Annotated in this window: 76 protein-coding genes (2 of these 76 running past the window's edge); 33 read left to right on the top strand and 43 right to left on the bottom strand. The window is 49.2% G+C overall.

The window, feature by feature from the left end:
- The 7 genes in view from ACFQRK_RS10750 to ACFQRK_RS10720 are tightly spaced (at most 26 nt apart) and all read right to left on the bottom strand, a layout consistent with a single transcriptional unit that may run on beyond the window.
- Positions 1-208 carry the start of an epimerase gene (locus tag ACFQRK_RS10750; RefSeq protein ID WP_379006423.1) on the bottom strand. It extends 818 nt beyond the left edge of the window, so 208 of the gene's 1026 nt are visible here — the first part of the coding sequence; its start codon is at positions 206-208; its stop codon lies beyond the left edge, outside the window.
- Between the two features lie 19 nt (positions 209-227).
- Positions 228-1454 carry an NRAMP family divalent metal transporter gene (locus tag ACFQRK_RS10745; protein WP_379006421.1) on the bottom strand — a complete coding sequence of 409 codons (1227 nt, stop codon included), beginning with the start codon at positions 1452-1454 and terminating at the stop codon, positions 228-230.
- 12 nt (positions 1455-1466) lie between these two features.
- Positions 1467-3032: an SLC5 family protein gene (locus ACFQRK_RS10740; protein WP_379006418.1), complete on the bottom strand. Its 1566-nt coding sequence runs from the start codon at positions 3030-3032 to the stop codon at positions 1467-1469.
- Positions 3029-4393: a hypothetical protein gene (locus ACFQRK_RS10735; RefSeq protein WP_379006416.1), complete on the bottom strand. Its 1365-nt coding sequence runs from the start codon at positions 4391-4393 to the stop codon at positions 3029-3031. The genes ACFQRK_RS10740 and ACFQRK_RS10735 overlap by 4 nt, the downstream gene beginning before the upstream one ends.
- Positions 4394-4404: 11 nt before the next feature.
- Positions 4405-5178, bottom strand: a complete 774-nt coding sequence (locus ACFQRK_RS10730) for an SDR family NAD(P)-dependent oxidoreductase (protein WP_379006414.1) — start codon at positions 5176-5178, stop codon at positions 4405-4407.
- 26 nt (positions 5179-5204) lie between these two features.
- Positions 5205-6383: a galactonate dehydratase gene (gene dgoD / locus ACFQRK_RS10725; RefSeq protein ID WP_379006411.1), complete on the bottom strand. Its 1179-nt coding sequence runs from the start codon at positions 6381-6383 to the stop codon at positions 5205-5207.
- Between the two features lie 4 nt (positions 6384-6387).
- On the bottom strand, positions 6388-7710 hold the full coding sequence (locus ACFQRK_RS10720; RefSeq protein WP_379006408.1) for an aspartate aminotransferase family protein: 1323 nt from the start codon (positions 7708-7710) through the stop codon (positions 6388-6390).
- Positions 7711-7786: 76 nt separating this feature from the next.
- Between ACFQRK_RS10720 and ACFQRK_RS10715 the strand changes: the two genes are divergently transcribed.
- Positions 7787-8626 carry an SMP-30/gluconolactonase/LRE family protein gene (locus ACFQRK_RS10715; RefSeq protein ID WP_379006405.1) on the top strand — a complete coding sequence of 280 codons (840 nt, stop codon included), beginning with the start codon at positions 7787-7789 and terminating at the stop codon, positions 8624-8626.
- A gap of 269 nt (positions 8627-8895) precedes the next feature.
- Here ACFQRK_RS10715 and ACFQRK_RS10710 read toward each other — a convergent pair whose 3' ends face one another.
- The 4 genes from ACFQRK_RS10710 to ACFQRK_RS10695 form a co-directional block, all read right to left on the bottom strand.
- Positions 8896-9534: a GntR family transcriptional regulator gene (locus tag ACFQRK_RS10710; RefSeq protein ID WP_379006403.1), complete on the bottom strand. Its 639-nt coding sequence runs from the start codon at positions 9532-9534 to the stop codon at positions 8896-8898.
- Positions 9535-9655: 121 nt separating this feature from the next.
- Complete coding sequence (locus ACFQRK_RS10705) at positions 9656-12379, bottom strand: hypothetical protein (protein ID WP_379006401.1); 2724 nt, start codon at positions 12377-12379, stop codon at positions 9656-9658.
- A 12-nt stretch (positions 12380-12391) separates the two neighbouring features.
- Positions 12392-14008, bottom strand: a complete 1617-nt coding sequence (locus ACFQRK_RS10700) for a RagB/SusD family nutrient uptake outer membrane protein (RefSeq protein WP_379006399.1) — start codon at positions 14006-14008, stop codon at positions 12392-12394.
- An 18-nt stretch (positions 14009-14026) separates the two neighbouring features.
- Positions 14027-17134 carry a SusC/RagA family TonB-linked outer membrane protein gene (locus ACFQRK_RS10695; RefSeq protein WP_379006397.1) on the bottom strand — a complete coding sequence of 1036 codons (3108 nt, stop codon included), beginning with the start codon at positions 17132-17134 and terminating at the stop codon, positions 14027-14029.
- Between the two features lie 577 nt (positions 17135-17711).
- Between ACFQRK_RS10695 and ACFQRK_RS10690 the strand changes: the two genes are divergently transcribed.
- The 6 genes from ACFQRK_RS10690 (at position 17712) to ACFQRK_RS10665 (ending at position 28533) form a co-directional block, all read left to right on the top strand.
- The gene (locus tag ACFQRK_RS10690) at positions 17712-19919 is read left to right on the top strand and encodes a hypothetical protein (protein ID WP_379006395.1); all 2208 of its coding nucleotides are present in this window, start codon (positions 17712-17714) and stop codon (positions 19917-19919) included.
- Positions 19920-20319: 400 nt separating this feature from the next.
- Positions 20320-20892, top strand: a complete 573-nt coding sequence (locus tag ACFQRK_RS10685) for an RNA polymerase sigma-70 factor (protein WP_379006394.1) — start codon at positions 20320-20322, stop codon at positions 20890-20892.
- Positions 20893-20987: 95 nt separating this feature from the next.
- Positions 20988-22148 (top strand): FecR family protein, encoded by a 1161-nt coding sequence (locus ACFQRK_RS10680; RefSeq protein ID WP_379006391.1) that lies wholly within the window; start codon positions 20988-20990, stop codon positions 22146-22148.
- A gap of 140 nt (positions 22149-22288) precedes the next feature.
- The gene (locus ACFQRK_RS10675; RefSeq protein ID WP_379006389.1) at positions 22289-25687 is read left to right on the top strand and encodes a TonB-dependent receptor; all 3399 of its coding nucleotides are present in this window, start codon (positions 22289-22291) and stop codon (positions 25685-25687) included.
- Between the two features lie 12 nt (positions 25688-25699).
- Positions 25700-27538: a RagB/SusD family nutrient uptake outer membrane protein gene (locus tag ACFQRK_RS10670; protein WP_379006387.1), complete on the top strand. Its 1839-nt coding sequence runs from the start codon at positions 25700-25702 to the stop codon at positions 27536-27538.
- A 41-nt stretch (positions 27539-27579) separates the two neighbouring features.
- On the top strand, positions 27580-28533 hold the full coding sequence (locus ACFQRK_RS10665) for a discoidin domain-containing protein (RefSeq protein ID WP_379006385.1): 954 nt from the start codon (positions 27580-27582) through the stop codon (positions 28531-28533).
- An 80-nt stretch (positions 28534-28613) separates the two neighbouring features.
- On the opposite strand, the gene ACFQRK_RS10660 is transcribed toward ACFQRK_RS10665, so the two are convergent.
- The 17 genes from ACFQRK_RS10660 to ACFQRK_RS10580 form a co-directional block, all read right to left on the bottom strand.
- Positions 28614-29696 (bottom strand): Gfo/Idh/MocA family oxidoreductase, encoded by a 1083-nt coding sequence (locus ACFQRK_RS10660; protein WP_379006382.1) that lies wholly within the window; start codon positions 29694-29696, stop codon positions 28614-28616.
- Positions 29697-29704: 8 nt separating this feature from the next.
- Positions 29705-30961 (bottom strand): MFS transporter, encoded by a 1257-nt coding sequence (locus tag ACFQRK_RS10655; protein ID WP_379006379.1) that lies wholly within the window; start codon positions 30959-30961, stop codon positions 29705-29707.
- Between the two features lie 11 nt (positions 30962-30972).
- Positions 30973-33642 carry a PQQ-dependent sugar dehydrogenase gene (locus ACFQRK_RS10650; RefSeq protein WP_379006376.1) on the bottom strand — a complete coding sequence of 890 codons (2670 nt, stop codon included), beginning with the start codon at positions 33640-33642 and terminating at the stop codon, positions 30973-30975.
- A gap of 72 nt (positions 33643-33714) precedes the next feature.
- The gene (locus tag ACFQRK_RS10645; RefSeq protein WP_379006374.1) at positions 33715-34716 is read right to left on the bottom strand and encodes a Gfo/Idh/MocA family protein; all 1002 of its coding nucleotides are present in this window, start codon (positions 34714-34716) and stop codon (positions 33715-33717) included.
- Between the two features lie 16 nt (positions 34717-34732).
- Positions 34733-36400, bottom strand: coding sequence for a RagB/SusD family nutrient uptake outer membrane protein (locus ACFQRK_RS10640; RefSeq protein WP_379006372.1), 1668 nt, complete (start codon positions 36398-36400; stop codon positions 34733-34735).
- 70 nt (positions 36401-36470) lie between these two features.
- Positions 36471-39851: a TonB-dependent receptor gene (locus ACFQRK_RS10635; protein WP_379006369.1), complete on the bottom strand. Its 3381-nt coding sequence runs from the start codon at positions 39849-39851 to the stop codon at positions 36471-36473.
- Positions 39852-39957: 106 nt separating this feature from the next.
- Positions 39958-41088 carry a FecR family protein gene (locus ACFQRK_RS10630; protein WP_379006367.1) on the bottom strand — a complete coding sequence of 377 codons (1131 nt, stop codon included), beginning with the start codon at positions 41086-41088 and terminating at the stop codon, positions 39958-39960.
- 34 nt (positions 41089-41122) lie between these two features.
- Complete coding sequence (locus ACFQRK_RS10625; RefSeq protein ID WP_379006365.1) at positions 41123-41725, bottom strand: RNA polymerase sigma factor; 603 nt, start codon at positions 41723-41725, stop codon at positions 41123-41125.
- Entirely contained in the window at positions 41722-43155 is a 1434-nt protein-coding gene (locus ACFQRK_RS10620; RefSeq protein ID WP_379006363.1) for an ADP-ribosylglycohydrolase family protein, read from the bottom strand. The genes ACFQRK_RS10625 and ACFQRK_RS10620 overlap by 4 nt, the downstream gene beginning before the upstream one ends.
- A gap of 216 nt (positions 43156-43371) precedes the next feature.
- Entirely contained in the window at positions 43372-45072 is a 1701-nt protein-coding gene (locus ACFQRK_RS10615; protein ID WP_379006361.1) for an FAD-dependent oxidoreductase, read from the bottom strand.
- A gap of 11 nt (positions 45073-45083) precedes the next feature.
- Positions 45084-46541, bottom strand: a complete 1458-nt coding sequence (locus ACFQRK_RS10610) for a hypothetical protein (protein WP_379006356.1) — start codon at positions 46539-46541, stop codon at positions 45084-45086.
- A gap of 55 nt (positions 46542-46596) precedes the next feature.
- Positions 46597-47829 (bottom strand): DUF4998 domain-containing protein, encoded by a 1233-nt coding sequence (locus ACFQRK_RS10605; RefSeq protein WP_379006354.1) that lies wholly within the window; start codon positions 47827-47829, stop codon positions 46597-46599.
- A 34-nt stretch (positions 47830-47863) separates the two neighbouring features.
- Positions 47864-49057 (bottom strand): DUF5000 domain-containing lipoprotein, encoded by a 1194-nt coding sequence (locus ACFQRK_RS10600; protein ID WP_379006352.1) that lies wholly within the window; start codon positions 49055-49057, stop codon positions 47864-47866.
- Between the two features lie 32 nt (positions 49058-49089).
- Complete coding sequence (locus tag ACFQRK_RS10595; RefSeq protein WP_379006350.1) at positions 49090-50988, bottom strand: RagB/SusD family nutrient uptake outer membrane protein; 1899 nt, start codon at positions 50986-50988, stop codon at positions 49090-49092.
- Positions 50989-50999: 11 nt separating this feature from the next.
- Entirely contained in the window at positions 51000-54215 is a 3216-nt protein-coding gene (locus ACFQRK_RS10590) for a SusC/RagA family TonB-linked outer membrane protein (RefSeq protein ID WP_379006347.1), read from the bottom strand.
- Between the two features lie 97 nt (positions 54216-54312).
- Complete coding sequence (locus ACFQRK_RS10585; protein WP_379006345.1) at positions 54313-55548, bottom strand: sugar MFS transporter; 1236 nt, start codon at positions 55546-55548, stop codon at positions 54313-54315.
- A gap of 1 nt (position 55549) precedes the next feature.
- Positions 55550-56752, bottom strand: a complete 1203-nt coding sequence (locus ACFQRK_RS10580) for an AGE family epimerase/isomerase (protein ID WP_379006343.1) — start codon at positions 56750-56752, stop codon at positions 55550-55552.
- A gap of 343 nt (positions 56753-57095) precedes the next feature.
- On the opposite strand from ACFQRK_RS10580, the gene ACFQRK_RS10575 reads away from it, so the two are divergent.
- Positions 57096-58334 (top strand): ROK family transcriptional regulator, encoded by a 1239-nt coding sequence (locus ACFQRK_RS10575; RefSeq protein ID WP_379006341.1) that lies wholly within the window; start codon positions 57096-57098, stop codon positions 58332-58334.
- Between the two features lie 263 nt (positions 58335-58597).
- Positions 58598-59248: a DUF6266 family protein gene (locus ACFQRK_RS10570; RefSeq protein ID WP_379006339.1), complete on the top strand. Its 651-nt coding sequence runs from the start codon at positions 58598-58600 to the stop codon at positions 59246-59248.
- A gap of 83 nt (positions 59249-59331) precedes the next feature.
- Here the strand turns inward: ACFQRK_RS10570 and ACFQRK_RS10565 are convergent, their stop codons facing one another.
- Entirely contained in the window at positions 59332-60009 is a 678-nt protein-coding gene (locus ACFQRK_RS10565) for a YceI family protein (RefSeq protein ID WP_379006337.1), read from the bottom strand.
- A 421-nt stretch (positions 60010-60430) separates the two neighbouring features.
- Between ACFQRK_RS10565 and ACFQRK_RS10560 the strand changes: the two genes are divergently transcribed.
- Together ACFQRK_RS10560 and ACFQRK_RS10555 are read left to right on the top strand one after the other, a co-directional pair.
- The gene (locus tag ACFQRK_RS10560) at positions 60431-61105 is read left to right on the top strand and encodes an ABC transporter ATP-binding protein (protein WP_379006334.1); all 675 of its coding nucleotides are present in this window, start codon (positions 60431-60433) and stop codon (positions 61103-61105) included.
- 125 nt (positions 61106-61230) lie between these two features.
- Positions 61231-63603, top strand: coding sequence for an ABC transporter permease (locus ACFQRK_RS10555; RefSeq protein ID WP_379006332.1), 2373 nt, complete (start codon positions 61231-61233; stop codon positions 63601-63603).
- Between the two features lie 9 nt (positions 63604-63612).
- Here the strand turns inward: ACFQRK_RS10555 and ACFQRK_RS10550 are convergent, their stop codons facing one another.
- Positions 63613-64611: an Rpn family recombination-promoting nuclease/putative transposase gene (locus ACFQRK_RS10550; protein WP_379006329.1), complete on the bottom strand. Its 999-nt coding sequence runs from the start codon at positions 64609-64611 to the stop codon at positions 63613-63615.
- A 437-nt stretch (positions 64612-65048) separates the two neighbouring features.
- Here ACFQRK_RS10550 and ACFQRK_RS10545 point away from each other — a divergent pair, with 437 nt between their 5' ends.
- The 8 genes from ACFQRK_RS10545 to ACFQRK_RS10510 all read left to right on the top strand — a co-directional run bounded on the left by ACFQRK_RS10545 (position 65049) and on the right by ACFQRK_RS10510 (position 85168).
- Positions 65049-67433 (top strand): ABC transporter permease, encoded by a 2385-nt coding sequence (locus ACFQRK_RS10545; protein WP_379006327.1) that lies wholly within the window; start codon positions 65049-65051, stop codon positions 67431-67433.
- Positions 67434-67658: 225 nt separating this feature from the next.
- A complete protein-coding gene (locus ACFQRK_RS10540) occupies positions 67659-70097 on the top strand; it encodes an ABC transporter permease (RefSeq protein WP_379006325.1) in 2439 nt (812 codons plus the stop codon).
- A 103-nt stretch (positions 70098-70200) separates the two neighbouring features.
- A complete protein-coding gene (locus ACFQRK_RS10535; protein WP_379006322.1) occupies positions 70201-72669 on the top strand; it encodes an ABC transporter permease in 2469 nt (822 codons plus the stop codon).
- 31 nt (positions 72670-72700) lie between these two features.
- Entirely contained in the window at positions 72701-75097 is a 2397-nt protein-coding gene (locus tag ACFQRK_RS10530) for an ABC transporter permease (RefSeq protein ID WP_379006321.1), read from the top strand.
- An 83-nt stretch (positions 75098-75180) separates the two neighbouring features.
- Positions 75181-77568: an ABC transporter permease gene (locus ACFQRK_RS10525; RefSeq protein ID WP_379006319.1), complete on the top strand. Its 2388-nt coding sequence runs from the start codon at positions 75181-75183 to the stop codon at positions 77566-77568.
- Between the two features lie 15 nt (positions 77569-77583).
- Entirely contained in the window at positions 77584-80016 is a 2433-nt protein-coding gene (locus tag ACFQRK_RS10520) for an ABC transporter permease (protein WP_379006317.1), read from the top strand.
- A gap of 66 nt (positions 80017-80082) precedes the next feature.
- Positions 80083-82491, top strand: a complete 2409-nt coding sequence (locus tag ACFQRK_RS10515) for an ABC transporter permease (protein WP_379006315.1) — start codon at positions 80083-80085, stop codon at positions 82489-82491.
- 286 nt (positions 82492-82777) lie between these two features.
- Positions 82778-85168 (top strand): ABC transporter permease, encoded by a 2391-nt coding sequence (locus tag ACFQRK_RS10510; protein ID WP_379006313.1) that lies wholly within the window; start codon positions 82778-82780, stop codon positions 85166-85168.
- 437 nt (positions 85169-85605) lie between these two features.
- Here the strand turns inward: ACFQRK_RS10510 and ACFQRK_RS10505 are convergent, their stop codons facing one another.
- The 4 genes from ACFQRK_RS10505 to ACFQRK_RS10490 form a co-directional block, all read right to left on the bottom strand.
- Positions 85606-86271, bottom strand: coding sequence for a hypothetical protein (locus tag ACFQRK_RS10505; RefSeq protein ID WP_379006310.1), 666 nt, complete (start codon positions 86269-86271; stop codon positions 85606-85608).
- A gap of 5 nt (positions 86272-86276) precedes the next feature.
- Positions 86277-86933 carry a hypothetical protein gene (locus ACFQRK_RS10500; RefSeq protein WP_379006309.1) on the bottom strand — a complete coding sequence of 219 codons (657 nt, stop codon included), beginning with the start codon at positions 86931-86933 and terminating at the stop codon, positions 86277-86279.
- Between the two features lie 3 nt (positions 86934-86936).
- Positions 86937-87236 carry a hypothetical protein gene (locus tag ACFQRK_RS10495; protein WP_379006306.1) on the bottom strand — a complete coding sequence of 100 codons (300 nt, stop codon included), beginning with the start codon at positions 87234-87236 and terminating at the stop codon, positions 86937-86939.
- Positions 87237-87397: 161 nt separating this feature from the next.
- The gene (locus ACFQRK_RS10490; RefSeq protein ID WP_379006304.1) at positions 87398-89170 is read right to left on the bottom strand and encodes a HEPN domain-containing protein; all 1773 of its coding nucleotides are present in this window, start codon (positions 89168-89170) and stop codon (positions 87398-87400) included.
- A 120-nt stretch (positions 89171-89290) separates the two neighbouring features.
- On the opposite strand from ACFQRK_RS10490, the gene ACFQRK_RS10485 reads away from it, so the two are divergent.
- Positions 89291-89512: a helix-turn-helix domain-containing protein gene (locus ACFQRK_RS10485; protein WP_379006301.1), complete on the top strand. Its 222-nt coding sequence runs from the start codon at positions 89291-89293 to the stop codon at positions 89510-89512.
- On the opposite strand, the gene ACFQRK_RS10480 is transcribed toward ACFQRK_RS10485, so the two are convergent.
- The gene (locus ACFQRK_RS10480) at positions 89509-90078 is read right to left on the bottom strand and encodes a PhnA domain-containing protein (RefSeq protein ID WP_379006299.1); all 570 of its coding nucleotides are present in this window, start codon (positions 90076-90078) and stop codon (positions 89509-89511) included. The genes ACFQRK_RS10485 and ACFQRK_RS10480 overlap by 4 nt on opposite strands.
- A 145-nt stretch (positions 90079-90223) precedes the next feature.
- Here ACFQRK_RS10480 and ACFQRK_RS10475 point away from each other — a divergent pair, with 145 nt between their 5' ends.
- Together ACFQRK_RS10475 and ACFQRK_RS10470 are read left to right on the top strand one after the other, a co-directional pair.
- Positions 90224-91750: a hypothetical protein gene (locus ACFQRK_RS10475; RefSeq protein WP_379006297.1), complete on the top strand. Its 1527-nt coding sequence runs from the start codon at positions 90224-90226 to the stop codon at positions 91748-91750.
- A 50-nt stretch (positions 91751-91800) separates the two neighbouring features.
- Positions 91801-92331 (top strand): hypothetical protein, encoded by a 531-nt coding sequence (locus tag ACFQRK_RS10470; RefSeq protein WP_379006295.1) that lies wholly within the window; start codon positions 91801-91803, stop codon positions 92329-92331.
- Positions 92332-92364: 33 nt separating this feature from the next.
- Here the strand turns inward: ACFQRK_RS10470 and ACFQRK_RS10465 are convergent, their stop codons facing one another.
- From ACFQRK_RS10465 to ACFQRK_RS10455, 3 genes are all read right to left on the bottom strand, one after another.
- Positions 92365-93162, bottom strand: coding sequence for a class I SAM-dependent methyltransferase (locus ACFQRK_RS10465; protein ID WP_379006292.1), 798 nt, complete (start codon positions 93160-93162; stop codon positions 92365-92367).
- Between the two features lie 203 nt (positions 93163-93365).
- Positions 93366-94163 (bottom strand): hypothetical protein, encoded by a 798-nt coding sequence (locus ACFQRK_RS10460; protein ID WP_379006289.1) that lies wholly within the window; start codon positions 94161-94163, stop codon positions 93366-93368.
- Positions 94164-94168: 5 nt separating this feature from the next.
- A complete protein-coding gene (locus tag ACFQRK_RS10455) occupies positions 94169-95464 on the bottom strand; it encodes an OmpA family protein (RefSeq protein ID WP_379006287.1) in 1296 nt (431 codons plus the stop codon).
- 252 nt (positions 95465-95716) lie between these two features.
- Here ACFQRK_RS10455 and ACFQRK_RS10450 point away from each other — a divergent pair, with 252 nt between their 5' ends.
- Both ACFQRK_RS10450 and ACFQRK_RS10445 read left to right on the top strand, forming a co-directional pair.
- Positions 95717-97033: a hypothetical protein gene (locus tag ACFQRK_RS10450; RefSeq protein ID WP_379006286.1), complete on the top strand. Its 1317-nt coding sequence runs from the start codon at positions 95717-95719 to the stop codon at positions 97031-97033.
- 21 nt (positions 97034-97054) lie between these two features.
- Positions 97055-97810: a carboxypeptidase-like regulatory domain-containing protein gene (locus tag ACFQRK_RS10445; protein ID WP_379006284.1), complete on the top strand. Its 756-nt coding sequence runs from the start codon at positions 97055-97057 to the stop codon at positions 97808-97810.
- 19 nt (positions 97811-97829) lie between these two features.
- Here the strand turns inward: ACFQRK_RS10445 and ACFQRK_RS10440 are convergent, their stop codons facing one another.
- The 3 genes from ACFQRK_RS10440 to ACFQRK_RS10430 are packed head-to-tail and all read right to left on the bottom strand — an operon-like array spanning position 97830 to position 99410.
- Positions 97830-98543, bottom strand: a complete 714-nt coding sequence (locus ACFQRK_RS10440) for a hypothetical protein (RefSeq protein WP_379006283.1) — start codon at positions 98541-98543, stop codon at positions 97830-97832.
- Positions 98544-98567: 24 nt separating this feature from the next.
- Complete coding sequence (locus ACFQRK_RS10435; RefSeq protein WP_379006281.1) at positions 98568-98693, bottom strand: hypothetical protein; 126 nt, start codon at positions 98691-98693, stop codon at positions 98568-98570.
- Between the two features lie 6 nt (positions 98694-98699).
- On the bottom strand, positions 98700-99410 hold the full coding sequence (locus ACFQRK_RS10430) for a LytR/AlgR family response regulator transcription factor (protein ID WP_379006279.1): 711 nt from the start codon (positions 99408-99410) through the stop codon (positions 98700-98702).
- A gap of 192 nt (positions 99411-99602) precedes the next feature.
- Between ACFQRK_RS10430 and ACFQRK_RS10425 the strand changes: the two genes are divergently transcribed.
- Both ACFQRK_RS10425 and ACFQRK_RS10420 read left to right on the top strand, forming a co-directional pair.
- The gene (locus tag ACFQRK_RS10425; RefSeq protein ID WP_379006277.1) at positions 99603-101531 is read left to right on the top strand and encodes an ATP-binding protein; all 1929 of its coding nucleotides are present in this window, start codon (positions 99603-99605) and stop codon (positions 101529-101531) included.
- 77 nt (positions 101532-101608) lie between these two features.
- Entirely contained in the window at positions 101609-102238 is a 630-nt protein-coding gene (locus tag ACFQRK_RS10420) for a response regulator (protein ID WP_379006275.1), read from the top strand.
- 2 nt (positions 102239-102240) lie between these two features.
- On the opposite strand, the gene ACFQRK_RS10415 is transcribed toward ACFQRK_RS10420, so the two are convergent.
- Positions 102241-102834: a Crp/Fnr family transcriptional regulator gene (locus ACFQRK_RS10415; protein WP_379006272.1), complete on the bottom strand. Its 594-nt coding sequence runs from the start codon at positions 102832-102834 to the stop codon at positions 102241-102243.
- Between the two features lie 141 nt (positions 102835-102975).
- On the opposite strand from ACFQRK_RS10415, the gene ACFQRK_RS10410 reads away from it, so the two are divergent.
- Entirely contained in the window at positions 102976-103704 is a 729-nt protein-coding gene (locus ACFQRK_RS10410) for a LytR/AlgR family response regulator transcription factor (RefSeq protein WP_379006270.1), read from the top strand.
- On the opposite strand, the gene ACFQRK_RS10405 is transcribed toward ACFQRK_RS10410, so the two are convergent.
- Positions 103701-104507, bottom strand: coding sequence for a hypothetical protein (locus ACFQRK_RS10405; protein ID WP_379006268.1), 807 nt, complete (start codon positions 104505-104507; stop codon positions 103701-103703). The two genes, ACFQRK_RS10410 and ACFQRK_RS10405, sit on opposite strands and share 4 nt — an antisense overlap.
- Positions 104508-105031: 524 nt before the next feature.
- Between ACFQRK_RS10405 and ACFQRK_RS10400 the strand changes: the two genes are divergently transcribed.
- From ACFQRK_RS10400 to ACFQRK_RS10375, 6 genes are all read left to right on the top strand, one after another.
- Complete coding sequence (locus tag ACFQRK_RS10400; RefSeq protein ID WP_379006267.1) at positions 105032-105859, top strand: SGNH/GDSL hydrolase family protein; 828 nt, start codon at positions 105032-105034, stop codon at positions 105857-105859.
- A gap of 186 nt (positions 105860-106045) precedes the next feature.
- Positions 106046-108421: an ABC transporter permease gene (locus tag ACFQRK_RS10395; RefSeq protein ID WP_379006264.1), complete on the top strand. Its 2376-nt coding sequence runs from the start codon at positions 106046-106048 to the stop codon at positions 108419-108421.
- 27 nt (positions 108422-108448) lie between these two features.
- The gene (locus tag ACFQRK_RS10390; RefSeq protein WP_379006262.1) at positions 108449-110926 is read left to right on the top strand and encodes an ABC transporter permease; all 2478 of its coding nucleotides are present in this window, start codon (positions 108449-108451) and stop codon (positions 110924-110926) included.
- Positions 110927-110992: 66 nt separating this feature from the next.
- A complete protein-coding gene (locus ACFQRK_RS10385; RefSeq protein WP_379006261.1) occupies positions 110993-113398 on the top strand; it encodes an ABC transporter permease in 2406 nt (801 codons plus the stop codon).
- A 133-nt stretch (positions 113399-113531) separates the two neighbouring features.
- Complete coding sequence (locus tag ACFQRK_RS10380) at positions 113532-114725, top strand: ATP-binding protein (RefSeq protein ID WP_379006258.1); 1194 nt, start codon at positions 113532-113534, stop codon at positions 114723-114725.
- A 351-nt stretch (positions 114726-115076) separates the two neighbouring features.
- A protein-coding gene (locus ACFQRK_RS10375; RefSeq protein WP_379006256.1) for a S41 family peptidase crosses the window boundary here: on the top strand, positions 115077-115343 show its 5' portion. Its footprint extends 2985 nt past the window's final position; 267 of the gene's 3252 nt are visible here — the first part of the coding sequence; it begins with the start codon at positions 115077-115079; its stop codon lies beyond the right edge, outside the window.

Raw genomic sequence — 115343 nt, 5'->3', positions numbered from 1 at the left:
CGGAAAACCGGGATACGCCGATAACCTTGCGATCGGGATGACCGGCGGCGTCCCATGCCCGTCGGGCCAGACGTGCCAGATCAGGCCCCATCTTTCCGGCCACACCAAGCAGGATGAGATCGCCGTCCAGCTTGGCCATATCCGCAATCAGTCGTTCAGAAGGCGCCAATGCCTGCTGATACATCTTCTCTATCGTTTCAGTTTCCATATGATATATGATTCTTTAGTCAGAAAAATAGCTGCCTGAAATTGACAATTGCCAGCAGGAACACCAACAGGAGCCCCAGTAATCCCATTACACGGCTCCACTGGCCGTTGACCAGGTCGCCCATAATGGATCGGTCGTTGCCTACCGCATAAATCGCCACACCGATGGCCGGTACGATAAAAATTGTCACCCGCTGCGCAAAGACGATGAGTTCCAACGGCAGCTTTCCAAACAGCAGCGCGATCGATGCTCCCGCAATCATGACCAAGGCAATGTATATCTTAACCCCTTTCGTGTCCATCCTCGCCCCTTTGCCCAACGCGTCATTGAGCAAGGTGCCGCCTACCGTCGCATTGCCAATTAATGAAGAAACCGCCGCCCCTAAAAGCCCTACCAAAAAAAGCCCGGTTGCAAAGTTTCCGAACAAGGGTTCCAGCGAACGCCCCATATCAGCGGCACTCTCGATCCGCAAATCCTGAGGGTACAGCACCGAAGCCGCGCAGACCATCACACAAGCGCTCATGACTCCCAGTAACAAAATACCCGTCAAGCTCTTATCCTCTACCGAACGATTGTCGAGTTTTAGTGTCCTCGCCTTTTCCTGTACCAAGTACGACTGATAGAGCGCACCAACCAATGAGAATGCCGACGCCATAAAGGCGATGATCAGCGGCAGCGATCCCACGGGAATGGCTGGCTTAAGGCCTTCCAGGATCAATGAAAACTGAGGCTTCACTACAGCACAGGTGGCAATGAATGACATCAACATCAACACGATAATGGCGACCATCACTTTTTCCAGCACCCGGTAAAATGCGTTAAAAAATAACAGCGCGATACTTGCGGCGCTGAAAAACACAATCCATATTGCCACGGGTGTATGGGTAAGCTCAGCCATGGCAATCCCTGCACCGACCGCATTACCCGCTTGAAACGAAGTGGTGACCAAAAATACGCCGCCGCCGATTATCCATGCGGCTAAGCGCCCCCACTTAAGTCGCACTAATGTAAGCAGCGATTGAGATGACGCACGTCCGATTCGCGCTGCCATGGCCGTGTACACAGCCATGAACAAAATCGGGACGACGATCACCCACAACAAACTGTTACCATATTCCGCGCCCATCTTGGAAGTGATGGTCATTTTACTTGGGCCGAAAACCACCGCCGCCGTAATAATTCCGGGCACGATCGCCTGTAACCAGCGCTTTAGCACGCCGGATTGATTCGATTGGTTAACCGACATACTATCTTTCGTTTAAGCGTAGCGTATATAAAAAAACAAGACAACCGCTGTAATCAACAGCCACCAGTAAAACGGCTTTCGAAACCCACGGTACCGAGCCCGCTCTTCGGCCGGAAGCTGCAGACTGCCTCGGTTCCAAATCAACCCTTCGAGTAGCGCGGTAGGCTGTGGCTTGGTGAGCAGGCTCACACCCCAGCAAGCAACCATGCATGTCCAGAACACAATCCCGGTACGGTTAAAAAATGGCATCTCTGGAAAAGTAAATTCCAGCGCCAAAGACAAGGGAATGGTAAGAAAGCCCGCCGTGAGAGCACCTGCCGATGTAGTACGTTTCCAGAAAATGCCCAGTAGAAACATGGTGGCAATACCTGGCGTAAACAAGCCGTATAGATTCATTAAGTATAGAAACACCGGTTTGTCCGAATAGCTGATCAGCAACACGGAGCACAGAATCCCTAAAACGATAATGGCCACCCCTGAGAGCCGTCCGAATCGGACCGCTTGCCTATCCGTTGCCTCTTTGTTTATGTATTCGAGGTAAATGTCCACTGTCAGAATGGTCGTACAGGAATTGATGGCTCCCGAAATGTGCGACATGATCGCCGAGATCAAACCCGCCATTACCAATCCCACTAGGCCGGTTGGCAATAGCTTTTCGACCAATGTGGCAAATAGCAAATCTGGCTTTTCCAGGGAAGGCAGAAACAAGGGCGCTACCAAGGCGGGCACCGTAATGATAAGCGGAATCAAAAACTTCAGATAATCGCCAAAGATTACGCCCATCCGCGCATGCCACTCATTCTTTGCAGCCAATACACGCTGCACAATAAACTGGTTGGTAGCGCAATAAAAAACACTGATACAGACAATTCCGCCTAGATACATGGTCCATGGGAAATCCGGGTCGTCTGCTGGATAGATCATCTTCCAATCCGCTGCCGAGTCGACGACGGATTGAACCCCGCCCGCGGCATTTATCGTAGCGGCGGTCAGCGCAACTCCCCCCAAAATCAGCACACCCAGCTGTACCATCTCTGTCCAGATTACCGCACGTAGGCCACCGGCAATTGTGTAAATTCCAGTCAATACCGCCAACACAAATACACTGTACAGAATCGGAATGTCGAACAATGCATAGAGCGATAACGCCCCGAGAAATAAAACCGCCCCGATTTCGACGAAGATATACGTAAACAGAATCAGTACATCGTACACCACCCGCGTCGCTTTGCCAAACCGCTTCTGCAAGTACTCGGGAATCGTGTAAAACCCGTTTCGAAGATAGAACGGCAAAAACACCCATAGCAATGCATTAAATCCCAACAAAATTGCCGCCCACTCTAAGGTAACTGCCACAAACCCACGGCTATAGGCAGCACCCATGGCCCCCACCAGATGATGGCTGCTAATGTTGGCGGCAATGATGCTTCCGCCGATCATCCACCACGGCAATTTATCGCCTGCCAAAAAATAGTCCCGCTTGGTCTGGTTGTTCTGCCGGGCGGCATACAGCCCCAGTGCAAGAATTCCTAAGATGTAGATGGCAAAGATGCCGATGTCGATTGGGGAGAGGCTCATGCTTCGTGTGTTAACGCTTCAATGGTTCCGTTGATTAATTTCTCCAGTGCCCCCCGTTTATAAGGGGTTTGCCAGACTGCATATTGGTCGCGGTCATAGGCGTCGGCGGGTGGCAGATACCCTACGTATCCGTTTGCTATATTGACCACGCCGATGGCACGTCCCGGAAAAGCAGCGCGAATGGCGGTCTGAAAATCTGAATACGCCTCGTTGGCCTGCGCGACGATATAGGCTCCCCCCAATTTCCATACCCAGACTTCCAATGTGGAGGTTTGTCCATCACCTACTGCACGGCGCGTATTCAGCTTGCGCCAAAGACGGTCCTTCAGCACGCGGTCCGGACAGTGCGCCCATTCAGCTTGGATGTCTTTTAGGGGAGGCAGCGCTTTCAAATCGACTGTTATGTTAACAATGCGTCCCGACAATGCTGTTTCGGTTTTCTCGGGTTCATACTCCCAGATCGCCAGGGGTGCTCCGGAAGTAAGTGAACCGGTAAGCGCGAGCCGGGTATGGTTCGGCAATAAAGATTCCAGCGCGGCAAGGACGGCATATCCCAGTTTCCGTCCGTGGCTATCGGCCACTTTGGTATCGGCTACATATTGCTCGCGCGGTGCCAGTTCGCCCGAAGCACCCTGCAAAAACAGGCACGGCGCTTCCGTCGCCGTCGATACAAGCTCGCGCATAGCGCCGACATAATCGGGCGACAACAACCGGTTGTTGTGTGCTAGTGTGGTGGGGTGACAAGCGTAGTTTACCACGGTTCCCAGCACCTTTCCGCTGTCATCGCGTATGCAGCCGACCAATACCGTCGGGTCTGCCTTCTTTCCGGGATTGAACCCTACCCAATAACTACCGTTCTGCAGCAAATCCCGGTTGGTGGCGAGGTCACATGTCCCGTAACCCCAGGTCAGGGTGGCTGGCTGCATCCGCTGCTGACACGTTCGGATCAATGTTACCGCGATTTCCTTGATTTTTTCAAGATAGGGAGCAATATGGGCTCCACCCGGTTTATCGGCATCATCCCGGCAAATGCTTGGACCCGCGTGTGTGTGGGACAAACAAAAAAGCAATTGATGAGGTTGTAATCCGGTGTCCTTCAACAAAGCATGACGGATGTACCGTTCGTCCGACTGGTTTTTCCACCATCCCAGATCCGCCGTAAGCAACACCAGCAGGTCGTCCGCTTGTTGCCCCCCAATCACCAATGCTTGCATCATCAACGGCCGGTGCACACCTTCCGCTCGGTCATGCGCCGCCGCACCCCAGTTTCGGGCATAGATGTCAACAGGCGGCGTGATATCCGCTTCACCGAGGGCAAACCTTCCTGTAAATCCATCTTGTCTGTACTTCAATGATTCCATCACTTCCCTCCTTACCGCTTTAGCGAAAGCCCGCCGTCCATCAACAACGTACTACCCGTAAAATGTTTATTCCCCGGGTCACAGACCCAAAGTACCTGTCGCGCCACCTCTTCCGGTTCAATCAGCGCTTTTACGGGTACCCGTAGCCGGGCTTCTTCTGCCTGGGCAGGATCCTCCTGCCACACCAATCGGCTTAATCCAGCGTTTACATAGCCCGGCGCCACCTCATTAACCCGAACGCCATACGGGGCATATTCCAGGGCCATCGATTGGCAAAGCATGCGTACAGCTGCCTTGGAAACCCCATAGGCAGGCAATGCCGCATGAACGGCATGCGCCGCCCAACTACCCAGGAAAATAATATTTCCTTGCACTTGATGATCCACAAAATGCCTGCAGGCTGCATTTGCCAGAAAAAAAGAACCGTTCAGATTCACCTCCATCTCCCGCGACCATTCGGCAGCAGACAATTCCCTAAAGGGTTTCATCGTGACGGTTGCCGCGTTGGCAACGGCAATCGAAATTTCACCCCATAAGCCGGCCACGTCAGCCACCCATCTCGAGACCGCATTAGAGTCACGCACGTCTACGACTGTATAATGTACCTCCACCTGCTGCTTTCGCAACGCAGCTAAATGATTTTCCGCTTCGTCCAACGGAGCAAAATCCGAAAGGGCGATACGCGCACCAGCTTTCCCGAAAGCCAATGCGATGGCTTGTGCAATATCGCCCAACCCGCCGCTGATCAAAACGGCCTTTCCTTCAAAACGTTGGTCTACCGACATGTTGTTTCTATTTTATTGACATTAACTTACCAATCCCCAACACTACCGTCTTTATAGAAGGTACGCTGAAGAACCTCTTGCTGGAAGGGATGTTTCTTTACTTCCGCTTCATTGATTTCGATACCCAACCCCGGACGGGCATTTGGTAGCACAATACGTCCCGTTCGCTGCACGGAAAAACCTTCGGAGACCACATCCTGTCGCCAAGGCACATCGTTATGCACGCTTTCGCAGATTATATAGGCAGGGGTTGCAAATCCCAGTTCAATGGAGGCAGCGGTGCTTACCGGCCCTTGTGGATTGTGCGGTGCCATCGCCACGCGGTAAGCTTCGGCCAACGCGCCGATGCGCCGCGCCTCCGTCAGGCCACCGCAGTGCGTAATATCTGGTTGGATGACACTCACCGCCCGTTTTTCGAGTAGTTCCCGGAATGCCCACACCCCAACCAAACGTTCGCCCGAGGCGATCGGTGTCTGGACGGCGCGCTGAATTAACGCGATATCTTCCATGCTTTCCGGCCAGCAGGGTTCCTCGAAGAAATACAAGCCGTACGGCTCCAGCGCCTTTGCAAACAACATCCCCATGCGCGGACTGGGGCGAGCATGGCAGTCGACCATAATATCGATTTCGTCGCCAACCGCCTCCCGCATTGCCCGCACACATGCTTCTGCGTACTTAATGGGCTGAAGGCCTTCCAACGGCATGGTCTCTGGCACTGCCATCGATTTGAATGCTGTAAACCCGTCTTCCACGGCCTGCTGCGCCAGTTCGCCGAACCGCCGGGCATCACTCGGGTCCGTCTCGTAAAAATCTTCCATCTTTCCGCCACCCAAGTGGCAGTATAGACGGATATAATCACGTACACGGCCACCCCAGAGTTCATGGCAGGGAACGCCGTGGATTTTCCCAAGTATATCCCAAAGTGCGATGTCAATCCCGCTAATGGCCGTGCCCCGTACAATTCCATTGCCATGCCAAAAATGCTGCCGGTACATCATCTGCCATAAATACTCAATACGCCGTGGGTCTTCCCCCACCAGTAATTGAGAGATGTCTTTGACAGCGCCGACGACGCTTTCGGTATGCCACTCCAACGTGGCCTCACCCCAACCCCACAGTCCGGGCTGGTCCGTTAAAATCTTCACAAAAATCCAGTTGCGCATACGTGCATGGCAGACATGGGTTTCAATTGCGGTTATCTTCATCTGCTTACAATGAGGTTACTACTTCTTTCGTTTTCTCCAAGGTAATCTCGATGTCTTCCACCGAATGCGCATAGGAAATGCTCCCTTGCTTAATGGGCAGCGGAAAATGAAAAATTCCTTTTTCGATGAGCTTATGCCGATACACCTGATCAAAAGCAAAATCGTGGTTTGTCAGGATGTCGTGGAAATCTCGGGGTGCGTGATCCATGAAATAGGTACAGAAGGCCGAACCCTGCCGGGCTACGTGGAAATCGATTCCCTTCGCTTGAAATATTTCATTCAGCCCTTTCTCCATCAGTTCTCCGAGTCGATAAACGTGCCCATACACATCCGCCTGCGGCGACGAAAGTTTACGCAAGGTAGCAATTGCCGCCGATGTCGTCAGCGGAAATGCATTAAAAGTACCGGCGATAAGCACACGTTCCTTTTTCTCCGGATGGACAAAATAGTCCATGTATTTCTTTTTGCCACCGATTACCCCCAATGGGTATCCATTGGCCACCGCTTTGCCAAAGGTAGAAAGGTCGGGCTGTACGTTACAAATGGATTGGTAACCACCCAGTGCATGGCGGAATCCTGTCTTCACCTCATCAAACACCAACAAAAACCCATGCTCATCGGCTAGCGAGCGTAAACCTTCCAGATAGCCGTCCTCCGGATGGACAATGCCTACATTTTGCAAAATCGGTTCGAGAATCAGGCAAGCCACCGCATAGCGCTTTAGCACGTATCGCACGGAATCAAGGTCATTATAGTTGACAATATGGACCAACGCACGCTGGGAGGCCGGCACACCTGCAGACAATCCATCATAGGGATACTCTCCAGGACTTACTCGTTCACCGACATCCTCCAACGTGCTGATCACGTTGCACGCCACATCACTGTGCCACCCATTATAGCCGCCCTGCATGACGATGATGTGATCACGCTTGGTTACGGCACGTGCAATGCGGATAGCGTGATAGGTTGCTTCCGAACCTGTTGTCGTGATCTGCACGCTTTCCACGGTAGGCACGGATGCACAGAACAGTTCCGCAAATTCGCCTTCCATGGCGGTTGGTCCGGCCCCCATCAGCACCACGCCTTCCCGTAACGTGTCCGCTACGGCCGCATTTACATCCGGATCGTTGTGCCCCAAAAAAGAAGCGGCAAAGCCTGCCTGATAATCGATATATTCATTACCCTCAATGTCCCTTACGCGGCTTCCATTACCTGTGTTGAAGCAGATATTAGGAGTTGATTTCCTGTTGAGGGACACCACCCCTCCGGGTATCCACTGTTCGTTCTTCTGCAGCAACGCTGCTGACTTCTCCCAATTGTTCATGTACTTTTTGTATTAATTAGCTTTATCTTTTGATGATTTTTTTTCTGTCCTACGCATACATGCTGTAGCTTTGTCCATGGACTTAACGATGCTTTCCCAAAACTTTGCAGCGCCCGTGCCTATTGCCGAACAGATCCGATTTCCCGAAGGCCCTGTCTTCACCAGCGACGGTGCACTTTGGTGCGTCGAGCAGCATGGCGAAAGCCTGATCCAATACGCAGGCAACCAGTACAAACGCCATCATGTGGGCGGCCGTCCCAATGGGCTCGCCGCCGCTGCGGACGGCATGCTTTGGTTTTGTGACTCGGGGCATCAGGCGATACGCACCTACGACCCATCATCGGGCACCTCCCAAACCATTGTAACTGAACGGGATGGAGTTCCTTTAAACATGCCTAACGACCTCGCCTTCGACCAAAACCATCAGCTGATTTTCACCTGTCCGGGCCCTGATCTAAACCCAAACGGATACGTCTGCTGTCTTTCATCCGTTGGGGATCTGATGACCGTGGCCCGACAGCTGAATTACCCCAATGGCTTGGCTTTCACGCGGGATTATCAACACCTGCTGATTGCGGAAACCGGCAATCAACAAATTTGGATAGGCGAATGGGATAGCCACCGGATGCGCTGGCAGAACCCCCGCATATTTGCCCGAACCGAAGGCGGCCTGGGTCCTGACGGCATTGCACTCGATGAATACGGAAACGTATACGTAGCCGTATATGGCAGCGCCAGCATTCAGGTTTTTGCACCCGATGGCCAACGCGCCTGTACCCTAACTTTACCGGGTCAACATCCTACCAACTGCGCTTTTGACCCTACCGGAACACTTGGCCTGGTTATCACCGAAGCTGAAAAGGGAGCGCTGTTATCCCTTCCTTGTGGCCTGAAAGGCATACTGAATTCACAATAAGCACCTCAAAGAACATCGCGCAAAGCGCCCATATAGCCATCAATCACTGCTATACGCCTTCTGACAAATGACTACCATACGGTAGCAGCGGAGACGTACTAACGAAATTTATTGGGTCGACACTATAATGTATGCAAATATATAATGTTTTTGTAAACAAAATAATAATAACGACTCAAAAATTTACTTTGTACAGTCCGTACAGCGTTAGTAAGGCCAAGCCAGAAGCCGACTTTCTGGCAACCCGGTAGGCGAAAATGAGAAAGAGGTTAGGCCAGCTCCAGCGAAGTCAGTTCACCGCGATTGAGGTGTGCGATCAGAAAATTCTCCGCCTTCTCCATATCTTTGGATTTTAGCGCATCAACAATTTCGCGGTGTTCTTTGTCCGTCAACTCATAATCGTTCATATGCGTCAAAGACTGCCCCAATTTCAGGTGGAACAACGGGATATTGCTCATTTCATAGACTTGCTTGAGCTTGCTGTTGCGGGCAATGTTAATCAGGGTTTCGTGAAAACGGACATCGGCCTCACAAGCGCCCGCGAAATAGCCGTTCCGGACCATTAACGAAAAATCATCACAAATCCGTTCCAGTTCCGTTACATCCTCACTGGTCGCATTGTTGATAGCCAATCGAAGAGCACCGCGTTCCAATACCTCACGCAGTTGCCGTATTTCGCGCAAATCGGCAGCCGTCATTGATTTCACATAATACCCGCCCCGTTGGCCGATTTCAAGCAGTCCTTCGCCCAGCAGTCGATTCAAGGCCTCCCTCACGGAGATGCGACTCACCTCAATTTTCGTAGCCCAGGCATCTTCCTTTAGCCTTGTACCGGGAATTAACTGATTGGAAAGGATTTTTTTTCGCAATTCCAAATATACCTTGCTCGACTGTGAATCTTCTTTCATCAAAAAATAGTTTGTTCTAAATGGTCGTGATTAGTTCAAAAACATCCGCAAATGCCTCACAATGTTACAAAAAGTTGTATACATCTACAACCTCAATTACTTACCAAATTCAGTTCCGTTACTACTCCGGCACCACCCCCCTGCCCCGGCTAACTGTATACGTTCCCGCAGAAAGTTCAGCAGCGAGCGTATTTTTTCCGGGCTTCACGTCATGCACCACGATCACCGTACCCTGTTCATTGGTCATCTGCCAGAATCCAGGCTGTAACCCGGTCAGCAACACCTGCTTTCTTCCCGAACCATTAACAGAAAGCGTAAACTGATCGCCGCAGAGTTCCGTGTCTGCCTGCATACTTACCACCCGATCGCCAATCGCTACCTGATAACGGCCATCCCGCTCTTCAAAATCGACAGGTAACGGCGCTGCGTCTTCATCTACCAGCTGAAAAACCGTGAAAAAGCGGTCGCGGGCCCGTAGTGACTTTGGTGAAACCATGATGCGGTGTCCGTTCGCTTCGGCTCGGTCTGACGCCACCTTAAATTCCGTGCCGAACGTACTGTTGGCTTTTGCCCCACTCAGCACCGTCGTGGCTCGGTCTTCTGCCTTTGGCACCAACATATTCACGTAAGTTTTTCCCGTTTTCCCGGCCAGCGTACTGTAAAGAATCATATGCCCGTTTTCCTGCGCGGGCGGATTAAGGGTATTGATCTGCCAATATTTTTTAAAGTCCGGATCAGCCGATTCCATATCATCGGCAAGGATTACCACCGCCGGCACATCCTCCCGGTCCAAGTTAAGAAAACAGAAGGTCCGGCGGTATTGCCGCATTTTTTCACTGTACGCCGCCGTTAAATCGACATCAAAATAACTGTAAGCGGGATGAACGTTCGACGGACCGAAGTCGGACGAAATCACTGAACCGTAGTCGAACCACGGGTCGGTGCGAGCCTCCTCCGGCGTACGCGGAAACCGCTGGCTGAATCGCGAGCCTCCATCGCGGAAGCGGCTACGGAAGCGCAACGTTTCGTCCGGATCGTACAATAACATCATGCTATGCGAAATGGAACGTTTGTTGAATTCAAAATCATATGGCGGCCCATAAGACAGGTATAAGCCGAGGTCGCCTACCTGCATGCCCCGGAAGTATAACTGCAACGCGCCGGCGTCGGCATGCTGATGGTTTCCGAAATGGTAACCGCCTCCTTTTAGTTCGGCCACTACGTTGTTGCTGGCAGAATCGCTCTCCCAGCCTGTGCGGGCAATCATTCCCCCCAACACGTTGCCGAAATCCTTGGTCAACGGCAACCCTGAGACATCGGAATTCGCTTTCAGCGCCGGGTCATCCAGCAACAGGAAAAGTACCGGATTATCCGGTAAACCTCCCTGGCGCTCGAACTCGCCCTTCAATAATGGATCCTTTGCGTAGGCGTAACAAAGTAGCATCGTCTGGGGCTGCTTCCAGTACGGAGCCTGTTTACCAAAGCTTTTGGCACTGAACATATCCCCGTCCCGCAACATATAGCCGTCAGGAAGCCGCATGTACAGCCAATAATAAGGCAGATCCTTGATGTTATCGTCGAACACCGGGTATCCCAGCATCCGGTAGTACAACCACGCCGCATGCATTTCCCATCCAAACCGATAGGCACCATAATCAACCCCTTGGTTGTGACGGGGCGACTGATACTCAAACTTCCGCATGGGAACCAACTGTTCCAAAATCGTGTAAGAAACATATTTGTACGGCTCGGGATCCTCGTCATAAACCGCCAAGCTCCACGAAAGCATGTCCCGGCAGATCTGCGCTTCGTTTCCATGCCCGTTCACAATGCTTTCAATCCCGAAAAACGGGGGCCAGCCGATTTCCATATCGCGCACCAAACGCTTGAAATCCTTGCGCATCGAAGCCTTTGTAGGATCGTCAATCAGGTCATAACACCAGTCGTAGACCAATGCACCGGTATAAATTGCCCTTCCCAGTTCGCGCGTGATATCTCCGTAAGATACATTGCCAAACTCCAGCACAGATAGGTACTTACCAGCGAGATCGACCGCCTCTTCACCTACCGTCTTATCCTCCGTCATCAGGTAATAAAAGGCTTTCTGTTCGATTGCCTGTTCCAGTTTTTCGTCATAGAACATTTCCTGGTCGACATCGAAGTCGAAACGATACGGTTTCAATGCGTTGGCTTTCACTTTTCGCCATGCGTCTTGGTGCTCGGCGGCTTCCAGTCGTTTGCGGACAACGGGCAAACTCTCCTGATTTACCCACAGTCGGGGCCTGCCCGAAGGCGGCCGCACTGACGGCGTATAATCTTCTGCTTCGGGTGGTGCGACCGGGGCCGTATACGGTTTCAACGACAAACGATGCATCAAGAGGTTGTTGGGCAACCAGATGTTGAGCTTTTCATGCGTATTGAAAAAATCAAATTTGCCCAATTCCTGCACTTCCCCCTTAAATGAATCGAAAACAATACGCTGGGTACGCCTCGACGTACCCAACTGAAACCAGCCTTTCAAAGTCAACATGCCCGTTGTATCCGCCTGTCGAAGCGCTTCGCTATCGATCGGAACCGATTCGGCAGTCAACACGTAGGTGCCCGGTTCCGGAACGGTGATCTCCACTACCACGTCGGCCTGACGAGACGCAGCACCGCCAACGTCACCGTCGCGAAGCGCCACCCCGTTTCTCTCTTTCCCTTCTTCCAACACCTTCTTCCGGATCGCGGTCTCGCTATTAATTTTACCTTTACGCAACGGATAAATTTGCTCTTCCTTTTGCTGACCAAAAGAAATGAATGCAGACACCATGAAAGCGGTAATCCCTATCGTTTTATGCCACATCTTACAACTTGATTACTCCCATCCGGGGTTTTGAGTTAAATTTGGGTTTACTTCCCGTTCTGACTGCGGTATCGGCCACAGGTAATAATGATCGGGGAAGCCACGTTGCCGAATCTGAACACCCGTGAACTCGGTCATCCAAACACCATCCACCACATCTTTTGCAATCCCCCACCTCCGAATATCCGAATAGCGCTGTCCTTCGCCGCACAATTCCACCATCCGTTCGTGGTAGATGCGTTCACGCATCTCTTCCTGATTCAGCCCTATAGGCAATGCCGGCATATCCGAACGGTCGCGGACAGCATTGATGGCATCATATACACTCTGGTCGGGCGCACCTAAGGCCTCGTTTTGCGCTTCGGCATACATCAGCATCACGTCTGCTAAGCGGATCAGCGGAATATTCTGCGGCATATTGTCCTGGAGTGTGTACACCGATCCGGTTTCCACGAACTTCCGCCAGGCATAGCTGCCATTTGCCCAAACAGGCACATAGGAAGTAGGATCGGACGTTACTACCGGGAAGCGGTACAAATAGGCTACGCCTCCTCTCCCCACAAAGGTCGACCAGGGAACCACAATAGACTGGTGCATACGGGGATCCCGGTTTTCAAACAATGCGCGGACAGATGCCTCATCGTGCCAGTCGGCCGGGTTATTCGGATTGAAGGCTTCGCCCTCAGCGTTGGTATAGTTACTGAAGTCAAAGGGTGTACCATCGATCATTTCGTAGGCGTTGACCAATTTCGGCGTTGGGCGGGTCCGCTGAGAGCCCGAAGTGGCCCCCATCGCATTGCCATAGTTCCGGTCGGTGGCAATCCCGTATCCTTTTTCCGCTACATACTGAACATCAAAGATAACCTCGCTGTTGTTATTTCCCGCTACGCGGAATAATGAATGGTAGTCGCCCGCCAGCGTGCGGTCACTTTGTTCCATCAACTCCTTGAAATCGGCGGCTGCAGCGTTATAATTCTTTGCCCACAGATGTGCCTTACCACGCATCGCCAATGCCGCCCATTTTGTGGCGCGACCCACATCTCCCCCCGTATAAGAGCCTTCCAGTTGCGCATACGCCTCGGTCATATCGTTCACAATGAACGCATAAACCTCTTCTTCGCTGGCACGTGGTTTATATCCTTCATCCACATTCATGGGCGTATCGTAAATCGGAACACCGCCAAAGAAATCCCACAATTTAAAGTAATAATAGCCCCGCAAAAAGTGCGCCTCCCCTAAAATCCGATTCTTGAGCGCCTCGTTCATCGTGATCGCCGGTACGTTTTTCAGCACCGTATTAGCCCGGTATATCCCTTTATAAAACCTTCCCCAGGCGTCCGAATAAAACGAAGCATTAGCCGGAAAGTTTCCTGTGGTTAGTCCAGTTGCCCACGACTGATAAGAAATGTCCGTGAAATCATCCATCATGCCATAGATGACAATGGAATTGGTAAACTCACGGTTTACCTCGTAAACCGCATTTACGCCCATAATTGCATCCTGCTCTGATTTCCAGAAGCTTCCTTCCGAGAGACCGACCAACGAATCCCTGTCCAGAAAATCGCTACAACCGGACAACATGCTCATCAACAGGATAAGCACGCCTGAAATATTATATTTGTTCATCATCAATTCTGCTATCTGTTATTAGAATGTAACATTCAGTCCTAACACCCACTGCTTCATCAGTGGATAGGAAACGCTGGCGTTTTCCGGGTTATACCCGTCAAATTTTGTAAACGTAAAGAAGTTCTCGAGGTTGGCGTAAATCCGCAAACGGTCAACTTTGAACCTCGTCGTGGTTGCGGCGGGCAACGCATATCCTAATTGTATGGATTTAATCCGGAAATAGGACGTGTTGTACAACCAGTAATCACTGTATGCCGTATTCAGTGCCGAACCTGATGTCCGTAAACGCGGATACTCGGTCGATTTGTTGTCCGGCGTCCAGCGGTTTAAAATCTCGGCACGCTGCAAAAACCCTTCGTTGATGTTAAACGTATTAAATCCATCGTTGCCCCAGTACTGCCTAACAGCACCGATTCCCTGTCCCACGATGTTTAGGTCGAAACCTTTGTAAGCAGCACTTACGTTAATTCCGTAATTCAATTTGGGCAACGACGAATACGCTTTCACTACCCGGTCCTGATCATTAAACACCTTATCGCCGTTCACATCTTTGTACAGCATATCGCCCGGTGAAGGAGTCCCGCCTACGTACGAACTGAAGGTATATCCATCGGCCAGAAGTTGGTCAATTTCGGACTGATCCTGGATGATCCGATCGAATTCCAGCACATAAAAACTGTTAAAAGGACTATCTTCTTGGGTGATGGTTGTCCCGCTTATTGATCGGTCCTCGTTGAATTTTAGCACCTTGTTGTGTACCGTAGAAAGATTACCGCTGATAAAGTACGTAAACTCGCTTCCCGCGTTGCCCTGATAGCCGGCTTGGAACTCAAGGCCGCGGTTACGCATCGACGCGATGTTCTGCCAGGGCGGCAAAAAGTTACCCATGACCAAAGGAATGGGTATCTTCGTTAAGATATCCGTCGTGGTCTTGTTATAGTACTCGGCGCTCAGGGTCAGCCGATTTTGCAGCAGTACCAAATCAAGTCCTACGTTACTGATGGTTGTGGTTTCCCATTTGATATTGCTGTTAGCAATCTCCGTCGGCCCCACCCCTTGCTGCAGTTGACCGCCGAACGGGTATAAGTAAGAGCCATAGACAATCTGGTAGGTATAATCACCGATCCGGTTGTTCCCCAACCTTCCCCAAGACCCCCTGATTTTAATGTCATCAAACACCGTCTTTAGCGGCTGGGCGAAGGCCTCTTCCGAAAGCCGCCAACCGGCTGAGAAGGAAGGGAAAAAACCCCACCGGTTCGCTTTCGCAAACCGGGAAGACCCGTCGTACCGGGCATTTGCTTCAACAAGATATTTGCGCTGATAATCATATGTTACCCGTCCGAAGAAGGATTGCAGCGCATCGTCGGTACCCGACCCGTTGATGGCTTCCATATTGGCTCCGGCATCGAGAATGTAGATAGCATCATCGCCCAAGATGTCATTTTTTTTGGCATCAAAGATATCCATGCGGTTGTATTGCTGGTCAAAACCCACCATCGCACTGACGTTGTGTGCCGTGCCGAAGGTATCGTTGTATCGAAGCAGGGAATTAAGTACCGTCGAATAATCCCGGCGGCTGCTGTTAAACAGGCTATTCACACTCGGCGTCTGCTGGTATTGAAAATCCGTCTGGAGATTCCAAAGCGAATAAGGCCGCACATACTGCCAGTTGCGGTCATTACTATAATTGAATCCGAAACTGGTTTCCCATTCCAGGTTTTCAAGGATATTGACAATGCCGAAAAATTTCATCCCCAGCCGTTGCCGCTCCGCGTTTCCCCGGATATTGTCGAGGTAAGCCTTCGGGTTGGAGCCAGCAGGGAGTCCCGGAAACATTTCGCCCCCGTATCGGCCATCCTCATATTGGGGGATTACACCCGGTGTGGTATTGCGGATACTGTTGAAAAATGAAGGCACGTCAATCGGCTTACGATCCGACCAATTGCCAAACACGTTGCCCCCGACTTTCAGGAAATTGGTAACCTTCGCATCGGCATTTAATCGGAAAATATAACGCTTATAGCCGGAGTTATCCATGATTCCCTGATTGTCCAGATACCCGAGTGATAACGAAAGGTTGCTGTTTGCCCCTCCGCCACGTACGGCCACGTTATGTTCCGTCAGCAACGAGCTATGCAACAGTTCGCCATACCAATCCGTATTTGGATACAACGGATTGCCAGCCGCTGACTCGGCTCTCCATTCTCCGATCAACCCGCTTGAATACTTCTCCCGTCCCTCCGACTCGTTGACCATCTCCATGTGGGTGGCCATATCGGTGATATAATCAATGGTATTGGCTGCGCTTTGTGACCCCGCGTATCCATTGTAAGAAAATGTATATTTACTGTCTCGGCTTCCTCTTTTGGTCGTTACCAAAATCACCCCATTGGCGGCTCGTGATCCATAAATGGCGGCGGAAGAAGCATCCTTCAACACACTCACATTGGCCACGTCACTCGGATTGACATCATTCAACGCCCCTGGAACACCGTCGATCACCACAAGCGGCGACGCGTCGTTCATGGTTCCCTGCCCACGCAACAGAATGTTGTATCCTTCTCCGCCCGGTGTTGCCGAGGTCTGGGCAATGTTCAAACCCGGACTGAGCCCGACCAACGTCGACGCCATATTCATTGTAGGTCTGCTTGTCGTGGACTCATTAAAACTTACCGTGGCAACGGAGCCGGTAAGATTCTGCCTTTTTTGCGCACCATACCCGACGATGACAACCTCATCAAGCACACTCTCTTCCAGATTTAGCTGTACATTGGACACCTCACTGGCTGCAAGCACCAAAAGGCCGTAACCAACGCTTTTAAATTGTATCCGATCATCGGAGTTCGCGCTAATTATAAACGTTCCATCGGAACCGGAAACGACCGTTTCAGCGGTACGTAAATTACGAACCTCAACACCCGCTAATTCCTGTCCACGCTCATCCTTAACAACCCCCCGAACCGGCTGTTGGCTGGCTTTATTATCCAAAAGCACATCGGAAGCAAACCGTATCCCGGATTTTGTGGGTAACGCCCATGCATGGCCAACCATGGCGAACACACCCAAAACAAACAACAGTTGCTTGCTTATCGGGCCCAACTTCATTTTGTTTAGTCTACTATTCATCTATAAATTCACGTTTAATCGTTTATACTTTATTAATTATCCATCACTAGCATGTTATTTTATTCCTCATCTGTCAAACTATGTACGTCGCCACTCCATTTCTAAAATCCTATTATGTAAACAGTATTAAACACAACCATTAATCAATGCTATCTTTTTCTCAAGTGTCCCATAGTTCTCTCAATAGAAGAAAACCCATCGATAAGGCAGAACCGGATTTGTCAATTTGCTTCATTCTCGTACAGGAAATACAGCTTTATTCCTTGTCTGCCCCCCTAAGACTCTATTTAATTGGTAAAAAATTGGCGTATTGCTAAATATATGTATGCAAATATATAATAATTTTGTAAACAAAAATATGATAATTATTTTATTTTCATATCACAATCTTTCTTTGACGAATTAATGAGCAATTAAACTAAGCACCATGCGAGGGACGGCAAGACGCGCATTTTTCTTCCGCTATAGTGAAAGAAACCTTTACTAAAACGATTTTTTGAGCTAAATTTGAAATGGCTGCGGATAACGCTAGCACAAAATTCTTAGCCATTTGTTTACCGAAATATTATAAGGATAAATGAGAAAAATAACCCTCCTATCGCTTGGCCTGCTGGCCGTTACCTCATGCAATTCTCAAAAGCATTCCATTGATGGAAAAACGTCAAAACCACGGCAAAAAACCAGTTTCCAGACCTCCCAACATTGGAAACCGGTTACCGATACACGGGCAGACATTGCCATGGTTTACGGTGTCGGCGGCAATCCGTCCGATAAACACAAGGGAAAATCGTTCGAAGAACGCGTACAATCCTGGCGTGAGCGTGGATATACCACTCATTTCATGACGGGCATTGCGTGGGGAGAGTACCAGGATTACTTCACCGGCGAGTGGGATGGCAAATGGCACCTGGATGAAGGGCAGGTTGAGCGAAGCGGTGATACCATCTGGCACGGCCACATGGTTCCCTACATTGTGCCAACCGCCAATTACTTGAAATACATTAAGGAGAAGCATGTAAAACGGGTTATCGATGCCGGCATTGACGCCATCTATATGGAAGAGCCCGAATTCTGGGCCCGTGCGGGATACAGCGAAGCGTTTAAACGCGAGTGGCAAGCTTACTACGGTTTCCCTTGGCGCCCGCAGCACGAATCGCCTGAAAACACCTACTTGTCCAACAAGCTGAAATACCAACTGTATTACAATGCGCTGAAGGATGTTTTTACCTACGCCAAAGCCTATGGGAAAAGCAAGGGCATGAACATACGCTGTTATGTGCCTACGCACTCGCTCGTGAACTATTCCCAATGGCAGATCGTGAGCCCCGAGGCAAGCTTGGCTTCTTTGGATGTGGTAGATGGTTATATCGCACAGGTGTGGACCGGAACTTCCCGTGAACCGAATTATTTCAATGGGAAGAAAAAGGAGCGTGTATTCGAAACCGCTTTTCTCGAATACGGCTCCATGGAATCCATGACGGCACCTACGGGGCGGAAAATGTTTTTTCTCACCGATCCAATTGAAGATTGGCCCCGCGATTGGGTGGACTACAAAAACAACTATGAGGCCACCTTTACCGCGCAGTTGTTGTATCCCAATATCGCCGACTATGAGGTCATGCCGTGGCCTGACCGTATCTATGAAGGATTATACCGGGTCAGTAAGGATAGTGAGGAAAGGGCCAAGATACCGCGTCACTACTCCACCCAGATGCAAGTCATGATCAACACACTCAACCACATGCCGTTGTCCAAAAACACGGTGTCTGGCAGTCAGGGCATCAGCGTACTGATGGCCAACTCGCTCATGTTCCAGCGGTTCCCGACGCACGACGGATACGAGGATCCGCAATTGTCAAACTTCTATGGCCATGCGCTACCATTTCTAAAACGCGGCGTCCCTGTGAAAACGGTACACCTGGAAAACCTATCGTATAAAGAAACCCTAAAGGACACTAAAGTGTTGTTGATGACGTACGCGAATATGAAACCGATGTCGCCTGACGGTCATCGTTATCTGGCAGAATGGATAAAAAAGGGTGGCATTCTGGTGTACAGTGGGCGTGATGAGGATCCTTACCAAACGGTCTCCGAATGGTGGAACACTAACGGAAATACCTATCAGCGGCCGTCGGATCACCTGTTCGAACAGCTGGGGATACCGGTCGGTGCCGATGCGGGCGAATATTCATATGGAAGGGGGATTGTTCACATCCTCCGAAACGACCCAAAAGAATATGTATTGAAGGAAGGTGGCGATGAGCAATTCATTCAGGTTGTCAACGATTTGTATAAGCGAAAGTCATCTACCCCCCTTACTTTCAAAAATCAGCTATACCTGGAACGAGGGCCTTACGACATCGTTGCCGTGTTGGATGAAAACGAGAATGCAGCCGCTTTTACGGTTAACGGCCCGGTAATCGACCTGTACGATCCCGAATTGCCCGTACATAACCGGAAAGTAATCCAACCGGGACGACAGGCTTTACTGTACAACCTTGGCCGCGTGGATGCGCCTTCCAAGCCCCAGGTACTGGCCTCCGCTTCCCGGATCTATGATGAAGAATTTACGACAAATAGCTATGCGTTTACCTGCCGCAGTCCGCTGCATACCACGAATGTAATGCGCGTGCTATTGCCCGCCGAACCACAACAATTCACAGTAACTGATCCCGAGGGACGGGCGGTCGGTGATGTAAAAACCTCCTGGGATGCTTCATCCAACACTTGCTTTCTCCAGTTCGAAAATCATCCGGATGGGATACGCGTCAAGCTGGACTGGTGACGGGATCAACCAAAAAAGAGGCTGCCTTCAAAATTGGCGGCCTCTTTTTGGTTGCAAGCGGGTTGTAACCGCCGTTAAATCTCCTTCACTTCCCAACCTCTGCGGTATTCCCATTGACGAAACGGCTCACCTCTTGGCTGAGTAAGTTTCCTTTTTAGTTTCTGTATTCAGGGTTTAATTCATATTTTTTCTGTGGCTTCAAAACAATCGTTTGCGTAACTTACGCAAACGATTGTTTTGATTCAGTCCTTTGATTTATGCAATTAGTATCCGTAACTTGTCATAGAAGATAGCGCACGTGCAAAAGCACGCGCTGGCGATAATATACTGCCATAAAACCAATTTATACAAAAAGTTAGATTAACGAAGACGGAGGTCCTTTTTTTAAAGAAAGCTGCGCATGGATCACAAACCGCAACAAAACACCAGTCTGTTGAAATCGGTTGAAACATTATTCAAACGGTATTATCCGCGTCTCTGCGATTTCGCTTTGCGCTTTATGCGGGACGAAGACATGGCGGAAGACATTGTACAGGATGTGTTTGTCAGGATATGCGAACACGGACAGCTACCAACAACTGATCAGGCGATCAAAAGCTTCTTATATACGTCCGTAAAAAATGCCTGCCTGAATAAGTTACGCCATTTGGAAGTAATTCACAATTTCACTAAGGCAAAACATCCCGTAGCGACTCAACAAGACAGTTTACTAGAGCTCATCATTCATTCGGAAGTGTTAGCCGCGTTATTCGAAGCACTGGAAGCTTTACCTGCCGGCTGCTCGCTCATTCTTCGTAAAGGGTACCTCGAAGGATTGAAAAATCATGAAATCGCTGCCGAACTCGGTATCTCCATCAATACAGTAAAAAGCCAAAAGCAGCGTGCAATTGGCTTATTAAGAGAGCGATTGACTCCCCAGATGGCCAGCGTAATTTTACCTTCGTTATTATTGTTCGAAAAAATATCTTGCTGATTCACTGACAACTAGAAAAAAGTATTCGATTACCTTCCATCCACTTTTGCCGTTTGCGTTTCTTAGGAATTATACATCCCTCGATTGAGACATAAATGGACAAAAACCCATACGATATTGCCGACCTTATCATCCGATACCTTCAGGGTAAGCTAACTCCCGAGGAGGAACAAGATGTAAACCGTTTGATCAGCGAAGACCAAGTATTGCGAAAACTGCTGGACCAATATCGTAATACAACCGAGGTGAAGCAACGCCTGGCCTTTCTAGGCAAACTGGATAAAGAGAAGGCCTGGAAAGACGTTATCAAAAAAACAGGGCATGTCGCCCCGAAAACTAAACGGATCTGGATACCCTATGCGGCGGCCATTGCGCTGATCGCTGCGATGCTAATATGGTGGCGACCTACTGCACAAAACGAGCGCGTGGTGAATGACCCATCGTACGGTTATGCAAATGATGTACTGCCCGGAACAGCGCAAGCCGAACTCATTCTTTCCGACGGCAAACGGATGAAACTGGGTGAAACCCGCATCGGCGTCAATGAGCATGACGGCACACAACTCGTAAGTGAACAAGGGGAGTTGCGGTATACGCCAACTGAGGCAAAAAACACCGAACATCCCTTAGTGAACACGCTTAAAGTTCCAGAAGCAGGGACCTATCGGATTAGGTTACCGGATGGTAGTACGGTTTGGCTCAACGCACTATCAGAATTGGAATTTCCGGTGAGATTTTCAGAAAGTGAGCGAACGGTGTATCTGAAAGGGGAAGCTTTTTTTGAAGTCGCCCACAATCCGGCACAGCCGTTTAATGTCATAACAGATGGGGGTGAGGTAAATGTATTGGGAACGGCCTTCAACGTCGATGCCTATGCCACAGATGCCACTACTACTGCACTCGTGTCAGGCAAGGTCATCGTAAAAGCTAAATCCGGCAAGAAAGCGATACTACACCCGCGCCAACAAGCAGTCGCCAACGAACATGCCATCTCCGTTCAGGTAGCAGATGTCGAGAAAATAACGGCGTGGAAGAACGGCTATTTCCACTTCCGCCACGATGGACTGGAAGATATCATGCATCAAATATCCCGTTGGTATGGTGTAAAAGTCTCTTATCGCAGCAAGATACCAAAGGAGAACTATGGAGGAACCGTGAGTCGGCAAGCCACTCTTGCCGAAGTGCTGGAAATGCTGAAAGACATAAGCGGATTATCTTTTGAGATCGACGGGATGACGGTATTTGTTACAAATTAAACAGAATCAAAAAATTAACGCCTATGCAGAAACCATGACTAAAAAGACCGGAAGGGCACCACCACTTCCGGCCGTACTGGCAACGCTGCCAGCGTGAATTGAATAACTAGCAAAATTATCCATTCAACAGGAGTAAAATTATGAAAAACTATTCTAACGGCAATGTATGCCTCCGCATACATTCTGCCGTTACATCATTAGCTCGTGTGATGAAACTAACGTGCATCCTACTGATTTTGTTCTCGACGGGTGTATCCGCCATAGGGAACGCGCAACAAGTGACCTTGAGCATCAGCAATAAACCCCTGAGATTCGTACTTGAAGAGGTCAGCAAACAAACAAATTACCATTTCCTTTACCGAGAATCGCTGCTTGAACACGCACCGTCGCTTTCGCTGTCGTTGCGCGGCGAACCGATTACGGGAGCGCTCGAAAAAATATTCGAGGCGAGCGGACTCCGCTACCGTGTGCGAAGTAATACGGTAACTATACTTGGCAAAGAAACAAAGCAAACCGTTATGCAAGCTCCCGAGGGACATGCAGATATCGAGGTGCGGGGTACGGTGCGAGACTCATCGGGGAATACGTTGCAAGGAGTGACCATAAATGTGAAGAATAACCAAGGAAACGGAACCACAACCGATGTAAATGGTCGCTACATCCTAACTGTACCGGCTGATGCCACCCTTGTGTTTACATATATCGGGTTCCTCACGCAAGAAGTGGCTGTAAACGGAAGAGAAGTGGTCGACATTGTCCTAGCGAATGATGTTACCGGACTGGAAGAGGTTGTTGTCGTTGGTTTCGGTACACAAAAGAAACAAAGTGTCGTCGGCGCACAGTCTACCCTAAAACCTGAACAGCTGAAATCACCTGTCCGGGATTTAACCACCGCCATTGCCGGTCGGCTTGCTGGCGTAGTCGCCACCCAACGAGGTGGAGGCCCTGGGGCTGACGGCGCTTCACTGTTTATCCGGGGTGTCGGAACTTTTTCCAGTAGCCCTCAAGGGCCTTTGCTTGTTGTCGATGGTGTTCCCGATAGAGGCATCAATAACATTGATCCAGAAGATATTGAAAGCTTTACGGTACTTAAAGATGCAACGGCCACCGCTGTTTACGGAACCCGGGGCGCGAACGGCGTGATCTTGATCAACACCAAAAAAGGAAAGGCCGGCAAGCCTCAGATCAATGCTGAATTGAACCAGGCGACCAGCCGCTTTACTTTTTTACCTGAGTTTATTGATGGTCCTACGTTTATGACGTTGTTCAATGAAGGTTTGGAAATGCGTGGACGCAACCCACTGTACTCGGCCGAACGGATTGCACAGCATGCCAGCGGTGAAGATCCCGATCTGTACCCAAATGTCAATTGGTATGACGTCCTGTTCAACAAATACGGGCGAAACAATCGCGCTACGCTTAATGTAAACGGGGGGTCAGAGAGCGCTACTTACTATATTTCGGCGGGATATTTTGGCGAAGTGGGGCAATTCAAACGGGATAATGTGCAGTCCTATAATTCGTCGTTGCGGCTTGATCGTTTCAATTTCACGAGTAATGTGGACGTCAACATTACAAGAACCACTAAACTAGCGTTGGGCGTAAATGGCTTTATCACCAATCTGAATCGTCCCGCCTATGGTGTAAACGATATTTTCGCCTTGGCGACGGCTTCAGCACCTCACATTATTCCGCCAAAGTATTCAAACGGAGAATGGCCGCAATTGGCAGGCACCCTGCAAAGCCCCTATATGGCGTTAACACAGTCGGGCGTAGTAAATGCTTACGACAATACGGTGCGCTCAAACATACGAATTACACAGGAGCTGGATATGTTGGTTGATGGCCTCAGTGCGACCGCGATGTTTGCCTTTGACGTGAATATCTATAATAACCTCACGCGTAGCCGCACACTGCAAACCTATTGGGCTACCGGGAGGGATACAAACGGACAGTTAATTACCGAAATTACGACTCCGGGAACCAATGCGCTGAATTTTGGGCTTTCTCGATATGGCGACCGGCGGTATTATACCGAGTCGGCGGTGAACTACGGTAACCGATTTGGTATTCACGACATTTCCGCTATGCTATTGTTCAACCAGTCGGACTACAGCGATGCCACAAGCGATGTGAATACGTATACCGCAGCCATTCCCTATCGACAACGAAACGTTGTGGGGCGCGCAACCTATGGCTTTAACGACAAATATTTTGCGGAAGCCAATTTTTCTTATTCAGGTTCTGACAATTTCGTGCCAAGTGAGCGATACGGATTTTTTCCATCGTTTGGCGTGGGTTGGGTAGTATCCAATGAAAAATTCTTCGAGCCAATCGGCAAAATAATCCCCCACTTCAAACTGCGCTATACTTATGGGTTATCCGGCAATGCTGCCGTAGACGACCAAAACCTTCGCTTTCTCTATTTAACCACCATAGGTGACGGAGGTGGATATACCTTCGGCGTACCCGGATCCACCCGGTCATTCATCGGGTACAACGAATCCCGTATCGGGGGCAATGTCCGGTGGGAAACATCTTACCGGCAAAATTTGGGAGTAGAGCTCAATTTCCTGGACAACGATCTACAATTGATCGTAGAACTGTTCAAAGAAAATCGTAAAGGAATACTGTTACCCAACTACGTCATTCCCTATGTCTCCGGCTTCACTACCGGAAACATCCCTTATAACAATATAGGCGAAACCAATAACAAGGGTGTGGATATTACGTTGGATTACAACAAAAACTGGACGAGCAAGAATTTTTTTTCCTTCCGGGGAACGTTTAATTACAATAAAAATTTAGCCGTATTTGACGGTTTACCTCCGTGGAGATATCCCTATCTGGATCGCATCGGGAAACCTATCAGCCAGCGGTTTGGATATATTGCAACAGGTTTATTCCAATCTCAGGATGAAATTGAAAATGCAGCGGTACAATCGGGCGATGTGCGAGTCGGCGATATCCGCTACAAGGATCTGAACGGAGATGGTATCATCAATAGCAACGACCAAACAGCCATCGGATACGGACACGTGCCACGCATTGTATATGGGTTGAGTTTTGGCGGAGGGGTCGCCGGCTTTGATCTTAGCCTGTTTTTTCAGGGGGTCGGTCTTGTAGACTTTGACTATGCCAGTGGATACGCTACCACGCCTTTCTCCTCGGGCGCAACCTACGGAAACATGTACAAACAGGTACTTGACCGATGGACACCGGATAATCCAAACCCGCGGCCGTTTTACCCCCGGTTGTCTACCAACCAGGATCAAACCACAAATTATTATACCAGTACCTGGTGGATTCAACGAGCGGATTACCTCCGCCTGAAACAAGCAGAGATGGGATATACCTTTATGGACAAGCCGTTCCTGAAACGATTGGCCATCCAACGGCTGCGGCTTTACCTCAATGGCACGAACTTATTCACGCTGTCTCCCTGGAAATTTTGGGATCCGGAATTGGGTGACGGCAGAGGCGCGGTGTACCCCAATATCACCGCATATAATTTTGGTGTGCGTATCAATTTCCAATAAAAGCCTGTTAAGATGAGAAACTATTCAAGCATAAAGAGAACGATGTCTGTAGGCCTATTGATAACCTCATTGCTTGTGCCGATGAGTTGTAAAAAGGGCTATTTTGACACACAGCCTGACAATATCGTAACGATAGATGAAATCTTTAAGAACCGAGGCCAAACGGAACGGTGGTGGGCCGGACTGTACACCAACATACCCGATATCTGGGACCAGCCTTATAATTTCTTTTACAGCATCATTACCGATGAAATGGACGCAAGCAACTGGACGAATCCAGGAATGAACACGGGTGCAATCAATGCAGACGGCACCCCCTCCAATTTTGCATCGTTATATGAACGCATCAGGCTGGCTACCATCTTCCTCGAACGGATCGATGATAATGAAGAGATCAAAAATCTGGCCAACGGCGCGGAAATTATCAGACACTATAAAGGAGAAGCGCGTTTCCTAAGGGCCTACTATCATTGGCTGATGATGAAACAGCTAGGGCCCGTGGTCATAGCACCTACTGTTTCTGCTGCGCCGGAGGACAATTTACAAATTCCACGGAGCTCCTGGGATGAATGTGTGGATTTCGTATTAACGGAAATTGCTTTAGCGAAGCAGGATCTACCCATTGATCATTTTCTAGAAGGTACCGCACAGGTCGACGGAACCCAGGTAGGCCGGATCAACCAAATTATTGCTACCGCTGTGGAGTCGCAAATTCTGCTTTACCATGCCAGTCCATTATTCAATGGCAACACGGAATTGGGTGATTTCCGGAATTTGGATGGCAAGCAACTGTTCAACCAAACCTACGACGCAAGCCGTTGGGCAAGAGCGGCAACTGCCGCAAAGACTGCTATCGATCTTGCTGAAGCGAACGGCAAAGAGCTGTTCAAGGTAGCAAATGACGATCCGATCAGAGCTGGTTTTTTGTCGAGCCGGAATCTTTTTTGGGACGGATGGGAGATCGAGGGAATCTGGCTGAGGCCTTCAACCAATAACTATCAATGGGAAATTCACGCCTCGCCGCGCTCGACGCAAGGTACGGCCTATAACGGATTGGCCGTTGTACAGCAACTGGTAGACGAGTTTCGCATGGCTGACGGCTCACAAATTGATGAGAATGCCTCATACAACGAAAACACTTATGTTTCGGAGTCCACTCCCTATTACGTGGCAGGCACGAATCAAATGTATGCAAACCGCGAGCCCCGCTTCTATGCGTATGTAACCTTCAATGGAGCCGTAAACCCCGCCGCCGCGAAAACAGGAGAATCAAATTCCCGTGTGGAATTTTTCAATACGGGTACTTCGGGAAAGGGCGGTTCTCCCCGCGACTGGCCTAAAACCGGATATACGGCAAGGAAAAACATCCATCCTACGTTTAGTGTAAATCCAGGCGTGAATGTCGAGAGACCCGCTATGCTGATCCGCCTTGCAGAATTGTACCTAAATTATGCAGAAGCGTTGAACGAAGCCGATCCGGGAAATCCCGATGTGTTGACCTATCTTAATGCTATCCGGATGCGAGCAGGGCTACCGGAGTTGGCCGCAGGACTTAGTCAAGCGCAACTTCGGGAAGAAATACGTTTGGAACGAAGGATAGAACTCTGCTTTGAAGGCCATCGCTATTTTGATGTACGCCGATGGAAGATTCCAAACCTGCCTGGATCTAACCAAGGTGGCGTGTTTTATGGAATGAATATGGATGCAGGCACTTCGCTTTCCGATCCCGCTTACCACACGCGCGTTCAAGCGTTCAGCCGTACCCCCTGGCAGCGTCGGTACTACTTCATGCCATACGGACAAAACGAAATGGATCGGAATAAACAATTGGTTCAATTCCCAGGCTACTAGTCGTGGAAAAATATAGAACAGTATTTTACAAGTAAATGGATATGAAACGTTATATCTTAATGGCTTTGACCGCCCTTACGCTGGTTGTTGTAAGTTGCGAAGACTCAATACCACCATATAAAAGGCTGACTGACGACAAACAAGGTGCGATGGTATTTATTGCCAAAGCCCATTCCGGCATCCAGAATCTGTCAATTTTCCCCTACGAGGAAGAACGGTCATTCCGGTTTAATGTGGGCTTCGGAGCACTGGGCATACCCGCATCGGATATCCACATATCCCTTGCGGAAGACACGCACGTATTCGATAGCCTGAATACAATCCGCGAGCTGAACGGAGAGGAACCCTATGTTTCTTTTCCTATGGACGCTTATCACATCGATAAATTGAACGTAGTGGTCCCTGCGGGGGAGGTCTCCTCAGATTTCTTAACCGTCACCTATTATCCTGCGGAATTTGACGACACAAAAGACCACCTGCTGGCTCTCAGCATCAGGGACGCTTCGGGCTATGCGATAAATCCTTCGGCAAAGACGCTCCTGATCGTTGCCCCTAAGCTTGAAGAACGCCAAGCATCCACGAAGGGATGGGTAGCCTCTTCCTCCTCCGAACAGTTGAGCGGCGAAAACACGGGACTTGCCTCCGCTGTATTGGATGGCGATCTGAATACCATCTGGCATTCACAATACAATCCAGAAAGACCGGATTATCCACATTGGATTAGTATCGACATGATAAATCCGGTCTATACGACAAAGATCGCCCTAGCACCCCGACAGAATAATCCGAACGGTTTTACAAAATTTAAGTTGGAAGGAAGTACGAATGGTACGACTTGGTTTGTTTTGGCTGACGAACTTGATTTCGATCCCGCCAACCTGGCCTATCAAGAATATCACATCGAACCACAATCGCTTAAAAACATCAGATTGACGATGTTGGAAGGCCGACAGGACGTGACCTTTTTAGCCGAATTCGCGGTGTTTACTTATTGACCTGTCTTACTTGCTTACAAAGTCAGAGAAGGCTGCCGGGATAGGCAGCTTTCTCTAGAATAAAGAGTGCTATCACCAGATTAATCAAAGTAAACCGACTTCCCCGTCTTAACCGATTCATCACACGCCAGCGCAATCTGCAGGCTGCTAATTGCATGCGCCGTTACTTCGGTCAGATCCAAATCTTCCTGAATTGCCCTTAGAAAAAAACGCTGCTCACGGTTGCACAATTCCTGATGATCCGGTTCATCCGTCAGGTCAATCCATTCGTCTGGCTTCACAAATGCATTGCGATCATCCAGGTCGGCAAGGTGCAGCCGCAGTGACTCCGTTTTCGTATGGGCCGATACATTGTCTGAGTTGCCCACTCCTCCTGCATCTTTGGCTACGATAGAAAGTGATCCCTTCGGTCCGAAGACATCTTTTACAAAAAATGCTGTTTCGCTTACCATCGGTCCCCATCCCGCCTCGTACCACCCGACTGAACCGTCTTCAAAGCGGATCTGCAGCTGTCCGTAGTTGTAGTTATCTGCCGGAATGTCGTCGGTAAGCCGCGCACCGATGGCGTTCACCTGAACCGGCTTGCTTCCCGTCATCTGACACATGACATCGATATAGTGCACCCCGCAATCCACGATGGGGCTGAGGCTTTTCATCAGGTTGCGATGCACATCCCACATCCGGCCATGGCTCTGCTGATTCAGGTTCATCCGCATCACCAACGGCTTTCCCAGCCCGCCGCTCAATTCAACAAACCGTTGCCAGGAAGGATGGTACCGCAGGATATAGCCTATCACCAGCTTCCTGCCTAGCCGTTCGGCCGTAGCAGCAACGCGCCTTGCTCCCTCCAGGGTGTCGGCAAGCGGTTTCTCCGTAAAGACGTGGCAACCGTGCTCCATGGCCTGAATCGCATATTCTTCATGTGTATCCGGATACGTTGATATACAGACCGCATCCGGACGGGTTTCTGCCAATGCCGTTGCAAAATCATCAAACAAGGCATAGGCGCCCCCCAGCTGTTCATTGAGCCGGTCCTTACTGGAACCCCGGGCAACCAGTCCGCAGATTTCAAATTCATCGATTCCGTGGTAGGCCGCAGCGTGGGAAGCGCCCATGTTACCGCAGCCGACTACCAATACACGCACCTTTTTTGTATGTTCCATTTTCATTGTCATCTTATGTTATTTGTATCTTCTATTGCCGCATCCCCGAGCTTCACTATGCTTTCGGATCCGCTGGAGGGTCGGTCCCGAAACGTCACCAAAAACACCACGAGTACCACTGCGGCAATGCCTGCCGGAATCAACCAGACCCCCTGCCAATCGAACTGCATGGCTGCATCTGCGGGCAATGCAAACCATTCGGTGATCAGTCCCGAAACATACGAACCGATCAGCATGCCCACGCCGTATGTCGCGAAGGTAATCAACCCTTGCGCTGCACTGCGGATACGTTCGCCCGCGGCACGGTCGACATAAATCTGCCCCGTCACAAAAAAGAAATCGTAGCATACGCCATGCAGCAGGATGCCCACGTATAGCATGCTGATCCGGCTATCGGCGTCGCCGTAGGCAAACAGTAGGTAACGGATAATCCACGCAACGATCCCTGCGACCAACATAGCTTTGATTCCGAATCGTTTAAACGCAAACGGTATCACCAGCAGAAACAAGAATTCCGAAAGCTGGCCCAATGTCATCTTTCCGGCGGCATTCACGATACCGACATCGTTCAGGAAGGGATTTGCAAAGCTATAGTAAAAAGATAAGGGAATGCAGATCGCGAGTGACGAAAGAAAGAAGACCAAAAAGGATCGCTGCCTGAACAATACCAACGCCTCTTTCCCCAGTACAGCGCCCAAGCTGGTATTTCCGGTTCGTTCGGGCGGCGTATCCGGAAGCGTAAAACTTACCAAACCCAATGCAGCGGATGACCCGGCAGCCATGTAGAATAAGGAAGCACTGTTTTCAATACCTAGGTACCCCAATAGCAGTCCCGCAACGATCCAACCGACCGTACCAAACACCCGGATAAACGGAAACTCCTTCCCTCCGTCCTTAAGTTGCCTGAACGTAACGGAATTCATCAGGGCCATTGTAGGTGCATACAGCAACGTATACAGCAGCAGCAGCCACCAGAACGGCCCATAATCGTCTATACGTGCCAATAACACCAATACACCCGCCCCCAGCAAGTGCAGCACACCCAGCACCCGCTGGGCCGCGAAATAACGATCGGCGATCAATCCCACAAAGACCGGCGACAGCGCCGCGGCAAGGGAAAAGTTGGCATAGGCCGACCCGACCTGCACAGCGCTCGCGCCGAACCGATCGAAAAGATAGGTTCCCAGCGTAACGTACCAAGCGCCCCACGTGAAAAATTCCAGAAACATGGCCAGCGAAAGCCGGACCCGCAGCGATATCGGCATAACCTTCCCCCTTACCGGTTATAGAATTTCAGCCAATCCATACTGAACAGGGCCTTATCTGCCGCTTCGCCGTTTACGAATACGAAATAAAGGTCGTGCACACCCTGGGTTTCATCGACCGGTGCCATTAATTCCTTCCAGCCTGCTTCGGCACCGCTGAAATTACCGGATGGTATCTCCAGGCGGGAAACCAGCGGCCCACCGATGCTGTCCAAATGTACTTCAATGGTCCCGCCTACCCCACTAGCTTGCGCACGGTAGCCGATGCGACGCACATGCGTCAGGTCTATTTGCTTGAAAGCGATGTAACTCCCGTTCTGTATACCGTACACATACGACATAAAAGCGGTAGTAACCGTCGCGATCCGTACGTTGCCTGAATCGAAATCCTCCGCCTGAATCGTCGGATTGCGTAGCAGGATGTGGTCGTGTCCATTCAACGGCGGAATTCCGTTGGCACCCCGGTCGGTATAACGGGCACTAAGCAGATACACGCCATTCGGGTCGTCGCTGCGGTGGGCATCCAGCGCGAGACGTCCTTCCGGCGGTAGTTTCTGCCCTTGCTGTCCAAGCGACAGGATATAGCGCACCATTTCCTGTGCGTCTGTTTCCGCCAGTTCAGGATGTGGGGACATTGCCCGTTCACCCCAGTTACCGCTACCGCCCTTGATAATTTTATCTGCAAGCAGCGCCTCAACACCCGGTTTCCCTGCATAGCGCGCAGCCACAGCCTGGTAGGTTGGGCCTACCGACTCTTTGTCAATGGAATGGCAGGACTTGCAATCCAAACTGGCTATCAGCTGCTGCCCTTTCAAGTGACGCAGGCTATTCGGATTCTGTCCGCCGCTCAACACCAATGCTGCATCCTTACCGTTAGGTATGTAACCAAATGCCAGCGCCACATCTTCCACCTGCACTTGGTCTTCGTTGTCGTTTGCTTCCACCTTGTAATCCAGTGCACCACCATCCCAGTAAAAGCTACGGTTGGCTGAGGTACGGATATGCACCTCGGGCGGCGTGTTCCCCACGTAAATACGGGTTGATGCAGTCCCCTCACCGCCATGCCCATCGGTCACGGTAAGTACCGCCTCGTACGTGCCGGGTTTATCAAACGTATGAGATATGGTCTCATCCGCATAGTCTTTGCCTTCAATGCGCCAGCTGAAAGATAGTTTGTCTCCATCGTCATGATCGCTTGAGTTACCACCTGATAAGGATACCGTCAGCGGTGCTGCGCCGTATTGTTTATCCACCGCGATCGAAGCAATCGGCTTGCGGTTGCCCTCCGCATATTCAATCCGAATCAGGCGGGCGTTGGTATTCTTGGAGAACCAGTTCGTACCATACTCGAGCATGTAAATAGCGCCATCCGGTGCAAACTGCATATCCACAGGTGCATCGAATTTCCAATGATCCAGAAACGGCTCCATCTCCTTGAAGTTCCCCGCCTCATCGAAGCTCACGGCCATGATCCATCCCCGTATCCACTCGTAGATAAAAAGTTTTCCGTCGTAGTATTCGGAGAGCTTGTAGGGTGCATTTTTAAAATGCTTACTGCGGTAAACCGGGCCCGCCATGGCACTCGCCCCGCCATTACCTACCAGTGGAAAATATTTCGAGTTCGTCTTGCCATACCAGATCATTGCCGGTTGGGCTGGCGGTAGCTCCTTCAGACCGGTGTTGTTGGGTGATTCATTCAGCGGCTTCACGGGATCTTTTCCGGGACCCAGTTCGCCCGTTGCGTAATCGTATTTCCCAAAGACTTCGTTGTTACCCAAAAAATAAGGCCATCCATAAAAACCCGGCTCGCGCACCTGGTTGATCTCGTCAAAGCTCATCAGCTCTCCATCCGAAGCTTTCAACTTCGTATCTGGACCGACATCCCCGAAATAGAGGTAACCTGTTTCCGCATCGATGCTATAGCGGTACGGATTCCGCATGCCCATCGCGTAGATCTCGGGGCGTGTGTTCGCGGTACCTTCTGGGAACAGATTTCCTTTCGGTATCGCATACCCTCCTTCGGGCAATGGCTTGATTCGCAGGATTTTCCCCCGCAGGTCGTTCGTGTTGGCCGCGGTCGCCTGATCGTCAGCAAGCTCTCTTCCCGGACGCTCATCCACCGGTGTATATCCCTCTGTTTCCTCGGCGTTGGTATTATCGCCTGTGGACAGATAGAGATTGCCATTCCGGTCAAACCTGAGGTACCCCGCAGAATGGCAGCAATAAATACGCTGGGTAGGGATTTCAAGAATGACCGTTTCCGTCGACCGCAGCAGGCTATCGTTGCGGAACTCCATCCGTGACAACCTGCTTACCGCCTTCTCGCCCGCCACCGCATAATAAAAATACAGCCAATGGTTCTTCTCGTAATCCGGGTCGGCAACCACGCCAAGCAGCCCATCCTCGATGCCGCTGAACACCTCGAAGTTTGCCACAGCACGGAGTTCCTTCGTTGCATCCTTATACAGTCGTACTCCGCCCTTTCGCTCCACGAACAGCACATCGTTACCCGGAAGAATGACCATTTCCATCGGCTCATCCAGCCCCTCGGCCAATATGGTACGTGTATAACGGCTACTGTCGGGTTTCACCGTCGGATCGCTGCTGCCGGCATGGTTACAGGATGCCAGTAGACCTGATAAAGCGATTCCCAAACAAAAGGAAATCAATGATTGGTTCATTTATTCTTGCTTTTAATTGTCAGATGGAGTCCTGATGCTAATTCACCTGGGTTCACATCTCATTGGTAACTACTATAAAGATCTTAAGGCAACGGGCCGTCCTTGGTTCCTACGGCTTTCGTCGGCCGCATGCATGAACGCAAAAAGCTCCAACGTCTCTGCTGCGCTGACCGGCGGCACCTTACTATCAAAGAATTGAATGATCTGACCGACCAATTGCTGATAAGCAGCTTCCGAAAAAGGCCCCAATGCCGCCGTCCCCTTTTCGCCGAATGCCGTGCCGGCTATTCCGACAGGCCATTTCCGTACACCACGAACGGTGCCCATCCGCCCGTCCTCCCAGGTACCCACAATGATATCGGTATCCTGCTGGTACAGACGGGTTACGGACACGCAGCCCCGGCCCAGGACCGCATATAGCATTTCGAGCCCATGGAGGGCGTACCACGCCATATCCAAATGGCTGGGCTCGATCTCTGCGGGCGTAAATACATCGGCTCCCGTTACGCGGCCGATGCTACCTGAGACTACCTTTTGCACGTTTTCATCAAAACGAAGAGACGAGGAAGAAAAGAAAGGAGTTTTGTATTTTTCCGATGCGGCGACAATCGCCTTTGCTCCCTCCAGCGTTGCGGAAAGGGGTTTATCAATAAAGACAGGCTTGCCTGCTTTCAGTACCGGCAGTGCTTGTTCGAGGTGGGGAACTCCGTCAATCGTTTCCAGCAATACCACATCGCACGCGTCCAGCAATTCGTCCATGCTGTTTACAAGCAGCGCCCCGTGCTTTTGCACCGCCGCGGCCATCTGTGGCCTGAGGTTAAGAATATCGCGGTTCGTCGCAGGATGGTAGGCCGCGACCACTTGGTAACCACGCATTTCCGCTCCGCCTGTATTAATCATCCTTGTAAATACTTCGCTGTGCGATGTATCCAAACCGATCACGCCTATGCGCTTTCCCCTTGCCACCGCCAAAGGACGCGCTTGCAGCAACGAGTGGTGCAATACCCCCGCTCCTGCAATCGCTACTGACGCCGCTTTTACAAACGCCCGCCGGTTATATGTCTTTACTTCCATTTTTCTAAGCTACGCATTAATAATTAGCATGTTGGGTTAGTTTGCCATTGGAACGATCGATTTCGATCTGCGGAATGGGGAATGGCCAACTGTTGGCACTGGCATCCCGTCCTTTATCCGCAAAACCATAGGCTTTATAAAATGCCTGCATGGTGGTGGCGTAATCACCCCAGCGGATTAAATCGTATAAACGCAGCCCTTCCAATGCCAATTCCGCCCGGCGTTCGCGTTTAATAGCCGCCAATAAGTCGTCCGAGGCTTTTACGGCATATGCCGATTGGAAAAGACTCTCGTTGATGGGTTTCAGGTCGGCGGCGAATTTCCGGAAAACAGCCGGTGCATCCGTTTTCGACGTCGTGACGAAAGCCCGCCGCCTTACTTCATTAATCCGCTCAACGACCTCTGTAGCACTGCCGTTGCTTTTCAACGATGCTTCTGCATAAATGAGCAGCACCTCTGCATAGCGCAACCAGTAGGGCTGCCAATTGCTGCGCAAGAGATCGTTGTTTTCGCGATATTGCTGCGGAACGAATGCCTTGCGGCTGTGCTGCAGGTTGTAATCGTTAAAATACCCCTGATAGTTATGGACTTCCTGGCCTCCGGAAGAGGTGCGGAAGATGTCGTTGTGACTGATGATGGTGAACAACTTGCGCGGATCGGTCGGATCGTATGAAGCAGCCAGGTCTCGTGTGGGTGTATTTCCCCCATATCCGCCTACGTTATTCCGACCGACATTCATGATGGCAAATGCGTCCCCGCCTAGGCCGAACGCCGGATTATAATCCCGCAAAACCCCAAAGATGTTTTCGCTAGAGAAAGGTCCGATCTCGTAATCACCCCGGTAGAGATCCTGAAAATCGGGCAGGAGCGATAATCCGCCGTTCTTGACCACTTCCTCCGCGGCTGTGCGGGCAATCACATACTCTGCAGTGGCATCACCATCCAAAATGCCCTGTTCCATTAAGCCCGCGAAAAACAAGGCCGCCCGCGCCTTCAAGGCAAAGGCAGCATCTTTCGAAGCCCGCCCCGCTTCTGATGCAGCGAGCTGCTTCAACCGCGGAAAATTAGACTCGTTGATTGCTGCGTCCAGGTCGCTGTATAGCTGTTCCCGAAGTTCCGCAATGTGCGCTTTTTCCTTGCGTGTGGCGGTTTCTTCCACGGTGGTTACCAAAGGAACTTCCTTGAATACGGTGATGAGGTCGAAATAATACCAGGCGCGCAAAAAACGTATTTCAGCCAGATACCGTGCGACCGTCTCCTGAGGTATGGCTACTCCACCCGATACGAGATTGCCACCCTCCCGGGTAATGGCATCCAGCGCGATGTTGCATTTACCAATGCCGTTGAACCGGTTTGACCAACATTCGAGCAGGAGCGGATTGGATGTCAACGGACGTCCCCTACCCACTTCGGTAGTCTGCGGCCGGTCGCCCGGATCCGACCCGCCGGCATCTGCATTGTCCACGACTTCGTCCCCAAGCGCTACCTTGTTAACGGAGTATCCCCATCCGTCCAACATGGGCTGATAGCAGCTGGTCACTAGTTTGATACCCGCATCGTTTGTCTTAAAAAAATCTTCTTCATTCAACACACCATAGGGTTGTCTGTCGAGAAAATCGCCACTGCATCCTGAAATTACCAGTATAAGCGTGGCTATGCCCAAAATATATCGTTTCTTATTCATCGGAATAATAATTTTAAAGGGTTGATGGAACCTGACAGGACAGTTTCATGTCAATATCTTTATACATGAACTAAAAGCTCGCATTAATTCCAAACATAAATGACTTTGCCTGCGGATAGTATCCTTGGTCGACGCCCATACTTAACGGCGACCCGCTTCCGATTTCCGGATCCAGCCCGGAATATTTGGTAAACGTCAACAAGTTATAACCGCCTGCCCAAATACGGATGTTTTGCAGTTTGATGGCCTCCATCATCGTCTTGGGAAAGGTGTAGCCGACTTGCAGGCTCTTCATACGCAGGTACGATCCGTCTTCAACCAACCAATCGGAAACCTGTAGGTTGTTCGTATTCGTCGCATTGATGGCAAATTGTGTATTGCTAGGATTGGTAGGCGACCACGCCTCGTCCATGAGCTCCTTGGGTGCATTGTACCAACCCACACCTGATTTCATATCTATTTTGGCGATATTCATGATATCATTGCCCAATGTCCCCTGCATCACCAATTGAAGATCGAAGTTTTTATAATCAAGTCCCAGCCGCAATCCATACGTCAGATCCGGGAAGGGATCGCCAATATTTGTGCGGTCGTTGTTGTTGATGGCTCCGTCGTTATTGGTATCCACAAACCGCAGGTCGCCTGGCCTGGCGCCTGTTTGGATGTAATCATCCACCTCTTGCTGTGACTGGAAGATGCCGTCTGTCTTAAATCCATAGAAATAGCCGATGGGCATCCCCTCCTCCGTCCGGGTCGTCGTATAGTTGATCCACCCCCCGCCGGCGATAGGTTCCCCACCTCCCAAGCTGAGCACCTTATTCTGGAATGTCGAGGCGTTCACACCGATGGAATACCCCAATTCTCCGGCTTTATCCTGATAGGACAGATCAAACTCGATTCCTCGATTGCGTACACCTCCGGCATTGCTCCAGGGATTGTTGGGGAAGCCCAGGTAAAGAGGCAGCGGTACATTGAGCAACATGCCGTCGGTAGTTTTCTGATAAGCGTCCACCACTACATTCAACTTCCGGTTAAGGAAGCCAAGTTCCAAACCTAAATCTAGCTGCTCGGTGGTTTCCCATTGGACCAGTGAGTTGCCCAGATAGTTACTTCCGCCGCCCAGTTGGGGAACACGGGGTCCAAAAAGATAGTAACCCATATTACCCGAATAGGTAGTCAAGTAAGCCCCCCGACTAATATTTTGATTGCCGATCTGGCCCCAGCTGGCGCGGAGTTTGCCCGTATTAAGCCAATCCCACCCATCAAGGAACGATTCGTCCTTGAAATTCCATCCTACAGAAACCGACGGGAATGCGCCCCATCGCTGTCCATCTCCGAAATTCGATGACCCATCATACCGGAAGTTGGCCGTAATCATATAACGATCCTTGAACGAATAAAACACCCGGCCGAAATAGGAATTGAGGGCCATTTCCCATTTGGAACCGGACGCACCCGGGTTGATGCTGGCAGCGTCGATGATCCACTGGCTCGGGTCGTTGGACACCAATCCCTGTTTAGACGCCCCGGTGGATTCGCTTTTCCACTCTTCCGCAGAGGTCCCTGCCAACAAGGTGAAATAATGTTCATCCAGTCTTTTCTCGTAGGACAACGTATTTTCCCACACCCAATAATCCGTCTTTGAATGGCTTTTGCTTACCGTTGCATCCGTATTAAACTGCTCGCCATCCAGGTAATAAGCGGGTGTAAAACCATCCGATACACCCCTAGCCATGTCGATACCGAAATTGCTTCTGAATTTCAACCCTTTATACAAATCAATATCCAAAGCGCCTCCCCCTTTGATGGCATTTCCCCGCCATTTGTTGTTTTCGTAGATGGCGGTCTGCGACACGGGATTTTGCTTATTGGTCAGCAAAATGGGCGAATAAAACGACCAAGGATTATTCTGGTCAATGCGGTCCAGGAAAAAGGCATCTTGTAAAAAGCCCGGGATATTGGTCAGATTGGTCCGATACACCGGTGAAATCGGGTCTGCAGCAAATGCGATAAATGCGGTATTGAAACCTGGGCTTCCCTCCAGTACATTCCCCCGGGTTTCATTGATCAGGCCAAAATTGCCCGAAAGCCGCAACCATTCGCGGATGTTATGGTTGAAATTGCTGCGCCAGGATAAACGGTCATAGTCCGATCCTTTGATGATCCCTTGCTGATCCATGTATTGCAGACTGGTCCGATAAGCCAAGTCCTTCATTCCTCCGGATATTGAAACCCCATGGTTTTGAACGACCGCATTCCGATTATTGATTTCTTTCCACCAATTGGTTCCTTCCTCGCTGCCAAAATTCGTCCGCAGAAAATTCAACACCTCCGATTTCTCGCCATCCGTGAAAAACGGATCCAAGCCGGCATTTATATTCGCCAGGTTTTTATACTCCATAAATTCGGCAGCATTCATCATATCGTAGGTCTTTACCGGGTTTTGAAAACCCACATGCGTGTCGTAAGTGACCAAACTATGAGGCTCATTACCAGACATCGCCCCTTTAGCGGTAGTGACCATGATGACGCCATTGGCTGCCCTGGCACCATAAATAGCGGTCGCCGAAGCATCCTTCAATACTTCCATTGACGTAATGTCGTTGGGGTTAAGCCAGCCGATATCGGATTGAGGCAGTCCGTCAACCACGTACAAGGGATTGTTGTCATTAACGGTACCGATACCCCGAATCCGGACCGCGGGCGGCGTACCGGGGCTTCCCCCGGTTGACGTAATTAGTACCCCGGCTACTTGTCCCTGCAACGCTTCCGTCGCATTCCGCACGGGCATATTCTTGAGATCCTCTCCTTTTATTTGGCTAACCGCGCCGGTAAGATCCCGTTTCCGTTGCACCCCATATCCAACCACCACGACTTCCTCCAAATTGGAAGACAACATCGCCAGCACCACCCGGATATTACCGGTACCTACCGCTACCTCGTACGACTCATATCCTACCATGCTAAAGACCAAGACATCGCTAGCCTGTGCCTCGAGGGTGAACCGGCCATCTTGCCCAGTAATCGTGCCTCGGGCCTGTCCCTTGATCGCTACGGAAACTCCAGCGATAGGTGTGCCTGCCGAATCGACCACCGAGCCTGAAACAGGCTGCTGTGTGGACGTTTGTCTCTCGGGTGTGCCCTCCGCTTTAACCGACGGCTTTTCCTGTACAACGATCGTGTTATTCTCGATTTTGTAGGTCAACGGTTGATCCTTAAAAACCGCTGCCAGCGCTTCCGCCAGTGGCGCCTGCCTGACGTTAATCGTTACGCGATTTGCTCGTTTAATCTGGGCATCACGATACACAAAGTCGACATCACTTTGTCGGCGGATTTCGTCGAAGATATCCACCAAAAGCCCATTCCTGACATTTAAGGTAACGCGTTGGGCCATGGCGGCGGCGTTCACCTGAATACAGGTCAGCAACATGAAAAATGTCAATAATCTCATTTTGTTCTTAATTTGGTTATTAAAAAGTGTTCCATTGGAGGTTGGTTAGCGTGTAGTCATGCTCCACGTAAATAAGTCGGTATCATCCTGCTTCCATTTCATCTTATTAAGGGTTAACGATAACTGTCCTATTTTCTATGGCGAAGGTGACGCCTCCGGTAAGCTCCAGTACGCGTAATACATCTGTGATGTCTTTTTTTCTTGCTATTTTCCCGCCGAATGCTTCGGTTGGTATGGAGCCGCGATACTGGATATCAATGTCGTACCAACGCGACAGTTGCTGCATAATTTCCTGAATGGAGGAACCGTCAAAAACGAAATCGCCATTTTTCCATCCGACGGCGGATGCCAGATTGGCAACCGATGTCCGAGTGTGCTGTGCGGTTGTAACGGCCTGAAAACCCGGTTCCAATACCCAAGTTCCGTCAGACCGTCCGTTGCGCCCGGGATGTAAGTCGGCAACCCGTACCCTGCCCTGTACGAGCGTAGTAACCGTTTGCGACGATTCTTCGTAGGCAGACACATTGAACCCGGTGCCCAGCACGGTTACCTCCTGCCGTCGCGTTTTCACCCTAAACACCGCTTTTTCCGTCCCACGGCTCTGCCTGCTGCTCACATCGAAATACGCCTCGCCATTTAGCGTGACGACGCGTTCATCACTGCCGGGCTGCCACTCAAATTCCAGGGTTGTTGCTGCATTCAACCAGACGTTGGTACCGTCAGGAAGGACAATCCGGTATTGCCCTCCCCTTGGGGTTGCTATTGCCAAACGCTGCCGGTCTGTCTGTTCCAAGGATTTGATCGAAGAGCCATCGAGGTAAGCGATCTGCGCGCCGATCACGACGCCTTCCTTGTCTTCATCCAGATTGATCGCTGTCCCATCCGCCAATGTAAGCATGGCACGGTTCCCTCCCGGCTGGATAACCGGGTTTTCGGTTAACACCATCGTCTTCTCCGGGTGCAGAGATGCCTTTTGCCGATAGAAATAAACCCCAGTGGCCAACACCAATAACGTTGCTGCCGCCGCTACAACCCGTGGTAGGATCACTGTGCGACGCTTGCGGATGGACTTCCAGACATTGTCCTTCAGCTGCTCCTCATCAACCGCGGTTCTATTCCACTGCTTTTCATCGCTCAGCAGCTCATGATACCATGATTCAACCAGGTGTCGCTCCTCGGGCGTACAACGTCCGTCGAGATACCGTCTTAATAACTGTTCCGCACGCTTCTTATCCATAAATCTTCGCCGGCTCGCTGCCGTGCATTTTCTATTAAGACAAGATGAGTGCTACCTTGTGTAAGACGAAAAGAAAAAAAAGAAGAAAAATATGCAGCTTGAGCCTGAGTTGCCGAATGGCATTGCTGATTTGCTTCTTGACTGTATTCTGGGAAATATGAAGCCGATCGGCTATTTCATGATAGGATAGGCTTTGCTTCCGGCTTAATTCAAACACCGCACGCATTTTTTCCGGCAACCGGCCCAGCTCTTCGTCGATCCGTTGTGCCATTTGTTTTTCGCGGATCGCATAATCTGCCGGAAGTTCGAGCTGCTTCGAAAAATGCGCTAATGAAGCTAAATACCTATCTTTCACCTTGCTTCTCAGCAATAGGTTCAGAATGCGATTGCGCACCAGCGCGTGGAGATACGCGGAAAGCGAAACAGCGGGTTCTATGGCGTTTGCCTTTTCCCAAAGCGTGGTAAAGGTATCCTGTAATACATCCCTGATTTCGTCTTCATCTTGCAGCAAGCGACGTGCCTGTTGGAATAATACCGACCAATAGCGATCATACAATACGGCAAAAGCAACCTCATCGCCTTTTTTAAGACGTTCCATCAACGTTTGGTCGTTCAATGTCGCGTTGCGATTACTCATTTCGGGCTGTCATATATCAAGCAGTCGACCGCATGCAGTTCGTATTGCGGATGAGGAGATAAAATTTTTATTTCTACCCGGTGCCTTTTTTTAGGCAACTGGTATCGCCAAAATAGTTCAGTTCTGCTGTTTATCGGATTACTGGGGAAGTTTGCCTGCTCGACTTCTTCTCCGTCGATATAAAGCGCCGCGCGTATGAGATGCTCTTCAGCGCCGGCCACTTTCTTTTGTACGTATCCCCGGATAACGAAGCCAATTCCTTCTATGTCAAAAGCCATGTCATCTGAAAATGTCTTTTTCAATGGCAGATATTCCCTTGGATGATGTCCGGCAAAATTTTCTTCAAAAGCGACCGTCCACGCTTTTGAATCCGGGATTCGAACGCCCGTACCAACGGTATCTCCGCCGTGGTGCTGGATATTGGCCAGTGCATGTTGATAGCTCATTTCATACACCTTGTCCAAAGAAAGGTCCGTATATCCGAAATTCCGATGTTCCGCTTGTTGGAGTGGCTTCAGCCAATATTCAGGTATACTGCCATATCCCTTCAATACGCCCAATACGCCTGCAGCGGTGGCGGGATTACAATCCGAATCCTGCCCCAGTCGTGTTGCGATTTCAAGTGTACGGGTAAAATCGCCGTTCCCATACAGCAGCCCTGTAACCACATAGGCGGCATTTAATTTGGCGTCGATGTTCAACGGATGAAATACACCATGGGGACATCCTACATCCTCGGCCCATTTTTTCTGTACCTGGAACCAAGTTTGTTTCCAGTCGTCCGGATACTGCTTATGCCACTTAATTACGTCCGAAATGCACTGATGAAATTTGCTTTCTTCGGGAATCGCACGGAGCGCCTCGGTTATGACAAAGGAGATATCCTCATGAACAAATGCCAAGGCATATAAATTCGCCACATAGACTCCGCCATATAAACCGTCGCCCGAATTGACGATTCTGCCCACTTTATCCGTAATGGCTGTAGCAACGCCCGCCATACCCGGACTCATCAACCCCGCGAAATCTGCTTCTATCTGAAAATCGATATCGTCCGCATGCGGATTGTTCAGCCAATGGCCGGCTTCTATGGCAGGGACTCCCTGTTGTAAATTATATCTACCTGCTTGGTTAGCGTGCCATAACTCATACGCTTTCCCGGCGAAAGCCTTGCCAAATTCATCCAATGGCGCATCCATTCCGAACTTCTCGAAGACTTCTACGAAGGTCAGGTCTACATACACATCATCATATAGGCCTGGGAACGTGGTCATGGCCTCGTTTACGTAATCGGCATGCCAGGGTATGGTTTCATAGTCTTGTATGTACGTGCCCAGATACTTGAATTCAGAAGGCCAACCGAACGTCACTCCGATCGTCTGACCGGCCCAGCCTCCCTTGATTTTATCGAGCAGCACAGACTTTTCCATGCGATGATTCCGTATTGATATCGAATCTGACGCGACACAGTTCTGCGTTGAATACATGGACACTCCCATGATCCATAGGCAAAGCCAGCGTTTTACATAGCTAGGATTTGTTCGAAACAGTTTATTGAATTTCATTACCATATGACACAAAAGTAAGCGATTGCAATTCATAATCAGGGTGCGGGTTCTGGATTTCAAGTGTATAGCAATTACAGTTTAAGATGGCCAATGCGTATCGATGCCGTGTTTCCGTATGAACGTTTGAAATTCTGCCAGCATCTGCCGGTTTTCCCAAACATGGGCTGGTATCGTTTGCTTCGCGTCGGAAAAAACTATCAGCAGCCCAACAGCTTCGCCGATACTCCATTCTACCGGATGCAAACGGTAGCAGCCGTTTGTGATGTGGGTTGTGCCAATATTCTTGTTTGCAGGGAGGAGGTTTTCTACGCGCTCGGGGAGCAAGGCGCCCAACGGGATCTGGAAAGGCAGCGACGAGAAATCGATGTAGTTATTCCCCAGGTTAGACGGATGCAGATCGATATGATAATATCCGATGCCCACACTGTCAAAAAAATCGGCGGCCAACTTTTCGTCCTTGCCGGTAACCATTTTGCGCTGCTCGGCGCCCACATGCTCTTCCAGAACCGTAAACTTCGCTTTAATGCGCCGTGACTCGCGGATATACGGATATTTTGCCAGTCCATCGTGGGTTCCAAGGACATCCCCCCGCAATCGTAAACCTTTCCATCCGGGCTTACCTTCCGGCGTGGGTGCCTCCGTCTGCAACCAGTAAAACATCGACAAGCTGAGTTGTTTTGCGCGGTCTACATGGTGTTGAAACGCATCATTCGAAACGTCGATCAGGTTCCCTTCCATGTAATCGTTTTGGGGCCAGTTCATAATGGAAATACCGCCTTGGTAAAAACCGTCGCCAAACTGCCGGTGATCAATAATCCTACGGTAATTCCATAGATTCAGCAACGACCCAGTGTTCGTTCCGTTGGGATCAAAAGCTAATTTTTTGGGTTGTAGTGTCTTGGGGTTGGCATAATGAAGATCCAATAGCCGTCCGGGCCAAGGAGGGGAAAGCTTTGGGATGTAATTGCGCCAATGGTCATACATCGGGGGTTTGGGGATTGTGTGATCGGCATCCGGTTCATAGTCCATTGCCAAACACATGGTAAATGCTTGGTTGTTTTGCGGATTGCCTTCCAAGGGGGCATGCAATTCACCTGTCTCGTTGCGCGATTCCGTCCCCGTTACATATTCCGTGCGCGAAAGCGGCAGTAAATCGCCTAATTCGGTTGCGTCGACAAAAAAGCGAGCATTTAGGATCACGTCTTCCTGAAAGTGCGGAGAATTTCCCGTCAATGCCCGGATCCGATCCCCCTGCATATCCGCACCGGAAATCCGGCAACGGAGCAGCAGCGTCAACTGTCCGGAGCTCACATAGGGAGCAAGCAAACTTTCCATTATGGATAACGCGACACGCGGCTCGTGACAAAGTCGCGAAACGGAACCATTCCCCGGATTTAAATACGCATTTGCCTTTGCCTCATCTTTTAAGGGATAATGTTGCCGATAATAGTCACGTACAGCCGTCCGGAAATCCCGATAACTTTGCGGTGCTCCATGCGTCTCAATCCACTGGTGTTCATCAGGCGGCACCCCTTGCTGGGTGATCTGTCCGCCTATCCAGTCGGTTTCCTCCGTCAGGACAACTTTGAGTCCGCTTTTCAGCATGGCCAACGTCGCCGCAAAACCACCCAGCCCGCCGCCAGCTACCACAACGTCGGCGGTGACTTCGAAACGGGATTTCTTCCGATTTGCCGACGCTGTAGCCCATAGGGGAATACCCGAACCGGAGAGCAGCGCGCCCCCCGCAGATACCATTTGGATGAATTTCCGTCTTTCCATAGCCTGTCGATTTACAAAATATTTACCGTTATTCTGCTATTTTCGTTTACCGTATTCGCCGGAAAACCTTTGTGAAACCACAGGTCCGGTGTATCCTGGATGCGGCTAAATCCGATTTCGAACGCTTCGGAAGGCCAGTTATCTGCCCCCAGTGTAATCCGATTACCATCCACCTCAATTTCCGCCAGGTCCACGGCCACGGGATTTCCATGTACCGTGAACCGGTAGTTCGACTTTTCCTTCGCCGAATTCTCGTCGATTCGCTTATTAAACGAGACCGTTACCGAACGTGTACCGTTCCGGATCGCTTTCATGGGCTGTGGCTTTTCCGTAAAGATATACCCGCCAAGGTGGTATTCGTAACTTGTCCAGGTGGTATATCCGTTTTGCGCTGCCGCCTTGTCGAATTGCTTTACCCAGTACGCTGACTTCACCATATTCTTCGCAGATCCGATATCGGCCTGGATGCCGATCGGCACGTGGGGGTGTACCTGCTTAAGCTGGTCTACAAACGGTTGGTAGTACCGCATGTAGTCGGGGGGCAGCTGTGTTTCCGGTTTTACCCAATCCGGCCAGTGGGTCTGGAAATAGTGCACATCGGGCTTTACCAAACTCACCATGGCCGCTGCATCCAGCCCTTGATCCTCTTTCAGCTTTTCCAGAGATTGGGGGCCCGCATCAATCGCCAGACTCCAGGTAGCAATCAGCGCATCCGGTCGCGCTTCACGTATTCCCCCCGGCCCATTGATCAACTCATTTAAAAAGCGGTTGACTGCATCAACACGGAATGCGATCCATTGTTGATAAATCTCAGGCTGCTTGGTGTAATAATTAGCTGCAGCGGGATCCGAAAAGTCGGGCATTTCCAATCCGTATTCCGCTTTGAACGCCTTTTTTGCATTCGGCCCCACATCGCCATACGTACCTTTTGCAATGGCGTCCCATTCCGGGAAATAGGATTCCGCCAATTCAAGGCCATCGAATGGATGGTCCGTCATCAGTTTGACCAGCCTTTCTTTTTTCCAGGCCACGAAATCGCTATTGAACGGCGACAAAAAGGTAAAGCCGTCTACGCCATTTTCGCGTTTGCTTAGCCCCATTTTCCACTGCTCCCATCCCGCTGGATAATCGGCGGTGGAATACGTGCCATTTCCCAAGGTGAGCAGCCAGACCCGCATACCTCTTTCGTGAAAAGCGTCGATCAGTTCACCATTTACCTGGTTTTCGTTGACAACGAAATAGTGTACCGCTTTGAAACCGGCTAGCTGAATCTCTTCGGCGATGCTCGCTGCGGAGCGATTTTGGTAATAAGCAAAAGAAGGATCAACCTGAATCGTGACATCGTCTGCCTGAATAGCGGCCAATTTCTCGGGAGGCACCGCATAGGTAGGCGGTTCGTCTCCCGTTTTTGCGGCATTCTTGTTGCAGGAAGGAGTCACAGCCAGCAAACACGCGATAAAAAAATACATAGCATTCATGGATTGTTCATATTGAGTCCGAAACGGAATTGATCAAATTTGTGAATTATTGATACCCCCAGAATGTCAGCTCTGCAATCATCACATTCAGGTTCCCGCCCCACGTGGCGTTGGTCTTGAAACGCACATACCTATAAAACTGATCCGTTGATGGCAAATTAAACGTTTCCCCTTCTACGGCCACTGCGCGATCCGCATCGGAGACCTGCCCTACAGGAAGACCAGAAGGCTTGACTGATTCAAACGTTCCCAGTAACGTCCAGCTATCCCAACTGCCATCTGCTGCCGGGGCATTGCTTCCATAGATTTCGAAAGACCTGGGGGCGCCCACATTAAACATCCAGTAGGCATCGTGCGATAAGGAATTGACTTTGATTTTTGTAAGCCTACTTGCGTAACCCAGATCCAATGTAAACCAGTTGGGAATCGTCAGGCCCGCCATGTTGGGGTTCATGTAAAAAAAGTTGGGACTGTTAATCTGATTATCCCACAGGTTTTTGATGGCCCATACATCAAATTCCGGTTGGTAACTATCGGTCGGCAATGGCAAATGGGCGAATGAGGCTTTGTCTAGTATGCCCTCTGTTAATACCTCCTGATACGTTTCTTCGTCGGTATAAAACGTATCCAGCGCGCCCGCTTCCGGCAAGAAAGCTGTTTTATAACTCAATTTACCATTGCGGGGAAATTGAAACAGCGTGTCCACCTCCCGTCGCGCAGGGACAATGTGCTTCACCAACTTTTCATCGTTCCCGATGTAGCTTACCTCTACCTGGGTCATCGTCCCATCGGCCGGCATCCAACGAATTTCCAGATGGTCGCCAACTCGCCGTATACTCCGGTATGCCCGATTGAGCAATGAGCGTTCATATCGCTCCCCATATACCTTACCTGCCACGGACGCTTTTATGGATGAATTGCCATAATGATCATAAAGATATACATCGAAATGGTGCGTACCCTCCGCAAGATCCCCAACTTCCAAACGGATGGTATCTATGCCGTCCGTTTTGGTGACATTCCCCTTCAGGGAGTCCCGGCCGTTATTCCAGTACAGCTTATATCCGGTCACTTTGGGATCTGAAATAAGCAGCCAGGAAACGAGTACGCGATGTTTGCCGCCATAGGCCACCAAGGAGTCGGCCTTGCCGACATAAATGGTCTCCCCGCCGGTGATGAACTCGCGGTATGGATCGTCCATACGCTTGCAGCTAACCATTACCAACAGAAAAATAAAGGGAAGACCGAATTGATAAAATGGTCTTTGATTGGCTATCATTGTTGTATTTTTAAATTTTTCAGCACCTAGTTAGTTAATTCATCGGTTGACCCCAAAACGTCAATTCGGAGATCATCACATTGGTATTTCCCCCATACGTACGGTTTGTTTTGAAACGGATGTACCGGTAGGACCCGATCTCGATCGGGAATGTAAAATCTTCGCCTGCGATCGCAACCGCACGGTCTTCATTCGACAACGGCGAGCCAAGTGGCGAACCTGACGGTTTTTGCGACTCATAGGTCGACAACAATGTCCAATTATTCCAACTGCCGTCGGAAGGCGGATCGTTGCTGCCATAAATTTCAAATACACGCGGTGCCCCGGAGGCGAACATCCAAGAGTCGTGGTGTGAAAGCTGATTCACACGGATTCGGCTAAACTTAGCTTCCTGGCCCAGATCGATGGTAAACCAATTGGGCAGTACCAAGCCTTCCAAATTGGGCTTCACATAAAAAATGTTGGCGGTCGTTCCATCCCACAGATTTTGGATCCGCCAAGAGTCAAACTCCGGTATATACGTATCGTTTGGCAGGGGATGATGTTTCCACAACGCTTTGTCAAGCTGGGTTTCGAACAACGGAGTCAAGCTGGCAAAGAGTGTATCGGAAGAATTTTGCCACTTATCCGTAAAGTAGAAGGCAAAATCAGTCGGTTCCGAAGCTAGCCCCCTAACGGAATAATCGCGGTTTTTGGAATTCGTATACAAACGGTCGTAAGGTTCCCAGCTACCTCCTTCATCCTTCGTCATCGTATAGAAGATGTATTCGCCTTCCTTTTCATTGGTAAAGGTTGCGTTGACTCCTCCGAACGTTTCCCGTACCTGTAGCGATTCGAACACGAAGTGCAGGTTGGCTTTTAACGGCTGGATGGCGACCGAAACCGGTTCCGAGCGATTTTCCGAACGGTTGACAACATACAACGTAACTTCACGCGGTTGCGTATCTGCAAATCCGTCAAGTACCACGTAATTTGTATACGAGGAAGCTTTGGTAATTCGCGTTCCACCAGCCGTGGAAGGATATTCGGCGAGGACATATAACACATCTTCGTCGGATGGCAATGTATAGGTGATCTTAGCGCCACCTGCTATATTTTCAACCCGCACATTGGAGATGGCGCCGGGCTTATCACCATTTGTAACCAACGGTCCCATCTCGTTGTCTTTGCATCCCGCCAGCACCATTACGAAAGCAATAAAGACCGAGACAAATTGTTTCTTCTTCATTGAAATATCTTTTTTAAGTCTCATATAACTAGTTACCATCCCGGATTTTGGAGCAAATTTTTATTCACGATCAAGTCGTTTTCCCGAAGCGGCCAGAAATAATCCTTTAGCGCAAAAGTCTGGTTATACAGCACCCGCTCCCGGTAATAGGCCTCCGCCGTAACCTGGTCGACGTCCCACCCAGATATCGGCTGATTCAATTCTTCCGGCGCGGTTTTCCACCTACGCAAGTCCCAGAAACGTTCGCCCTCTAATGCCAGTTCGATACCCCGCTCATGGCGAATGATTTCCTGCAACCCCTCGGCAGTCGTGTACTTATTCGGGTTCCGGGAATGCGCTGTCCAGGATTCAACCACGCCCTCCAATCCGGCTTTAGCCCGGATCAGGTCCAGAAAACGAATACTCTCGTCATTCGAGCCATTCAATTCGTTCAACGCTTCGGCATAAAGCAAGTAGAGGTCGCCCAATCGCAGCATGACCCATGGCCAATTGACCGTAGTGTACGTTCCGGTATTTACCGAGGTATTGGTATAATTGATCCATTTTTTTGCATAATAGCCCGTTACGGAATGCCATCCTACCTGTACCTTACCCCCGATCTGTTCTTTCTTGATCTGAAGGTAATAAGGGTCTTCATCGTCAAAACGCCCCTGGCCATACCAAACGCCACCATCAAATCCCAACGTTCCGTAGAAGCGGGGTTCGCGGTCGAAGTTGAGCCGGGATGTGGTATACCCCTCCTTGATCCGGTATTTGTCCTCCGCGGTACTTGTCCGTAATGCAAAGCGCTCCGCGTAACCGAATTCAGTATCCTCATCGATTGGCACCCCGTTCTTTGAGTAGAACAAATTGACCACTTTCATCGTTACACCAATACTGCCATTGGGTTCCTGATTTCCGATATGGGATGCTTCAAGCACACGCGGAGCAGCCCATACCTGCAGCTCGCGGGTAGTGCTGCCGGTGTTGGCCCAGATAATTTCCGGGTTCCACCGTTCGGTAAGGGTACCTCTGGCATTCAGATGAAGCCGTGTTTCTTCCGAAATATTCCTGGTTTGCTGACTTCCTTCAAAATCGAACAAGTCGTAGCCCAATGAATGGCACAAATCGATCGCCTCCTTACAAGCTGCGGCTGCCTTTTCCCATTTTTGTGCGCTGTAAACCGTATTAAACAACGGCGTACCATCGGAGTTGGCAAAGCCTTCGTAATCCGCATTTCCATTGAAAAGTGGGCTGGCGGCGTAAACCAGTATTTTAGCTTTCATACCCAGGGCAATAGGTTTCGTAATCCGGCCAAGTTCCGAATTTTCATCGCGGACCGCATTGGGTAAATCCGGTGCCAATTCGTCGATCAGGTTCACAATGTAATCAAACACCTCGTCGACGGGCTTACGCGAAATACGTACTTCTTCTCCCGAGGCGGAAATAGGCAGATTTTTGTCAATGATCGGAATCGGCCCATACATACGTAGCAGGAAAAAGTGGTAATATGCCTTCAGGAATTTCACTTCTGCCGCCCATTGCGCTTTCTCGCGATCATCCATATCCGGCACCTTCTGGATATTCTCCAGAAAAATATTGCACTGACTGATCCCCATCCACAGTGCTGTTGCGGCATTCGCTCCGTTCCAATAGTCCAACACCGGATTGTTTACATTCTGGTTGCCCAATGCAACCACCCAATTGGACCACCAGGTTTTGTCTGCTGAGAGCCATAGCTCGTCGCCACCGAACATGCCGGGGTTTTGGTACATATCTCCCATTTTAGGGAGAAAAGAATAACACGTAAACAAATACTTCTCCGCCGTGACACGCATGCGGAAAGCATATTCCACAGTCGCGACGTTATCGGGGACGATATCGAGGTATTTCTGGCAGGAGACGGTCAGGCACATCACCAACCCACATATAATTGTCTTTAAGGTCTTCATTGCTTTCGGTACTAAAAAGTTAGATTAACACCCAGGTTATAGACGCGCTGGAGCGGATATCCCAAACCATTGCCCCCCATTTCAACATCCCACAATTTGAAACCACTCAATAAGAAGAGGTTAGAACCACTGAGGTAAATCCGGAGATTTTTCATGTACATCTTTTCGGCCAGTTGCTGCGGCAGTGTATATCCGAATTCCGCCTGTTTCAGCCGCACGAACGCACCGTCGTTCAGCCACCAAGTACTGGGCTGCACATTATTTAACTGCGTTTCCGTTCCCAAACGGGGCCACAGCGCATACAAGTCTGGATTTTCCGGGGAGTAATGACTATTCGCAAATGCCTTGATAATTTGTTTCCCGCCGACAAACGGTTGGACATTGGACGGCCCGGTCACGTATCCTCCCGAAGCGGCATCGTAGACTGTGCCACCGGTCCAGAAAGAAGAGTAGGCTGAACCCTGAAAAAACGCAGAAAGATCAAAGCCCTTGAATCCGAAGGAAAATCCACCGCCATAAATAATTTCTGGAACGGTCGGGTAGCCAATCGGTACCATGTCTAACGCGGTAATTTCGCCATCGCCGTTGACATCTTTGTATTTGATGTCACCTGCAACATTCGTTGTACCAAAATTTTGGGCGGGGGAGTTTTTCACTTCATTATCGTCAACAAACAACCGTTCGGCGATGTATCCCCACTGTTGGCTCAGCGGATAGCCAATCCGGGATTTCCACCATTCTTTTTCATACAGCGGCTCTTCATAGGTCAGGTACTTGTTGGTAGCATATGTGAAATTTCCACGTGCCTGTACCCACATCCCATTGGAAAAACTATGGGCGTAATCGACGGAAACGTCGATCCCCTGGCCCTCAGCTTCGCCGACATTGGCCCGGACGGGCGCGGTCAATCCCATAGTGGATGGGATATCTGCGCGGTCCATCAAGATTTTTGTGCGCCTTTCCCGGAAATAATCGGCCTGAATAGTTATTTCATTGAACAACCCGAGTTCCAGTGCCAGATTCGTCTTATAAGACTTTTCCCAGGTAATGTCAATATTGGAATACCGGGTAATGTCAATGCCGGTCAACGTTCTTCCGGATTCCCGACCGAAGGAGAACCCGCGGTTTGCGGCGTTCATCTCCACATTCGAAAGATAAAAGAAGCGGTCTGTGGCAGAGCCAATGGCGTCATTTCCCACTAATCCGTATGTTGCACGTAAGCGTAAATTGGTTATCTTATCTTTCAGCGGCCGCCAAAACTGCTCATTGGAAACCGTCCACGCTACGCCGAATGAAGGGAAAAATCCAAAGCGTTTGTCCTCATAAAACCGTTCGGAGCCGTTATAGCCGAAATTGAACTCCGCAAAATACCGGCTGTCATAGGCATAGGTCGCCCGCCCCGAAACACCGAAATTCCTCGATGGCAATGAGAGCTGCAAGCTGCCTGCCCGCGCGTTCATCCCGGACCGCATAATGGAAACAAGCATACCGCTCAGGTTGTGGCGATCGGCAAAAGCACGGTTATAATTCAGCGCCGACTCCATGTAAAAGACGCTTTGCTGCTCCCGCAAATCCGGATTGAGCGTGAAACTCAGGAACTCCTCACCGGCGGTTTCGTTGAAAACGCCAATGGAATAATCCAGTGTCCGTTTGTCGTATGATTCCAATTGGTAGAAAAACGGCTTATAGGCCCGTTCAATATCAAAGCGGGAGATCCGGTTGGTATTAAACATGGTCCGGAATGTCAGGCCTTCTGTAAGGAAAGCTAAGTCCTGCTTCAGTTCCAGCTGGGCCATCATCAGGGAACGGTTGTAATCTTTGTATCCCTTGACCATATCTGCATAGGGATTCAAGAATGCCCTACCAGACACACCGCCAAACATGATGTGCTGTACATGCTGATGTTCTTCATCTTTGGGATAATAGGGAAGGAAATCAACGGGGCTGGTGCGGATCACCGTATTATAAATTTCCCCACCACCCTGAATCGGTCCCGTATAGTCGTCAAAGTTTCCATTTAACCGCACGATCAACTCGGTTGATTTAGTTAAATTGATGTTAACATTGGCCCGAAGCGTGTAGCTTTTGAGGTCGATGTTGTTATTGAAATTATTAACCGGGTCTACGCGGAGTACGCCGTTATCCTGCGCAAATGATCCCGCTACGTAATAACGAGCCACTTTGCCACCGCCGGAAACATTCAGGTTATACCGGTGATTAATTGTCTGGTCTTTGAACAGCGCTTTCCGCCAATCAACCGCCGGAAAAATTACCGGGCTGACCCCTTCGGCCGTCATGTCGATTTTTTCCGAGCTATATAGCGGTTCGTCAAACGGGTTCCGAGCATATTGCGCTTCGTTATAAAGCCTCATAAACGTTACCGGATCGGCAAGTTCAATGTTTCGGGTCGGCGCCGAAAGCGAACTTTCTGCGCGGAAGAATATCGATGCGGCACTTTCTTTCCCTTGTTTGGTCGTTACGAAAATTACCCCATTGGCACCGCGGGCACCGTAGAGCGCCGTTGATGTCGCATCTTTCATAATCGAAAAGCTCTCAATATCATCGGGCCGAAGGCGAGCCAATTCTGTGATACTCAGCTCCACACCATCGATCAAAATCAACGGATCCACTTTGCCGGTACCAAAGGAAGTGACGCCCCGGATAAAGAAATCGGCATTATCCTGGCCCGGTTCGCCACTGCGTTGATAAGCGATAATGCCAGCCGCCTGACCGGCGAGAGCCGTCGTTAAATTGCTCGAAGGTACGCGCAGGTTTGAGGGCTTGACGGAAGTGACCGATCCGACCATATCCGTTTTCTTTTGTGTGCCAAATGCGACAACAACTACCTCGCCGAGTTCCGATTGATCTTCCTTCAAAACAATGACCAGATCGGATTGTGTAACCGGAACTTCTTGTGTAACATAGCCGGTATACGAAACGACCAGTACGACCTCGTTGCTGATGTCAGGAAAAGCAAACGCCCCATCCTTGTCCGTCTGGGTACCCACACTCGTTCCTTTGATTACGACGGATGCGCCTGCCAATGCTACCTGATTGGAGTCGACAACAATCCCCTTGATTTGCCTTTGATAGGCGGCATGCTCGGCCCCGTAGAGTGTCGGGCAGCAAAGCGACCAGAAAACCGCAAAGCCGAATAGCCATTTCACCCGCGTCGATCGCAACAACGAGCAGAGGAATAAGAATAAAAAAAGGTACTTTTTTTTCATACTGTTAATAAGTTTTCTACTAATTGGATTTGTTCGTTTTAGATTTTGAAAGGTTAGATTCTACATAAGGATTATATAACGGTAATTGATTATTCTATTAAAGCCTGGTCGACCGATGCCCGTATCCGGCATAGAAGCAGAGGTAGGCGTAACATAGGATGGGCACTGCAAAGGCAATGGTCCATCCATAGTTATCTATTAGCACTCCTTGCAGATAGGGCACTACCGCACCGCCTACAATAGCCGTTGAGAGCAGGCCCGATGCTTGGGTGGTGTAGCTACCCAAGCCCCGGATTGACAAAGAAAATATAATGGCAAACATGACCGAGTTACACAATCCCACGGCAATCATTGTCCAAACCGCGAAATGCCCACTTGAAATAATGGATGTCCCGATCAAGATGATCGAAGTGATTGCGGCGTAGGCCAGTAACACCTGGGGCCTGACAATCTTTAGTAACAGCGAACCGATTAATCTTCCTACAAGCATGCCTCCCCAGTAGAAGGCAACGTAATTATTAGCCGCATGCTCCTCGATATGCAGCAGATTGGCGATATAGTTGGTCAGAAACGTGCCAATTGCGACCTCCGCCCCTACATATGCGAAAATACCCAGCAGTCCGAAATTCAGGTTGCGGAACGAAAATATTCCGCTTGTAATTTTCTCCCTGGTGTCTACAGACGGGGAACCGGTGCCGATTTGAGGCAATGCCAAAAAAGAGATCACTCCTGCAATGAGTAACAATACCACCCCAATACCCAAATAAGGGATACTGACAGCATCGCTTGACACACCGGAATCAGAAAGTCTTGACAGTATAAAATGAGCGCCAAAAAGCGGAGCCACGGTCGTTCCCACTGACCCCACCCCCTGCACCAGGGTAAGCCTCGACGATGCGGTTTCAGGTTTTCCTAGCAAGGTAATATAGGGGTTGGCTGCAACTTGCAACAAGACGATGCCAATTGCCAAAACGAATAGAGCACACAAAAAAAGCGGGTACTGATGCCACCACGAGGCGGGCAGGAACAAAAAGGCGCCTACACCTGAAATTGCAAAACCGATCACCATTCCCCGCTTATACCCTACCTTATCCACAATCTTTCCCGCGGGAATGGACATCACCGCATAGGTCAGAAAAAAATAGAACTGGACCAACGACGATTCAGCATACCCCAATGTAAACCCCGCCTTGAAAAATGGGACCAATGTATCATTCAGGCAGGTAATGAATCCCATCATGAAATAAAGCACAGCCAATGCAATCAATGCCGGTGTGTAGCGTTGTGCACCGGTGGAACCGGGCGATTGGTGGTCGGTGTTTACAAAAGCCATGCTATTTGTGCTGAACCGTCAATTTTGATTGTTTTTCCCCGATGGCTTCCATGGTTTTCCATAGCTGGAATAATCCCCTCGGAACATGAAAGCATCCTTTCCATTTACCTCCTTTGGAAGGCAAGAGCACTTCACCGCAGCGATTCAGGTAACCGTACCATTCGCCAAATTCCGCATCTGGAAAACGCGACCAAGTGTACGTATGCAATTTGTCAAACCATTGGGCAAACCGCTCGTCGCCGGTATGCAGGTATCCCTTGCCGAGAGCGATCAAGGCTTCGATATGCACCCACCAGAGCTTCTGATCCCATTCCAGTTGCTGGAGCGGCTTTTGCTTGATATCCAAAAAATAAAAAATTCCGCCGTATGTTTTGTCCCACCCATATTCCATAAGCTGTAGGGTAATATCGGCAGCTTTCTGCATCAGGTCTTTATTACCTAGCCGTTCAGCAAGATCCATGACAAACCACATGGCTTCCAGTCCATGACCCGGGTTGGTCAACCGCCCTTCAAAGGAATCAGAAAATGTTCCGTCCATGTGAACTGCCTCCAGTATAACCCTTTCATCGGGGCGGTAAAAAATCTCCATCACCTCGTTAACACCGTACTGAATGGTTTCGGAAACTAACGGCGCGTCAAGCAAATGCTCTAACTCCAAGACGAGATTGCAGAGGATCATCGGTAATGCAAAATCCTTCAGATTCCGCGTGCCCGGGAATCCCTTTGCATAGTTACCTTTTGGGTTTTGACGCCGTTTAAGAATGTTTTCGAACGTTTTCCGGGCCAACGCGCCGTATTCTTCAACGCCGGTGGCAGCCGATAATTGCCCAAATGCCATTGCAGCAAAGCAATCGGAGAAAATATTGTATGGCTGAACAAGCGGCATGCCTTCCCGATTCAGTGCGAAATACCAATTTCCTTCGGCATCTCGACCATGTGTTTCCAGGAATTTGGCTCCCGCAAGCGCAACGTCTAACCAATCCTGCTTCTTCCCTAGTTTATTATATAACATGGAAAACATCCATACCTGCCGCGCCTGTAACCAGACAAATTTATCGGTATCGTAAACTTTCCCCTGCCGATCCAGACAAGTAAAATACCCGCCGTTTGCCCAATCCACTGAATTTGTCTGCCAAAAAGGGATTACATTGTCCAAAAGACTATCCCGGTATAAATCCGCTAACTTATCTGTATCTATCATCATTCCTTAAATTCCAACTAAGGCGTTTCAGCGGAATAACCGCTGACACCTGCATTTAACCTCTGCCTCGATTTATTGGTATAAACTGGTTAACACTTCCAATCGTTCGGCTAAATAATAACATATTTTCAAATCGTGCAAATAAATTTTAAATTATTTTTTTAATTGTAGCTTATTTGACTATTTATTTGAATAAAAATCGATCGAATTTAAGCTAACCGAAAGGTAAAAACGCTTTTATAGGTCTAGAAACCTGCATTTCGTTTGCGTTTTGCCCTTAATTTTTTAATTTTTTTTTTAATACATATCTTTGCGACGCTAACGCCATTCGAACTCATCATCAAACATGGAACAGCAGGGTACTACTTTTTTCGAAGATTTACACAGTCCCGATCTATCGGGTGTTGCCTATAAAAACATCCAACTCAAGAAGCGTATTTTAACGCAGTTTGCGAACGAGGGGAATACCACCCTGACGGACCTCAGCAAAACGTTGAACATCAGCATACCCAAAGCGAACGAGCTGGTTAATGAATTGATCGCAGATGGGTTGGCCAGAGATTACGGGAAGACGGACGCCGGTGTGGGCCGCAAGCCCAACCTCTATGGCCTGGAACCCGATTCAGCTTTCTTTGTGGGAGTGGAAGTCAAAAATTTCTACATCAATATCGGCCTGATGGATTTCAAACGCAACCTAATCAAGGTTACGCTGGGCATTCCTTATTTACTGAATAACACCGAAGAATCGCTCAATAAATTATGTGCCGTTATTGATCAATTCATTCAAGCCTGTTCGGTGCAACGGGAAAAAATTCTCGGAATCGGCGTCAATCTCAGTGGGCGCATCAATTACACCACCGGCTACAGTTATAGCTTTTTTAATTTTCACGAAGATCCACTCAGCCGGATCATCGAGTCGTCCCTTGGTATACATACTTACCTGGAAAACGATTCCCGGGCGATGGCCTACGGCGAATTTTGCAGCGGCGGGGTAAAGGATGAGAAGAATGTGTTGTTTGTCAACCTCGACCACGGCATTGGCATGGGAATCATGGTAAATGGCCAATTGTATTACGGTAAGTCTGGTTTTGCCGGTGAGCTCGGTCATATTCCCATGTTCAACAATGAAATCCTCTGCCATTGCGGAAAAAAGGGGTGCCTGGAAACCGAAGCTTCCGGCCAAGCCATCACCCGCTTGTTTAAGGAACGGGTAAGACAGGGAGCGACCAGCATTGTAAGCAACCGGCGCACCCATCCAGATGACATCAAACTGGATGACATCATCAACGCTGCGAACAACGATGACACCCTGGCGATTGAGATCATTACCGAAGCAGGCGAAAAAATCGGCAAAGGCATGGCCACGTTGGTCAATCTCTTCAATCCTGAATTGATTATTCTGGGTGGCAGCTTGGCGGCAACAGGCGACTATATAAAACTCCCCGTCAAAAATGGCCTCAATAAATATTCGCTAAGTCTGGTAAACAACGACACCCAACTGAGCATATCGCAGTTGGGAAACAAGGCGGGTATTATCGGCGCGTGTCTCTTGGTAAGAGATAGGTTACTGGCGATCACCTCCTAATCGGCTAGTCCGTAAACTTTATCTTGGTATTCTTACGGCCTAACGCCAAATGGTGTTTGGCTGGTGTACACAATTTTCCCATCTTTAGTGACGGATGGTTGTCAAAAAAATTGATAGATCATTCATAGGTTATTCGGTTTTTATAGGGACTTCATAGGGGAAAACACCTATAAAATAACTGTTAATTTTGAAGTATCTCCTATTATTTTTTGTATTTTATCAAAGATCTTTGCATATTTGAAAAGAACCAATTAATGACCGAAATGGCTATAGTCAAAAACGGGCCGAATGGCAGTTTCAGCGGAAAAGTAGGCAGTGTAGTCGGTTACAAGTGGAAAGGACTCGACGTTATCCGAGGATTACCGCGCAAGAGCAATAAACCGCGCAGTGAAGCGCGGCTTGCCAACGAGCAGGCCATGAAGCTTATCATGGACGCACTTAAACCCCTTAAAGTGTTTATCCGCACGAGTTTCCGCCAAGTTGCGGCCCCTTTAAACATGACGGCATTTAACCTGGCGCTTTCCATCAACAAAAAGCAGGCCCTAAAAGGGGAATATCCCAATCTGGAAATAGACTGGACCAAATTCGTGGTAAGCCAGGGTACATTGCCCGGTCTGGAACACGCGACGGCAAGTTGGACCGATGGAGGCTTGCACATCCGTTGGGATGACAACACAGGCACCAAAGATGCGTATGGTACGGATATGTTATCTATCCTCATTTACGTCCCCAACCGAAATGTCTGGGTCCCCTTCCTTAATCAGGAAACACGTGGTACCGGCGAGTGCACGCTACCGGCCCACGAAAACTGGCTGGGAACAGATGTCGAGGTATTTCTTTCATTTATGTCATTCGGCAGCGAGCTGGTTTCTGACAGCACTTACGTGCAAGTACCTGCAGTTCGCATTGAATAGCCGCATATTTGGCCTATAAACAAGCTGCCCCCTGAGTCTAACACCCAGGAGGCAGTTGAAAGTTACCGTTTGATCACCGCCAGCTATTTGGCATTGGTAGCGGTTAGGTCTACGCCTATTTCAATGTCTTTGCTGATGCCCCATTCAGCAGGGTCAGCTTCCGAAGTACCGAACTTGATTCCCCAGTCCGCGCGATTTACGGTGAATTGTGCCTTCACCAGAACTTGGTTTTCCGTTACATCAATTTTCGCAGGAAAAGAAATATTCAGCGTGCTATCAAGAAGGGTCAGATTTCCACTCACCAATTTGTTTGCTCCCTCGACCGCTCCTGCCGCGGCATTGTTCAGATCGGATACCTGCGTGATCTTGAATTCAGCCGTAGGAAATGTCGTTACGTTGAAGAAGTCCTCGTTTTTCAAATGGTTTTCCAGATCGGTATACTTCTTATCCGCCTCGGTTACGGAAGCAGAGTCTACTCTGAGTGACGCCATATCGATCACGAAGTCTCCGCCGGTAACGGCTCCGTCAGCGACAGCCACTTCGCCGGATTTAACGGACAACGATCCCCAACGTGGTGCAAACCCACCCTTATGAAACGCCTTCCAATCGACTTCCGAAGCTGTCAAATCAACCCCATAAGCGTCACCTTGCTTTTCAGCAACTTGCTGCGCCTCTGATGTTTCCGCTTGCTTGGTATTGCTTCCGCATGCCGCGGCAAATACCACTAAACCCATTAAAAATACTGCAGTAATTTTTCTCATAATAACCAGTCGTTAAATTTTCCGCAAAACAAAAGAAAGCAATTGAATGTTCCAACACCTAAATGTCATTTCTTTGTCGTTATGTGCGCCAACTACAGCCGTAGTTGAAATCGTTTACTTTTGTGATTGGCTATTCTACAGAACCCTGAGGTATGCATTGTCCGCAAGTGAACAACAACTGTCCGATATCGGACAGTTTTAAAAACTCACATCCATGCAATACATTGATTTTCAATACACTAAAAAACTGGAACGAAAATGAATATCAGAAAGCAAGAAGAAGCGGACGGAATAGACCGATAGCCGATGGAAATTTGTGGAGGCGAAGGGCCGCCGATAAAGGAGTAACTATTAATACTGAAAGTAACAAACCATGCATATGGCTAAATGCTGATAGCCAACTGCTGATAGCTAAATAAACATGATTAAAATTACCGAACTACAAAAATTTTATCGCACCGAAGAGGTTGAGACGGTGGCACTTAACAACCTAAGCATCCACGTGAAAGACGGTGAATTTGTGGCTGTAATGGGCCCTTCAGGGTGCGGCAAGTCTACGCTGCTCAACATTGTGGGTTTGTTGGATGATTTGGATAACGGCAGTTACCTCTTCAATGGCATCGAAGTTGCCAAATTTAACGAGCGAAAGCGTTCAGATCTGCGCAAACACAACATCGGATTTGTCTTCCAAAGTTTCAACCTGATTGACGAGTTGACCGTATTTGAGAACGTGGAACTGCCACTCATTTACACGAAGGTCCCAGCAGCGGAGCGTAAGAAACGGGTGGAAGAAGTGCTGGAAAAGGTGCAGATTATGCACCGGCGCAATCACTTTCCGCAACAGCTTTCGGGCGGTCAGCAACAGCGTGTGGCCGTAGCACGCGCCGTGGTAAACAAACCCAAACTGATCCTTGCTGACGAGCCGACGGGTAACCTGGATTCCAATAATGGTAATGAGGTTATGCAACTGTTAACGGAACTCAATGAAGCCGGTACAACCATTGTCATGGTAACGCACAGCGAACATGATGCCCGTTATGCCGACCGCATTATCCGTATGCTGGATGGGCAGGTGCTGATGGAGACGGTGGGGTGATGGGGTTTTCGTCCGTTGCTCCGCAACCGGATCCGTGGCGCTACATTGACGTCTCCTAGGCCGTGTCTGCAACAGGCCAAAAACCTGGGGAAAGAAGATATAGGTCGATATCTCATATCTAAAATATGATCAAGAACTATTTCAAAACTGCGTGGCGGAATCTAAAGGAACACAAGTTCCATACGTTTGTGAACATTAGTGGGTTGGCATTTGGCTTAGCTACGGCCATTTTACTATTGTTATGGGTACAGCACGAAAAAAGCTACGATCGCTTCCACAAAGACCATTCCCGCATCTATCGGTTTACTGCTCATATGGATGCCAACACCGTTTGGGAAGGGGTCCCTGGCCCGTTGGCCATCTATGCGCAATCGCTACCTGAAGTGGAGGCCATCGTACGCATCAGCCAAAGTGACGGCCAGGTGTTGGCGACCGAAAACCGCAGCACCGTGCTCGACGGGCTTACCACGGCCTATGTCGACAGCTCCTTTTTAGATCTGTTCGGCTTCGACCTTAGCAAAGGCCCGATCGAGCAGTTATTCCTGAACCCTCATAGCATTGTCCTAACCGAATCGACGTCGAAAAAGTTCTTCGGAAATGAAGAGTCCATTGGCAAGGTGATACAATTCAGAGGCGATAACTTCACCGTTACCGGATTACTACGCGACTTTCCTGATAATTCATCCCTGGTATTTGATGCTGTACTACCTATGTCCCATTATGCACAGCGATTTACCGCCAACGGAGGCAACGGTGAGTGGAAAACCATCGATGTCGATATGGGGAGCTACGCTTTTAATACCTTTGTCAAGTTACGCGAGAACGCCAGTCCGGAAACGGTGGGGAAAAAGTTCACCCAACTCTATACCGATGCCCGAGATGGAGCAAGCACCGTGCAATTCAAGTTACAACCGCTCGCCGATATGCACCTTGTTAGTGCGGATGGAAATAACGCCGCTGCGAGGATGGTACAGATTTTCTTACTCATCGCCATCATGGTATTGGCTATCGCGGCGGTTAATTACATCAACCTGACTACCGCTCGTGCACTGGTCCGGGCCAGAGAGGTAGGTATCCGGAAGGTGATTGGTGCGAACAAGCTGCAGCTATTTCTGCAATTTATCCTAGAGACGGGGCTACTATTCTGTTTTGCCCTCCTCGTCGCCATCGGGCTGATTCTACTGCTCATGCCGTTGTACAACCACATAGCTGGTAAACACCTTCAATTTTCACTCAGTAACGCGGAAATATGGAAAGTCATCGGTTATTCTGCACTGGGCACGTTATTGGCGGCATCTATTTATCCGGCACTCCTGCTATCCGGCTTCCAGCCCTTGCAGGTAATGAAAGGGAAAATGGCCTCTGGCATCGCAGCTGCGTCACTCCGCAAGATCCTTGTCATCTTCCAATTCTCCATTTCCATGGTGCTGATCGTCGCTACATTGGTCATCAGCGGTCAACTGGCCTACATGCGGAAGCTCGATCTGGGCTACGATAAAAGCCACGTGTTCAGTGTATCACTTCCCGGCAATGCGGTGAAACATATTGGGGCCATCAAAGATGAACTTCGAAAGCACCCGGCCGTCGTTAGTGCGGCTTTATCGGATATATACGACATTACTGACATTCAAAATGCCACCGGTGATCTTATATGGCCGGGAAAGCCGACTAATGCCAGCGTTATTATTTCCCAGTCCTTAATCGACGAAGATTTCATCCCTACCATGGGTATTCAATTGCTCGAAGGAAGGAACTTAACGGGCACCCCTGCAGATAGCAACTTGTATGTTGTCAATGAAGCAGCTGTGCAGGCAATGGGCCTGACCCCGCCTTATGTTGGAACCCCCATTAGCTTCCACGACCGACCGGGAATCATTGCCGGTGTTGTCAAGGATTTTAACTTCAAACCGCTAAAGGAAAAGATTACCCCTTTGCTTCTTTACAACTGGTGGGACGGCAACGTGTTGTATGTACGCACTACTGCGGCGGAAGCTTCAAGTGCGATCACGGCCGTTGAACAGCAGTACAAAAAATATGCGGGCGATACGCCAGCCCCCTTTCGGTACAATTTTGTCGACAGGCAGTTTGACCTTAAATACCGTTCCGATCAGCGCGTGGGAACTCTTTTCAACATGTTTGCCTGTATTGCGATTTTCATCTCCTGTCTTGGTCTCTTGGGACTGTCCACCTATACGGTCCGCCAACGCGTGAAGGAGATCGGCATCCGAAAGGTATTGGGAGCTAGTGTAGGGAACCTGATTGGCCTGCTTTCCAGGGGGTCCCTTTGGTTGATCCTGATCTCGATCACCTTGGGAACACCTGTTGCATGGTGGGCAATGAACAGTTGGTTAGATGATTTTGCTTATCGGATTGAAATACAATGGTGGATGTTTGTCGTAGCGGGACTGATAGCTATGGGCATCGCGCTGCTTACGGTAAGCTGGCAGGCCATCAAAGCCGCAATAGCGAATCCGGTTGAATCATTGCGGGACGAATAACGATGGGTACTACTTTCCCTTGGCCAGTTCCAGACGAACCTGTTGAACAAATTCCACGGAAACATCTGCAGCTTTGGCTGCTTGGATATCCGAAAAACCAAATTCTGTCAACAAATTCCGGACAAAAGCGAATTTCCCTCGAGCGATACCCTGTTCTATCCCTTGGGCGATACCTTGTTCAATTCCCTGTTCAATTCCCTGTTCAATCCCTTGTTCAATCCCTTGTTTAATTCCTTTCTGTATTCCATGCGCTATCCCTTGCTCCAATCCTTCATCATACCCGCTTTTCCGAGCGGTTTCCCGTACACTGTATTCGTCCCACCGTCGTTTTAAACTAACATCGTACATCGAACGATCCTCCTTATTTAATTTGCTATATTCCGCTATATCAAACAACTTCTCAAATATTGGCTTTCTCAGGTATAGAGGCAATTTATCCATCCTGGACATGTTGGTTAGCACATAGAGCCACCTATCCAAGTCGGTAGCCAATTCTGATTTTTGCTTAACAAAATTAAGCAATTCCACATAGAAAAACCCCAATGCTTCGTAAAATACTTCTCCCGTCTTCCGGTTACATAAGCAAATATCATGCAGGTACCGACCATCGCCCCCGCCAGGCATCCGAAACCCATCCATCAGCACAACGACATACACCTCGCTGATGTCATAATTCCATGCTGAACGCCTGCCCCTAGGAGCTTGATCAACAATCAATTTGCTGGCGTAATAGAGCATTCGCCTTTTGAGTTGCGATTGATTTGTTCGCTGGACCTCAATCAAAAACTGTGAGCCATCATCGCCCGTACAGGTCAGATCAAAGATCACGGAGCCGATAGTACTGCCATCCCCGACATGCTCGTTTTTATTATAAACCAAATCCTTGATTACTTTACGACCCTGGAGTATTCCATTAAGCAGGTCAATCAATAAATCTTTGTTTGGCTCAGCACCAAACAAGTGTTTGAATGAAAAATCGGTAAGTGGGTCAATATATTTAGGTTTCATTGCATATAAGGTTACGGGTTTGAGGCAAAAATATAAAAAAAACCTTAATAAACTAATAATATTAGCAATTATATAAAATTGGCCCTGCCGCTGCATCGTCCGATAGCGAACAACCGGTGTTCGATATCGAACACTAATCTCTACCCCATCATTATTATAATATTAATTATCAATGTCTTACATGTTTTGGCGTGAAAAGTGCCTTGATTAGTCGAAAGCAACAATATCAAGAACTACTTCAAAGCCGCATGGCGGAATCTAGTGAAGAACCGCATGTTCAGCATATTGAACATTTTGACCATTTTTCCGCTTGGCTGTTTTACTATATGGAACGCAGACAGAACTCCAAAACCTGAGAAGGACACAGGTTTAGCGAATGATGCAGCAGTTGGATATTTTATACGTCTCTAGAAATGTGAACAATTATTTTCCGCATTATGATTAGGAACTACCTCAAAACCGCTTGGCGAAACCTACTGAAAAACAAAAAAACATCTTTTATCAACATTGTTGGCCTAGCTTTAGGTATGGCAGTCTTTATCCTGATTGCCCTATGGATATGGGATGAGCTATCCTACGACAAATATCATAGAAACTATGACCGGATTGGGCGGGTTAAGCAACTCCAAACCTGGAATGGTGAGATCTACAGTGGCGATGCCGTCCCGCGCCCCCTGGAAAACGAACTGAAAACAAATTATCACGAGCACCTTGAGTACATCGTCATGGCGTCATGGGAAGGCAGCCACGTGTTATCTCACGAAGATAAGCATCTTTCGCAGCCGGGCATCTATATGGATATGGATGGCCCCAAAATGTTATCTTTGAACATCATCCAGGGAAGTATTGACGGTTTGCGGACTCCCAACAGCGTCATGTTGTCGCAATCAACGGCCAACGCATTTTTTGGTGAACAAGACCCGCTGAACCGCGTGATGAAGATCGACCAGAAACTGGAAGTCAAGGTAACCGCGGTGTATCAAGACCTTCCCTACAATACAAGCTTCCGCAGCTTAAAATTTATCGCTCCCTGGTCTTTATACGTAACATCGGAGCCGTGGATCCAAGATGCTGCTACCCGATGGGAAAATAATTCATTCCAACTGTTTGCCCAAATTCCCAACGGGAGCAATTTTGCAGCTGTCAACGCTGCAATTGTAAATGCCAAATTGAATAACGTTTCTGAAGAAGACAAAAAATTCAACGCAAAGATCTTGCTGCATCCCATGAAAGACTGGCATCTCCGGAACGAGTGGAAAGGAGATCAGGTGGTCGGGGGATTGATTGAATACGTAAGACTATTCAGCATCATTGGTGTGTTTGTCTTACTGCTGGCGTGCATCAATTTCATGAACCTTAGCACTGCACGATCTGAAAAGCGGGCAAAAGAAGTAGGCATACGCAAAACCGTGGGATCCGCTAGGCGGTTGATCATTGCTCAATTCCTGAGTGAGTCCGTGTTGATTGCACTGATGGCTTTTGCGCTTTCCATTTTATTGGTATTGGCCGCGCTGCCGTGGTTCAACGAAGTAGCTGACAAAAAAATGCATATCCCTTGGCTCAATGGCTGGTTTTGGGCCAGTGGGCTACTTTTTTCGCTCCTTACAGGCCTTATCGCTGGCAGCTACCCAGCGCTTTACTTGTCGTCCTTTAATCCGTTGAAAGTGCTGAAAGGCACATTCCGGGCGGGTAGGCTCGCCAGTCGGCCACGCCAAGTATTGGTGGTGATACAGTTCACCATTTCAGTAGCACTGGTTATCGGTACCATCGTCGTATTCAGACAAATCCAGCATACCAAAGATCGTCCAGTGGGATACGACAGGGATCGGTTGATGATGGTAGAGATGGTAACGCCCGACTTTTACGGAAAGTATGACGTGCTACGAACCATGTTGAAGGAAAAAGATGTCATTGCCGAAATGTCGCAATCGTCCAGCCCGCTTACCGGCGTATGGTCAAACAACAGTGGCTTTGATTGGGACGGCAAAGATCCCAATCTATCGACCGACTTTGCCACAATTTGGGTCACGCATGAATATGGAAAAACCATTGACTGGCACATCAACGCCGGACGAGATTTTTCGCGGGAGTTTGCTACGGATTCAACCGCCGTTATCGTCAACGAAGCCGCAGTGAAATTTATGGGCATTGAAGACCCCGTTGATAAAGTGATAACATGGGGGGAAACCGATTATCGGATTATTGGTGTAGTAGATGATATTGTGATGAGCTCGCCGTTTGAACCTGTTAAGCAGGCGATATATCTGCTAAACGCCGATTACGGCAACTGGATGAATTTCAAACTGAATCCACGGAAAACAACCGCCGAAAGTATCGCCGAAATTGAAAAGGTTTTCAAAACGGTCATTCCCAATGCGCCCTTTGAGTATAAATTTGCTGATTCGGAATATGCAGCCAAATTTACGCAAGAACTACGCGTAGGTAAGCTTGCCACTTTTTTTACCGTGCTGGCGATTGTGATCAGTAGCTTAGGGGTGTTCGGGTTGGCATCGTTCGTGGCCGAGCAGCGAACCAAAGAAATCGGAATCCGTAAAATCGTTGGAGCCTCCATTTTTCAGCTTTGGAAACTACTTTCGAAGGATTTGATAGCCTTGGTATTCATTTCTTGCGTGATAGCCATTCCAATTGCCCATTACTTTTTACACGGATGGCTTCAGAAATACACGTACCGATCCGAACTATCGTGGTGGATTTTTGCAGCGGCGACCGTCGGTGCGCTGCTCATCACTATAGTGATTGTCAGTATCCAAACCATTATAGCGGCTATTGCAAATCCGGTAAGCTCGTTAAGAGATGAGTGATCGGAGTGCGGCGTTACCGCTTTAAGGAACGGCAAGAAGTAGGAAAGCGTACGCTATTGAACATCCGGTGTCCGATATCGAACACTTCATCGCGAGCGTTACTATATAACACACACGTTATAAGTCACTTAACAGTTTGGCGCAATAACTGTCACAACAACCTAGGTGCAGATTACCGTAGATCATGCACCTTTTTGAAGTTCGAGTAGGTCAACGGAAAAGACAATGAATACCAATTACCTCAAAACCACCGTCCGCCACTTATGGCGTAATCGTCTGTTTACAGCCTTGAATGTATTAGGCCTGGCTATTGGCATCAGCGCCTGCTGGATCATTTACCGCATGGTGGATTACGAATATAGTTTTGATCAAAAGTTGCCCGATGCCAACCGAATCTATCAATTGGTGAGCAAAAGCAAAAACAAAAACGGCGAAGATGGATTTGCGGGTGTTGAAAAGCCGGTGATTAACGTGTTGCTCAACGACGTTTCCGGTGCCGAATTGGTGGTGCCCATGTTTTACAAATATTACAATTCCGTGTCGGTTCCGGAAAACGGCAAACAGAAGCCTACCGTTTTTGACCGATCGACCGAGCAAGTAACCACGCTACCCAGTTACTTTGATCTGATTGACTACCAGTGGCTGGCGGGTGATAAACGAACCGCGCTGAACGCGCCAAACGGGGTGGTACTTACCGAAAAAAAGGCGCAGGAGTACTTCCCGGGCCTCACTTCCGATCAAATGATTGGAAAAACGCTTATCTACGACGATACACTCCACAAGCAGGTTTCAGGAGTGGTAGCGGCTCTTGATTATCCGAACAGCTTTAATCGGAACAATACGGAGTTCATGCGGATTTCCGAAGCCGATCTGAACGAAGGATCGTGGGGAGGTATGAGTTCCAATGATTTGGTGTTTGTAAAAGTCCAATCCAACACAGATCCGGCAGATATCACAGACCAGGTAAATGCCGTGTGCCGGAAGTTCAATGCAGAACAATTTGCCCAGTATAATTTTGAACGTTGGTATGAGCTGCTGCCATTACCGGAAAAACATTTCGCCACAAATTTCGGCGTCCAAACGCGTACAGCTAACAAAAACGTCCTCCATGGACTGATCGCCGTAGGGACCTTCTTATTGATTTTGGCCTGTATCAATTACATCAACCTCAGCACCGCACTCCTGCCCCAACGGGCGCGGGAAATAGGCATCCGAAAAACACTCGGCAGCACTGCCGCCAGTCTTACCAGACATTTCATGGGCGAAACCTTTGCGGTAACGCTACTTGCCCTTGGTCTTTCTTTCTTACTTACGTTATTGGCAAGTAGGGCTTTTTCGGCCTTTCTTCCCGAAGGTATATTCGAATATGCAAATTATCGAGGAATGTTGGTATTTGCACTGGCATTGATTGCGGCGATTTCGCTGCTTTCCGGCTTGTATCCGGCGTTCCTATTAACGAAGGTCAGCACGGTCAATGTATTAAAGGGCCAGACGGAGAAAACCGTGGGCCGAGACCGCATGTGGCTTCGCAAGGGATTGATCGTCTTTCAATTTTTGGTGGCCCAGATCTTCATCATATCGGCTGTCATCATGGGTCAGCAGCTCCACTATACATTGAACAAGGATTTGGGGTTCAACAAGGAAGCGATTGTAACGGTTGATGTACCTTATAAAATATACAACCGGCCTGAAAATAAAAACAAGGAGTTTGTGCTGGCCAATGAACTTAAGCGAATGCCGGAGTTTGCAGGCGTTGCTTTGGGTGATCGTCCGTTGGACGACCGGATGATGAGCAACGTACACAGTTATTTCAGGGATACGGTGGAAATCCAAAAGGCCTTACACATGAAAATGGCGGACACCGCATACTTGAGTGTTTACGGATTGAAACTCCTCGCAGGACGCAACCTACGTCCCTCAGACACTATCAATGAGCTGATCATCAACGAAAAAGCACTGGAAGTATACGGATTTTCCTCGCCCAGCGAGGCCATAGGCGAGGTACTCGTGACGCCATACAATGGCCAGTCGTATCCCATTGTAGGTGTAGTCGGCGACTTCCATCAAATGGGACTTCGCACAGAAATCCAGCCAACGGCTATTGCATCAGCGAAAGATAGGTTGCATACGTTTAACATTAAATTGCCCAAGGACCCTGCGGCATGGCAAGGGGCCATCCAAGTCGTTGAAGGTGAATGGAAAAAAGTATACCCAGGCGTTCCCTTTGAATACCGCTTCTATGACAAGTTTATTGAAGAATATTATGAAAGTGACCGCAATACCCAAAAATTAATACGGGCTGCCACCGGCATTACCATCTTCATCAGTTGCCTTGGCTTATTCGGGTTGGCGACACTCACGGCTTTCCAGCGTACCAAAGAAATCGGAATACGCAAAGTATTGGGCGCCACGGTCTCAGGCATCGTGCGCATGCTATCGAAGGACTTTGTGAAACTGGTATTGATCGCAGTTGTCCTGGCGTCGCCCATCGCTTGGTGGCTGATGAATAAGTGGCTGGAAGATTTTGCCTACCGGATTGAAATCCAATGGTGGATGTTTGCATCGGCGGGAGCGATCGCGGTGATTATTGCCTTGATAACGGTCAGCTGGCAGGCGATACGGGCGGCAGTGGCCAATCCCGTGGATAGTTTGCGGGATGAATAACAAACCGTTGTCAGCGGTCCAGTTAAAATTATGAAAGCAATAAACAGAAACAATAGAGGAAAATGGCTGAGCGCAGAGTGCCGATAGCCAAAGATTAAAAAAGATGATAAGGAACTACTTCAGAAATGCTTTCCGGCACCTGTGGCGAAACAAATTGTTCACCGCATTGAATATCCTGGGATTGGCCATCGGAATCAGCGCCTGCTGGGTAATCTATCGCATTCTCGACTATGAATTTAGCTACGACGCACAATTGACCAACAGCGAACGTATCTATAAAGTTATCAGCGCATTCAGTCGGGAAGGCAAGGAATCCCGCATGGGAGGTGTATCGGCGCCGCTGTATCTGGGAATCGTGGAAGAAATTGCCGGAATGGAACACGTGGTTCCGGTGTTTGGTCAATGGATAAACAGCGTGGAAATCAAACGGAAAAACCAGGAAGTCTTCATCAAGGAAGACCCTGATCAGATTGCCGCTACCACCACGTCCTATTTCAATATGCTACCCTATAGGTGGATTGCCGGTGATAAGCATACAGCCCTGAATGCCCCTGAAAGCGTTGTACTCACCGAAAGCCGCGCCCACGCATACTTTCCCAACGTAAAGCCCGAAGATATTCTTCATGAAACGATTACGTATTACGGGCGCGATACGCTGACGCGGACCGTAACAGGGATCGTAGCCGACTATTACACCCCGTCTGAATTCACTACCCGGGAGTTTTTCGCTTTGCCCAAAACAAATTACGAAGCCTACATGTGGACCAACACCAATGGTAGCGACAGGCTCTATCTGCAGTTGGCTGAAGGCGTGGATGCGAACGCGAAACTCCGCGAGATCAATGAACTTGATGCCCGTCATTGGAGCGCCTTCGAAGCAGAGCGTAAGCGCCAGGGAAACGCCGATGTACCTAAACGGGGTCGATCCTATGAGTTATTGCCCATACGAGAAGTGCATTTTGCCACGCATGTATCTGACTATGGTGTCAGCAAAACCAGCAAAATGGTCTTATACGGATTGATCGGTATCGGCGGTTTCCTGCTTATCCTGGCCTGTATCAATTACGTCAACATGAGCGTGGCGCAGATTCCGCAACGGGCCAGGGAAATCGGGGTACGAAAGACTCTCGGAGGAGGGGCTTGGCAATTGATCGGCTTGTTTTTAAGCGAAACGTTAATTACCGCACTTATTGCTTCAGTCTTTGCTTTGGCACTCGGCAGGTTGGCATTCTGGGCTTTGGCCGACATCATCCCCGCGGGCGTGACACCAGCAGCGGGTGCGGGTTTGCTGATCGGTTTCATGCTTGGCCTTGTGGTACTCATCACGTTACTCGCGGGATTATACCCGAGTTGGGTAATAACACGGGTGAAAACCGTCGACGTGTTCAAAAATTTCTTTTCGGTGATTCCGCCCAAGCGTCGTTTTTCGCTCCAGCAGGTGCTGATCGTGTTCCAATTCACCATCGCCTTGACATTTATTATTAGCACGATTATTATCGGCATGCAGCTTCGGCATACCCTGAAGGCCGACATGGGTTTTAATAAAGAAGCCGTTATATTAGTCAATGTACCCTGGAAATACGTATCGGATCCGCGTTATAAAGACAAGCAGTTCACGCTGCTCAATGAACTTAGGCAGCTACCAGGTATCGAAAAAGCTGCTTTGGGAAGCGCTCCCTTGTCATCCGGTTATTCGTCGAGCCCATTTGGGTATGCCCCGGACGGAAACAATCCGGTTGAGATCACCGGATACAAAAAGCTCATCGACACGGCCTATTTGGGTCTGTATCAAATAGCCTTGCTTGCGGGCAGAAACCTGCATGCGTCTGACACCATCTCCGAATTTATAATCAATGAAACCGCCGCCAGGGCATTTGGATTCGCAACGCCCAGTGAAGCCATCGGTAAATTTATCGGGCAAAGAGGAAATCCCAGCCATGCAATCGCTGGAGTGGTGAAAGATTTTCACACACAGGATTTTTATACACCGATTGCACCGGTGATCCTGGCCACTGAAAAGTCGAGCCTCACCGCATTTAACATCAAAATGAATACCCATGACCCTACCCGCTGGCAGGCTACCCTGGACGCTGTCCGTGAGCAATGGAATGCTTTCTATCCTTCTGAAGCTTTCGAATACCGATTTTATGATGAAACACTGGAAGCGATGTATAAGCAGGAACGACAGATCGGTAAGCTCATTAATCTGGCAACGGTCATTACCATTCTCATTAGTTGCTTAGGGCTTTTTGGTCTGGCTGCACTTACGGCCTTCCAGCGTACCAAGGAAATTGGCATCCGGAAAGTGCTTGGAGCAACGGTAACGAGCATCTTGGCCTTGCTGTCCAAAGATTTCGTGAAATTGGTGTTGATAGCCATGTTCATCGCTGCTCCCCTCGCTTGGTGGGCGATGAACAGCTGGTTGTCCGATTTTGCCTATCGCATTGAAATCCAATGGTGGATGTTTGTATTGGCAGGATTTGCGGCCCTATTAATAGCGATGGTTACCATAGCTTGGCAAGCGATCCGTGTGGCGACCGCCAATCCGGTAGAATCGCTGAGGGATGAGTGAATAAGTTCATTTGCTTACAAATTCACACTAAATGATCAGGAACTATTTTAAAATCGCATGGCGCAGCTTGATGAGAAACAAAGTCTTTTCGCTCATCAACGTATTGGGGCTGGCTATCGGCATGACCGCAAGCTTCCTCATTTATCAATATGTGCACACCGAATTCAGCTACGATGGCTTCCATAAAAATGGAAAGCGCATTTACCGCTTGGCCACTGACATCAAATTACCTGCCGAAACGATTCACGAAGGAGCTTCCTCCAGCGCCATGGCATTTCATCTAGCACAGGATTTTCCGCAAGTAGAACAGTTTGTCCGGCTCAGTCAGATCAGTTTGCTGGCTCGCATAGGTGACAGGAAATTTCAGGAGCCCAACACGTTTTTTGCGGATTCTTCCCTATTCGCTGTATTTGACTTCCCGTTAATAAACGGCAACCCCCAAACGGCATTACAGCATCCGTTTTCGATGGTCATTTCCCAAACTGCCGCAAAGAAATATTTCGGAGACGAAGACCCACTTGGCAAGACCCTTTATATCATGGAAAGTGCCATGCCCGTCCAGGTCACAGGCGTTATGGCTGATATTCCAAGCAACTCATCGCTAAAAGCGGATATCTTCCTGTCATTCGCCACCTGTCAGCAAATCTTCGACCCCCAGGTAAATGATCAATGGGGTAATTTCGGCACCGCCTCCTTTCTTTTGCTCAAAGAGGGGGTGGATCCCAATCAACTTCAAAGGCAACTGCCCGGCTTCTTAAGACAACGATTGCCGCAAGAGATTCAGCAGACGGAAATGAGTTTCACCCTGGTTCTGGAACCTTTCGAAGGTATCTACCTAGGTTCCAACCGAATCACCAATCAAGGTTTCGAAAGCGGCAACCTCAATAATGTGTATATTTTTTCGTTGGTCGCCCTCTTTATCCTGCTCATCGCCTGCATTAACTTCGTTAACCTCACCACCGCCCGGGCCGCCGAACGGGGCAAAGAGGTTGGGGTTCGCAAGGTAGCGGGCGCAAACCGCTACCAGCTTGTCAACCAGTTTTTGGGGGAGGCGGTAACCGTGAGCCTAATCGCCTTCGCGGTGGCTTTTGTTCTTATCGAAATCACCATTCCGTGGTTTAACCAATTTGTAGGCAAAGCCGCAGCCTTTAGCTTTTTCAGCCGACCAGCATCCCTGGTCGTACTGGTATTACTTACCTTGGTGATCGGCCTGTTTGCGGGCAGTTATCCTGCTTTCGTATTGTCTTCGTTTAAACCCACGAAGGTATTAAAAGGTCGTTTTGCACCGGGCGGAAATGGGATATGGCTTAGAAAAACATTGGTGATCACCCAATTTGCCGTATCGGTAACGCTCATTGCGGTGACGTTTATTGTGTATCACCAATTAAGCTACATGCGCAACCACGACCTTGGGTTTAACAAAACACAAACCTTGGTTGTGGAAACCCGTTTCGACAGCAAACAGGAAACGTTCAAATCGTTGTTGTCTTCCATTCCCGCCGTCCAGTCCACCACACGCTCAGGAAATATACCGGGCGGAGACAATGGCAGGGTATATGCCGAGTTGGAGAATCAGAACGGCGATATGCAAACCGTAACGGTCGACCTGTATAATGTGGATGAAAATTTCATCCCACAATATGACATTAAGGTCGTGGCCGGCCGAGCATTTTCAACCGCTTTCACGTCGGATTCAACCCACAGCCTCGTGCTGAATGAGCGCGCCGTCCAATTGTTGGGTTACAGTAATCCTGCAGATGCAATAGATCGACAATTTCGATTAGGGAATGGTCGCGACGGTACGATCATCGGGGTGGTCAAAGATTTCCATTTCCGGTCGCTTCAGGCGCAGATTACGCCCATGGCTATTCAATTGGGGCAAGGCAATTTCTCCAACTATATTTCCATCAAAATCGACACGGATAACCTACCGTCCACCATGGAGGCTATCGCCACTAAATGGCAGGAGACTATTCCGAACCGACCTTTCAATTATTTCTTTGCCGATGAATTTTTCGATCGTCAATACCGGGCCGAAGAGCGTTTTGGCCAATTGTTTTTCCAGTTTGCGTTACTGACGATCTTCATTTCATGCCTCGGATTGCTGGCACTGGTTTCGTATAGCACACTACAGCGTAAAAAAGAAATTGGCGTACGCAAGGTATTGGGTGCCAGTGTAGCAAGCATTGTGAAACTGTTGTCGCTGGATTTCGTGAAGCTGGTATTGATCGCCATTGCCATCGCCTCCCCCATTGCTTGGTGGGCAATGAACAAATGGCTGGAAGACTTTGCGTACCATATCGATATCCAATGGTGGATGTTTGCCGTGGCGGGGCTCGCTGCCGTAGTCATTGCTTTACTCACGGTAAGCGGACAGGCGATACGGGCGGCAGTGGCCAATCCGGTGGATAGCCTGAGGGATGAATGAGTGGCGTCCAAGCGGTGGAAACGAAGAAAACGGGGGATAATTGAGTAAAGGAAAATATACGAATTAACAGTAACGCCACAACCATGATAAAAAACCTCTTATCAGTTGCCTTGCGCAACTTCAAACGAGACAAATGGTACAGCCTATTGAATATTCTTGGGCTTACGATTGGCATCACATTCAGCCTTTTTCTGATTTTCTACATTCAGGACGAACTCAGTTATGACCGGTATCACGAAAAAGCGGACCGCATATTCCGTGTGGAATCTTATATCAAGGAACCAGAAAAAGACACACTGAAATGGGTGTCCACACCTTTTCCCATGGCTCCGGCATTGAGCAAAGATTATCCCGAAGTGGAAGAGGCTGTCCGATTTGTGGGCAACGGCAATGTGTTGTACAAAAAAGGTGAATTAAGCCTTTATCAGGACAAGGTTTTCTTCGCAGATAGCAACGTTTTTCGGGTTTTTACGCATCCGTTTATTGAAGGCGATCCCCATACCGCGTTAGTGGCCCCGAACTCCATGGTGCTGACGCAGTCGGTCGCGGAGAAATTTTTTGGCAAGGATGGCAGTTATGTGGGAAAATCACTGGAAAACACCAATGGGGACGTGTATAAAATAACCGGTGTAGTAAAAGATGTCCCTAAAAATTCGCACATCATCTTCCATGTCTTGATTTCAAGGAGTTCGTTACCTGCGGACTTTGCCAATAATTGGGGTGGTTTCGGCTTTCACACGTATGTGCTGTTGAAGCCGCAAACCAAGGCTGCGTCCTTTGAACAAAAATTATTGCCGATGTATGATAAATACCTGGCTTCTATTTTCGCGCAGTTCCAAATCAACATTCGGTTCGGCATCCGACCGATTACAGCCATTCACCTCCATTCTGATATGGAAGGCGAACCGGAAGAATTGGGAAACATCTCGTACATCTATATATTTTCGGCAGCTGCTTTTTTCATGTTATTGATCGCCTGCATCAACTACATGAACCTAACAACGGCCCGGTCCGCCCGGCGCTCGAAAGAAATCGGCATACGGAAGGTTACGGGGTCTTCCCGGTGGCAGTTGATTTCGCAGTTCCTAATCGAATCCTTATTGACGGCGTTGTTTGCACTACTGTTGAGCCTTGGACTCATCGCGTTACTATTACCGGTATTCAATTCGTTGTCGGGCAAATCGATTTCATTCGATACGCTGTTGCAGCCGAATACGTTGCTCACGATATTGGCCGTGGTGGTATTCGTGGGATTGATGGGAGGAAGCTATCCTGCACTCTACCTTTCAAAATTCAATCCAGTGAGTGTACTGAAAGGGAGCCTTTCCAAAAGCTCCAGTAATGTTACGCTCCGCCGCGCGCTGGTTGTCATCCAGTTTTCCATTTCAATCATCATGCTTATCTGCACCTGGGTAGTTTATAACCAGCTGGCATACCTCCGCTCGAAAGACCTCGGGTTCAACAAGGATCAGGTATTGACGATAACCGCCAATTCACAGCGCGATGTGCGCGGCAAAATCCTTTCCTTCAAAAATGAAATGCGGCAAAATCCCCAAGTGCTGGCAGTCAGTACGTCTCAAGCTGTACCGGGTGCAAATATCAACTTTAATCTCTTTACGGTCGAGTCCAAAAACGGGTTTGTGGACAAGGGAGTGTTTACCTACGGCATCGACGAAGACTACATCAACACCCTGGGCATGGAAATCATGCAGGGAAGGAACTTTTCCGGGCTATCGGACACGTTGCGCAGCATCATCGTCAACGAGCGTATGGTCAGGGAGTTCGAATGGGGTGAAAATGCAATCGGTAAAACCGTAAAATTTCCGGGAGACACGTCCGGCAATTACTTTGAAGTAGTGGGTGTTGTCAAGGATTTCAACCAACAATCGCTGTATAACCCGATCGCATCGTTGATTTTATTTTATGCGCCAAACAGTAACAATATTCAACTCAAACTGGATCCTCGGAATATTCCAGCCACGATTGCGCGTATAGAGACCGCATGGAAAGCGCTTTTTCCTGAATTGCCTTTCCAATACACGTTTCTCGACCAGGATTTCGATTCGCAGTACGCGGCAGACCAGAAACGGGGCAAGTTGTTTACTGCATTCTCCGTGCTGACCGTCCTGGTTACCTGCCTAGGATTGCTTGGCCTTATCGGCTTTATCACGGAGCAACGACAGAAAGAAATCAGTATCCGCAAGGTGTTGGGCGCGAGCGTGGGCCGGATTATTCCGCTAATTACGGGAAATTTCGTGGTGCTGGTTGGTCTTTCGTGCTTGATCGCGTTTCCGGTTGCATGGTATTTTATGAACAAGTGGTTGCAGCTATTTACCTACCATACCGGGTTATCGGTTGTTCCATTCCTCCTATCAGCAATTGCCGTATTACTAATGACGCTGGCAACGGTATTATTTCATACCATCCGGGCGGCAACAGCGAATCCAGTGGATAGTTTGAGAGACGAGTGATAAAATCAAATTAACATGTTACAAACGTATTTTAAAACCGCGTGGCGAAACCTGAAAACGAATCGGATGTTCACTTCGCTGAACATCATCGGGTTGGCGCTTGGTCTCGCTGGATTTATGTTAATTGCGGCCTATGTGCTGGATGAGCTAAGTTACGACCGTTTTCATGCCAATGCGGATCGTATTGTGCGGGCTAACGCACACATTCACATTGGGGAAAGCAAGCTCGAGATGGCCTACACGAGCGACATGATGGGGCCAGTGCTCCAAGAGGAATATCCCGAAGTAGAAGCCTTTGCCCGTTTATATTCCGCTTCGGGGGCCAAGCTGGTGAAAAAGGGTGATAAATGGATTAATGAAGCTCGGGTGGTTCACGCCGACTCATCATTTTTCCGGATCTTCTCCTATTCCGCACTGCATGGTGATCTTTCTCATGCATTGGATGCGCCCAATAGCGTAGTCGTTACGCGTTCGGCAGCCATTCGGCATTTCAATACCGTTGATGCTTTGGGTAAAACACTGGAAACCAATGACGCCGGAGTCACGCCTTACCAAGTCACCGCAGTCATTGACGATATGCCAAAAAATGGCCATTTCAACTATGATTTCCTGTTTTCTATGGAAAATGCGCCATATGGGGATTGGGGCGAATTTCTTTCACATAACTTTGCGACCTACCTGTTGCTAAAAAGCACGGATGACCGATCTGCGCTGCAGGGCCACCTAGAGCATTATGTCCAAAAATATTGCCTCCCAGCCGCACGACGATTCATGGAGTTATCCAGCATGGAGGAGTTCAGGAGTCAAGGCAACGTATTTTATTATGACCTTACGCCTATTACGGATATTCACCTCCGTTCGAACCTGATGGGTGAACTTAGCCCCCCCGGCAGCATTCAATATGTTTATATTTTCGGGGCGATCTCCGCATTTATCCTTTTAATTGCCTGCGTAAATTTCATGAACCTGTCCACTGCCCGTTCGGCCAACCGGGCAAAAGATGTTGGAATCCGTAAGATATTGGGCTCGTCGCGATCCGGCGTTGCCAGTCAATTTCTGGTCGAATCGCTCTTGCTTACATTGGGTGCTACCATTTTGGCCGTAGGCATTGTCATGCTGGTGATTCCGCTATTTAATGAGCTCTCGGGGAAGTCGTTTGCCATAGCTGACCTCTTTAACATCAAGTCTATTCCTTTCATCCTCCTTCTTGCGTTGTTCGTCGGATTGATCGCTGGTTATTATCCTGCCCTGTACCTGTCGGCATTTCAACCATTGCGTGTACTAAAGTCTCGTGCAAGTATCGGGTCTGGGAAAAGTCCGCTGCGAAGCGGTTTAGTGGTTTTCCAATTCACAACGTCCATAATATTAATCGTCGGCACGCTTATCGTAACTGCGCAACTGCGTTATATCCAGCAGAAAAAGCTGGGGTATGATCGTGAAAATGTCATCCTGATTAATGACTACCATGCATTGGGAGGTCAATCCAACGTGTTCCGCGATCAGGTGTTGACCCTTCCGGGCGTAAAACGGGGCACCATCAGCGGGTACTTCCCGGTTTCGAATTCGAGCCGGAGCGATAATACGTTTTCGAAAGAATCGGTCATGTCGCCCACCAATTCGATTTCGATGCAAACCTGGCGGGTCGATGATCAATATTTGCCTACGTTCGACTTGGCACTGATTGCCGGTCGTAACTTTTCGGCTGCGAGGCCGGCAGACTCTACCGCGGTCATCCTGAATGAAACCGCTGTCAAGAATCTCGGGTTTGGAGATGACGCCGTAGGTAAGAAGATTTATTTTACATTTGGTAGTACGGTGAAATCGTATGATATTATTGGCGTCGTGGAAGATTTTAATTTTGAATCACTCCGCGATCCGGTATATCCGCTGGGATTTTTTTTAGAAGATCATCCAATGCAAGCTGCGTTTAAAGTGGAGTCGGCTAATCTGCCTGCTTTGCTTGCGCAGATGGAAGGCATCTGGAACAAGTTGGCACCGGGCTATCCTTTTGCGTACCGGTTTATGGACGACGCATTTAATCATATGTACCGTACGGAGCGCCGTGTGGGCCAGCTGAGTTTCGCTTTCGCCACCTTAGCCATTGTCATTGCCTGCTTGGGCCTGTTCGGCTTGGCTGCATTCACCGCTGAGCAGCGCACCAAAGAAATCGGTATCCGAAAAGTACTCGGAGCTTCTGTGGCCGGCCTGATTCGACTTCTTTCGGTAGACTTCCTGAAACTGGTGGGAATTGCCATCGTATTGGCCGTACCGATTGCCTGGTGGGCCATGAGCCGTTGGTTGGAAGATTTTGCTTACCGGATTGACATGAAGTGGTGGATGTTCGGGCTGGCGGGATTATCGGCGGTAGTGATTGCATTGCTGACGGTGGGCGGACAGGCGATCCGCGCGGCGATGGCTAATCCGGTGGATAGTTTGCGGGATGAGTAAAAGGCAATGTGCAGGAACCATCCGCCGGCGGGCGGACAACTGTAGCACCGATAAAGACACGTTATAATGTTACACAACTATTTCAAAACAGGCTGGCGCTACCTGTCAAAACACAAGCTGTTTTCCTTCATTCACGTCTTCTGCCTTACCATTGGCATTACCTTCACCATGGTCGTGGGTGTATATGTGCTCAACCAATACAATATCAACCGCCCGCTTCGGAATGTTGAAGACCAATACATCGTCAAAAGTAAGTGGAAAACCGAAGGGCTCGGACTGGACGTCACGACGCTGGGTCCCTTGGCTAAAACACTCCGTGAGGAGTATCCGTCGTTGGTAGCCGATTACTACCGTTACAACCCGGTAAAGAATGTTGTATCGGCCGGCGATAAGCATTTTGTAGAAGATATTGCCATCGGCGACACGTCCTTCATCCGGATGTATGGCTTTCCCGTCAGCTATGGGAATGCCGCCCACCCCTTTCCCAATAATCATTCTGCCGTCATCACCGAAAGCATGGCACTGAAACTGTTTGGCAAAAAAGACGCCATCAATGAAACCCTTACTGTTCATACCACCGTACAGGGTGAAAAGCAAGACTACCAGGTTTCGGCGGTCATCGCTGACATTCCTTATAATTCGGTAACCCACCTCATTGGCGATACCTATTCCGTGTTCGTACCCACCGAAGGCAATCTATATTATGGGTTTGAAGACCCGGCAGCCGGCTGGGACAACCCCTTTGAGATCGGCATGATCCAACTCCAACCGGGCGTCACACCAGCCGACCTCGTGGTGCCTTGCCAAAAGGTGCTTGCCAAATACACACCCGAGAACATCCAACAGAACCTGACCGTCGAGCTGGCCCCTGTGAAAGACTATTACCTAAACGATAATGGCGGTGCCGCTCGTCGGATGATCACGATCTTGTCACTGTCGGCCCTGTTCATCCTCCTGATGGCGGTGATCAACTTTGTCAACATCAGCGTCGTGACGTCATCACAACGGCTTAAGGAGATCGGTCTGCGCAAAGTTTTCGGCGGAGCCAGGCGACAGCTGATCGGCCAGTTTTTGGGAGAAGCCCTGTTTCTAACGGCATTAGCGGCACTGCTTTCCTTGCCGTTTTACCAACTGTTGCGTCCCATTTTCGATAAAATCTTAAACACTCAGCTCGACTCCGTCTTCGATTTCGGCTGGGTCGCTTACGCCAGCCTGTCGGCACTGGTATTGACAACCGGGCTATTGGCAGGAATTTATCCGGCATTCAGGCTTAGTTCATCGCCGGTTACCATTGCCGTAAAGGGCAAGATCGACACCGCTATGGGCAATCTTACCCTTCGCAAGACGATGCTGACCGTCCAGTTTACACTCGGCATCGCGATATTTATCGGTACGCTGATTGTATCGCGCCAAGTGAACTACATTTTTTCAAAAGATATCGGCTATAGCAAAGAGCAGGTGATGGTAATCACCGCTTTCCCCAAACAATGGGATGCCGCGGGTGTCCAAAAAATGATGGACGTGAAGCACGCGCTTGCCGGATTAACCGCCGTCGAAAGTGCTTCGCTATCCTTTGAGGTACCTGAGCGCCAGCCACCGAATGCTTTTGACTTCCAAGTAGCTACAGGAGAGGGACCGGAAGCGATGATTTACTCCATCGGTGCGGATCAGGATTATGCGCAGACGTTCGGCATGACCGTACTTGCCGGCAGTTGCTTTGCACAGTCCGGCGGCCACATTCCCAATCAGGTCGTACTGAATGAATCGGCAATGACCGCTCTGGGATTAACGCCTGAAACCGCAATCAATAAAAAACTACGCCAACCTTCATCTGGCAGCGAGGTTACTGTCGCAGGCGTGATCAAGGATTACAATTATTCCAGCTTGCAACAGGCTGTTAAACCTCTTGCATTTTTCCATGTGCAGGACTGGCTTTCGTACCGCTTTCTCTCGCTGAAATTGCGTGGGTCGGACCTCGCCGAGACTATCTCGCTTATCAAGCAGCAATGGGAAAAACTAGTCCCCGATGCGCCGTTTGAATTTACATTCATGGACGACCAGTTCGCGGCCTTGTACCGATCGGAGCTGCAGCTGAAGCGGGCTGCCGATGTAGCCACGGCGCTGAACTTCTTAATCATTGCACTGGGTATATTTGGCATTGTGAGCTTTACCCTGGCCAAGCGTACCAAAGAAATTGCCGTTAGGAAAGTGCTCGGGGCAGACCTCAAACACCTGGCCCTATTGTTTGTGAAGGACTACACTCGCCTCATTATCGTGGCTAATCTCATCGCTTGGCCAATTACGTATTGGATCGCCAATAAATGGCTGGAAGGTTACGCGTATCGGATAACCCAGGATGTGGGCGCCTACCTGCTGGTAGGTCTGTTGGTCTTTGTATTGGCTTACGCCTTGATTGTCGGATTATGTGCGAAAGCCAATCAGGCCAACCCGGTCGACAGTTTACGGGATGAGTAAGGTTTTAGTTTCCGCCGGGGAGTGACGGGCCAAAATAAAGCCTGGGCTTATGCTCATGTCCGAAACTGAACAAGAAGTGTCCGATATCGAACACCGCTCCACAATAATTCGACACAGAATACTAGAAAACAGCCTATTGCGTTTTTGGCTTAAAAATGGATTATCGTGGATAGCTGGCGAGTTCCGGTAATTAAATCGAAAAGGAAATGCATTGCCTCGATTCATCATTTTTCCAATTGTTTGATTTCAAATTCCTAATCGGCAGTGAAGTTAACTACTAAATAAAATGATAAAGAGTTATTTTAAAATCGCCTGGCGTAACATCAAGCATAACAAATCCTATGCGCTGGTCAATATACTGGGACTGTCTTTGGGCATTGCCAGTGCCTTACTTATTTTCGCGGTAGTCGCATATCACTTTAGTTTCGACAGATTCCATCCCCATAAGGATCGTATTTACCGCCTGGTTACGGAGTGGCATGACGATGGCATCGGCCGATCACCGGGCGTGCCGCGGCCATTGGGTAAAACTTTCCGCGATGATTTCAGCTTCGCCGATCATACAGCCCGGATAGTGGATTATCGAAACGTGATGGTGGCCGTAGCCGATGGGGGTGATGATAAACGGTTTGTTGAAGAATCCGGCATAGCCTATACAGAGCCTGCCTTTTTTGCCATCTTCCATTTTCCATTACTGCGAGGGGATAGTAGCACGATTCTTCGCCAACCTCATGAAATCGTCTTAACGGAACGGATGGCTAACAAATATTTTGGCGATAGTGATCCAATAGGAAAAACACTCCGGATCGGTAACCAAACCGATTATGTGGTAACAGGGATCCTTGCCGATTTTCCGACCAATACAGCGTTTGCCCAGGAGATCTTTGTTTCTTATCACGAACTATTGAAGAATGCCGATGGTGGGGAGGACAACTGGAGAGGCGTATTTACCGGCTCAAAGTGTTATACGCTATTAAAAAATGGTGTTGATACGGAACAAGTGGGCCGGGGTTTGGACGAACTGCCGAAGCGAATCTATGAAGGCAGGGATAAAGACATCTGGAAATTCAGGCTGCAGCCCTTGAATGACATCCATTTTAATCCAGATTTTGATGGCTATGTCAACAAAAGTTATTTATGGGCCTTGCTTTTCATCGGGCTGTTTCTCATTGTGACCGCCGCAATCAACTTTACCAACCTGGCTACTGCCCAAGCTATTAATCGAGCAAAGGAAATCGGTGTACGGAAAGTACTTGGAGGCAATCGAAACCAACTTTTTTGGCAGTTCATTTCGGAGACCGCCATCATTACTGCTTTCGCCCTGGTTACTGCATATGTCATAGCGTACGTCGCCTTGCCGGTCATCAATCAGTTGCTTGAGATTCAGGTTCATCTTAGGTTATTTGACAGTTGGCAGCTACCCCTTTTCCTTGTTTGCGTAGCAGTTTTTGTGATTTTCCTGTCGGGTTTCTATCCCGGCTTGGTTCTGGCCGGCTTCAGACCCGTGCAAGCATTACGAGGCAAAATCACCCAACGGGATATCGGTGGTTTCTCGTTGAGGCGAACCTTGGTGATCGGTCAATTTGCCATCTCCCAAGTGCTGATCATCGGCACATTGATTATTGCGAATCAGATTCGCTACGCGCGAGAAACCGATCTGGGTTTTGACAAGGAAGCCCTGGTGAGCCTACCGGTACCGGATCGGCAAAACGTTAGCAAAATGAAAACCCTTAGCGACCGATTGGCCACAGTTAATGGCGTAAAAAGTATATCGCTCAATTTTCAACCGCCAGCCTCGGGAAGCAACAACCTGACAGACATTCGTTACGATAATCGGCTGGAATCCGAACGTTGGAGCATCAACCTGAAATACGCGGACAATCGATACCTATCCACATTTGATATTCCGTTGGTAGCCGGCCGAAACTTCTTTCCCTCGGATACCATCCGCGAATTTCTGGTCAATGAAACGTTCGTTAAAAAACTAAATCTCGCCTCGCCGGAAGAAGTCATTGGCAAGCACATCGCCGTCAACGGCGACGATAACCGAGGTACGATCGTTGGTGTCGTAAAAGACTTTTATAATTACTCATTCCACACCGAAAAAGATGCCGTGTGTATTATGCCGTGGACGATTTACTATGGCAATTGTTCTATCAAATTGGATGGACGGCAACTTGTTTCCACGATGGCTAGTCTTGAACGGATTTGGAAAGAAACGTATCCGGACTATGTATATTCGTATCAGTTTTTGGATGACTCCATTGCTGAATTTTATAAGCTAGACAATATTATGCTCAACCTCATCCAAGGATTTGCATTGGTGGCTATCCTTATCGGGTGTCTTGGACTCTATGGACTAATCTCGTTTATGGCGCTCCATAAAACGAAAGAAATCGGTATACGTAAAGTTTTGGGTGCCACGGTTCCGCAGATCCTTTGGTTTTTTGGCCGCGAGTTTGCCCGCCTCTTATTGATTGCCTTTATCATTGCGGCACCAATTGCCTGGCTGGGTATGAACCGTTACTTACAGGATTTCACTTATCGGATCGGTGTTGGACCGGGCATTTTCCTATTTGCGATAGGTATTACACTTGCCATCGCAGCACTGACCGTTGGCTATCGATCACTACGGGCGGCACTGGCTAACCCTGTGGATTCGCTGAGAGACGAGTGAGCGCTAACAAGACCCATGCGAAAATTCCTTCCGTTTGTCGACTATAAGCGCCATTCGTCGAAAACGAAACATGAAGAATCGGATTCAGTATATCTTTGAAAAATAAAACGAGCCGTCCTGCCCCATTTGTTTACGGAACAGCTGGGATGGATTGAAAGACTTTCGATTGAATGAGTTGTGGTAGATGTCATTTTGGTCGAAACAAGGCCGTCCCATTTATTGGAGACGGCCTAACTACTTCTACTCGCAGTACTTCCACGGTGGCAACGCATTCATTCACCTAAAATATGGACCTACCGTGTGCACAGCGTGCACGCATGGCGACGCAATATCGATACGATGTCAATTAAATGTTGGAGCATACTCCGGGAACATTCATTCCATTTAGACCTTTATGTCGGAGAATTCTGATCATCATGCAACTACAACCTGTGCTATCAGGTTCCAAATCCATCAATAGCTGTATCGCCTTTGGTCCTTATATGAATCAAATGCGCCGCTTCTATGACTTTTTGGAGTTTGCTGTGTAACTTGTATATGTAATCACTCCCCCGACTGTCGTCTGCGCAGGTATAATCAATAGCAACGATGTACCACCAGTATAGCGCATCGCGATATTGGGGTAAATCATGATATTTGAAAAAATCATAGATTACACCGTGTGGGTTTTTCTTCTCTCCGGCTTCCAAGTGGAATGGGTAGTATTCTTCTCGTTCGAACGTTTTGGGATTGTGCCCATTGTTGAAATAACCGTGAGCGGTGTTGATTTGGTCTGGTAGGAGTTTATCGCTATCATTTGCCATTTGACGATAAAGCCGCTGATCCGGCATATGAAAACTATCCATCAACCGCTGGACAAGCGATAACGCTTCCACCAATAATTCAATAAATTCATAACGGACGAACAGCTCGACAAGCTCAATACGATTGAGCTGGAATCCCGATTTTAATGCGGCCTGTAGCCATCTGTCGAGATGGTTGCGCCACTCAGGGAAGTTTTCCCAATCGAAGAACTGGTGAATGGCAAGGTAAGGGTTGCCGATTTCCCGCGGGTGCAACCGGCGCGGAAAGTGGTCATAAGGTGTGTGATTGGCGAAAGGCATATTATTCAGATTTTCTCTTGAAATAGTAATTGGCCGCTAACTGTTTTCAATGAAAGGTTATTCAAACCGATTTGTTGATAAAGCGCCTCCTTCACATACGCGGGTCGCAGAAGTGGCGACCAATGACAACCTTCCTCAACGGCATGGAAAACATCCAAAGCAGACCGGTTACAGCGGAAAAACCCCTGCATGACAAGACCGTCGATACTAACTCCGATATCGTTCCGTATTTCACTTTCTTCTTCGGTTGTTATCGTTCGCCTTCTTTTACACAGCCGTAGTTTACTGGCGCTGTCATTTCCTTTAATCGTCCAAGGAATGGTAATGAAGTAAGTAATCTCCTTTAAACTTTCCTCCCGCCGTATTCGGATAACCCGTTTTTCGGATACTCCGTAGTGATCTTTGTCAAAATTCCATTGCTCAGTAATCTTCTGTTGATGAAAAATCTTCGATAAAATCGCTTCATCCTGGAATGTGATTCTCGCTCCAACTGCCAGCATTTCGTAATCCCTGAAATAAAAGGGTGGTCTACTCATTAAAAACGATACTTCTTCCATTTGATATCGATAGGCAATGCGTAATTTCAGATATTTATACCACTGCTTGAAGCCATTTTGGTCAAGCATGCCAGCATAGGAGGTTGCGTTAAGTTTCGTCATCATCCATCACATCCTTAATCCGGCGCGTTGCGATTGCTCTTGGTCAAGCTCGACCGAGGAGGGATATCTTTGTTCCCTGGTCTCCGCATCTTCCTCCGTTAACTGAAACAAAATCACACTTTCGTATTCGCTCTTACCGCACTCCATACGATAAAAAATCGTGTCCTCAGCTTTCCAAACATACATTTCATGTCTCAATTTTGGCTGCCTATGGTGTTGTTGGTGGAGAAAAGACGGATGGTTGAATACCTTACATAATTGCCCATACAGTCCAATACCGAAATCCATCACTTTAAACCGTTCCATGTCCCTTATGTAATTATCGTTCTCCCCTAAAAGGAAAGATAACTCCAATGCTGAATAACCTCGGCTTATCCGGTTCAGCATCATGCAATAGATAAAGCTGGAATAAATAAGGGAACAATCAGCAGAAAGCTTCTCAGTCGCGTTATCGTTAAAAAGTGAACTCATAAGGACACCCCCTGTTCGGTCTGCTGTTCGACTTTCCCTGCTATTTCATCCAGCACATTCTGGCACAGCCCTTCAAAAAACTTCACCATTTCTTGTGCCTTATCCCGATAAATATGCTGCGATGTAGTGGATAACGACATGGTCACATCTTGCAACCAAGCGCCTTCAGGATTCAGGATAAAATACATACGCACTTCGTCCTTTTGGTTTGAAGGGTAGGTAAAATCCATGACCTTGCGTCCGATAACGCCACTCCAATCGATCAATTCGGCTAGGTTGATCCGATGCGGTATATATCCGATTGCGAAACGTAGGTACGTATTGACCGCGATATCCAACAAATTCCGTAACAATACCGATCCGGCATCGAGTGTCAACACCGGTGTTTGCTGGATGATCTCATTTAAATTCACCATGCTTGCTTTTGCACGTTGCCACATCGCTGTACTTTGGTCGTACACCGATTGCCAATCTACCGCCGCTACCGCGAATGACGGTTCAAACGTTGATTTTCTACGGAGTATCGTACCTTTCGTCCACCACGTATGTGCAAATCGGTTTCCACTGGCTAGTTTCCTTTCAAGTTCCTTGACATTCATATAAACAACCATTGCGCTGGCCACCCCTACCTGCATGCATCTAAATTGAAAAGGACCTGTATTTTTCATCACCACAACGAGATAAAGTTCTATCTTGGAACCTTCCTTTTCCTCAGCCTGTTCTTTCCGGAACAGACTAATTCCCGAAAAACCGCCCGTGTGGTAATTCAACATCGTAATCTGTTCGGGATTGTGGTTTTTGTGTATCTTATCCAATAGTTTGTTAACGTCTTGTTTATAGGGGCTGGGCCAGGGAAAACTGGAGAAATCCTCACAGATGAGCTGGGCCGCTGGGGTCGGCGCGGCTGAAGCTTCCGTTGCCGGCTGGGCTGGGTTGGTCGCAGGCTGCTCCGTCTCAGGCTGTTTTTCGGCTTCCCTCGGCAATTGTTCCCGGTAGGCATGGATGCGTTCCGTCATGGTAGTGACCATTTCATCCATCGTGCTCTTCGCCTGTTCGCATTTATCCAACAGTATATTAAATTCGTCAAGGGAAAGATCGACAGGTTCCTGCTTCTTGGCTTTCACATAGCTTTGGTCCAATAGCCGTAGCAAATCTACCGCGTAACAGTCGTCATACGGAAAAAGGGCTGTAAGCTGCGGTACAAAACTACGCACGGACTTTATCAAATGTTCAATGCTGTGCGATTTTCCACCGTTCTTACCGATCGTCGCCATGAACCCTTTCAGCCGCAGTTCCAGAAATTGATGTAGCATGAAGGTGGCTTGCCCATATTCGCCCTTGATCAAGTAGTTGTCTACTCCTCTGCGGAATTCGTCGGAATTTTTACGGGATTTCGTATAGTTGAGCGCCGAAAGCTCCAGCAAACTGCTTATCACCTTGCGCGAAAATAAGGGGCTTTTCTTCTTCGTATCTGCATAGAGCTCGTGCGGTGGCAGGGAAGCATACGTGTAATAAAGGCTTCCATGTTTCAACTGGTTTTGCCACTCTCCGGTGAGGATCAGATCAAAGGGAAGGGATTCCGTATCCGAAAAGCAGAGTGAGACGATAGGCGCCAAACTCGTCGGCGCAAGCCCCTTAACCGGGTTCACGACTAACAGCAAATGTTGTTGTTCGCGATTCGATGAGGGATTAGAAAAAAGAAAAATACGGTCTAAATCCATCCGGGCGGTTAGTCGCCCGACAAGTTGTTGTGTGGTAATTGTTTCCATATATCTAAATAAATGTATAGAATTTCTATACAAACATAGAGACAAATGTTTATTTAAACAAACATTTGTTCATATTTTCTATACAAATAGTATATTTACCCACACAAATGATTGAACCACATGACGTTGTTAGGAGAAATTTTGGCTAAACGATCCGTTAATAAGTCAATGGTTGCCAGACGTGCCGGGCTGAGCAAAGCCCGCATGAATGAATTGACCTTGAACCCCTCAGCCAAACTGCGGGCCGACGAGCTTTATCTTATCGCAAAAGCGATCGATATGGATCCCTGTGAATTGCTTACGTTATTGTGCGGTCATTTGACCGTGAAGCGCGCGGACTAGTTCTGCTTTCGCAGGTATTTTGTAAGAATAACTATAAGCTGCCCTTCTATGCGGCCCTCAATTTGCTCCGGGTTATTTTCAACGAGGCGGATATTTTTAACCACGGTACCGAGCTTCGCGCTAATCGAACTGCCCTTCACGTCCAAAGTCTTGGTAAGCACAACCGAATCACCGTTTTGCAAGACGTTACCGTTGACATCCATGTGCCTAATACCTTCACTTAATTCTGCTTGGTCGCCGGCGGCCTTAGCCCATTCGAGTGTCTCGTCGTCCAGGTACAGGATATCCAACGCATCCGCTGCCCAGCTTTCTCCTTTTAAACGGTTGAGCATCCGCCAGGCGAGCACCTGGACGGCAGGAATTTCGCTCCACATTGCATCTGGCAGAAAACGCCATGCATCAGAATCCAGCGACTCCGTTCCCTCGATTTGACCAATCAGCGATTTGCAGACAGCCACCTCATTAGCCGCATAGGAAGTAGGCGTTACGTGGTACACCACCACCTCCGTTTCCTTTTGACATAATTCACACCTGCCACTACTTCGCTCCATCAGCTTTTCGTTCATGAGTCGTACGTATTGGTAATGGCAGCAAAGGTAACATTTTGTAACAGACAACGACGGCTCATCTACGGTGCTTCGTCTTTATCGACCGTAAGCACGCTTCGTCGAAAACGAACATCACCACTTCAGATTCCAAGTATTTTTAAGCATGAAACATAAACACGACATTTCCTGCACAAATTATAGCGTGATGTTTGGTTTACTTGGACAAGCGGTCGCAGACCAAAAAACCAAAAAAAAGCAATTGAAACAGACACCAATATATCGGTTGCCCGCGCTTCTGCTGATGTTAATATGCACGCTGATGCCGTCTGCTCAATCCAAGACAATCGATAGCCTTCAGCATTATCCGCTATATATCGACCTGCCGTTGCTGGACCTGCCTTTCCAACGGGACGCGGCACGTACCGGGGAATTGTTCGACAGCTATTCGATGCAGCAGGCACTCGCGGTAACACAAAACCTTCACCGGGTCAACTATCATCTCAATAATAAACTCTGGCAGGGCATAATCCGCCCGGATACGAAACGAAAGCGCGTTTATAACCGTATCGCAGCCAACCTCACGTCAGGTTTGGTTGACTATGTGTTTACCTACTACGGCGTCGTACTCTCCGCCCAATGGATGCACGAGGAATTCCACCGGGCTGGATTAACCGTGAGGGGTATAACGTCTTATGACGAAACGTATAACCGCTTCAATGGGGGATTTGCCAATGGTTCGGTAAGCCGTGTGAAGGACGAAGACCTCATCCGCCTGAAAAAAGTGGCTCCACAAGAACTGGTGCGCAGCTTTGCTGCGGGGATTGAAAGTGAATTGCTGCTATTGCGGGGCTTGCAAAAGGATAATTTCTTCGGCGGCGCTAAACATGCCAATATCGCATTGAATATCCTGCTTACCAAGCATGCCATCGATTACGTGAACCAATTCAAACAAAAGGATTACAATGCCAGCATCGATAGTATGAATGCGCATGGACTGACGGTTGCCGATCGCGACTTCGTAGGCTGGGATTTTACGCCGTGGGTATATGACTTGCACCGGCCGGACGAACCTTACGAGGCACGTGGCACACACCCCAGCGGTGTAGGCATCGACCGTGCGATCAAGACGACCTCATTGACGGATGAAGAACACCGATATCTCAAGCGGATGGGCAACCTGCAGTACCTCAACTTCCTTTCGCCGTTTATGGTGGGCATTAACCGGATTCGGCTGAATGAACAAACGGCATTCAACATTGCCGTAAGGCATTACCTCAACGCTTTTGGATATGACCTTACGGCCGACTTCTTTATCGACCACCGCGAACACCAATACCTTGTCAGCCTGCATGGCTACCGGAATAAACATCGGTTGCTACCGGGCATCGAAATGGAACGCAGCCCCTACGTATTTAGCCTCGCCGGAAAGGATCGCTTGCTGCTACAGCCCTCTGTCTTGCTTTGGCTGCAACCCGAAGACTTTTTTGATCGCAAGGCGACTCCAGGGGGGCTACTGCGATTGCAGGGTTCCTATGCACTTGGTAACACTTGGCGCATTGTGGCGGTTGCGGAAGGAAAGACGAAAGGTTGGGTAGCAGGAAACCCTTACCTGGACGCAAAGGCTAACTTCCGCCTCGGGGCTTCGGCGTCCTTTGATGTCGGGAAGAAGTATAGGGCCTCTTTGAGATAAGCCGTCGATAGGCACCGATCGATTTGTGTTTCAGTTCGTATTTAAAAGCGATGAACATTCGTTCTATACATCGCCTATCCCGTCTAGCCGCATTAATCGTGCTGCTCAATCTGATGGCCCTAGCGCATACCTACGCCCAGCGCGCTTCGGGAGTTATCGCCATAAACAGATTCGGCGTGTCCTATCAACGAGCTTTCGGTGTGGACCTTGGGCTCATTGCCTACAACACGTTGTACGGATCTCAGGAGCGAAGTTTTTACGACGTTTCATTAGGTTTCGAATCCGTATTCGCCCGACAATTCGCGCTCGTTCCGAAACTGAACGTAGACGTGGGAATCCGATCGTCTCTGTTTGACGCAGCTACCCTGGGCGGCGGGGTTGATGTGGGATGGTATACCGACTTTTCCGGCGGTGACTGGCGCATCACACCAAAGGCCGGAATCACCTTAGGATCGGTATTCAGGCTGTATTATGGTTATCATCACTATGCATCCGAATCGGTTCCCTTACGTACGAGCCGGCACCGCATTTCCTTCGAGTTGAATATTGCGGCTTTCCACGACTTTAAGATTGGCTTCTAATAAGTAGTCGCTCAGGATGAATCTCCGACTGTCTTACGGTTTTTGGACGACTATGAACGCATAGTCGCCAGTCGTCGACCGGTATTTTTCAAAGATGCGCAGCAAATCGCCGGTTGCAAGATCTTTTTTCAACCTCGTCAACCCCGTAGCCAACTCAGTGGGTGAAACGAGGGATGAAAAAGATGAGATTCCTCGCCTGAAGTCCGGATCCAGATACAGCGTAGGCCGGTGTTTACCAGCATACAAAAAGAGGTCCGTTAAATCGTTACGGACATCGTAGCTATCGATGCCAATCAACCGAAAGCCGGCGCACGCCAACTCCCTGATGACACTTTCAATCATGGGCATTTGGCGCATGGAAGCGGCCATCATTTCAGGAAAGTAGTGATTTAACCAATAATGTTGCATTTGATTGGGGCACGATGTAAAAATCACGATCCGCCCGCCAGGTTTCAGTACCCGGCTAATTTCGCGGAACGCTTTTAGCCTGTCGGACCAATGATGAATGGTCAACATAGCGATCACGTTTCCAAACTCACCGTCTAACGCGGGAATGGCTTCCGCAGCGCCAAGCCTCCAGTCGATCGAGTTATGTTGACAGCTTGCAACCGCCAGCATATTCGTCGACGGATCAATACCTACGATGTCCACGCCCTTGCTTTGCAATGCAATCGTATAATTCCCGGTTCCGCAACCGATGTCCAAGCTCTTACCCTCCCGGGGAGATCGCAGCGATGCATAAAAACGACCCGTTATGTAAGCATCTGCCGATCGTGTTACGTTGTAGCCAGAGCCAATCACATTGTATTTTGAAAGAAAGTTCGGATACATGGTATAAAATCAGTTAGATTAACCAAGGCATCTCCCTGTTCTGAACGTTGCACAAATCCTTCAATCACCTCCTTGCAATTTCTGCCTCCGTAATTAGAAAAAAGCACAACTGCCTTTTGTTGCTCAGGGAAATCAATCAAGTTGGCATCCACACCCAGAGAACTGCCATTCATCGTGTTGTTAATCGCAGATTCCGAGTAGGGTTACCGATAGGGCTCCAAAGCCTCGACTAGCTCCCGGTAATCTTTCCGTGTCAACCCCGGTCCATCGGTAATTTCCCACAGAGCGTTCTGGATCATACCGTAAATCACCTGCCATTCAGGCGTCTCATAATCCGGCTCAAATGCATCCCAGGGATTGTAATGCTGCGTAAGCCGTAGCTTGGGGTAATCTGCCAACAGCTCCAGCAACTTGCCGATATTCGGATCGCTGGTGACCACACTGGGTTCGTACATATCCTTGCCGATGGGGTAATCCCGCGTGTCCCATTGTTGGTTTTCCTCCCAAGGGAATGCCATGGTATGGTTCAGGCATCCCAAGCCGAGGTATACAGTGGTTGTATCTGCAGGGGGATTGACGTCCGCATAGGTAGGCGGCACCTGGATACGTACCGTTGACGTTAAGATACCATTCTGTGTGCGTCCCTCGTGTTTGAACAAACAGATTAATCCACTCGGTATTTCCACGGTGACCGTCACATCCAAGTTGTTGATAAAATTCACATCGGCATAAAACGTGTTCAGGCTGCCATGTAATAATCCGAGATCGGGGTTAAACGGCTCATCCGGCCGCGCCACAACTTCGATTCCTTCCGGCAGCTGCCAAGGTACGCCGGCAGGAATGCCATCATTATCGCCCAAACCCGGTTTGTCTTTTGAGGACGGGATGACAATATCCCAATCGTTTCCTTCTTCCAGCGGATCGGGAAGGTCTGTCCCCTCGCCTTTTCCGCAACCGACCAATAGCCAAAGCGCTACCGTATAATACATCCACTTGCTCATCAATCTTATAATTTAATAAATTCTACCCTTCTGTTTTGCGCACGGCCTGCAGCCGTCTGATTGTCGGCCACCGGCTCCGCTTCACCCTTGCCTCCCGTCTCCAGTCGGCTGCCATCAATGTGGTATTCGGCTTGCAGCACTTCGCTCACCGCAGCTGCCCTGCGTTCGCTGAGTTCGAGGTTGGTGTTCTCGTCGCCCACTCCATCGGTATGTCCCACGATGCGGACACGGATATCCGGATGCTGCGTAAGCACAGCGGCAATGGCTTTCAGCACACCGGCTGACTCGGGTTTAAGCTTCGCCGCCCCGGTATCAAACAAAATGCCTGTTGTGCTGAACGTACCCTCTTCCACCAGCTTGTGTCGTGTATCGGGCAGCCCTTTAGCGATCTTGATATTGCTGAAGTACACACCGATCTGCTCGTCGTCATACGGGCTGCTGCTCAGCTGGAAAAACAGCTGATTGAATTCACCTCCCTTAGGGATTCCCTTCGGCACATCGTATAGCTTTTCGCCGTCTACCCAGATACGCAGCCGCTCCTTTTGCCCCTGGATGGCCACATGCGATACCTTCCCGTACCATTGGCGTACCAGCGGGTTCCTGGTGGGCGGATTGTTGAAATAACGGGTATATTTTTCATAGCTTTCGAGCACGAGGTTTCCAGCATCGGCAAGCGGGGCGACTTCCACGTAAAAAGATTTGTCGCCCTTCGGATCGGAGAGCAACTTGTTGGACGTAGTAGACTCCGTACCGGTTGCCAACGCGCCAAACTTAAACGACGGTGGGAGCCAGCCTTTAAAGTCGATTTGCACCACCATATCAAATTCCACGGTAAAGTCCGGTCCAAAGGATTTTTCATTATCGGTTAAGACCACCGTACGCTGTGCCATACGGAGCCACTGGCCCGGGATGCCATCGAGCGTAACGACTACTGAACTGCCATTGCTGTTCCATCCAGTGGGCAGCTCGCCGACCGCCTCCCCCGTGAAATCGGTTGCATACAGCACGGAATCTCCGGGCACAAAGTCGTATTTGCTAAAGGATTGAATAGTTGCCTGCTTGGCGGCGACCGTGTCCGCTCCCGGTCCAGCGGCTCCCTCGTCCACCGCAGAAGTGGTCTCCTTCGATGTTTTGGTTGCCGATTCGATGGCCTTATCCATTCCCTTTGACACCGCCTTGTCCGTTTCGTTCAGTATTTTCTGGGTGGCGGTTTGCTCCGCGCGCCCCTTTATTTTGTTGAGGATGGATTGTGCGTGTGCGCCGGCGGGCAGCATGGCAGAAAATACCATTGATAGAATCATCAATCTGGTTGTTTGTTGTAAACGCCTCATAACACCAATTATTAAATCCACGCAAAATTACCTTCTTGCCTCCAACGTGTTTATGTGTTTCGATGAACGGCAATATAAGGGCACGAATGCATCATAGCTTCGACGAAAAACCCGCTTTCCCTTATCGACAGTTGAGGTGGGTTCGTCGACGCTATCGATCGTTTATCGAAAGCAGACGAAATAACAGCCGGTTATCTGCGATACTTGTCCAAAAAAAGACGCATGATGGCTTACAAGAATATCGCATATCGACTCGCATCGGGACTGTTCCTCCTGCTGGCTATTGCCTGCAAAAAGGATACGCCGCCCCCAGAAGAACCCCGCCCTATTTTCGGCGAACCGGTCGTTAAACCCAAGGGCCAACCTACGGGTGAAGCCGTTTCGGCAGTAATCGGGCCCCAAGGAGGAGTTCTTTGGTACGACGATGCACTGCGACTGGAAATCCCCGCCGGTGCAGTGGAAGAACCGACAACTTTCGGCATCCAACCCATCAGCAATACCCTCGATGAGGTTTCGGCCTATCCCGCCTTTCGGCTGACACCCGAGGGCACATCTTTCAAAAAACCCGTCAAGCTGTCGTTTATATACGCACCCGGCGCCGGGGTCAATCCCGGGGGGCGCATGGTAGCCTTCCAGCGAAGCGACGGTGTGTGGTGTGGACTGCCTACCGAACTGAACGCATCGCAACGGCGACTGACGGTAGAAACCTCGCATTTCAGTGATTGGGTGTGGTTTGATATGCTGTCCCTTCGGAAGGACAACGAAACCGCCGGTGCAGGAGAAACCGTCAACCTCAAGCTGATGGAACAGGTACTTGGCGCACTAATACCCACAAGCTCGATCGATAGCGTACCGCTGGCTGCCATGGACGACGTCGGCTTTTCAAAAGATATTACGGTAAGTGGTTGGAAGATCGTTGCGGGTCCCGGCTCGTTGGAGCCAAAGCTCAATACCCATCTATTACTCGGCGACGCCATCTATACGGCTCCGGAAACCGTGAACGAAGCGACAACTGTCGAAATCCAAGTGGAAGTAGAAAGCAAAAACGGTTACATCAGCGACCCCTCCGCGCCCAACGGGCGACGCAAGTTGGGAAAAATGATTCTGCTGACGACCATCCGCTTGGTACCTGAAAATTTCGTGCAACTCACGTTAAACGGTGCGGATCAGGAGCTGCCCCAGCTCGCAGATGCCCGCATTGTTAACGGCATACTGTACATCCGGACAAACGACGAACGGATCAACCTTGTCCTGCAATGTCACGGCACCCAACCGGGCACCTACGCGGGCGGACAGGAAGGCGGGCAGGCATGGTTCTACTTATCCCGATCGCAAGGTGGAAATCGGCGCTTTTACAACAATTTCTATCGGTCTTGTGATGGCAACGACGAGATCTTCAACGGAACCGCCATCATCCATTCGGTTGACGACTACGTGGAAGGTTCTTTCACGGGTAGCCTTTATCCCCTTGATGTGCAAGAATGCGAAATTCCGGAAGCGACCGCCGTCGAATTTAAGTTCAAGGTTAAGCGTAGTTGATAATCCTAAATAACATAAGACATGATACAGCTGAAAACACAAATCAAATGGATCGCTTGCTCGCTAATGGCAGGCCTTATCATTCAATCGTTTACCAATTGTTCAAAGGCTAAGGGGGATTCGGAAGACGACGATACGCCAAAAACCGGCTTTCTGACCGGTATCGTGAAAGACCAGTCCGGAAATCCGCTGGAAGGCGTACGTGTCCTCGTGGATCACAGCATTTTTTTCAACTCCAACATCACCGGACTCACCAACAGCCAGGGAAAGTATGCCATCAAAGTGCCGACCGGCTCGTGGTATGCGTTCGCCATGAAAGAGGCCGAGTACCACGGCAAAACGTACTCGTTTTATCTGCATCCCGATCATTCCGCCGGTTTCGGCGGCGAAGGTGCGGTGCGTAATTTTGTATGGAGGCTGTCGGGCGTTATGCCGGAACCGCTTTCGGGTCATTATGGCGGATTGATAACCATCGACCATTTTTCGGGTGTATACATTGAAGCGCGCGAGATCGATTTTGTGCTCACGCCCATGGGGCCGCTGATTGATGGCAGCCAAGGGGAACGGCTTCGCCCGCAGGCCGAAGATGGGTATACCCTCAAGGATATTCCCATCGGTCGATACCGGCTTACCGCTACCTATGAGGGTAAACCGGTATCGTTCCGCCGATGGAACTCGGATGAAACGTTCGTCGAAGACTACGAAGTAAACTTCGAACCGCAAATTGCCGCACAATGTGACAATTGCGCGGCATTGGAATATTATTGGGAACCCTAGCCTTCGGGCTTTTCATTTTTTATCGATTCGGAATGGCGTCGAACGCACGCCGGTAGGTCTCGGATACGCGGCCGTTCCGACATATGTCGTAGACGCACGACTGCAAGGTGGTGGAAATATCGAAATCGGGCAGCTGCCCCGGCCGCACTTTTTTACGAGCTACCTGGCCAGCAAAATCCAGCATTGGCTGGTACGTGGTCACCGGGCCGACCATATAGGCGCTTTCGGTTGTTGCAGGGTCACGATTCTCATTCAGGCAATAAAGTCCTATGGGCTGATAGGTCACACTTTTTGGTTCAATGACAATCGTTCCGGGCTGCAATAGGATTCCATTTTGATAGGCCAAATCATTCGAAACAAAAATCAACCCCGCCGGCAAGGCCACGGTCACCGGCGTTTCGTTGTCGTTGCGCAGGCTCAGGCAAACCAATACGTAAGCTCCTTCATCGAGCTGATCCGCCCGTGTGCGGCCGCCACACAGTTCCGGTTCGTAATATCCGTCAAATCCACGGATGTCACCCTCCACGGATACGCCCTGGAGCCATGTAAATACGGTACCCTCCGGTGCATCGCTGGAATCACCAAAACCTTTGGGCACACCCGGCTGTTGCGCCGGTTCTTCCGCGGATGGCGGGTCATCCGGCGGCACGCGGTCTTTGCCGCAGCTGTCCAGTGTAGTCACCAATACCACCAAGGCAAGCAGGCCCATCCTTTTCGTTTGACGTGTTTTCATTATCATCATTTTCTAGTTAATTAATTATTTTCGTCTCTTTCGGTAGGTATAAATCAGCCAGGCCCCGATTTTCAGCAGCAGCAACAGGGTTGCCGCCAATCCGACCAAAAGCCAGCGCAACCGCTCCCCGTCCAGATAAGAATACCCCATTGACCGTTAAAGGATTAACGATTTGATGCCGTTCAAGTAATGTTTACCCACGCCGATTTCCTGTCCGTTTTCCATCACTAGGTAAAGCCTGCCGATCTCCCGATAACACGTGTCTATGCGTTCTACGTTGACGATAAACGAGCGGTGTACCCGTAAAAATTGCGATTTGTCCAGTCGGCGCTCAATATTGCCGATGCCTGATGAGCTCAGGAATTCGCCATGTGCCGTGAAAACGACGGTATAATCGCCCGCCGCTTTCAGGTAACGGATATCGTTTATGGCGATACGCCGCAGCCGGTCGCCATCCTCCACAAAGAGGTGCCTATGCCGAACGGAATGACAGGGCACCGCGCCCGGCAAATCGTCAAGGGACTGACAAGCCGCCTTTCGCAACGCAGCATCCAATCGTGCCGCCCCATAGGGTTTCAGTAGGTAATCGAGTGCCTGATGGTCAAAGGCTTGCAAGGCATAGGATTCATTCCGCGCCGTATAGATAACCTTGGGCATGTGGGCGGCTTCGCGGATGAACTCAAACGTATTTTCGCCCAACTGTACATCCAGAAAAAGTACATCAGGCTCCAATGCATTTACATAGCGGAGGGTTTCGTGGCAATTCCCGCATTCACCCACCACACGAAATCCCGGGCGGTTATCGATGTGCTGCCTGATTTGCTGGCGATGCAAAGGTTCCCGATCCGCAATCAAAATCGTATTCATGTCTTCTTTCGTTATTTTTGCTCATACTTCTACCACATCAAAAATAGGGCGCATCGCACGGACCCTTAAGCGCAGTTGTGACGGAATACCGATTTCCGTAGTACTACGTAGCTATGGAGTGCTGTTTGGAGAATGCGCTGACCGAGTGTAACATTCGCTGCTATTTTCTCGTCTACTACGTAATTTACCGACATGATACTAACCGTTAGAATACTTCTCTTTTGTCTATTCATGCTGTCCCTCGCGAAGGGGCAGGATATCAAAAGCGACACATTACACGTGCTCCAGCTCATTGAAGCCGCCCGGGAAAAACAGCAGCAGGGTCTGAGCGACGCGGCGGAACACGATTTCCGCCAGGCCGGCAAGTTGGCCGAACAGTTGAAGTTCGACCGTGGGCTTTTGATGTATGCAGGGCACTACTGCGTATTGCTGTACAGCCAGGTGCGTTACGAAGAAGCCATGAAGATGGCGCAGTTGCAATTGGAAGTAAGCAAACGAATGAACGACAAGCAGCGTATGGGGTATGCCTATAACAACATATCCCTGCAGTACCAGGCGCAGGGAAAATTACGGCAAGCCGCAGCGTCACTGATGAAGGCCCTTGAGATTTCTTCGGGAATCGAAAACCCGAGCTCCCGCGATTTGTCGGATCGCCGGAAATACTACAACAACCTCAGTTCGTTATTACTGGATATGAACGATCTCGAAAAGGGAAAGGATTATGCATTAAAGGCACTGGAAGTCGCTAAGCAATTACAGGATACGCTGGCCACGGGATGGAGTTTAGTCAATGTACTGGTGGCTGAGGCCATGGCAGGGGAGCTTGCCGATGCGGAAAAACATGGATTGCAGCTGTTGGAAATCGGTCAATCGCAGAAGGATATTGAGATGGAACTGAAGGCCTACATCAACCTCAGCGACATTTACCGAAGACAGAAACGCTATCCGCTTGCACTCAAGACGTATCAATCAGCCCTGGATTTATTGGGAAAAGCACCCCCGGGCAACGAAGTATACATTCTTTCGGGCATCTCATCGGTCTACAAAGACATGGCCCAGTATGCACAGGCAAATACGTACTTCGACCGGGCGCTGGCGCTGGCCGAACTGGAACTAGCAAAACCCCAACTTATTGAACTTTACCTATCGGGCGCGGAAATCAAAGAGGGGATGGGCAACCATCGAGAGGCCCTCCGGCTTCGGAAGCAATATGAACAGATAAACGATTCCCTACGCAACCAGGAAACCCACCACACGATCCAGGAGCTCGAAGTCAAATACCAAGCCTCGGAAAAAGAAAAAGCGTTGGCAGCGCGTGACCTGGAGATCGCCGAGCAGCGCAGCAAACTGGAACGAATGAATAAGTGGATCATCATGGCGGTCGCTTTGGTTGCCATCTTGACCGTTCTGTTGATTGCGGGCCGGCTGATCAATCAGCAGAAGCGTAAAACCGCCGCTTCTGAACAAGCAAATCGTTTGCTCGAAGCCCAACTGAAAGGTGAGGAAACCGAGCGGGCACGCACGGCCCGGGAACTTCATGATGGCGTGGCCAGTATTTTGTCGGCAGCTAAGCTTCATATCAACGCCGGAAAGGGCGGGGATGCTGCTTCCAACGCATTGATTGGGGAACTGATCGAAACCGCCGTACAGGAAGTTCGCAACATTTCGCATAACCTGGCCCCCGAAACTGTACTTAACGAGGGTTTTGCCCAGGCAGTCCAGGAATTCTGCCGTCGCGTAAACCATCCCGGTTTGCAATTGGAATGCTACGTAGTGGGCGAATTGCCCGCGTTGGATAAAAACACCGAACTCATCTTATATCGAATTATCCAAGAAGCCGTGACCAACACGATAAAACACGCGGAAGCCACGGAAAGCATCGTGCAGCTCGTGGGAGATGGGAGCCGTCTTTCCATAACCATCGAAGACAACGGAACGGGATTTGACCTACAGCAGGTGAAGCAGACAGGCATCGGATTACAGAACCTATCCTCAAGGATACACTTGCTACGCGGTAGTCATGAAATCCATTCCGCCCCCGGCGAAGGCACATCCATTTACATTGACATTGATACTGCACAACACTCCCGAACCAGCCCGGAAATGCCATACCTCGGATAAGACAACTTGCGTAGTGTTACGGATAAGACATCCCGGTATTTTCCTTTAATTTGCATTGACTTTAGGAGACACCTATCATGATTACTATCGGAATCGTAGACGACCACTCGCTGATCATCAGCGGATTGGCACATATGCTCGGCGATCTGCCGGATTACCCGATCCTGTTTACCGCCAACAATGGCAAACAACTGATGCTGGAATTGGAACGGCAGCAGCCCAGCGTCCTGTTATTGGACATCGAATTGCCGGATATCAATGGGATTGAGCTGTGTTCAGACGTCTTAAAAAAATATCCGGAACTCCCCATCGTCGCGCTGACCAACCACGACGAAGTGGTGTATGTAAAAAAAATGATGCGCAGTGGGGCCAAAGGATATTTGCTGAAAGGAACCGATAAACAGAACCTGCTAAACGCCATCAATGCTGTGTATGCGGGCGAACAGTTCCTGGACCGACAGGTCGAGCAAGCCATCCTGCAGCAGACGCTGTCAGGCAGGCGTACGTCCGTCGTCGTGAAACTGACCAAACGGGAAAACGAAATATTGGCGCTGATCGCTAACGAGTACTCCAACCAGGAAATTGCCGACAAATTGTTTCTGAGTGTACGCACAGTGGAATCACACCGCCATAGCCTCAACCAAAAATTAAACATCAAGAATTCGGCTGGCCTGGTGAAAGAAGCGTACCTTCGCGGCCTCATTTAACGTTACTTCTGTCCGAGCGTCTTGCGAATCCGGCTTAAACTGTCCTGATGGATAGCCAATAACGAAGCGATATACTTTAAGGGAACCTGCTGGATTACTTCAGGTTGTGTCTCCATCATTTTGATGTACCGCGCCTCCGCCGTCATGCAGATGGCATCTATCTGATTGTCCTGCAACCAGTTCAGCAATCGGTCCATGATGGCCAGTTCCATGTCGTACATTCGTGGAATCGCGTGTTTCATCGACAGCGCCATGGATTTATCCCAGACCAGCACATCGATTTCCGTGAGCGACTCCAACGCACACGTAGATAGCTGCCCGCTTTGGAGATATAAGGGCGTGGAAAGGAAATAATTGCCCGACACGATCCCCAATGTGTAATCTACGCCGTTTTCTATCCGGTATAGCCGAGCGATCCCGCTATTCAGGAAGTAAAGTGTATTGACCACCCTGCCCTGCTCCATGATCACGGTGTGGGGTGGCAGAATTTGGTGGTGCGTATGGGAACTGATGAATTCAAATTCATCGGGCGTAAAAAGAATTCCATATTGCTGTGCGAAGTGGCAAACGTTTTCGAAATGTTTCCGCGGTACCATCGGTGTACAGGTTAATTTCAGTCTAGTATGGCACTAAAATATAAAAAAAGTTGACCGGATGCAATTTCTGACATATGTCAGTTAGGGGGAATGATCCCAACCGATAACTTTGTACCACCGTTATAAGAAGAATACATAGCCATGGGAAAACAGACCGTATTGATTGTGGATCGTGATCACTCCGTTAGGCAGTGGCTGCGGGAAAACGTCAAATGTTCCTCAAACCATTTTGTATTTTGGGAGTGCAGCAATGGCCTGGAAGCGGAGAAGTACATCAACGCTCTGCAGCCGGACCTGATATTTATGGATGTAAAACTTCCCGGAAAGTGCGGTTTCGAAGTCATAGAAACCGTTGAATACCAACCAACGGTTATCTTCACATCCACATCTGCCCAAGACGCCGCCAAGGCCTTCGAATATCAGGCAATCGACTACCTCATAAAACCGCTTACCTCTGAGCGCCTGCGACTTGCCTTGGAACGGTTCAAGCAATGGAGCGGGACCACCGGTAAAAAGGTCCTCGCAAACGATTCACAAGTTAGTTATCCGGCACGCATCTTAGTGGAAAGGGGACATCGGTTGACCAGCATACCCATCAACAAAATCACGCACTTGAAGGCTGATAAAGACTACACCTGGATTTATACGCTCAACGGAGAATCTTACTTGAGCACCACGGGCATCGGGCAGCTTGAACGTAAATTGAATCCGCAATGGTTTATTCGGGTCCACCGATCGTACATCATTAATATCGATCACATTCAGGAACTGTATCGCGATATCAGCAAGCTTTTTGTTTCACTGCCCAATGCAATCGAAATCAATGTAGGCCGAAACTACCTGCCGGCCGTAAAGGAACTCATATTTTAACAACTGCCCGCATCGTCACCGGCGGATTCGATAGGATAACCCAAAAGGTATATTACCGGCAATAATTTGCCCGTAATTCTTCCCACCTCCCATATGTATAACCGGTCTGCATCGGCACGGTGGGCAAAGTCGAGCATCTCCTCCGGTGTATACGTTCTGCATACACTTACCAACCCATCCCAAAGCAGGTAAGCAGGGATGATGGGAATCAAATAGGTAAAAAGCAGCCGACGCCATTTAAAGGGACGGATACGCGGTGTGAGCCACCATACACTTAAGGGTGACAGCAGGATAAACTTCAGCAGGGTGAATACGTTCCGCTCTTGTGCTTCCACGACGAGGATGGAAGCACGTTGCGCGACGGCGTGCGATACGATCCGCTGGGCATCCAGCGGGTTAAAATGGTGAAACGACATGAATTGCGTACGTACGCCATGAAGACAAGAAGGCACATCCAACACATTCACCGGGTACGCACAGTGCGTCACATGGGCTGGAAACTGGCTCTCCAGTTTTGCAAAAGCGGCGTTATTCGGGAATAGATCGGTAAGAACTACCCTTACATCGGGTCTCAAGGGAATCAATCGCCGCAATATTTTTTCCCATCCACCCCCGCCGCCGGATGCTAGGTCGATGAAGGTGGCCTCATTGCTTCGTTCCAGCACTTCCCGCATCAAAGGAATTAAATGCTCATAGTAATCCGCTCGGTTGGAAATCGCACGGAGAAAATCCGTCCCGTAATCACGCAACCAGTTCGGGAACCACGAAAAATCTTCAAATTCAAACAAATGCAGGCGTCTCATGGGCAACGAAACTAGCCATCTATCGCAAATGTACTGTCAGCAAATCGTCGAAGCGGAGCAGTAAGCAGACAAACGTCAATATGTCTAGACGAGCGTTGGTTGAGTAGGTTCATCTCCGCATAAGTACGTAGAAATAACGTTCGGTATTACCGTGGTGATTCCATCCTGTCGCTCCTCATACCTTTGCATCGAACGATTAAGCATTCACCCTATAAAAATTGCCGGGTGTCGGTTGCGGAGGGATATCCCCTTTCAGCAACCGAGAAAGATGCCGAAGGAAACGTGACCACAAACACACAATTTCATTACAAGTGACCCTATGAAGGGCGTGCCTTAACGTGCGCCCTTCGTCCTTCGTCGTTTCAGAAGCATTGTCGCAAACTGATGCACAAGTTTGATGTGAAGGACGTTTGCAAATTCATTGTCGAAGCGATACGAAAATAGTTACTCCGAAGAAAGACCGGATCGGCATTCGCTCCGATATTTTTAGTACGTTTGTAGACAATATGACGCCACAAATAGCCATGAGGTCTACCTTCCGTTATGCCCTGATTTTTTCAATCTTCCTCTGTTGTTCCTTCAGTCCGAAACAACAGACCTGGCTGGCTCTAGGCGATTCCATTACTTATCTCAATGAACATCCCGACGAGGCGGGGGACCGGATCACAAAAGGATACATGACCCTGGTTACCGAACAACGTCCGCATATCCGGTACATCAATCAAGGACATAACGGTTGGACGGCGATACGCATCGCTGAACAAATCGATAAACTGGGACTTGAAAAGGCAGATTACTATTCGGTGTTTCTTGGCACGAACGACTGGTGGGCTGGTTTGCCCTTAGGCTCTACGGCTGATTACCGCAATAACTCCGGTGCGCGCACCACCAGTGGCGCTTTCCGCATCATTCTTGATAAACTACGCAGCTTAAATCCCAATGCGAAGATTGTTCTCATCACCCCCATGCAGCGATCCGACTTTGTTTATCTCAAGGATTACAAAAACAACGCTTGGGGATCTTACAAACCCAATAAAAACGGGCAAACACTTGAAGCATTTGCGGATACGATTCGCGCAATCGGTCGTCAAGAAGGGCTAGCGGTCGTTGATCTCTATCATCACCCCAAGCTAGGCCTTCAGAAGTTAGTAAAATTCAAATGGTTAAAAGATCCGGCATCCGGTGAATACCGGAAATATCGATATCCGGCCTACACCGCGGTTCCTTTTCATCCGGATACCGATGAGTACCCGTATCCGGAAAAAGCCATCGCCATGACGTACGACGGATTGCACCCGTCTGACCGCGGCTACCGCATCATTGCCAAGGAATTGCTAAAGGTGCTGCAGTAAGGCGATTAGCTCTGACATTCAATCCGGCCGTCCAGATGTCCGTATGTGGACATCAGGTGTCCGAATCCGGACACCCGTTTTCGAAACCAACCTCACAAAACACTACCAGTTAGATAGTTACAGTTTTGGCTCAGTTGCTGTTCTTTAACCTTCAAGAAAAAAGGTAAAAGAATCCTTACGATAGACATGATACCGAATTACATCACCACAGCACTGCGAGGCATCCTGAAAAATAAGGGCATTTCCTTTTTGAATATAGCCGGATTAGCGTTAGGCATTTCCTCTGTCTTACTCATTCTACTCTGGGTGCAGGATGAACTCGCAGTCGACCAATTTCATGCGCATGGTGATCAGCTATTCCAAGTCTATGAACGGAATTATTACGATGGGAAAGTGGAGGGGAGCTATTCCACCCAAGGGCTACTGGCCGAAGAATTGAAAAAGAATATTCCCGAAATTGAAATCGCAAGCGGGATGGAGTACGTAGCACCTCCGGGCACCAGTAGTACATTTTCGGTAGACAACGCCGTCAGCAAAATGACGGGCTTTTTTGTCGGCGATGATTTTCTACGTATGTTCAGCTATCCGTTACTGCACGGGGATCGACAATTGGCGCTAACCACACCGAATGCAATTGCCGTTTCGCGAAAAATGGCCGAAGTTTTTTTTGGGAATGCCAGGAATGCTATTGGCAAAACTATTCGTTTTGAAAATAAGGAAGATCTCCAGGTAACGGCCGTTTTCGAAAACGTTTCTGTCCATTCTTCCTTGCAGTTCGACTTCCTGAGGGGCTGGACTGATTTTGTTAACCAGAATGCTTGGGTAAACCATTGGGGCAACACCTCCCCAACGACATTCGTACAATTACGTGCCGACGCCGATCATCAGCACGTAGAATCCAAAATAAAAGACTTTGTCTATAATTATATGGACAAACCTGAGAACTTCCGAATCGAACTCGCTTTGCAACCTTATGGCGAACGATATCTGCATTCTAATTTCGAGGACGGCTACATCACGGGTGGGCGGATCGAGTATGTCCGGTTGTTCTGCTGGGTCGCCTCTTTCGTACTGCTTATCGCCTGCATTAATTTCATGAACCTGGCGACTGCCCGCTCGGTTAAACGTGCCAAAGAAATCGGACTCCGTAAAACCATTGGGGCCTCTAGGCTTTCAATAATCCGGCAATTTTATTTGGAAGCGTTTCTGCTCACTGCCTGTGCACTCGTTGTCGGGCTTTTACTCGCTTTCAGTTTCCTACCCGTTTTCAATCAATTCACCGGAAAATCACTGGTCCTGCCTCTCTCGGCATCTGGCTTTTGGCTCTCTGTGTTAGCACTGCTCGTTATCGTCGGCGTAGTAGCCGGAAGCTACCCTGCGCTCTATTTGTCCTCGATGCGGCCGATCCAGGTGCTGAAGAACAATTTCCGGTCGGGAGGAACTGCTTTTCTCCGAAAAGGATTGGTAGTCTTCCAATTCACGCTTTCCGTCCTGTTGATGTTAGGCATGCTGGTCATCTATCGCCAGCTAAACTACATTCAAACTACTCACATTGGTTATGATCGAGAAAATTTGGTATACATCCCTATAGAGGGTGATTTGGTAACGAATTATCAGCTATTCAAGACACGAGCGGAAAACAGCACCGAAATTCTTTCGGTATCCAAAATGCGGAATTCACCTACCGTAATCGAGCACCACACGGGAAGCATCAGTTGGCCCGGTAAGGATCCCAATCTCACGGTGTCTTTTGCCGATGCCGTGGTTGGCTACGATTTCGTAAAAACCATGCATCTAAAGCTGAAGGAGGGACGCGATTTTTCACCTGCTTTCGGCACGGATTCGGCGGCCTATCTATTGAATGAAACCGCTGCGGAGCGGATGGGCTTCCAATCGCCTGTCGGTCAAACCGTAGATTGGGGAAACCGACCAGGAAAAATCATCGGTGTATTGCAGGATTTCCATTTCAATTCTTTCCACCAAGCCATCGATCCGCTGATCATTCGATTGGATGAAAACTGGACATGGGGAACCATCTTGGTACGCATCAAAGCAGGTCGTACAAAAGACGCAATCAGGGTCCTTAAACAGCTATGCAGAGAATTGAATCCGAAAACCCCTTTTACGTATCAATTTTCCGATCTGGAATTTTCCAAACTATATAAAAGTGAAGAAACGGTCGGCAAATTGTCCGCTTGCTTTGCGTTGTTTGCTATATTGATTTCCTGCCTCGGTCTTTTTGGCTTATCGGCATTCATGGCTGAACAACGCACGAAAGAGATCGGCATTAGGAAGGTCTTGGGTGCATCGGTAAGCAGCGTAATCTCGCTGCTCTCTATCGACTTCACAAAGCTTGTTTTGGTGTCCGTTGTCATTGCCTGCCCCTTAGCGTGGTGGGCGATGGACAACTGGCTTGCAGGATTTGCCTATCGGATCACAATCGAATGGTGGATGTTTGCCGCCGCAGGATCGGCTGCATTGGCCATTGCCCTGACTACCGTAAGCTTCCAAGCCGTCAAGGCTGCCATTGTGAATCCGGTCGAGTCGCTCCGCGAGGAATAACGTTGATTAATTAAACTGATAGGTAAGATGATCGAGCACTACCTCAAATCTGCTTGGCGAAATCTCTTCCGCCACCGGCTGAATAGCTTCATCTATATCGCCGGACTTTCCGTCGCTTTGACTTGCGTGATTTATATCGGCCTATATATCCATGATGAGCAGACCTTTGACCGCTTTCTGCCCGGGGTTGACCGTATATACCGGGTAAATATAGACGGCAAGATGGGACCCGAAGAATTCCTGGCAGGCAACACGCCACCCCCCGTTGGTAAGGCTCTCACGGATAATTTTCCGGAGATAATCGATTATACACGGATCTATCTATGTGGCACCGAAAACATTACTGTTGGAAACGATTCAGAGAAAAAGGTGTTTACGGAAAAACGCCTATTCTCCGTAGATTCGAATTTCCTGGACTTTTTCCAATACCGGCTGTTAGCAGGCGACGCAGCTACAAGCCTTCAACATCCGTACTCGGTCGTACTCACCGCACAAACGGCGAGAAAATATTTCGGCAGGGAATCCGCGGTAGGAAAACACTTGCAATTTGATGAATGGAACGAGCCATTTGTTGTGACGGCCGTATTAGCGGACCTCCCTGATAACTCGTCCCTGCAATTTGACCTCCTAATTCCCAATCGCGCTGTCCCCCCCGTAAACCGGTTTTCATGGAGTTGGGTGTGGTTACAGATGAATACGTTTGTCAAGCTGAATAATGCCGCCGCTAATCCGGAGACCATTGCTCAAATGGAGCGGAAATTCCCGGCCATGGTGAGACAACTTGCGACGGCGGCCTTCGAGCGCATCGGCAAGCCCTTTGATGAATTCATTAAAAACGGAGGTCGATGGAACCTGTTGCTTCAGCCCTTAACGGATGTGCATCTCGGCTCTACCGGAATCTACAGTAGCCACATCGCGCATGGAAACCCAACCACGGTACGCGTATTCTACGCCACGGCTTTGCTGATACTGATCTTGGCATGCATAAACGCTATGAATCTTACTACCGCACAGGCGCTCCGCCGAAGCAAGGAAGTAGGCGTACGGAAAGTGCTTGGGTCGACTCGCCCCTCGCTTATCGCCCGGTTCGCCATCGAGTCGGCGTTGTCTAGCCTATTGGCTGCGTCCATTGCGCTTATATGGGTCTGCAGCTTGCTCCCGCTATTTAACCGGCTGACGGGCAAATCCTTCAACCTTGCGGATATCTTCTCCCTGCAGCATGGGCTGGCCTTGCTGGTGTTGCTTGCCGTCACCGTATTGCTCTCCGGTTTATACCCCGCGGTTTACCTCACCCGCTTTAAACCTGTGACCATCTTCAAGGGCGGTTCCCAGCCAACCAGCGTTTTCGGCGGGCGATTCGTTCGGAATGGATTGGTCATATTTCAGTTTACGATCTCGACTACACTTATCATTGCATCCATTGTTATTTACTTCCAGGTTCGCTATGCCAACGAAATAGACCTTGGATTCGACAGAGAGCATGTGTTGTTATTGAGTCAAGTAGAAAAAGTTTCTACCTCAAGCCAAACGCTAACGGAAGAATTGCGGTCGACCACTGGGATACAAGCCGCTAGCCTTTCTACGGGCGTACCATCAAAAAATTCGTTCGGCGATTTTTATGTTCCAGAACCCACGGAACGTGCACCCGACGTGGTGAAAGACATCGTATTGAATTCCTTTATGGTTGACGAGCAGTTTGTAGCCACACTAGGGATGAATATCTGCTACGGCCGTGCGTTTTCTGCCGACTTCAATGATTCTACGTCTGTCATCCTGAATGAAACCGCCGTGCGACAGATTGGTTGGACTCCCGAGACTGCGGTGGGCAATCACCTCCAGTATCCGGGAAATGACAATCAGCGGTTTACGGTCGTTGGGGTAGTCAAAGACTTCCACAGCGAGTCGCTCCACACTGCGATCATGCCCTTTGCGCTGTTTCATTTCTCATCTAAATCATTTTATCCAAGGCAACTGTTTATTTCATTGCGTCTGGACAGTGGTGCATATAGGGAGACCTTGCAACGTATAGAGAATCGCTGGGCTACATTCACAACGACTGTACCTTATCAGGCCTCCTTCATGGATGACGAATTGGAGGCCTTGTATCGGACAGATAGGCAAACCGGTCTTACCTTCGGCATGTTTACCCTTCTTTCGATATTAATTGGCTGTATGGGACTGTTCGGCTTGGTTATGGCGAACACCGCGCAACGGGTGAAAGAAATTGGCATCCGTAAAGTATTGGGGGCATCCGTACCAAGCATTGTACGGATGTTGTCTAGGGAATTTATTACCCTCGTGTTAATCGCCATACCGATTGCCGTCCCAATTGCTTGGTGGGCCATGAGCAAATGGCTGGATGATTTCGCGTATCAAATAACATTGGAGTGGTGGATGTTTGCGTTTTCGGGAGCACTGGCGGTGGTCATCGCGGTAGCAACCGTGAGCTGGCAAGCGATACGAGCAGCGACGATCAATCCGGTCGAGTCGCTCCGCGATGAATAATAAAAAATAATTAGTCAGCCGCCGGTTGACCGATAGCGACAACACCGATAAAGAAAAAAGACTACCATGTTTCAAAACTCCCTAAAAACCGCGTTGCGCAATCTGTTCCGGCAACGAATGTTTGCGGCGATCAACGTAGTAGGTTTGGCTACGGGCATAGCGACCTGCCTCCTGATCGGGTTGTTTGTATTCGATGAATGGAACTATGACCGTTTCCACGAAAAAGCCGATCGCATCGTGCGCGTAGTATTCACCGGCAGCGTACCGGGTGGCGAAATCAAAGAGGCCAATGTGATGCCTCCCACCGCGCAGGCAATGCAGGCTGAATTTCCCGAGGTAGAAGAAACTACACGCCTCGCGCAGGGCGGGAGACCTTTCTTCCTCGTCAATAACCAGTCCTTCAACGACGAGGAACTGGCCTTTGTAGATTCCAACTTCTTTCAGGTTTTTAGTTTTCGCCTGCTTCAGGGCAGCACTGAAACCTCCTTAATCGCACCATACACTGCGGTTCTTACCGAAAACACCGCCCGCAAATATTTCGGCACTACCGACGTAGTCGGCAAAGAGTTCTCCATAAAGGGAGACAGCACGCCGCTAAAGGTGACGGGCGTAGTAAAAAACTTACCCCCTCATTCACACATCCATTTTGATGTATTTGCTTCGATGGGCAGTCACCCGAATTCTACATCCCATTCATGGATGGAATCAGGCTTCTATACCTATGCCGTACTTCGGAGCGGTGCCGACTTTAAGGCGGTAGAAGCCAAATTGCCCGCGTTATTTGAAAAGTATGCCGGTCCGCAGTTTCCATCAGCCTTTGGCATGAGTTATACCGAGCATCGCAATGCGGGCAACACGGTCGGCTTGCACCTGCAACGCCTCACCGATATCCACCTGCATTCGGATTTCGCCAACGACTTGAGCGCTCCGGGTGATATACGCTATGTATATATATTCAGTGCTATCGGGTTATTTACACTCCTCATCGCGAGCATTAATTTCATGAATTTGACCACCGCAGGTGCTTCCAGACGCGCAAAGGAGGTGGGTGTACGCAAGGTACTCGGTTCGCGACGACAAAGCCTTACTTTCCAATTCCTTATTGAATCTTTTTTGCTAAGTTTCATTGCCCTGTTTTTGGCCTTGGGCTTGTCCTATGTGGCGCTGCCCCTTTTCAACCAACTATCCGATAAATCGCTGACACTTGATATATTGGCGCATTGGTGGGTCATCCCTTCCTTGCTGGCTGTCGGATTGATGGTTGGCATATTGGCGGGGAGCTACCCGGCGTTTTTCCTGTCTGCTTTCAAACCGGTAGCGGTATTGAAAGGAAAGTTAACACCTGACAACAAAAACACGGGATTGCGAAGCGGATTGGTTGTCTTTCAGTTCCTGATTTCCATTTGTCTGATCATCTGTACGACCGTCGTGTATAAACAGCTTGATTATATTCAACATAAAAAACTTGGTTACGACAAAGAACAGGTCGTTGTGCTCCAAACATGGCCATTGGGAAAAAACGAGGAAGTTTTCCGACAGCAGCTACTACAGGATACACGTGTGCTTCACGTGACAAATTCCCCGTATGTGCCAGCAGGCGCCACCTATCAAAACAACTTTTTTGTTCACCCGTTAGACCATCCTTCCCATTGGGTAAAAACACTTCGTTATGACGTGGACGAACATTACATTCCTACCTTAGGTATTGAAATAGTGGCTGGCCGTAATTTTTCGATGGATTATGGCACGGATTCCCTGAATGCAATCATCAACCAAACCGCGGCAGCAGCATTTGGATGGACTCACGACGCATTGGGAAAAACCTTGGTCAATGGGGATAACAAGCACCTGCAAGTGATCGGCGTGGTGAAAGATTTCCATTTCAAGTCATTGCGCGAATCCATCAGCCCCTTGGTAATGGTTATGAATAAAAATTTCGGCAACCTAATCATCAAGACCAAGCCGGGTAGCCCGTCCGCATTGCTGTCTGCCATAGAAGCCAAATACAATGCGCTGCCCCACGATTTGCCTTTTTCCTTCTCGTTTCTGAATGAGCGCATCAATAATACGTACCATGCGGAAAGGAAAACAGGGGCCATCTTGGGTATCTTTGCTGGATTAACCATCTTTGTAGCCTGCCTCGGGCTATTCGGGTTGGCTACTTTTACCGCTTACCAACGCACGAAGGAGATCGGTATTCGCAAGGTATTGGGCGCAACAGCTGCAGGTATTGTCCGTTTGTTGGTTATCGACTTCGTCAAGCTCATCGCGATCGCTTTGCTTATTGCCTGCCCCATTGCCTGGTGGGTCATGAATAAGTGGCTGGAAGATTTTGCCTATCGCGTTAACATCCAATGGTGGGTATTTGGTCTGGCAGGAATTACGGCCATTACCATTGCAATACTCACCGTAAGTTGGCGCGCAATTAAAGCGGCGATCGCAAACCCCGTTGAGTCGCTGAGGAACGAATAAGGCAAATAACGCCGTTATTTGTTGATTTTCAACACCGCACCGCCAGTAGGTTAACGACTTATTCACAAAGCCAAACAAAATTAGGGGTTGCAGTGTTTTTTGTGAAAATCGTTTTGAGTATATGCGCTCGTCTATGAAACAATTGTACACCAATAACACGTCCACACAATTGCACCCGCAATCCTTTCCATACGCTCCCCCGTTTTTCCCAAACGAAATAACCGCCTGTGACGTCCACCCGGTCGTCCCCCACCCCATCGAGAAGGCATTGATAAGAACCGAAGAAAAATACAAAGCGCTGTTTAATTCCATCGATGAGGGCTTCTGCATTATCGAAATGCATTTTGATCAGAATGAGCGCCCCATCGATTACTGCTTTCTGGAAGTAAACGCAGCGTTTGAACAACAAACCGGCATTACCAACCCAACCGGCCGATTCATGCGTGAAATTGCGCCTATGCATGAAGAACATTGGTTTGAGGTCTTCGGGAAAGTAGCCATTACGGGCGAACCCGTCCGCTTTGAGAACCATGCAAAGCAACTTAACCATTGGTATGAGGTTTATGCATTCCGTACGGGCGATCCGGAACAGCGGCAGGTTGCTGTTTTATTCAAGGATATAGACGGGCGAAAAACCGCTAATCAGTGGAAAGACGATTTTATCAACGTGGCCAGCCACGAACTGCGTACACCGCTCACGGGGATAAAAGGATATACGGACCTTTTGAAACGGCAACTGCAGGATTCAACATCCGGTGAAAATCTGCGCAGGTTGGTCAATAAGCTCGACAAGCAGGTAAACAGGCTGGCCAATCTGGTTAACAATCTGCTGGAAACCACAAACTTATCTCACGGAAAACTGATTCTTTTCAAAAACTGGTTTGATCTCAATGAATTAATTGTTGAATGCATATCGCAGCTGCAACCCATTACTCCCGACCGTAAACTGGACTTAAAACTGGAAAGTTTGTCACCGGTTCGGGCGGACCGCAAACGGATTGCACAGGTGCTGGTCAATGTTATTTTCAATGCAATTAAATACACTGAGGCAGACGGAACCATCGTGGTCAGCACCGCGTTAGATAAACCAAATAATGTAAAAGTTACGGTACGTAACATCGGCATAGGCATTTATCAAAAATATGTTGGAAAAGTATTTGATCGTTATTTCCGGGCCAGCAACACCGACCGCCCCAATCATTCGGGTATGGGATTAGGGCTTTACATCTGCGCCGAAATCATCAAACGCCATAATGGTACCATTGCTTTGGAAAGTACTTCAAATAATGATGTCGTCTTTTCTTTTACACTTCCTTGCCAAGACTGAGCTTCAAAGCCCATCCGAAATTAAAAAGTCAGCCTGAGCATCAAAATCATTTCAAACCCGTGACTCTGACGAAGAGCAGATTATCAAAGCGAACACACAATCAGCTGTATATCAACCGATAACCACCCAAACTATTATAACACCCGGAAAAAATCAAAAAAAAACCCAAAGTAAGCGCCTATACCACAACTCTGGCATTGTTTTCGCTAAGGAAGGGTAGGTTTAGGTTGATAGCCCCTAACCCCATTGGGGCGGCCGTCCCGACTACGTCGGGACGGTTTTTTTATGCCCCTTATTTCCCTTACCTTCGTATCCATATTTATGGTCTGATAAAGCCGATACGTGCATCCTATGAAAAAAATAACCACATTCTTAGCGATAATATGCAGTGTTTTGAGCGCTACCGCGCAAGAAGAGACCCGTCTATTGCGTTTCCCTACCGTACACGGCGAACAAGTGGCATTTACTTATGCCGGCGACTTATACCTGGTATCGGCAAACGGGGGTGTCGCAAGACGGTTAACCAGCCATCCTGGGCATGAGCTATTTCCCCGTTTCAGCCATGACGGTAAACACATTGCGTTTACCGGACAATATGATGGCAATACGGAGGTCTTT

The sequence above is a fragment of the Parapedobacter sp. GCM10030251 genome (assembly GCF_042666505.1).
Classification (GTDB): Bacteria; Bacteroidota; Bacteroidia; order Sphingobacteriales; family Sphingobacteriaceae; genus Parapedobacter.
This window is presented reverse-complemented; position numbering and strand designations above follow the sequence as displayed.

Coding starts and splice junctions, on each gene's coding strand:
- ACFQRK_RS10635 (WP_379006369.1), bottom strand. CDS start 39,851: ATGAGATTATTGACATTTTTCATGTTGCTGACCTGTATTCAGGTGAAC.
- ACFQRK_RS10735 (WP_379006416.1), bottom strand. CDS start 4,393: ATGGAATCATTGAAGTACAGACAAGATGGATTTACAGGAAGGTTTGCC.
- ACFQRK_RS10715 (WP_379006405.1), top strand. CDS start 7,787: ATGGACTTAACGATGCTTTCCCAAAACTTTGCAGCGCCCGTGCCTATT.
- ACFQRK_RS10685 (WP_379006394.1), top strand. CDS start 20,320: ATGGATCACAAACCGCAACAAAACACCAGTCTGTTGAAATCGGTTGAA.
- ACFQRK_RS10465 (WP_379006292.1), bottom strand. CDS start 93,162: ATGTATCCGAACTTTCTTTCAAAATACAATGTGATTGGCTCTGGCTAC.
- ACFQRK_RS10435 (WP_379006281.1), bottom strand. CDS start 98,693: ATGGGGTATTCTTATCTGGACGGGGAGCGGTTGCGCTGGCTTTTGGTC.
- ACFQRK_RS10445 (WP_379006284.1), top strand. CDS start 97,055: ATGATACAGCTGAAAACACAAATCAAATGGATCGCTTGCTCGCTAATG.
- ACFQRK_RS10420 (WP_379006275.1), top strand. CDS start 101,609: ATGATTACTATCGGAATCGTAGACGACCACTCGCTGATCATCAGCGGA.
- ACFQRK_RS10545 (WP_379006327.1), top strand. CDS start 65,049: ATGATTAGGAACTACCTCAAAACCGCTTGGCGAAACCTACTGAAAAAC.
- ACFQRK_RS10520 (WP_379006317.1), top strand. CDS start 77,584: ATGTTACAAACGTATTTTAAAACCGCGTGGCGAAACCTGAAAACGAAT.
- ACFQRK_RS10490 (WP_379006304.1), bottom strand. CDS start 89,170: ATGGAAACAATTACCACACAACAACTTGTCGGGCGACTAACCGCCCGG.
- ACFQRK_RS10645 (WP_379006374.1), bottom strand. CDS start 34,716: ATGGAAGTAAAGACATATAACCGGCGGGCGTTTGTAAAAGCGGCGTCA.
- ACFQRK_RS10565 (WP_379006337.1), bottom strand. CDS start 60,009: ATGAGAAAAATTACTGCAGTATTTTTAATGGGTTTAGTGGTATTTGCC.
- ACFQRK_RS10425 (WP_379006277.1), top strand. CDS start 99,603: ATGATACTAACCGTTAGAATACTTCTCTTTTGTCTATTCATGCTGTCC.
- ACFQRK_RS10665 (WP_379006385.1), top strand. CDS start 27,580: ATGAAACGTTATATCTTAATGGCTTTGACCGCCCTTACGCTGGTTGTT.
- ACFQRK_RS10390 (WP_379006262.1), top strand. CDS start 108,449: ATGATCGAGCACTACCTCAAATCTGCTTGGCGAAATCTCTTCCGCCAC.
- ACFQRK_RS10450 (WP_379006286.1), top strand. CDS start 95,717: ATGATGGCTTACAAGAATATCGCATATCGACTCGCATCGGGACTGTTC.
- ACFQRK_RS10385 (WP_379006261.1), top strand. CDS start 110,993: ATGTTTCAAAACTCCCTAAAAACCGCGTTGCGCAATCTGTTCCGGCAA.
- ACFQRK_RS10585 (WP_379006345.1), bottom strand. CDS start 55,548: ATGGCTTTTGTAAACACCGACCACCAATCGCCCGGTTCCACCGGTGCA.
- ACFQRK_RS10555 (WP_379006332.1), top strand. CDS start 61,231: ATGATCAAGAACTATTTCAAAACTGCGTGGCGGAATCTAAAGGAACAC.
- ACFQRK_RS10470 (WP_379006295.1), top strand. CDS start 91,801: ATGAACATTCGTTCTATACATCGCCTATCCCGTCTAGCCGCATTAATC.
- ACFQRK_RS10560 (WP_379006334.1), top strand. CDS start 60,431: ATGATTAAAATTACCGAACTACAAAAATTTTATCGCACCGAAGAGGTT.
- ACFQRK_RS10590 (WP_379006347.1), bottom strand. CDS start 54,215: ATGAAAAAAAAGTACCTTTTTTTATTCTTATTCCTCTGCTCGTTGTTG.
- ACFQRK_RS10615 (WP_379006361.1), bottom strand. CDS start 45,072: ATGGAAAGACGGAAATTCATCCAAATGGTATCTGCGGGGGGCGCGCTG.
- ACFQRK_RS10690 (WP_379006395.1), top strand. CDS start 17,712: ATGAGAAAAATAACCCTCCTATCGCTTGGCCTGCTGGCCGTTACCTCA.
- ACFQRK_RS10670 (WP_379006387.1), top strand. CDS start 25,700: ATGAGAAACTATTCAAGCATAAAGAGAACGATGTCTGTAGGCCTATTG.
- ACFQRK_RS10410 (WP_379006270.1), top strand. CDS start 102,976: ATGGGAAAACAGACCGTATTGATTGTGGATCGTGATCACTCCGTTAGG.
- ACFQRK_RS10740 (WP_379006418.1), bottom strand. CDS start 3,032: ATGAGCCTCTCCCCAATCGACATCGGCATCTTTGCCATCTACATCTTA.
- ACFQRK_RS10510 (WP_379006313.1), top strand. CDS start 82,778: ATGATAAAGAGTTATTTTAAAATCGCCTGGCGTAACATCAAGCATAAC.
- ACFQRK_RS10700 (WP_379006399.1), bottom strand. CDS start 14,008: ATGATGAACAAATATAATATTTCAGGCGTGCTTATCCTGTTGATGAGC.
- ACFQRK_RS10455 (WP_379006287.1), bottom strand. CDS start 95,464: ATGATTCTATCAATGGTATTTTCTGCCATGCTGCCCGCCGGCGCACAC.
- ACFQRK_RS10440 (WP_379006283.1), bottom strand. CDS start 98,543: ATGAAAACACGTCAAACGAAAAGGATGGGCCTGCTTGCCTTGGTGGTA.
- ACFQRK_RS10575 (WP_379006341.1), top strand. CDS start 57,096: ATGGAACAGCAGGGTACTACTTTTTTCGAAGATTTACACAGTCCCGAT.
- ACFQRK_RS10660 (WP_379006382.1), bottom strand. CDS start 29,696: ATGGAACATACAAAAAAGGTGCGTGTATTGGTAGTCGGCTGCGGTAAC.
- ACFQRK_RS10400 (WP_379006267.1), top strand. CDS start 105,032: ATGAGGTCTACCTTCCGTTATGCCCTGATTTTTTCAATCTTCCTCTGT.
- ACFQRK_RS10415 (WP_379006272.1), bottom strand. CDS start 102,834: ATGGTACCGCGGAAACATTTCGAAAACGTTTGCCACTTCGCACAGCAA.
- ACFQRK_RS10630 (WP_379006367.1), bottom strand. CDS start 41,088: ATGGATAAGAAGCGTGCGGAACAGTTATTAAGACGGTATCTCGACGGA.
- ACFQRK_RS10515 (WP_379006315.1), top strand. CDS start 80,083: ATGTTACACAACTATTTCAAAACAGGCTGGCGCTACCTGTCAAAACAC.
- ACFQRK_RS10640 (WP_379006372.1), bottom strand. CDS start 36,400: ATGAATAAGAAACGATATATTTTGGGCATAGCCACGCTTATACTGGTA.
- ACFQRK_RS10580 (WP_379006343.1), bottom strand. CDS start 56,752: ATGATGATAGATACAGATAAGTTAGCGGATTTATACCGGGATAGTCTT.
- ACFQRK_RS10720 (WP_379006408.1), bottom strand. CDS start 7,710: ATGAACAATTGGGAGAAGTCAGCAGCGTTGCTGCAGAAGAACGAACAG.
- dgoD (WP_379006411.1), bottom strand. CDS start 6,383: ATGAAGATAACCGCAATTGAAACCCATGTCTGCCATGCACGTATGCGC.
- ACFQRK_RS10655 (WP_379006379.1), bottom strand. CDS start 30,961: ATGCCGATATCGCTGCGGGTCCGGCTTTCGCTGGCCATGTTTCTGGAA.
- ACFQRK_RS10675 (WP_379006389.1), top strand. CDS start 22,289: ATGAAAAACTATTCTAACGGCAATGTATGCCTCCGCATACATTCTGCC.
- ACFQRK_RS10705 (WP_379006401.1), bottom strand. CDS start 12,379: ATGTGGCATAAAACGATAGGGATTACCGCTTTCATGGTGTCTGCATTC.
- ACFQRK_RS10650 (WP_379006376.1), bottom strand. CDS start 33,642: ATGAACCAATCATTGATTTCCTTTTGTTTGGGAATCGCTTTATCAGGT.
- ACFQRK_RS10495 (WP_379006306.1), bottom strand. CDS start 87,236: ATGGAACGGTTTAAAGTGATGGATTTCGGTATTGGACTGTATGGGCAA.
- ACFQRK_RS10600 (WP_379006352.1), bottom strand. CDS start 49,057: ATGAAGAAGAAACAATTTGTCTCGGTCTTTATTGCTTTCGTAATGGTG.
- ACFQRK_RS10595 (WP_379006350.1), bottom strand. CDS start 50,988: ATGAAGACCTTAAAGACAATTATATGTGGGTTGGTGATGTGCCTGACC.
- ACFQRK_RS10395 (WP_379006264.1), top strand. CDS start 106,046: ATGATACCGAATTACATCACCACAGCACTGCGAGGCATCCTGAAAAAT.
- ACFQRK_RS10460 (WP_379006289.1), bottom strand. CDS start 94,163: ATGAGCAAGTGGATGTATTATACGGTAGCGCTTTGGCTATTGGTCGGT.
- ACFQRK_RS10525 (WP_379006319.1), top strand. CDS start 75,181: ATGATAAAAAACCTCTTATCAGTTGCCTTGCGCAACTTCAAACGAGAC.
- ACFQRK_RS10730 (WP_379006414.1), bottom strand. CDS start 5,178: ATGTCGGTAGACCAACGTTTTGAAGGAAAGGCCGTTTTGATCAGCGGC.
- ACFQRK_RS10625 (WP_379006365.1), bottom strand. CDS start 41,725: ATGAGTAATCGCAACGCGACATTGAACGACCAAACGTTGATGGAACGT.
- ACFQRK_RS10695 (WP_379006397.1), bottom strand. CDS start 17,134: ATGAATAGTAGACTAAACAAAATGAAGTTGGGCCCGATAAGCAAGCAA.
- ACFQRK_RS10745 (WP_379006421.1), bottom strand. CDS start 1,454: ATGTCGGTTAACCAATCGAATCAATCCGGCGTGCTAAAGCGCTGGTTA.
- ACFQRK_RS10610 (WP_379006356.1), bottom strand. CDS start 46,541: ATGTATTTTTTTATCGCGTGTTTGCTGGCTGTGACTCCTTCCTGCAAC.
- ACFQRK_RS10605 (WP_379006354.1), bottom strand. CDS start 47,829: ATGATAGCCAATCAAAGACCATTTTATCAATTCGGTCTTCCCTTTATT.
- ACFQRK_RS10475 (WP_379006297.1), top strand. CDS start 90,224: ATGAAACATAAACACGACATTTCCTGCACAAATTATAGCGTGATGTTT.
- ACFQRK_RS10405 (WP_379006268.1), bottom strand. CDS start 104,507: ATGAGACGCCTGCATTTGTTTGAATTTGAAGATTTTTCGTGGTTCCCG.
- ACFQRK_RS10485 (WP_379006301.1), top strand. CDS start 89,291: ATGACGTTGTTAGGAGAAATTTTGGCTAAACGATCCGTTAATAAGTCA.
- ACFQRK_RS10430 (WP_379006279.1), bottom strand. CDS start 99,410: ATGAATACGATTTTGATTGCGGATCGGGAACCTTTGCATCGCCAGCAA.
- ACFQRK_RS10480 (WP_379006299.1), bottom strand. CDS start 90,078: ATGAACGAAAAGCTGATGGAGCGAAGTAGTGGCAGGTGTGAATTATGT.
- ACFQRK_RS10380 (WP_379006258.1), top strand. CDS start 113,532: ATGAAACAATTGTACACCAATAACACGTCCACACAATTGCACCCGCAA.
- ACFQRK_RS10530 (WP_379006321.1), top strand. CDS start 72,701: ATGATCAGGAACTATTTTAAAATCGCATGGCGCAGCTTGATGAGAAAC.
- ACFQRK_RS10710 (WP_379006403.1), bottom strand. CDS start 9,534: ATGAAAGAAGATTCACAGTCGAGCAAGGTATATTTGGAATTGCGAAAA.
- ACFQRK_RS10500 (WP_379006309.1), bottom strand. CDS start 86,933: ATGATGACGAAACTTAACGCAACCTCCTATGCTGGCATGCTTGACCAA.
- ACFQRK_RS10540 (WP_379006325.1), top strand. CDS start 67,659: ATGAATACCAATTACCTCAAAACCACCGTCCGCCACTTATGGCGTAAT.
- ACFQRK_RS10570 (WP_379006339.1), top strand. CDS start 58,598: ATGGCTATAGTCAAAAACGGGCCGAATGGCAGTTTCAGCGGAAAAGTA.
- ACFQRK_RS10535 (WP_379006322.1), top strand. CDS start 70,201: ATGATAAGGAACTACTTCAGAAATGCTTTCCGGCACCTGTGGCGAAAC.
- ACFQRK_RS10505 (WP_379006310.1), bottom strand. CDS start 86,271: ATGCCTTTCGCCAATCACACACCTTATGACCACTTTCCGCGCCGGTTG.
- ACFQRK_RS10550 (WP_379006329.1), bottom strand. CDS start 64,611: ATGAAACCTAAATATATTGACCCACTTACCGATTTTTCATTCAAACAC.
- ACFQRK_RS10680 (WP_379006391.1), top strand. CDS start 20,988: ATGGACAAAAACCCATACGATATTGCCGACCTTATCATCCGATACCTT.
- ACFQRK_RS10620 (WP_379006363.1), bottom strand. CDS start 43,155: ATGGAAAAGTCTGTGCTGCTCGATAAAATCAAGGGAGGCTGGGCCGGT.